At 51.1% G+C, this 115,343-nt stretch carries 107 protein-coding genes, 3 pseudogenes and 1 CRISPR repeat array (1 of these 111 running past the window's edge); of the genes and pseudogenes, 58 read left to right on the forward strand and 52 right to left on the reverse strand.

Going from position 1 to position 115,343, the window contains the following annotated elements:
• Positions 1 to 253, reverse strand: a pseudogene (locus F452_RS0100005) (IS3-like element ISPg5 family transposase); the annotation flags it as partial.
• Between the two features lie 158 nt (positions 254 to 411).
• Entirely contained in the window at positions 412 to 1,008 is a 597-nt protein-coding gene (locus F452_RS0100010) for a hypothetical protein (protein ID WP_235317512.1), read from the reverse strand.
• A 125-nt stretch (positions 1,009 to 1,133) separates the two neighbouring features.
• Between F452_RS0100010 and pheS the strand changes: the two genes are divergently transcribed.
• From pheS to lpxE, 3 genes are all read left to right on the forward strand, one after another.
• Entirely contained in the window at positions 1,134 to 2,156 is a 1,023-nt protein-coding gene (gene pheS, locus F452_RS0100015) for a phenylalanine--tRNA ligase subunit alpha (RefSeq protein WP_018964230.1), read from the forward strand.
• Between the two features lie 18 nt (positions 2,157 to 2,174).
• Positions 2,175 to 2,849 carry an endonuclease III gene (gene nth, locus F452_RS0100020; RefSeq protein WP_018964231.1) on the forward strand — a complete coding sequence of 225 codons (675 nt, stop codon included), beginning with the start codon at positions 2,175 to 2,177 and terminating at the stop codon, positions 2,847 to 2,849.
• Positions 2,850 to 2,910: 61 nt separating this feature from the next.
• Positions 2,911 to 4,248, forward strand: coding sequence for a lipid A C1-phosphatase (gene lpxE, locus F452_RS0100025; protein ID WP_026292045.1), 1,338 nt, complete (start codon positions 2,911 to 2,913; stop codon positions 4,246 to 4,248).
• Here the strand turns inward: lpxE and mfd are convergent.
• A complete protein-coding gene (gene mfd, locus F452_RS0100030; RefSeq protein ID WP_026292046.1) occupies positions 4,225 to 7,587 on the reverse strand; it encodes a transcription-repair coupling factor in 3,363 nt (1,120 codons plus the stop codon). The two genes, lpxE and mfd, sit on opposite strands and share 24 nt — an antisense overlap.
• Before the next feature lie 233 nt (positions 7,588 to 7,820).
• On the opposite strand from mfd, the gene F452_RS0100035 reads away from it, so the two are divergent.
• Positions 7,821 to 8,540: a pirin family protein gene (locus F452_RS0100035; RefSeq protein ID WP_018964233.1), complete on the forward strand. Its 720-nt coding sequence runs from the start codon at positions 7,821 to 7,823 to the stop codon at positions 8,538 to 8,540.
• 43 nt (positions 8,541 to 8,583) lie between these two features.
• Complete coding sequence (locus tag F452_RS0100040) at positions 8,584 to 8,982, forward strand: DoxX family protein (protein ID WP_018964234.1); 399 nt, start codon at positions 8,584 to 8,586, stop codon at positions 8,980 to 8,982.
• A 99-nt stretch (positions 8,983 to 9,081) separates the two neighbouring features.
• Here F452_RS0100040 and F452_RS0100045 read toward each other — a convergent pair whose 3' ends face one another.
• Positions 9,082 to 9,693, reverse strand: coding sequence for a nitroreductase family protein (locus F452_RS0100045; protein ID WP_026292047.1), 612 nt, complete (start codon positions 9,691 to 9,693; stop codon positions 9,082 to 9,084).
• A gap of 370 nt (positions 9,694 to 10,063) precedes the next feature.
• Between F452_RS0100045 and F452_RS0100055 the strand changes: the two genes are divergently transcribed.
• From F452_RS0100055 to F452_RS0100070, 4 genes are read left to right on the forward strand one after another with little or no spacing between them, the layout of a single operon-like run.
• Positions 10,064 to 10,603: a DUF4199 domain-containing protein gene (locus F452_RS0100055; protein ID WP_018964236.1), complete on the forward strand. Its 540-nt coding sequence runs from the start codon at positions 10,064 to 10,066 to the stop codon at positions 10,601 to 10,603.
• Positions 10,603 to 11,553 carry a glycosyltransferase family 2 protein gene (locus F452_RS0100060; protein ID WP_026292048.1) on the forward strand — a complete coding sequence of 317 codons (951 nt, stop codon included), beginning with the start codon at positions 10,603 to 10,605 and terminating at the stop codon, positions 11,551 to 11,553. Before F452_RS0100055 ends, F452_RS0100060 begins: the two co-directional genes overlap by 1 nt.
• Positions 11,553 to 12,092 carry a nitroreductase family protein gene (locus tag F452_RS0100065; protein ID WP_004584795.1) on the forward strand — a complete coding sequence of 180 codons (540 nt, stop codon included), beginning with the start codon at positions 11,553 to 11,555 and terminating at the stop codon, positions 12,090 to 12,092. The genes F452_RS0100060 and F452_RS0100065 overlap by 1 nt, the downstream gene beginning before the upstream one ends.
• The gene (locus tag F452_RS0100070; protein ID WP_018964237.1) at positions 12,089 to 13,102 is read left to right on the forward strand and encodes an FAD:protein FMN transferase; all 1,014 of its coding nucleotides are present in this window, start codon (positions 12,089 to 12,091) and stop codon (positions 13,100 to 13,102) included. Before F452_RS0100065 ends, F452_RS0100070 begins: the two co-directional genes overlap by 4 nt.
• Before the next feature lie 212 nt (positions 13,103 to 13,314).
• Here the strand turns inward: F452_RS0100070 and F452_RS0100075 are convergent, their stop codons facing one another.
• The 9 genes from F452_RS0100075 to F452_RS12480 all read right to left on the reverse strand — a co-directional run bounded on the left by F452_RS0100075 (position 13,315) and on the right by F452_RS12480 (position 20,699).
• Positions 13,315 to 13,887 (reverse strand): electron transport complex protein RnfA, encoded by a 573-nt coding sequence (locus tag F452_RS0100075; protein WP_005874209.1) that lies wholly within the window; start codon positions 13,885 to 13,887, stop codon positions 13,315 to 13,317.
• Between the two features lie 24 nt (positions 13,888 to 13,911).
• Positions 13,912 to 14,502: an RnfABCDGE type electron transport complex subunit E gene (locus F452_RS0100080; protein WP_004584791.1), complete on the reverse strand. Its 591-nt coding sequence runs from the start codon at positions 14,500 to 14,502 to the stop codon at positions 13,912 to 13,914.
• Positions 14,499 to 15,176, reverse strand: a complete 678-nt coding sequence (locus tag F452_RS0100085; RefSeq protein WP_018964238.1) for an RnfABCDGE type electron transport complex subunit G — start codon at positions 15,174 to 15,176, stop codon at positions 14,499 to 14,501. Before F452_RS0100085 ends, F452_RS0100080 begins: the two co-directional genes overlap by 4 nt.
• Positions 15,173 to 16,156 carry an RnfABCDGE type electron transport complex subunit D gene (locus F452_RS0100090; protein ID WP_018964239.1) on the reverse strand — a complete coding sequence of 328 codons (984 nt, stop codon included), beginning with the start codon at positions 16,154 to 16,156 and terminating at the stop codon, positions 15,173 to 15,175. The genes F452_RS0100085 and F452_RS0100090 overlap by 4 nt, the downstream gene beginning before the upstream one ends.
• Positions 16,157 to 16,171: 15 nt before the next feature.
• A complete protein-coding gene (rsxC, locus tag F452_RS0100095) occupies positions 16,172 to 17,503 on the reverse strand; it encodes an electron transport complex subunit RsxC (protein ID WP_018964240.1) in 1,332 nt (443 codons plus the stop codon).
• 35 nt (positions 17,504 to 17,538) lie between these two features.
• Positions 17,539 to 18,411 (reverse strand): Fe-S cluster domain-containing protein, encoded by an 873-nt coding sequence (locus F452_RS0100100; protein WP_018964241.1) that lies wholly within the window; start codon positions 18,409 to 18,411, stop codon positions 17,539 to 17,541.
• Positions 18,412 to 18,420: 9 nt separating this feature from the next.
• The gene (locus F452_RS0100105) at positions 18,421 to 18,843 is read right to left on the reverse strand and encodes a SoxR reducing system RseC family protein (RefSeq protein ID WP_018964242.1); all 423 of its coding nucleotides are present in this window, start codon (positions 18,841 to 18,843) and stop codon (positions 18,421 to 18,423) included.
• A gap of 351 nt (positions 18,844 to 19,194) precedes the next feature.
• Positions 19,195 to 20,487: a tetratricopeptide repeat protein gene (locus tag F452_RS0100115; protein ID WP_018964244.1), complete on the reverse strand. Its 1,293-nt coding sequence runs from the start codon at positions 20,485 to 20,487 to the stop codon at positions 19,195 to 19,197.
• Between the two features lie 5 nt (positions 20,488 to 20,492).
• Complete coding sequence (locus F452_RS12480; protein WP_235317511.1) at positions 20,493 to 20,699, reverse strand: DUF1661 domain-containing protein; 207 nt, start codon at positions 20,697 to 20,699, stop codon at positions 20,493 to 20,495.
• 1 nt (position 20,700) lies between these two features.
• On the opposite strand from F452_RS12480, the gene F452_RS12485 reads away from it, so the two are divergent.
• On the forward strand, positions 20,701 to 20,823 hold the full coding sequence (locus tag F452_RS12485) for a hypothetical protein (RefSeq protein ID WP_244263752.1): 123 nt from the start codon (positions 20,701 to 20,703) through the stop codon (positions 20,821 to 20,823).
• A 170-nt stretch (positions 20,824 to 20,993) separates the two neighbouring features.
• Complete coding sequence (locus F452_RS0100120) at positions 20,994 to 21,572, forward strand: glycoside hydrolase family 108 protein (RefSeq protein WP_018964245.1); 579 nt, start codon at positions 20,994 to 20,996, stop codon at positions 21,570 to 21,572.
• Between the two features lie 129 nt (positions 21,573 to 21,701).
• On the opposite strand, the gene F452_RS0100125 is transcribed toward F452_RS0100120, so the two are convergent.
• The 9 genes from F452_RS0100125 to F452_RS0100165 all read right to left on the reverse strand — a co-directional run bounded on the left by F452_RS0100125 (position 21,702) and on the right by F452_RS0100165 (position 31,155).
• Positions 21,702 to 22,295 carry a chromate transporter gene (locus tag F452_RS0100125; protein WP_018964246.1) on the reverse strand — a complete coding sequence of 198 codons (594 nt, stop codon included), beginning with the start codon at positions 22,293 to 22,295 and terminating at the stop codon, positions 21,702 to 21,704.
• Positions 22,296 to 22,313: 18 nt separating this feature from the next.
• Complete coding sequence (locus tag F452_RS0100130; protein WP_018964247.1) at positions 22,314 to 22,871, reverse strand: chromate transporter; 558 nt, start codon at positions 22,869 to 22,871, stop codon at positions 22,314 to 22,316.
• Positions 22,872 to 23,060: 189 nt separating this feature from the next.
• Complete coding sequence (gene porN, locus F452_RS0100135; RefSeq protein WP_018964248.1) at positions 23,061 to 24,152, reverse strand: type IX secretion system ring subunit PorN/GldN; 1,092 nt, start codon at positions 24,150 to 24,152, stop codon at positions 23,061 to 23,063.
• Between the two features lie 8 nt (positions 24,153 to 24,160).
• The gene (gene porM, locus F452_RS0100140; RefSeq protein ID WP_018964249.1) at positions 24,161 to 25,711 is read right to left on the reverse strand and encodes a type IX secretion system motor protein PorM/GldM; all 1,551 of its coding nucleotides are present in this window, start codon (positions 25,709 to 25,711) and stop codon (positions 24,161 to 24,163) included.
• A 3-nt stretch (positions 25,712 to 25,714) separates the two neighbouring features.
• Positions 25,715 to 26,644, reverse strand: a complete 930-nt coding sequence (porL, locus tag F452_RS0100145) for a type IX secretion system motor protein PorL/GldL (protein ID WP_026292049.1) — start codon at positions 26,642 to 26,644, stop codon at positions 25,715 to 25,717.
• 40 nt (positions 26,645 to 26,684) lie between these two features.
• The gene (gene porK / locus F452_RS0100150) at positions 26,685 to 28,160 is read right to left on the reverse strand and encodes a T9SS ring complex lipoprotein PorK/GldK (RefSeq protein ID WP_026292050.1); all 1,476 of its coding nucleotides are present in this window, start codon (positions 28,158 to 28,160) and stop codon (positions 26,685 to 26,687) included.
• Between the two features lie 56 nt (positions 28,161 to 28,216).
• Entirely contained in the window at positions 28,217 to 29,158 is a 942-nt protein-coding gene (gene porP, locus F452_RS0100155; RefSeq protein ID WP_018964252.1) for a type IX secretion system membrane protein PorP, read from the reverse strand.
• Positions 29,159 to 29,239: 81 nt separating this feature from the next.
• A complete protein-coding gene (locus F452_RS0100160; protein ID WP_005874189.1) occupies positions 29,240 to 29,461 on the reverse strand; it encodes a DUF2795 domain-containing protein in 222 nt (73 codons plus the stop codon).
• A 188-nt stretch (positions 29,462 to 29,649) separates the two neighbouring features.
• Complete coding sequence (locus tag F452_RS0100165; RefSeq protein ID WP_018964253.1) at positions 29,650 to 31,155, reverse strand: TolC family protein; 1,506 nt, start codon at positions 31,153 to 31,155, stop codon at positions 29,650 to 29,652.
• Between the two features lie 262 nt (positions 31,156 to 31,417).
• Here F452_RS0100165 and F452_RS0100170 point away from each other — a divergent pair, with 262 nt between their 5' ends.
• From F452_RS0100170 to F452_RS0100190, 5 genes are all read left to right on the forward strand, one after another.
• A complete protein-coding gene (locus F452_RS0100170) occupies positions 31,418 to 32,668 on the forward strand; it encodes an HlyD family secretion protein (RefSeq protein WP_018964254.1) in 1,251 nt (416 codons plus the stop codon).
• Between the two features lie 79 nt (positions 32,669 to 32,747).
• Entirely contained in the window at positions 32,748 to 33,419 is a 672-nt protein-coding gene (locus tag F452_RS0100175; RefSeq protein WP_004584758.1) for an ABC transporter ATP-binding protein, read from the forward strand.
• Positions 33,420 to 33,729: 310 nt separating this feature from the next.
• Positions 33,730 to 35,016, forward strand: coding sequence for an ABC transporter permease (locus F452_RS0100180; RefSeq protein WP_235317510.1), 1,287 nt, complete (start codon positions 33,730 to 33,732; stop codon positions 35,014 to 35,016).
• Between the two features lie 21 nt (positions 35,017 to 35,037).
• Complete coding sequence (locus F452_RS0100185; RefSeq protein WP_018964256.1) at positions 35,038 to 36,366, forward strand: ABC transporter permease; 1,329 nt, start codon at positions 35,038 to 35,040, stop codon at positions 36,364 to 36,366.
• Between the two features lie 338 nt (positions 36,367 to 36,704).
• Entirely contained in the window at positions 36,705 to 38,987 is a 2,283-nt protein-coding gene (locus tag F452_RS0100190; protein ID WP_235317509.1) for an NADP-dependent malic enzyme, read from the forward strand.
• A 139-nt stretch (positions 38,988 to 39,126) separates the two neighbouring features.
• On the opposite strand, the gene F452_RS0100195 is transcribed toward F452_RS0100190, so the two are convergent.
• The 4 genes and pseudogenes from F452_RS0100195 to F452_RS13115 all read right to left on the reverse strand — a co-directional run.
• Positions 39,127 to 39,564 carry a hypothetical protein gene (locus tag F452_RS0100195; RefSeq protein WP_018964258.1) on the reverse strand — a complete coding sequence of 146 codons (438 nt, stop codon included), beginning with the start codon at positions 39,562 to 39,564 and terminating at the stop codon, positions 39,127 to 39,129.
• A gap of 35 nt (positions 39,565 to 39,599) precedes the next feature.
• Complete coding sequence (gene rpiB, locus F452_RS0100200; RefSeq protein ID WP_018964259.1) at positions 39,600 to 40,037, reverse strand: ribose 5-phosphate isomerase B; 438 nt, start codon at positions 40,035 to 40,037, stop codon at positions 39,600 to 39,602.
• An 86-nt stretch (positions 40,038 to 40,123) separates the two neighbouring features.
• A complete protein-coding gene (locus F452_RS0100205) occupies positions 40,124 to 42,151 on the reverse strand; it encodes a transketolase family protein (RefSeq protein ID WP_018964260.1) in 2,028 nt (675 codons plus the stop codon).
• A gap of 356 nt (positions 42,152 to 42,507) precedes the next feature.
• Positions 42,508 to 42,621: pseudogene (locus tag F452_RS13115) on the reverse strand (hypothetical protein); the annotation flags it as partial.
• A gap of 381 nt (positions 42,622 to 43,002) precedes the next feature.
• Here F452_RS13115 and rplU point away from each other — a divergent pair.
• From rplU to serS, 3 genes are all read left to right on the forward strand, one after another.
• A complete protein-coding gene (gene rplU / locus F452_RS0100210; protein ID WP_004584799.1) occupies positions 43,003 to 43,320 on the forward strand; it encodes a 50S ribosomal protein L21 in 318 nt (105 codons plus the stop codon).
• Positions 43,321 to 43,347: 27 nt separating this feature from the next.
• A complete protein-coding gene (gene rpmA, locus F452_RS0100215; protein WP_018964261.1) occupies positions 43,348 to 43,605 on the forward strand; it encodes a 50S ribosomal protein L27 in 258 nt (85 codons plus the stop codon).
• Between the two features lie 98 nt (positions 43,606 to 43,703).
• Entirely contained in the window at positions 43,704 to 44,975 is a 1,272-nt protein-coding gene (gene serS / locus F452_RS0100220; RefSeq protein ID WP_018964262.1) for a serine--tRNA ligase, read from the forward strand.
• 12 nt (positions 44,976 to 44,987) lie between these two features.
• Here serS and F452_RS0100225 read toward each other — a convergent pair whose 3' ends face one another.
• Positions 44,988 to 47,648, reverse strand: a complete 2,661-nt coding sequence (locus tag F452_RS0100225; protein WP_018964263.1) for a dipeptidyl-peptidase 3 family protein — start codon at positions 47,646 to 47,648, stop codon at positions 44,988 to 44,990.
• Between the two features lie 149 nt (positions 47,649 to 47,797).
• Entirely contained in the window at positions 47,798 to 47,950 is a 153-nt protein-coding gene (locus F452_RS13120; protein ID WP_160224181.1) for a DUF1661 domain-containing protein, read from the reverse strand.
• A 7-nt stretch (positions 47,951 to 47,957) separates the two neighbouring features.
• Between F452_RS13120 and F452_RS12495 the strand changes: the two are divergent.
• From F452_RS12495 to F452_RS0100245, 5 genes and pseudogenes are all read left to right on the forward strand, one after another.
• Positions 47,958 to 48,011 (forward strand): annotated as a pseudogene (locus F452_RS12495) (hypothetical protein); the annotation flags it as partial.
• Positions 48,012 to 48,201: 190 nt separating this feature from the next.
• Positions 48,202 to 48,585, forward strand: coding sequence for a DUF1573 domain-containing protein (locus F452_RS0100230; RefSeq protein ID WP_026292052.1), 384 nt, complete (start codon positions 48,202 to 48,204; stop codon positions 48,583 to 48,585).
• 31 nt (positions 48,586 to 48,616) lie between these two features.
• Positions 48,617 to 49,705: a DUF1573 domain-containing protein gene (locus F452_RS0100235; protein WP_018964265.1), complete on the forward strand. Its 1,089-nt coding sequence runs from the start codon at positions 48,617 to 48,619 to the stop codon at positions 49,703 to 49,705.
• Between the two features lie 75 nt (positions 49,706 to 49,780).
• Positions 49,781 to 50,887, forward strand: a complete 1,107-nt coding sequence (gene meaB, locus F452_RS0100240; RefSeq protein ID WP_018964266.1) for a methylmalonyl Co-A mutase-associated GTPase MeaB — start codon at positions 49,781 to 49,783, stop codon at positions 50,885 to 50,887.
• 28 nt (positions 50,888 to 50,915) lie between these two features.
• Complete coding sequence (locus tag F452_RS0100245) at positions 50,916 to 52,094, forward strand: dicarboxylate/amino acid:cation symporter (protein ID WP_018964267.1); 1,179 nt, start codon at positions 50,916 to 50,918, stop codon at positions 52,092 to 52,094.
• A 122-nt stretch (positions 52,095 to 52,216) separates the two neighbouring features.
• On the opposite strand, the gene F452_RS0100250 is transcribed toward F452_RS0100245, so the two are convergent.
• The 8 genes from F452_RS0100250 to F452_RS0100285 all read right to left on the reverse strand — a co-directional run bounded on the left by F452_RS0100250 (position 52,217) and on the right by F452_RS0100285 (position 60,151).
• A complete protein-coding gene (locus tag F452_RS0100250; RefSeq protein WP_005874159.1) occupies positions 52,217 to 52,546 on the reverse strand; it encodes a cupin domain-containing protein in 330 nt (109 codons plus the stop codon).
• A gap of 200 nt (positions 52,547 to 52,746) precedes the next feature.
• Positions 52,747 to 54,240, reverse strand: coding sequence for a histidine ammonia-lyase (hutH, locus tag F452_RS0100255; RefSeq protein WP_018964268.1), 1,494 nt, complete (start codon positions 54,238 to 54,240; stop codon positions 52,747 to 52,749).
• Positions 54,241 to 54,242: 2 nt separating this feature from the next.
• A complete protein-coding gene (locus F452_RS0100260) occupies positions 54,243 to 54,872 on the reverse strand; it encodes a cyclodeaminase/cyclohydrolase family protein (RefSeq protein WP_018964269.1) in 630 nt (209 codons plus the stop codon).
• A 24-nt stretch (positions 54,873 to 54,896) separates the two neighbouring features.
• A complete protein-coding gene (locus tag F452_RS0100265; RefSeq protein ID WP_018964270.1) occupies positions 54,897 to 56,045 on the reverse strand; it encodes an OprO/OprP family phosphate-selective porin in 1,149 nt (382 codons plus the stop codon).
• A gap of 19 nt (positions 56,046 to 56,064) precedes the next feature.
• Positions 56,065 to 57,219, reverse strand: a complete 1,155-nt coding sequence (locus F452_RS0100270; protein ID WP_018964271.1) for a nucleoside recognition domain-containing protein — start codon at positions 57,217 to 57,219, stop codon at positions 56,065 to 56,067.
• A 94-nt stretch (positions 57,220 to 57,313) separates the two neighbouring features.
• A complete protein-coding gene (gene hutI / locus F452_RS0100275; RefSeq protein WP_026292054.1) occupies positions 57,314 to 58,585 on the reverse strand; it encodes an imidazolonepropionase in 1,272 nt (423 codons plus the stop codon).
• A 100-nt stretch (positions 58,586 to 58,685) separates the two neighbouring features.
• Positions 58,686 to 59,588, reverse strand: a complete 903-nt coding sequence (gene ftcD, locus F452_RS0100280) for a glutamate formimidoyltransferase (RefSeq protein ID WP_026292055.1) — start codon at positions 59,586 to 59,588, stop codon at positions 58,686 to 58,688.
• A gap of 44 nt (positions 59,589 to 59,632) precedes the next feature.
• Entirely contained in the window at positions 59,633 to 60,151 is a 519-nt protein-coding gene (locus F452_RS0100285) for an HU family DNA-binding protein (RefSeq protein WP_018964274.1), read from the reverse strand.
• Positions 60,152 to 60,826: 675 nt separating this feature from the next.
• Here F452_RS0100285 and rho point away from each other — a divergent pair.
• Together rho and F452_RS0100295 are read left to right on the forward strand one after the other, a co-directional pair.
• Positions 60,827 to 62,800 (forward strand): transcription termination factor Rho, encoded by a 1,974-nt coding sequence (gene rho, locus F452_RS0100290; RefSeq protein ID WP_018964275.1) that lies wholly within the window; start codon positions 60,827 to 60,829, stop codon positions 62,798 to 62,800.
• Positions 62,801 to 63,028: 228 nt separating this feature from the next.
• Positions 63,029 to 63,937 (forward strand): DMT family transporter, encoded by a 909-nt coding sequence (locus tag F452_RS0100295; protein WP_026292056.1) that lies wholly within the window; start codon positions 63,029 to 63,031, stop codon positions 63,935 to 63,937.
• A gap of 10 nt (positions 63,938 to 63,947) precedes the next feature.
• Here F452_RS0100295 and F452_RS0100300 read toward each other — a convergent pair whose 3' ends face one another.
• The 4 genes from F452_RS0100300 to F452_RS0100320 form a co-directional block, all read right to left on the reverse strand.
• Positions 63,948 to 64,907, reverse strand: a complete 960-nt coding sequence (locus tag F452_RS0100300) for a glycosyltransferase family 2 protein (RefSeq protein ID WP_018964277.1) — start codon at positions 64,905 to 64,907, stop codon at positions 63,948 to 63,950.
• A gap of 30 nt (positions 64,908 to 64,937) precedes the next feature.
• Positions 64,938 to 66,284: an ArnT family glycosyltransferase gene (locus F452_RS0100305; RefSeq protein ID WP_235317508.1), complete on the reverse strand. Its 1,347-nt coding sequence runs from the start codon at positions 66,282 to 66,284 to the stop codon at positions 64,938 to 64,940.
• A 472-nt stretch (positions 66,285 to 66,756) separates the two neighbouring features.
• Positions 66,757 to 67,659, reverse strand: a complete 903-nt coding sequence (gene miaA / locus F452_RS0100315; protein ID WP_018964280.1) for a tRNA (adenosine(37)-N6)-dimethylallyltransferase MiaA — start codon at positions 67,657 to 67,659, stop codon at positions 66,757 to 66,759.
• A gap of 19 nt (positions 67,660 to 67,678) precedes the next feature.
• Positions 67,679 to 68,248 (reverse strand): IS1096 element passenger TnpR family protein, encoded by a 570-nt coding sequence (locus tag F452_RS0100320; protein WP_018964281.1) that lies wholly within the window; start codon positions 68,246 to 68,248, stop codon positions 67,679 to 67,681.
• A gap of 286 nt (positions 68,249 to 68,534) precedes the next feature.
• Here F452_RS0100320 and F452_RS12500 point away from each other — a divergent pair, with 286 nt between their 5' ends.
• The 4 genes from F452_RS12500 (at position 68,535) to F452_RS13010 (ending at position 73,746) form a co-directional block, all read left to right on the forward strand.
• Positions 68,535 to 68,687 carry a hypothetical protein gene (locus F452_RS12500; RefSeq protein WP_235317507.1) on the forward strand — a complete coding sequence of 51 codons (153 nt, stop codon included), beginning with the start codon at positions 68,535 to 68,537 and terminating at the stop codon, positions 68,685 to 68,687.
• Entirely contained in the window at positions 68,684 to 72,061 is a 3,378-nt protein-coding gene (cas13b, locus tag F452_RS10585) for a type VI-B CRISPR-associated RNA-guided ribonuclease Cas13b (RefSeq protein WP_235317513.1), read from the forward strand. Before F452_RS12500 ends, cas13b begins: the two co-directional genes overlap by 4 nt.
• A 4-nt stretch (positions 72,062 to 72,065) precedes the next feature.
• On the forward strand, positions 72,066 to 72,611 hold the full coding sequence (csx28, locus tag F452_RS0100335) for a type VI-B CRISPR accessory protein Csx28 (protein ID WP_018964283.1): 546 nt from the start codon (positions 72,066 to 72,068) through the stop codon (positions 72,609 to 72,611).
• 210 nt (positions 72,612 to 72,821) lie between these two features.
• Positions 72,822 to 73,450: direct repeats of the CRISPR family, unit length 36 nt; unit sequence GTTGGATCTACCCTCTATTCGAAGGGTACACACAAC.
• A 167-nt stretch (positions 73,451 to 73,617) separates the two neighbouring features.
• Positions 73,618 to 73,746: a hypothetical protein gene (locus F452_RS13010; RefSeq protein WP_262497926.1), complete on the forward strand. Its 129-nt coding sequence runs from the start codon at positions 73,618 to 73,620 to the stop codon at positions 73,744 to 73,746.
• Between the two features lie 522 nt (positions 73,747 to 74,268).
• On the opposite strand, the gene megL is transcribed toward F452_RS13010, so the two are convergent.
• The 3 genes from megL to F452_RS0100350 all read right to left on the reverse strand — a co-directional run bounded on the left by megL (position 74,269) and on the right by F452_RS0100350 (position 77,696).
• Positions 74,269 to 75,468, reverse strand: a complete 1,200-nt coding sequence (gene megL / locus F452_RS0100340; protein ID WP_018964284.1) for a methionine gamma-lyase — start codon at positions 75,466 to 75,468, stop codon at positions 74,269 to 74,271.
• A gap of 162 nt (positions 75,469 to 75,630) precedes the next feature.
• Positions 75,631 to 77,100 (reverse strand): purple acid phosphatase family protein, encoded by a 1,470-nt coding sequence (locus F452_RS0100345; RefSeq protein ID WP_018964285.1) that lies wholly within the window; start codon positions 77,098 to 77,100, stop codon positions 75,631 to 75,633.
• A gap of 2 nt (positions 77,101 to 77,102) precedes the next feature.
• A complete protein-coding gene (locus tag F452_RS0100350; protein ID WP_018964286.1) occupies positions 77,103 to 77,696 on the reverse strand; it encodes a hypothetical protein in 594 nt (197 codons plus the stop codon).
• 103 nt (positions 77,697 to 77,799) lie between these two features.
• Between F452_RS0100350 and yihA the strand changes: the two genes are divergently transcribed.
• The 5 genes from yihA to F452_RS0100375 all read left to right on the forward strand — a co-directional run bounded on the left by yihA (position 77,800) and on the right by F452_RS0100375 (position 84,146).
• Positions 77,800 to 78,405 carry a ribosome biogenesis GTP-binding protein YihA/YsxC gene (yihA, locus tag F452_RS0100355; RefSeq protein WP_018964287.1) on the forward strand — a complete coding sequence of 202 codons (606 nt, stop codon included), beginning with the start codon at positions 77,800 to 77,802 and terminating at the stop codon, positions 78,403 to 78,405.
• Positions 78,406 to 78,414: 9 nt separating this feature from the next.
• On the forward strand, positions 78,415 to 79,443 hold the full coding sequence (galE, locus tag F452_RS0100360; RefSeq protein ID WP_018964288.1) for a UDP-glucose 4-epimerase GalE: 1,029 nt from the start codon (positions 78,415 to 78,417) through the stop codon (positions 79,441 to 79,443).
• 45 nt (positions 79,444 to 79,488) lie between these two features.
• Positions 79,489 to 81,585, forward strand: a complete 2,097-nt coding sequence (gene recG, locus F452_RS0100365; protein WP_018964289.1) for an ATP-dependent DNA helicase RecG — start codon at positions 79,489 to 79,491, stop codon at positions 81,583 to 81,585.
• Positions 81,585 to 82,355 carry an HAD family hydrolase gene (locus tag F452_RS0100370; protein WP_018964290.1) on the forward strand — a complete coding sequence of 257 codons (771 nt, stop codon included), beginning with the start codon at positions 81,585 to 81,587 and terminating at the stop codon, positions 82,353 to 82,355. Before recG ends, F452_RS0100370 begins: the two co-directional genes overlap by 1 nt.
• Before the next feature lie 282 nt (positions 82,356 to 82,637).
• Positions 82,638 to 84,146: a sialidase family protein gene (locus F452_RS0100375; protein WP_018964291.1), complete on the forward strand. Its 1,509-nt coding sequence runs from the start codon at positions 82,638 to 82,640 to the stop codon at positions 84,144 to 84,146.
• 64 nt (positions 84,147 to 84,210) lie between these two features.
• Here F452_RS0100375 and F452_RS11210 read toward each other — a convergent pair whose 3' ends face one another.
• The gene (locus tag F452_RS11210; RefSeq protein WP_230587845.1) at positions 84,211 to 84,339 is read right to left on the reverse strand and encodes a DUF1661 domain-containing protein; all 129 of its coding nucleotides are present in this window, start codon (positions 84,337 to 84,339) and stop codon (positions 84,211 to 84,213) included.
• Between F452_RS11210 and F452_RS13125 the strand changes: the two genes are divergently transcribed.
• From F452_RS13125 to F452_RS0100425, 10 genes are all read left to right on the forward strand, one after another.
• A complete protein-coding gene (locus F452_RS13125) occupies positions 84,308 to 84,400 on the forward strand; it encodes a DUF1661 domain-containing protein (protein WP_394331895.1) in 93 nt (30 codons plus the stop codon). The genes F452_RS11210 and F452_RS13125 overlap by 32 nt on opposite strands.
• Before the next feature lie 160 nt (positions 84,401 to 84,560).
• Positions 84,561 to 85,487 carry a porin family protein gene (locus F452_RS0100385; RefSeq protein ID WP_018964293.1) on the forward strand — a complete coding sequence of 309 codons (927 nt, stop codon included), beginning with the start codon at positions 84,561 to 84,563 and terminating at the stop codon, positions 85,485 to 85,487.
• Between the two features lie 28 nt (positions 85,488 to 85,515).
• Positions 85,516 to 86,253: an SIMPL domain-containing protein gene (locus tag F452_RS0100390; RefSeq protein ID WP_018964294.1), complete on the forward strand. Its 738-nt coding sequence runs from the start codon at positions 85,516 to 85,518 to the stop codon at positions 86,251 to 86,253.
• 43 nt (positions 86,254 to 86,296) lie between these two features.
• Positions 86,297 to 87,211 carry an aspartate carbamoyltransferase gene (pyrB, locus tag F452_RS0100395; protein ID WP_018964295.1) on the forward strand — a complete coding sequence of 305 codons (915 nt, stop codon included), beginning with the start codon at positions 86,297 to 86,299 and terminating at the stop codon, positions 87,209 to 87,211.
• Between the two features lie 12 nt (positions 87,212 to 87,223).
• Entirely contained in the window at positions 87,224 to 87,679 is a 456-nt protein-coding gene (gene pyrI, locus F452_RS0100400; RefSeq protein WP_018964296.1) for an aspartate carbamoyltransferase regulatory subunit, read from the forward strand.
• Between the two features lie 28 nt (positions 87,680 to 87,707).
• A complete protein-coding gene (locus F452_RS0100405; protein ID WP_018964297.1) occupies positions 87,708 to 88,295 on the forward strand; it encodes a flavin reductase family protein in 588 nt (195 codons plus the stop codon).
• Between the two features lie 37 nt (positions 88,296 to 88,332).
• Positions 88,333 to 88,929, forward strand: coding sequence for a LemA family protein (locus tag F452_RS0100410; RefSeq protein ID WP_018964298.1), 597 nt, complete (start codon positions 88,333 to 88,335; stop codon positions 88,927 to 88,929).
• 180 nt (positions 88,930 to 89,109) lie between these two features.
• On the forward strand, positions 89,110 to 90,258 hold the full coding sequence (locus F452_RS0100415; protein ID WP_033317097.1) for a TPM domain-containing protein: 1,149 nt from the start codon (positions 89,110 to 89,112) through the stop codon (positions 90,256 to 90,258).
• 13 nt (positions 90,259 to 90,271) lie between these two features.
• Positions 90,272 to 92,326, forward strand: coding sequence for a putative porin (locus F452_RS0100420; RefSeq protein WP_244263754.1), 2,055 nt, complete (start codon positions 90,272 to 90,274; stop codon positions 92,324 to 92,326).
• A gap of 6 nt (positions 92,327 to 92,332) precedes the next feature.
• Positions 92,333 to 93,154 (forward strand): transporter substrate-binding domain-containing protein, encoded by an 822-nt coding sequence (locus F452_RS0100425; protein WP_235317504.1) that lies wholly within the window; start codon positions 92,333 to 92,335, stop codon positions 93,152 to 93,154.
• Between the two features lie 62 nt (positions 93,155 to 93,216).
• Here the strand turns inward: F452_RS0100425 and F452_RS0100430 are convergent, their stop codons facing one another.
• From F452_RS0100430 to F452_RS11775, 6 genes are all read right to left on the reverse strand, one after another.
• The gene (locus F452_RS0100430) at positions 93,217 to 94,422 is read right to left on the reverse strand and encodes a class I SAM-dependent rRNA methyltransferase (RefSeq protein WP_018964302.1); all 1,206 of its coding nucleotides are present in this window, start codon (positions 94,420 to 94,422) and stop codon (positions 93,217 to 93,219) included.
• Positions 94,419 to 95,021, reverse strand: coding sequence for a 3'-5' exonuclease (locus F452_RS0100435; protein ID WP_018964303.1), 603 nt, complete (start codon positions 95,019 to 95,021; stop codon positions 94,419 to 94,421). The genes F452_RS0100430 and F452_RS0100435 overlap by 4 nt, the downstream gene beginning before the upstream one ends.
• 19 nt (positions 95,022 to 95,040) lie before the next feature.
• Positions 95,041 to 95,610, reverse strand: coding sequence for a DUF5063 domain-containing protein (locus tag F452_RS0100440; protein WP_018964304.1), 570 nt, complete (start codon positions 95,608 to 95,610; stop codon positions 95,041 to 95,043).
• Between the two features lie 142 nt (positions 95,611 to 95,752).
• A complete protein-coding gene (locus F452_RS0100445) occupies positions 95,753 to 97,447 on the reverse strand; it encodes an agmatine deiminase family protein (RefSeq protein WP_018964305.1) in 1,695 nt (564 codons plus the stop codon).
• 35 nt (positions 97,448 to 97,482) lie between these two features.
• A complete protein-coding gene (locus tag F452_RS13015; RefSeq protein ID WP_262497927.1) occupies positions 97,483 to 97,608 on the reverse strand; it encodes a hypothetical protein in 126 nt (41 codons plus the stop codon).
• 430 nt (positions 97,609 to 98,038) lie between these two features.
• Entirely contained in the window at positions 98,039 to 98,224 is a 186-nt protein-coding gene (locus tag F452_RS11775) for a hypothetical protein (protein WP_152567076.1), read from the reverse strand.
• A gap of 178 nt (positions 98,225 to 98,402) precedes the next feature.
• Between F452_RS11775 and F452_RS0100460 the strand changes: the two genes are divergently transcribed.
• From F452_RS0100460 to uvrB, 8 genes are all read left to right on the forward strand, one after another.
• Entirely contained in the window at positions 98,403 to 100,337 is a 1,935-nt protein-coding gene (locus F452_RS0100460; RefSeq protein ID WP_018964308.1) for a DNA topoisomerase IV subunit B, read from the forward strand.
• Between the two features lie 30 nt (positions 100,338 to 100,367).
• Entirely contained in the window at positions 100,368 to 100,829 is a 462-nt protein-coding gene (coaD, locus tag F452_RS0100465) for a pantetheine-phosphate adenylyltransferase (protein WP_005873821.1), read from the forward strand.
• A 1,038-nt stretch (positions 100,830 to 101,867) separates the two neighbouring features.
• Positions 101,868 to 102,611 (forward strand): hypothetical protein, encoded by a 744-nt coding sequence (locus F452_RS0100475; protein ID WP_018964310.1) that lies wholly within the window; start codon positions 101,868 to 101,870, stop codon positions 102,609 to 102,611.
• 560 nt (positions 102,612 to 103,171) lie between these two features.
• Positions 103,172 to 103,627, forward strand: coding sequence for a 50S ribosomal protein L13 (rplM, locus tag F452_RS0100485; protein WP_005873830.1), 456 nt, complete (start codon positions 103,172 to 103,174; stop codon positions 103,625 to 103,627).
• A 9-nt stretch (positions 103,628 to 103,636) separates the two neighbouring features.
• A complete protein-coding gene (rpsI, locus tag F452_RS0100490; protein ID WP_004584903.1) occupies positions 103,637 to 104,023 on the forward strand; it encodes a 30S ribosomal protein S9 in 387 nt (128 codons plus the stop codon).
• Positions 104,024 to 104,157: 134 nt separating this feature from the next.
• Complete coding sequence (gene rpsB / locus F452_RS0100495; protein WP_026292063.1) at positions 104,158 to 105,003, forward strand: 30S ribosomal protein S2; 846 nt, start codon at positions 104,158 to 104,160, stop codon at positions 105,001 to 105,003.
• A gap of 140 nt (positions 105,004 to 105,143) precedes the next feature.
• Positions 105,144 to 105,968: a translation elongation factor Ts gene (gene tsf, locus F452_RS0100500; RefSeq protein ID WP_018964312.1), complete on the forward strand. Its 825-nt coding sequence runs from the start codon at positions 105,144 to 105,146 to the stop codon at positions 105,966 to 105,968.
• A 205-nt stretch (positions 105,969 to 106,173) separates the two neighbouring features.
• The gene (uvrB, locus tag F452_RS0100505) at positions 106,174 to 108,210 is read left to right on the forward strand and encodes an excinuclease ABC subunit UvrB (RefSeq protein WP_026292064.1); all 2,037 of its coding nucleotides are present in this window, start codon (positions 106,174 to 106,176) and stop codon (positions 108,208 to 108,210) included.
• On the opposite strand, the gene F452_RS0100510 is transcribed toward uvrB, so the two are convergent.
• Positions 108,207 to 109,727: a potassium/proton antiporter gene (locus F452_RS0100510; RefSeq protein WP_026292065.1), complete on the reverse strand. Its 1,521-nt coding sequence runs from the start codon at positions 109,725 to 109,727 to the stop codon at positions 108,207 to 108,209. The genes uvrB and F452_RS0100510 overlap by 4 nt on opposite strands.
• Positions 109,728 to 109,836: 109 nt before the next feature.
• Positions 109,837 to 110,013: a DUF1661 domain-containing protein gene (locus F452_RS13130; protein ID WP_167319364.1), complete on the reverse strand. Its 177-nt coding sequence runs from the start codon at positions 110,011 to 110,013 to the stop codon at positions 109,837 to 109,839.
• Here F452_RS13130 and F452_RS13135 point away from each other — a divergent pair.
• From F452_RS13135 to hpf, 5 genes are all read left to right on the forward strand, one after another.
• A complete protein-coding gene (locus F452_RS13135) occupies positions 109,958 to 110,158 on the forward strand; it encodes a DUF1661 domain-containing protein (protein WP_394358147.1) in 201 nt (66 codons plus the stop codon). The genes F452_RS13130 and F452_RS13135 overlap by 56 nt on opposite strands.
• Before the next feature lie 51 nt (positions 110,159 to 110,209).
• Positions 110,210 to 111,529 carry an RIP metalloprotease RseP gene (rseP, locus tag F452_RS0100520; protein ID WP_018964316.1) on the forward strand — a complete coding sequence of 440 codons (1,320 nt, stop codon included), beginning with the start codon at positions 110,210 to 110,212 and terminating at the stop codon, positions 111,527 to 111,529.
• Positions 111,530 to 111,547: 18 nt separating this feature from the next.
• Positions 111,548 to 114,061 carry an endonuclease MutS2 gene (locus tag F452_RS0100525; protein WP_018964317.1) on the forward strand — a complete coding sequence of 838 codons (2,514 nt, stop codon included), beginning with the start codon at positions 111,548 to 111,550 and terminating at the stop codon, positions 114,059 to 114,061.
• A 161-nt stretch (positions 114,062 to 114,222) separates the two neighbouring features.
• Complete coding sequence (rpsU, locus tag F452_RS0100530; RefSeq protein ID WP_018964318.1) at positions 114,223 to 114,414, forward strand: 30S ribosomal protein S21; 192 nt, start codon at positions 114,223 to 114,225, stop codon at positions 114,412 to 114,414.
• A 77-nt stretch (positions 114,415 to 114,491) separates the two neighbouring features.
• Positions 114,492 to 115,343 carry the 5' portion of a ribosome hibernation-promoting factor, HPF/YfiA family gene (hpf, locus tag F452_RS0100535; protein ID WP_018964319.1) on the forward strand. The gene runs 354 nt beyond the window's last position, so only the first 852 of its 1,206 coding nucleotides appear in the window; its start codon is at positions 114,492 to 114,494; the stop codon falls past the right edge of the window.

The raw sequence follows: 115,343 nt of genomic DNA on the forward strand, positions 1-115,343 counted from the left end.
TACGTAGTTGCTCCAACTCTTCTTTTTCATTGAGGGTCAGCTCACTCTGGGGGGATTGGGACGCTTTCATTGGGACCGGATGAACTTTATCTTCGAGTCCAAATTTACTAAGCCAAGAGCGAATGAGACCATGACTTAGCCCATATTTCTGCTCAATGGCTGCTTTGCTCTCTGCTCCCGAGAGGTAATCCTCTAGGATGGCAAGGCGTTCAAAGTTGCTTAAATGTTTGCCCATAATGGATACTGGTTGCATCCCGCCCACTGTCAACTTTTTTCAGTACACGTCAACCATAGCGGAGGAAAGATCTATCAGACAAAAGCTACTCTCCGATACATCAACGCCCTGCTAATTGTGAGTTTTTGCCAAAAAACCAAGAGTTTTCTCTTGAAGGAAAGATCCCGCAGACTCCTTTATTTGAGCGATACGGCTCCGGGTTTTCCGGCTTTGATGTAGGCGTTCATGGATTTAATGTCGTTCGGGTTGCAACGGCTACGGTCGCAGCGGTAGAGCTCCGTGAAAGGATCCGCATCCACGATCCTCTGCAAAAGGTCGCTCTGGGAGGGAATACCTTTGATGGCAAAGTACTGCTCATACGTGTATTCGACGAAAGCCGAAGTTGGGCCTACGCCACGGCGGTCGAGCAGATAGCCGTCAGCCAGCTCCACCGGAGTGCAGAGACCATCGCCACACCGAAGATCGGAAGGGGCAGGACGTGCCACCACATACTTTTTGTCAGCCGAGAGGGTGATAGGCACGAGATTGCGATAGTCGCCTCGCGTCTTGTAGATGATGATCGGAGCCAATGCCATAGCCGGCGTCATGGGTGCGACTCCATCGTGGCCATTGCCCTCCTCTCCTCCGATGAGGATAGGTTTCGGGAAATTGTTTTGGGGCTTCTGGTTATGAGTCTGCTTCATTTCTGTGGGACTGTTGGTCTGATTCATTTTGCATCCCCCACTCAAGAAAACGATAGCCATCAAGAGGGAGAAAAAGATTTTACTTCTCATTTTCTGTTCGGCATTTGTGAAGAGAATCGAATTTCTCGTCTGTAATTTATCGGAACTAAGGTAATGGAAAATCCTATACCTTTGTTTTTCCTATACATACAAACAGCACTTCTATCGACAACGATATGAAAGAAAGAATCAATCAACTCCTACAGGAAATTGGTCAGTGTGTAGCTGCCACCGTGGAGGAAGCCGAAGCCCTGCGAATCAAGTATCTCAGCAAGAAAGGAGAAATATCCCGTCTGTTCGATGACTTCCGACTGGTGCCATCCGAAGAGAAAAAACAAATAGGACAATTGCTCAATGAGCTGAAGAACAAGGCTCAGGAGCACATCAACTCCCTTCGCGAGCAGGCACAGGCAGGCTCTGCACAAGCTTCGGAAGAAACCGACCTGACACGAACATCATACCCGACGAGACTGGGCACACGCCATCCGATTTCTTTGGTGAAGCAGGAAATCTGTGAGATTTTTGCCCGCCTCGGCTTCAGCATCGCCGACGGGCCGGAGATAGAGGATGACTGGCACGTATTCTCTTCGATGAATTTCGCCGAAGACCATCCCGCCCGCGATATGCAGGATACATTCTTCATCGAGCATCGCCCCGATGTCATCCTTCGTACGCATACATCCAGTGTCCAAAGCCGTGTGATGGAAAAGACACAACCGCCGATTCGTGTCATTTGCCCCGGGCGCACCTACCGAAACGAAGCCATTTCCTATCGGGCGCATTGCTTCTTTCATCAGGTGGAAGCACTGTATGTGGACAAGGATGTTTCTTTCGCGGATCTGCGACAGGTGCTTCTCTACTTCGCGCAGGAAATGTTCGGAGCCGAAACCAAAATACGCCTTCGCCCTTCTTATTTCCCCTTTACCGAACCGTCTGCCGAGATGGACATCTCCTGCAATATATGTGGGGGCAAAGGCTGCAACTTCTGCAAGCATACGGGATGGGTGGAAATACTCGGATGCGGCATGGTGGATCCCAACGTATTGGACAACTGCGGCATAGATAGCAAGAAATACAGCGGCTATGCACTCGGTATGGGTATCGAACGTATCACCAATCTTAAGTACCGAGTCAAAGACCTCCGCTTCTTCTCGGAGAACGACCTCAACTTCTTGGAACAATTCAAGAGCGTACACTAACCCTCTGATCAGTATCGAATGCGCAAGGAAGAGCGATACAAAGCCGTTATCGATTGGTTCACCGAGCATATGCCGGTGGCCGAAACGGAGCTGCGGTACCGGGATCCTTTCCAGTTGCTGGTGGCTGTTATCCTCTCGGCACAATGTACCGATAAGCGTGTCAATATGGTGACGCCAGCTCTCTTCTCTGCCTATCCGACTGCAAAGGATATGGCCGGGAGCACGGCAGAGGATTTGCTGTCTTATATAGGAAGTATCAGCTATCCGAACAGCAAAGCGAAACATCTGGTCGGGATGGCACAGAAGCTTTGCTCCGATTTTGGAGGAGTGGTGCCGGACGAGGTGTCGGAGCTGACCAAACTGCCCGGCGTAGGCCGTAAGACAGCCAATGTGATAGCCTCCGTTGTCTACGGCAAACCGGCCATGGCCGTAGATACGCACGTATTCAGAGTATCCGAAAGGATAGGCCTGACTACCGGCTCGAAGTCTCCGTTGGAGACGGAGCGAGAATTGGTTCGCTATATTCCGGATGCACTGATACCGAAAGCCCATCACTGGCTGATCCTGCATGGACGGTACGTTTGTCTGGCTCGCAAGCCCAAGTGTGCAGACTGTGGCATAGCACCATTCTGCCGCTACTACTCGAAAGTTTTTAAGAAGGATACTACAGCTCTTCCGAAAAAAGGGGAATGATAAGGCCTGCTGTGCGAATAATATCCGCACAAACGCTCCATGCCTTAATTCCGAAGGCATTATGAATCGAGAAAGCTTTATACTCCTGCTTGCTCTCTTACTTGCTCTCTCATTCCATTTGCAAGCATCGTCTCCATCCGACAACATGGCAGATACGACTTGCATATCCGATTCGACCAAAATGTTTCCTCCTGCCATCGGTATTTACCATGTAAAACCGATGAAAAACACGTTGCGGCATTCCCTGCCTCTTGTGGCTGCGTCTCTCTTTACTTTCAACGTGGATGACAATATCCGAGAGCTTCGCTTTACCGGTGCCGGCAGTTTTCATACCAAGATAGACAACGTGACTCAGCTCATTCCCCTTATGGCACAACTTACGATGAGGGGATTGGGCTATAAGGGACGTAGTAAATCATGGGGAAAGATGCTTGTATCGGATGCTTTGGGTATGGCACTTATGGGTGGAATGGTCAATGCCGGAAAGTATTCGTTCGGACGGTTGCGTCCGGATGGCACCGCTGCCAATTCATACCCGTCGGGACATACGGCAACGGCTTTCGCCTGCGCCACTCTTTTTCATCTCGAATACGGCTCCCGAAGCCCTTGGTATAGCGTGGCGGGCTATACTGTAGCCTCCCTTACGGGGATCAGTCGCATCGTGAACAATCGGCATTGGGCCAGCGATGTGCTTTGTGGAGCTGCCGTAGGGATATTGGTCGGAGAATTAGGCTATTGGATCAGCGATCTGATCTTCCGCGATCCTACGGGCTACAACTACAAGCTGACTGAGAAACAGGAAGGGACTCTGGAGAGCATGGTCATTTCTCTTTCTACCGGGAATAGATACATCAGCCGGCATATGGACTTTGATGGCAAGACAGTGGAACGTACCGATGCTTTCGGCATGAACCTGAAGACGACCTTCAATCCAAGCTTTGCTCGCTGGGTACGAATCGGATCGCAGTTCAGCGTCTCGACAGAGAAGCTGAAAATCCTTACGCGAGAAAGGTCGGCAAAGGTCTTCGTAGCTCCGGCGATCTCAGTCGGTCTTTCCGCCGGCGTGCAATGGCACCCCTGGCAGAGAGCTTTCCTTTGGGCGGAGGCAGTTCCTTCAATACTGTTTCGTACCGTTTTTACTGCTGCTCAAGACGAGCAGGGAGAAATGCTCTTGAAGCTACGCCGGCGTTCGAGTTTCCAACCGGCGTTCCGTATAGGAGTGGCGCACGAATTATCTCACCGTATGGGAGTAGAAGCACATGCAGGGTACCAGCTCGGCGAGGCAGTCTATCACCTTGTCGAAGAGACGTCCGGTTGGTCAATTCTCAAAAAGAGAGCTACCGTACCTTACCGGGGATTTGAGTTTGCAGTCGGACTACAGTTCTATCCTTTCCGCTGACGATTGGGCGGAAATAGCCGTACAGAGTTCGCAAGCGGTGAGCACATCGGGCACCTCGCGCAAGCGAACGATCCTCTTTCCTCCGGACTGACGAATCTCGCACCGACGTGTGTGCGCTGCGATATAATCCAACAGCATACCGAATACTTCGCTCTGATAGTAAGGGCTGTCTTCCTTGCCGACCAGATGGAAGCTCATCTGTCCTCCACGCAATACGATCTTCTCTATACCGAGCGAACGGCCAAGCCGGCGTAATCGGGGCACTCGTATCAACTCCTCTCCCTCGGGCGGAATCTTGCCGAAACGGTCCTGCATACGGCGTCGGAATGCTTCGAGCTCCTCGTCCGTGGAGAGATTGTCCAACTCCCGATAGAGGAGAATGCGTTCCGAATCCAAGGGCACATATTCTTCGGGGAAGGAAAGCTCCAAATCGCTTTCGACAGTTGTCTCCACTACAAACCGGGAAGCCGAAGGAGTAGCTTCTTCTGCATAAAGATCGGCAAACTCGTCCGCTTTGAGTTCGGAAACGGCTTCATTGAAAACCTTGCTATACGTCTCATATCCCAAGTCGGCAATGAATCCGCTCTGCTCGGCACCGAGCACATTGCCGGCACCACGTATATCCAAATCCTGAAGAGCGATACGGATACCGCTGCCGAGGTCGCTGAAGTTTTCGATAGCTTGGAGGCGACGGCGCGAATCGTCGCTCAGGACACTGAGCGGCGGACTCAAGAGATAGCAAAAGGCTTTCCTGTTGCTCCGTCCCACTCGTCCGCGAAGCTGGTGCAGCTCACTCAGACCGTATCGGTGGGCATCGTTGATGATGATGGTATTGGCATTAGGCACATCGATACCGTTTTCTATGATTGTAGTGGCGACCAATACATCGTACTCGTAATGGACGAAATCGAGGATAAGCCGTTCCAGTTCTGTGGGCGACATACGGCCATGCCCCACTGCCACGCGTGCATCGGTGACTTCGCGTTGTACTATGTCGGCGATCTCTTCTATATTGTCTATTCGGTTGTGAACGATGAAGACCTGTCCGTTGCGTGACATCTCGAAATTGACAGCTTCCCGAACAATGTCGGGGCTGAACCGTGCCAATTCGGTGGCAACGGGATAGCGATTCGGCGGAGGAGTGTTGATGTTCGAGAGGTCGCGTGCGCCCATCAGAGAGAATTGTAAAGTACGGGGGATAGGCGTGGCAGACATGGTCAGCGTATCGACATTGACCTGCAGTTTGCGCAGTTTTTCTTTCACTGCCACACCGAATTTCTGCTCTTCGTCGATTACCAGCAGGCCGAGGTCGTGGAATTTGACGTCGTTGCTCACGAGGCGGTGCGTCCCTATAATGATATCGATCCGTCCTTCTGCCAAGTCGTGCAGAATCGCTTTAATATCCTTGGCCGAACGGGCGCGGGATATGTATTCGATGCGCACGGGGAAATTTTGCAGCCTGTCCCTGAACGTCTGATAGTGCTGATAGGCCAGTACGGTGGTGGGCACGAGTATCGCCACCTGCTTGCCGTCTGTGGCGGCTTTGAATGCAGCACGAACAGCTACCTCCGTCTTGCCGAAACCGACATCGCCGCAGATAAGCCGATCCATCGGACGATCGCTTTCCATATCGGCTTTTACCTCTGCCGTGGCACGCTCCTGATCGGGCGTATCTTCGTACAGGAAAGAGGCTTCCAATTCGTGCTGTAGGTAGCTGTCCGGACTGAATGCAAAGCCTCGCTCTTCTTTCCTTCGGGCATAGAGGCGGATCAGATCGCGAGCAATATCCTTGACTCGCTTTTTGGTCCTCTCTTTGAGCTTTTGCCAGGCTCCCGTGCCGAGGCGACTCAGTTCTACCTGCGCATCGCTGTCGCCGCCCTTGTATTTGGACAGCTTATGAAGGCTGTGCAGATTGACGAATATAATATCGTTATTGCGGTAAATGAGTTTGATTACTTCCTGCCGCTTCCCTCCCACATCGGTCGTGATAAGGCCTCCGAAGCGGCCGATACCGTGATCGATATGCACGATATAGTCGCCTTGAGAGAATTGGTTCAGCTCCTTGAGCGAGAGGGTCACTTTCCCCGAACGGGCTTTGTCGCTTTTGAGGTTGTACTTGTGGTAACGATCGAAAAGCTGGTGATCCGTAAGCAGAGCGATCCGAAGAGCTTCGTCCGAAAAACCCTCGTGTAAGGTGAGCGATACCCTTTCCGGAAGGAGCGAGGAGCTTCCACGCTCGGAAAGGATCTCTTCCACTCTGGCGTACTGCTTATCCGAGGCTGTGGCCAAAAGCAGTCTGTAGCCGGCATCTCGCCATTGTTCCAGTTGGTCGATGAGCAGATCGAAATTCTTGTGAAAGAGAGGTTGCGGCTGCGTCTTGAAGCCGATACGGTAATTGCCGCTCCTGCCGCTGCCGGTGGCGATGGTCGTGAAGCCATTCAGCTTGTCCATCAGCTCCCCGGGCGATGTGAGCCGCTCCTGCATGGCTTCGAGCGATCCGAATCCTTCGCCGTCATCGAAGAGCGGAGCATCGGTAAACACCGCTTGCAGACGATCCTCCAGAAACGGCCTGTCCGGCAATACGATGATCGTATCCTTCGGGAATAAGCCGAGCAGACACTCCTCGGCACGAGCATCTCCTGCCACATCAGGCATCAGTACGACTTCGGACAGCGTCCCCACCGAGAGCTGACTCTCCACTTCGAAGAGACGGATGCTTTCTATCTCGTCGTCGAAGAAGTCGAGGCGTACCGGCAGCTCGCGGCTGAAAGAAAACACGTCCAGCAAACTGCCTCGCACGGCAAATTGCCCCGGCTCATAGACGTAATCGGTTCGTTCGAAGCCCCATTCCAATAGAAGGTCTCTGAGAAAATCCCGATCCAACCGGTCTCCCTGACGGATGCTGTGCATCTCTTTCTCCAGTATGCTGCCGGCGATCACGCGTTCGGCCACGGCTTCGGGATAAGAGACGACAAGCGGACAGCTACCGTCCATCGAAAGAGCGGCCAAAGCCTCGGCACGAAGTACCTGTTGTGCCGCATCGGTATGCCCGTATTTGATGGCTCGCTTATAGGAAGAGGGGAAAAAAAGTGCGCTTCCCTCTCCTCCGAGTTGCTCCAAATCGGAGAAGAGGTAGCCCGCTTCTTCCATATCCGAAGCAATGCACAGGACAGGGCGACCGGATTCGTGCAGCAGTTTCACTATAAGGGCGGCCGATGACCCGCAAAGCCCGTCGAGAGCTACGTACTTCTCTCGGCCGAGGGCTTTCATCAAAGCCTGAACGCCGTTGTGCCGGCGAAAGAGGGAAAGAATATCGATTGCTTGGGAAGATTTGATTATGAGACAAAAATAAGCGGTCTAATTGAATTCGTTTTCTCTTTCAATCAGGGAGTCCGGTTAAAACTTTTTTCTCATAATGCATGTTTTAACTGCGTAGGCTGCTTATTTCACATACAGAGTGTATAACACAGGGGCTGCTAATTCGGCTGTTGTACTCCTTGTGATATAACTCGGAAGTCTGTCGTTAGAGCCAACGCTGAAATCAAAATAACAACACAAAAACGATTGGTAAGATGAAAAACTATGTGATTCATAAATCAGAAACTCGTGGCAGGGTCAATTTTGGCTGGTTGCAATCTTTTCACACATTTAGCTTCGGCAATTATTATGATCCCGAACGTATTCATTTCGGTGCTCTTCGAGTAATCAATGATGACACTGTGGCTGCAGGCAGAGGTTTCGATAAGCACCCTCACGACAACATGGAGATCATTAGTATTCCATTAGAGGGTGATCTTGAGCATAAGGATACATTGGGAAATATTGCCGTGATCAAGCAAGGCGACATTCAGGTTATGAGCGCGGGAACCGGTATTCAACACAGCGAATACAACAAAAACAAGGATCGTCTGACAAAATTTTTACAAATCTGGATCTTCCCCAACAAACAGAACGTAGCCCCTCGTTATGACCAAAGGACACTAAGAACAGATGACATGATCAATCAATTCAGACAAATACTATCTCCGAACGAGAATGACGAAGGAGTCTGGATACATCAGGATGCATGGTTCCATCTGGGAAAATTCGATGAAGGCATTACTACTGAATATAAGATAAAATCTAAAGGGAATGGTATATATGCTTTCATCATAAACGGAAAAGCTACTATTGCCGGACAAGAACTTAGTTCTAGAGATGGTTTTGGTATTTGGGATGTGGATAGCTTGTCTGTTACATCAGACACCCCCGGCACAGAGATACTGCTAATGGAGGTGCCTATGAAATTTTGAGAGTATTAAACGTAAGAATCATTTTAGAAATTAATGCGCGAAGATGGATAAGAATAAAGAACTGGGGATTTTGATTTTACGCTTTTCATTAGGCTTAATGATGTTGTTGCATGGAATAGCAAAAATTACCGGAGGCATAGATCCTATACAAGGGATGCTTACATCAAAGGGGTTGCCTCCATTTATAGCCTATGGAGTTTATATTGGAGAGGTAATCGCCCCTTTGCTCTTGGTCCTGGGTGTAAGGACTAGATTAGCCGCACTTGCATTTGTGTTTAATTGTGTAGCTATTATATGGTTAGGAGAGCACTCTATTGTCAGCTTAACTCAATATGGTGGATGGGCGGCAGAACTTCCCGGACTATTCCTGTTTGGAGCATTGGCATTGTTCTTCACCGGAGGAGGAAAATATGCAGTATCAAGCACAGACAAATGGGACTAACACAATCTACGATCTAAATAAAAAAAGCGAAACTGGAATGTTTCGCTTTTTTATTTTCGTTTTTCTAAAAAGGGAAGAAAACGAGGAGAATCCTCGTTTTTACTTGATAATTAACGTCTCAGTAAGGGGTAATTTGTCTTTAGCTTTGACTTCTGTGATAGGTTTGCCAAAAGGCATTTGGGCAGTCAAGATCCAAGAAGGATCGACGCCGGCAAGAGCTTTGATGTCATTGTCAACCATACCGATATAGTGCTGTAAGTTTGCACCGAAGCCGAGCGAGTCGAGACCCATCCATACCGTATGCTGGTGTGAGCCTTGCGTTTGTTGTGCCCAAAGAGGGAAATTTCCGGCATAAGCAGGGAAAGAGGCCTGAAGATTTTCTGTTATGGATGGCACATCAAAAAAGAGAATAGTGCCGATCCCATTTGCAAAAGCCTGACGTAATTTAGATGCCGTATTCGCTTCATAGGCTTCCTGCCCCATTATGGAAATCAAGGCATTCTCAACAAGTTTCCAATGGGTATCATGAGCTTCACCAGTAAGCAATACCATCCGTACAGGTTGGGAATTGAAAGCAGAAGGAACTGTTTGCAGTACGTGGCCGAGAAATTCTTCGACGATTTCACGCGAAACCACCCATTCTGGGTGAATAGCATAGTGAGAGTGACGATGCGCAAGGGCATCCTTTAGTGTTTCTATTTTTGTATTCATAATGTTTTGTCTGGCACGATTTGAGGTGCCTTATAATTTTATAACAGAGAGTTCTTATTTATTGTTTTACCTCAACTAATTCGATTTAGCGGATCATGAATCTCAACTATTTGGTATTAGATGAAACTTTGTTCAAGAACTATAATTGCTCCGATTTCAAGATCTTTTACATCGAATAGATGTCTTATAAAAAGTTCATAAGTTTTCTCTTCCATTTCTCTGTTTGGTACTAAGTCGATTTTCTTTTATGCAAGATATTTCGTGGAATCTGCAAAAGCTATTTTGACTATAAGGAGGCTGCAAGGGCAGATGAGTCGGACTAATGTTGTATTTTTGGCGCATGGAAGGCCGTTTTTTAATGTAATAGTATATGGAAGATAGAAGCAATCTTTTTCGCCTCAGTGCTTTGATGGGTTTGATCTTTGGTGCATTCTGGTGTCTGAAGTACATCTGCGTGATGCTCGCATTCGGGATTCCTTTCATGCTGCTGCTGTATATTCCGCTCACTTGTTTCGTCCCTTTTCTGGCTTATATCCTGACAAAGCGTTATCGGAACGTGCTACCGCAAGAGATGCGTTTCAGCTTTATGCATGGATGGCAGTTTTCTACTTTGCTCTATCTCTTCGCGGCTGTATTGGTTGCCATCCCTCACTACTATTTCTATGCCGAGATAATGCCGGCACACATGCCCGATATTATGGCACAGCTGGAGCAGTCCTCCGGACTTATGACCCAACTCTTCGGTACCGATGAGTGGCGCGAGGTGATGGAGCAGATGCTCAAGGTGCGTCCCATGTCGCGTGTGATCAATGATATTTCATCCAACTTCTTCTGGGGAGCTTTGTTCTCCATTCCGGTAGGGCTGATCCTGAAAAGAAAGGCTGCGTCGGACAATATGCATTCGTTATGATAGATATTTCTGTAGTAATCCCTCTGCTGAACGAGGCCGAGTCGATCCCCGAACTTTTTGCCTGGATCAGGCGTGTAATGAATGAGCATGGCTATTCCTATGAGGTCATCTTCGTAGATGATGGGAGTACCGACGGCTCCTGGAGTGTGATCGAACGTTTGCGAGCAGAGCATCCCGAGGTCAAAGGGATCAAATTCCGCCGCAACTACGGCAAGTCGGCCGGTCTCCAATGTGGTTTTGCCCGCACACAAGGGCAGGTAGTCATAACGATGGATGCCGATTTGCAGGATAGTCCGGATGAGATCCCGGAGCTGTACCGGATGGTGACAGAAGGGGGATATGACTTGGTAAGCGGTTGGAAGCGTAAGCGGTACGATCCTCTGTTCAGCAAGAATCTGCCCTCAAAGCTTTTCAATGCTACAGCCCGAAAGCTGTCCGGCATCAAGCTACACGATTTTAATTGTGGTTTGAAAGCATACCGACACGAGGTAGTGGAGAATATCGAGTTGTACAACGATATGCACCGTTACATTCCATATTTGGCCAAATCCGCCGGTTTCGGACGCATCGGGGAGAAGGTAGTACAGCATCAGGCGCGTAAATACGGCTCGAGCAAGTTCGGTATCAGCCGTTTTTTCAATGGCTATCTCGATTTGCTTACGCTTTGGTTTATCAGCAAGTTCGGACGCAAGCCGATGCACTTCTTCGGGCTGCTCGGTTCAGGCATGTTCCTAATCGGCTTCATAGCTTTGGCCGTTGTCCTTGTCAATAAGTTGTCCGCTATAATCATGCATACGCAGGCACCTTTGGTGACGGATCGGCCTTATTTCTTCATAGCGCTGACGGCGATGATTATCGGCACGCAACTGTTCCTAACCGGATTTGTCGGTGAGATGATCAGCCGCCAGGCTTCGGACAGAAACAACTATAAAATAGAGAAAGAGATATAATGAAACAGATTCCTCAAGATTTTCGTTTGATAGAAGATTTCTTCCGCACGCGCAGATCCGTACGCAAGTTTATCGATCGTCCTGTGGAGGAAGAGAAGTTGATGGCCATCCTCGAAGCCGGACGCATAGCTCCTTCGGCACATAATTACCAGCCGTGGCATTTCCTCGTGGTCAGAGAAGAAGAGGGCCGCAAACGCTTGGCTCCCTGTTCCCAACAACCTTGGTTCCCGGGTGCCCCCATCTATATCATCACGCTTGGCGATCATCAAAGAGCATGGAAGCGAGGAGCGGGCGATTCGGTAGACATCGATACCTCTATCGCCATGACTTATATGATGCTGGAAGCACATAGTCTGGGACTCGGATGTACGTGGGTCTGTGCTTTCGATCAAGCTCTTTGTTCGGAGATCTTCGACATCCCTTCGCACATGACACCTGTTTCCATATTGGCTCTCGGCTATGGCGATCCGACCGTACCTCCGCGTGAGGCTTTCAATCGCAAATCCATTGAAGAGGTAGTCAGCTTCGAGAAATTATGAAACGTTGGTCAGGTTTAGCGGCCGTTCCGGGGATGATCGTTCTCGGTGCGGCCTTTTTTTCTTGCCGAAAAGCACCTGCCTATACGGTATTGCAGGGGGAGATATTCCATACCTATTATCATATTAAATATAAGGGAGAGGCAGATCATTCACAGCGAGTGGATAGCGTATTCAGAGCTTTCAGTCATTCCCTTAATCCGTTCGACAGTACCAGTATCATAGCCGGAGTGAATCGGAATCTTCCGGTTAGGACGGACAGTATGTTTCGCCGTGTATTTCGTCGGGCGCAGGAGATTGCAGCCGTTTCCGGCGGTTCTTACGATATTACTTGCTCTCCACTGATCAATGCTTGGGGATTCGGTTTCGAACATAAAGAAGACGTGACTGCACAGTTGATCGATAGCATCAAGGCGTTTGTCGGTTACCGGAGGGTACGATTGGACGGCGAGACGGTTGTTAAGGATGATCCGCGCATTACGCTGAACACCTCTTCCATCGCCAAAGGATATGCTTCGGATCTGGTGGGCGAAGCCTTGGCTGCTCATGGGATCGGGGACTATATGGTAGAGATCGGTGGAGAGGTTGCTTTCAATGGCCTCAATCCTCAAGGCAAGCCTTGGCGCATAGGAGTAAGTAAACCGCAGGATGACAGTCTGGGCTTGGCGATGCAGGAGTTCGAACTGGTCGTAGAGCTTAGTGGAAAAGGAGGCTTGGCGACATCGGGCAACTATCGGAATTTCTATGTCCGGGATGGGAAGAAGTATGCACATACGATCAATCCGCTTAGCGGCTATCCTGTGCAGACGGATGTGCTGAGTGCCACAGTCATTGCTCCCGATTGTATGACGGCTGATGCCTTGGCTACTACTTTTATGGTGGTCGGTTCGGAGCGTGTTCCTGCTATTGCAGCCAAGTTCTCCGGTGTGGACTATATGCTTATTTTGTCCGATGGAGGCGGTTCTTATAAGACTGTGATGAACGAAGGCTTCCGGAAACGAGTAGCCAAGTAATCGAGCCTCGTCTGTAATCCTCCAAGCCTCTGTCTTTTTCTCTTCGGATCGGTACAATCTTTTAGAACGGGATCGCATCTGTCGTAACTGAACGAAAAAGATTTGGCAGACAGTTCGGGGAGATTCTCCATACGGCCAAGTCACAATAAAAAACAAGAGAGGGTATGCACCGCGGTGGGCATACCCTCTCTCTATTTATTGTTCTTTACTCGTTAGGCGATACCGCTGAAGCCCATGAAAGCCATAGCCAATATACCGGCAGCCAAGAGTGCCGAAGGTATTCCCTTCATAGCTTTGGGGAGATTGGTCATATCGAGTTGCTCTCGAATACCTGCGAAAGTAACCATTGCCAAGGTGAAACCGATAGCCGTGGATATTGCATAGACGAAGCTCTGGAGCAGGGTATAATCCTTCTGGATAACCAAAATAGCCACACCGAGCACACAGCAGTTCGTCGTAATCAAGGGCAAGAATACACCCAGTGCCTGATAGAGGGGAGGAGATACTTTCTTGAGTATGATCTCCACCATCTGTACCAAGGCGGCAATGACCAAAATAAATGCAATGGTCTGCATAAAGCCCAATCCGAAACGATCCAAAACGAACTTCTGAATCAGGAAGGTAACCAAGGTAGCCAGTGCCAATACGAATGTCACGGCTGCACCCATACCGATTGAGGTGTCTACCTTCTTCGATACGCCTAAGAATGGGCATATACCGAGGAACTGCGACAGCACGACGTTATTAACGAAAACCGCCGCTATGAATAACATGAAAAATTCCATAATGATGCCAATTACTTAAGTGAGTTATGCTTTTTTCTTCATTTTGTTCACCAAGGCAATCAGGTAGCCCAAAGCGATGAAAGCTCCGGGTGCCAACACGAAGATCAATGCTCCATAGGATTCATTGAAAACTGCAAAGTCGAAAAGCTTACCGCTACCCAAAAGCTCACGGACAATACCGAGAACAGTCAAACTGAGGGTAAAGCCCAATCCGATACCGATACCGTCGAACATGGAGTGTAGCAGACCTTTTTTCGATGCAACGGCTTCAGCACGACCGAGTACGATACAGTTCACCACGATCAGTGGGATGAAGATACCGAGACTCTTGTCCAAATCCGGCATATATGCCTTGATAAGCATCTGCAATATCGTCACGAAACCTGCAATGATCACAATAAAAGCCGGGATACGAACCATATCGGGGATGAGATTCTTGACCAAGGATACTACCATGTTGGAGCAGATCAATACAAACATGGTGGCCAGTCCCATACTCATACCGTTGATGGCCGACGTTGTCGTGGCCAACGTAGGACACATACCGAGGAGGAGGACGAATGTCGGGTTCTCCTTGATAATGCCGTTTATAATAACACTCAAATTCTTACTCATTGCGCTTCGGTATTATCTGTGTTAGTATTTATCGTAGAATCAGCCTGAGTAGTATCGACAGTTGCCTCAGTCTGTCCGGCACTGCCTTGAGCGGCTTTGAAACCTCTGTAGGCGCGATCCATAGCATCCAAAAAGGCACGACTACTGATCGTAGCGGCTGTGATGGCATCTACCTTACCGCCGTCTTTGGTAACGGCAAGAGGCGTATCGCTCATCTGTACGCCACGTACATCTTGGATCAGTCCTTCTTTTTTGGCAGGAGTCTGGAACCACTCTTGCATCTTGGCTCCGAGGCCGGGCGTTTCGCTGTGGCTGAGTACGGAGAAATCGTGGACTTTGCCGTCCATATCGAATCCGTACATCACTGTGAACTTACCGCTAAAGCCCTTGTCCGTATAGCTTTCCACTGCGTAACCCACTACTTCCTGCCCTTTTTTTGCCGGGAATACGGTGAGTTTGGCTCCATCTACATCAACTTCGAATCTCTCTTCGTACGGATTGTTGTCGAAGGCATTAACTACCAGTTTGATAGCAGCCACTTTGGCATCCACTTCCGCTTTTGCAATGGGCTCTTTCGTTATTTCGTTCATCATGCCGAGGGCGGCGGAAACAACGATACAGAAGCCCGTCAAAGAGAGCAACATATTGGGGAGTGACGATTTTAGCTTTTTCATTTGTTCTTTCCTCCAAAATGTTTAGGTTTCATATAAGTATTGATCAGAGGCGTCATGCCGTTCATAATCAGGATGGCGAATGACATCCCTTCCGGATAAGCCCCGAATGTACGGATCACAACCGTGAGCAAGCCGATCAGACAGCCATAGAGGATCTGTCCGGACTTGGTCATCGGCGAAGTCACATAGTCCGTAGCCATGAAGATGGCTCCGAGCATCATACCACCGGAGAACAGGTGGAACCACGGAGTAGCGGGGAAAGATGTCGGGCTGGCCAAGTGCAGAATGCCTGCCAATACGATCACGGATGCGAAAATAGACACGGGGATATGCCACGTGATAATCTTCTTGTAGAGCATATAGACCAATCCGAGAAGCAGCGCGATAGCACTGACTTCACCCAAAGAACCGGCTTCACCGATAAACATGTGCAGGTCGGTGGGGATATTGGTCAAAGCCGAGGTGTCGCCACTCATCGCCGCTTTCATCAGACCGAGGGGGGTAGCACCCGTCTCGGCATCCAGATAGGAAGTCATCTGTCCTTCGGTAGGCCAGAGAGTCATCTGGGCAGGGAAAGAGATCAGGAGGAATACACGACCGACCAAGGCGGGGTTGAAGATGTTGTTCCCCAAGCCGCCGAAGGACATCTTGCCCAATGCGATAGCTACTACTGCACCGATGATAATGATCCAAACGGGCAGGTTGCTCGGCAGGTTGAAAGCCAGCAATACGCCGGTCAAGATCGCTGAGCCGTCCATGATGGTCGGCTCCTTGCCCAACATATATTTGCTGATCAGGAATTCCACGATGCAACAGGTAAGAACGGACACTGCCGTTACGATCACCGCACCGATTCCGAACTGATATACCGACATGGCCAAGGCAGGCAAGAGGGCAATCAGCACGCCATACATATTCTTTTTGATGCTGTCTCCGCTGTGGATGTGCGGTGAAGGAGAAATGATAATTTTATTTTCCATCGCTTATTTCCTTTCTTATTGCTTACGTGCTCTTTGGATGCCCATCACAGTCTTCTTGGCTTGGCGGATATAATCCAGCAGAGGACGGTTGGCCGGACAGGTGAAGCTGCACGAACCGCATTCGATACAGTCAACCACGTTGCCTTTTTCCGCTGTTTCCCAGCTCTTATATAAGGTGTCGCGCATCAGGAAAGCCGGATTGAGTCCCATCGGACACACTCCGACGCACTTGGCGCATCGGATACAGTCGTGCATAGGCTTGCGGACTGCCTCTTCTCTGTCGAGAATCAATACTCCGGAGCTGCCTTTGGTCACAGGCACATCCGGTGATAGCAGTGCGCGCCCCATCATCGGACCTCCACCGATGATCTTGCCCGTATTCTCCGGCAGGCCACCTGCTGCTTCGATCAGAGCCGCAATAGGAGTACCTATACGAACGAGGAGGTTAGACGGGCGAGACAGTTTTTTGCCTGTGACCGTCACGATGCGCTCGACCAGAGGTTTGTTCTTCTGTACCGCTTCGTATACGGCGAATACCGTACCCACGTTTTGTACTACGGCACCTGTGCTGATAGGCAGGGCACCGCTTTTTACCTGCTTGCGGATCACTGCGTCGATCAGCTGCTTCTCACCACCTTGAGGATATTGCACCTTCAACGGCATTACCTCTATGCCCGGATATGCAGCGGCCAGTTTGGTGAGGTGAGCGATAGCGTCTTTCTTATTATTCTCAACTCCGATAACGGCCTTGTTTACCTGAATGGCTTTCATCAGGATGCTCACGCCGATCATGATCTCTTCGCCGTGCTCCAGCATAAGGACGTGGTCGCTCGTCAGATAGGGCTCGCACTCTACGGCGTTGATGATCAGGATCTCGGCTTTGTTGCCCGGAGGAGGGGATAGCTTCACATGGGTAGGGAAGGTAGCACCACCGAGACCCACGATGCCGGCAGCAGAGATTTTGGCTACGATTTCTTTTGCATCCAGATTGCATCCTTTGACGATGGCCGGTGAGCGATCGATGCCCTCTTCCCATTCGTCGCCTTCTACGTTAATGAAGACTGCGGGCTTGGGATAGCCGCTTGAGTCGTATACGTTATCGATCTTCAGCACCTTACCTGACACAGATGAGTGGATATTGGCTGATACGAATCCTCCGGCCTGAGCAATGATAGTCCCGACCTTAACTTCATCCCCTTTCTTGACCGTGGCAGTTGCCGGTGCCCCGATGTGCTGACCAAGAGGGATGACTACTTGTGAGGGGATAGGCAACACCTCTACGGGCTTGCCTGCCGATAACTTGTTTTCGGGGGGGTGAATACCACCGATTCGGAAAGTCCTCAACATAATAATTCTATGTGGTCTTTGTTGTTATTTATTCCTTAGACAGTCTCTTGTGCCGGTGCGGCAGCTTCTGTGGCGACAGCCGGCTCCACTTTCTTCTTCGGTGGGAAGTTCAGCTCGTGGATGGCATTCGTGGGACATACGTCCACACACTTGCGGCACATGCGGCACTTGGTGTGGTCTATGTACGAGAGGTTGTTCTCGATAGTGATAGCCTCGAACTGACATTGCTTCAAGCAGAGCGAGCAGCCGATACAAGCATTGCTACAAGCTTTCTTGGCGGCACCGCCTTTGTCCTTGTTCACGCAGCTGACAAAGATACGACGGCTCTTAGGCCCTTTCTTCCGGAGCTCGATGATCGATTTGGGACAGGCCTTGACACATGCACCACATGCCGTACAAGCATCCTCCACCACTTCCGGCAGCAAGGTTGTCGGGTTGATGCGGATAGCATCGAATCCGCAGGCATCCACACAGTCGCCCAATCCCAGACAGCCGAAGCTACAGCCCGTGTCTCCGCTATATAGCGAAGCGGCTACTGCACAGCTGGAGGCTCCATCGTACAGGTTCGTACGCGGACGAGCATCGCAATTGCCATTGCAACGAACCACGGCAATCTTCGGATCCTGAGCAGCCGCAGCCATGCCGAGGATGTCGGCTATCTGCCCCATCACCGCTGCTCCCCCTACGGGGCAGAGCAGTCCTTCGAGGCTTTCGGCTTTGACGCAGGCATTGGCAAAACCGGAGCATCCGGGGAAGCCACATCCCCCACAGTTGGCTTGAGGGAGTACCTCTGCAACCAGTCCGATGCGTGGATCTTCCTTGACCTCGAACTTCTTTGCGGCCAAAAACAAAACCAGTGCACCAATGGCACCGATTGTGGCCAAAACAATCACAGTAGTAAGTATCATATTTGTTTGTTACTGATTATTTTTTCGAATAGTAAATACCAAACGTCGGCTCAGTTTGCCGTTGAATAACCGGAGGATCAGGTAGTACACCCCCAAAGCCCCCAGTGAGATGAGCGTACTCATGCCCTCGTCAAGCCTCAGAATACTGATGGTCAGGACGAGCATAAGCAGCAACAAAATCAAAGGAACAATGAAAGAGAGGACGACAGCAAGGCGTCCCATGGCACTGTGACCTTCCAGCAAAACCCGATCACCTTCGCGGATGTCAGGTGCGGGTCCCATTACGGTGATATATCGATCTTTGCAGTCTGTAGAGGAGCAATAGCCGGCGGCATGACAACCGGCGCATGCGCTTTTCTGCTGCACACATACCGTTATCTTGTCGGCTTCCACTCGGCTGACAACTCCGCTATGACTGATAATCTCGCCCATTTCAAATAGTTAGGCAAATGTGGTTGTCTTTTTGATTGATTGTCTAAGGCGAACAACTCTAATGATGCGGCAAAAATACACAAATCTTGCTAACTCAGGTAATAAAGTAGCTCCAAAACACATTAATTCTCCCCAAAAATGGGGATTCCGTGCTCCCTTTTTGAGGAGTGTGAACGGGACCTTATCGGAAGTTATCGGCGGAGAAGAAACGGCACGAAGATCTCAGCCGAAACATCTAAGAATCAAATGGCTGCATGGGGATGTGAAATTTTGGCAATGAGCCCGAAACAATATGATCGCGAATGATCATTTCCCTTTCGGATCGTTCCGAACAATGTATATACGCCATGTTTATAGCGTTTCCTCGTCCTCCGAATTGTCGGCTTTCAGGAGGGATAGCCTGCTCCGAGCTTCTGCCAATCGGCGGAAGCCCTTGATGTCGTTTTTCGCTGTACTTGCTCTTTCCTTGTCGAGGACACGCCGGTACATGTGGATTGCACCGGTTCGGTTGCCGGTCTTTTCGAAGCATTGGGCGAGGAGCAGGCAGGCCTCGCTGTTGCCGCTATCGTATTCTATGGCATAGCGCAGATGGGATATGGCTGTTTCCGTTCGCCCTTGTTCATTGGCACATTGCCCCAGCATCGTATGTACATCGGTGAGTCTGTCCGTTTTCGGTTCGACCAGATCAAGAGCCTTCTGCAACCGCTTTTCCGCTTCCTCCCACAGCTTTTGGCGATAGGCACACATGCCCAAGTAGTATTTGGTCAGGTAGTTTTGTTCGTAGGCGGATTCGTCGGCTCGTCTGAAGCACTCTTCGGCTACGGTCCACCTATCGGCTTTGTAGTATGCCAAACCGCAATAGAAGAGATCCTTGAAAGAAGTGGGGAAATGGCCTCGACCGATGATCCGCTCATAGTCATGCAGGGCACTGTCCGCCTCCTGTAGCATCATCATGGATTCGGCATGGGCCAGAAGCACGGCCGTATTCAGCGAGTCGGTTTGCAGATAGCGTGCTGTCACCCGTTCCTGTCGGCGCGTTTCTCCCACCTGTCCGTACAGGGTAGACAGATCGATCAGGGTAAGGAAATCGGTAGAGTCCCGAAGCATCTGCTCTTCCAATAGTGCTATTGCTTGAGAAGGTTGTTGTCGTTTGTTGAGGGCTTTTGCCCTAAGGCGAATGACGGGAGGGAGCGAATCCTGTCGTAAGATACTGTCTGTGATGACCAATGCCGTGGAGTCCTGTCCGATGTAGACGAGCAGTTTGGCCAAGTCGTACCCCATGGGAATATCGGATGTGCGTTCATAGCCTTGATGCAGCATTTCGATCGCTGTGGCATAGTCCTGCATATCGATCTGCAACGCTGCCCCCAAACGATAAGCTAAAGCATCGAGAGGATCTATCCGTATGATCCTTTGGTAGACGGCAAAGGCTTCGGGATGCCGCCCCAGTTCGCTGAGAGCTTTGGCTCGGAGGTGTAGGACTTGCTCGTCTTCGAGACCGCAACTGTCTGCCCATGCCAGAGCCTCTGTGTAAGCCATACGATCAATCAGGGTCTGCATTCGGCCCAAATCATCTGTGGTCTGAGCCGTTGAGGATAGGATGGTCAGAGCAATGATAATGAGGTAGAGTAGAGGGCGTTTCATAGAGTTTATGTATTTGAATACAAAGATATACGATATTTCCGTAGATTGGGGCTCTGAAAATGTTTCTTTCCTGAGTTGAGTCTTGCAACTGTTTCTTTTGTGCTGGAGTCCTCATTCGTTCTCGTTCGAGAAAATAGCTGTTTGGTGTTCCGTAAAACGTGGCGCGGGAATTTTTTCGTTTTGGTTCGAGAAGTAAAAATTTTACGCGCCAAAGTGAGAAAATTCTCGTTCGTAAATTTTCGAAAACACGCACCACGATTGGCTCGATTCCGGTTCCGTTTTTTTTTGATTACGGCTCTCCATCGGTTAGAAGAAATTCTTGTCTTTATAAGATAGATAATTGCTATCTTTAAGAGAGAAATAGAGCCTTAGGGATAAGGTTCTGAAAATGAAGGTTCATGCAGTCGGTGGAATGACGGGAGGACTGTGGAACGAGCTTTTTGAGAGACGATGCCGAATGGCTTTTGGAAGTTGATTTATGTTGAACACAAAGAGGTTGAAGAAAGATGGCAAATGTCAAGTTATTGCTCCCATATATATTGAAATGGGAAGGCGGTTTTGTCCATGATCCTGCCGATGCAGGAGGAGCAACAAACAAAGGCGTAACGATAGCGACTTGGAGAAGAGTCGGCTATGACAAGGATGGCGATGAGGATATAGATGTCGAGGATCTCAAGTTGCTAACTGATGATGACGTCCTGAATCGTGTCTTGAAACCATTTTATTGGGATCGTTGGAAAGCAGATTTAATCGAGTCTCAAAAGGTGGCTAACATCCTTGTCGATTGGGTTTGGGGTTCAGGTAAGCATGGTATTGTTATTCCTCAAAGGATACTTGGTCTGAAGGCTGATGGAATAGTGGGCAAAAAGACTTTGCAGGCTGTCAATAGTGCAGATCCCCATGAGCTGTTTGAGTCCATCTTCGATGCACGTCGTAAGTTCTTAGAGGACATTACGGCAAGAAGCATTAAAAGATACGAGGATCGCATCGGACGCAAGGCTACCGAACGCGAATTGCTAAGGCATACCAACAAACGCTTCTTCAGAGGTTGGATGAACCGTCTTGAAGATATTAGGACGCTCTAAACCTGTAGGTTCGTTTCCTTTCAACGGATATCATCATTTGTAGATCTCCGTTGGGATAGAGTTTGTTTGTGAAATACTGAATCGGTCAGATGGGCTGTGTCATAATTCGCTTTTATGGCACAGCTTTTTTCAGAAGCCGTATATCAGCAAACCGGCGAGACCGGCAAGCAGTATCGTGAGGATAGGATGGAGCCACTTCTTGACGGTGACGAGGAAGGAAAGCAGGAACAGGAGGATGCTCCAAAGATCGGTGAAGTTCTCCTGTACGACTACCTGATCGAGGCTTGCCGAGCCGGTGGTAAACAAAGCAGAAATGAAATCCGGACGGAACGTGAGCAACAGTGCTGCAGCTGCGATCAAGCCAACAGAAGTAGGACGTACCATAGTAAAAGCGGCATCGACATAGGTGTTGCGTCTGAATCGTGCAAAAAAGGCCGAAATAATCAATACCAAAACGAAAGATGGCAGGCTGACGGCTACCGTAGCCAAGACGGATCCCCATACATTGCCTGTGACGGTATAGCCTATGTATGTGGCACTATTGATGCCGATGGGGCCGGGTGTCATCTGGCTGACGGCAACAATGTCCGTGAACTCCTGTGCCGTGATCCAGCCGTAGCGGTTTACCACTTCATCCTGAATCAGCGAGAGCATGGCATAGCCTCCACCGAAACCGAATAGCCCGATCTTGATATACACCCAGAAAAGTTGCAAATAAATCATCGGCTCGAAAGAGTTTGATCAGGAATGCATATTCCGAATACGAAAGCGGATATAACGACTATAGAGGATACCCAAAGCTGCAGCAACGAGGATAATCCACACGGGAGATACTCCGGCATACCAGACAAGAATAGCAGCAAGGATCGGGATCCAGAGCGAAACGGCTTTCATCTTCATGGCTTTCCATGTAGAGATGGCCGGAGCTGCGATCATAGCGATGACAGCAGGACGCAATCCTCGGAAAATGGCCGCAACGATCTTGTTGTCCCTCATCTGTGCAAAGAACATGGCTACAGCCAGAATGATCAGGAACGAGGGAAGAATAGTCCCCAAGGCACAAACGGCTGCTCCGGCATATCCTCTGAGGCGATAGCCTACGAAGATGGATATATTGACGGCAAAGATTCCGGGCAGGGATTGTGCAACGGCAAAAAGATCCAGAAAATCCTCCTCCGATAACCAGTGGTGCTTATCCACTATATCGGCCTTGATCAGTGGCAGCATGGCATAACCTCCACCAAAGGTGAATCCGCCGATACGGAAAAAGGTGAGGAAGAGGGATAGATATGGATTCACGACAGAAAAGAGACAGCTTGATAAAACGGACAGTCTACGGGGTTACGTTCGATTACGAGTATAGGTCGCAATATATGTGCAGTCCGAACACTCTTGGTCTAAGCCTTTAGCACATTACCTACTTCTTCAAACAAAAAGGGGATATGCCAAAGTTTGTTTTTGACACATCCCCGAATAATTGTTCCTGTATTACTTGCGGCGGCGAACCGAGCGGGTCGCAGCTTTATTTTTAGAAGCTTTGGCAGCTTTCTGCTTTTTGGGCTCGACGGCCTCTGTATTATCAGCTGCTCCCTCGCTTTGTCCGCGTGTTCGGCTGGTGATGTTTTTGCCGCGGGTCTTTTCCCGTTTCTTTCCCTTGGTTTTCTTTGTCTCCGCCTGCTTCATCCATGTGGTATCCTGTGTCACATAGAGTCCATCGCGGAAGCCTTGCAATTCCTTGTCGATGCGTTTGCTCTCCATCTTCATGGAGTCTGGCGTAGGACAGTATTCGGCCAAAGCTCGGTTGTGCAGATTTTCTGTCTTAACGATGTCGCCTTTGTAGAGATTGAGACGGAAGAAATCGTCTATCGTCGAATTGCGCGTATTGTTCAGACTGCTAAGCATCACTCGTTCACGAGCGATATAGGGGCGGATATTTTCGTAAGGAATCCAGAACAAAGGCTGATTGCGTACTTCGCCGAATTCGTCCTGGCCGGTCATGATCGGGCAAATGGCCTGAATCTTAATGTCCACATCGCTATTGGTCGGAGTGAAGTACCATTCCTCCTTTACGTAGTAGGCTTTGACTTCTGCCGAGGGAATGTCGCTATCAGCCACCTTGAATAGCTCCGCATTCTTGTTCGTACTCGGCTGGTAATAGATGCCAAACCTGTCCATAAACTCTTGGAACTTGATCTTGTACCGGTCTGTGAAGGCTTCGAATCCATCCAGATATTCATACACATCGAGGCTGTTGGAATTGATGAGTCCGAATATCGTGCTGAAGAGATTCTTGCTATCACCAATAGGACGGGGTGGGTAATAGAGTACCGCATTGGACTCTTCCATCAGGTCTACGCGTCGGTACACGACTCGTCTCCAAGGGGCATTGTCGGTCTTCTGTGTCAGACGTCTGTTGAATTCCTGAGCACGATTGGATAGAGTAGTGATCTGTTCCACCTCGGTGTTGCGCGGTGCTCGACCTACTTGCGGAGAGCGGTTGTTCGTATTTTCCTGTGCAACGGACGGGATACTGACCGTCGCTGCAAGGATCGCTCCTATGACTGCTTTGAATACTTTCATAAACACTATTAGTTCACAATTACTTCAATGGCTGGAATCTTACGTTCGATACCATCCGGACCGCGTGCAATTACTTCCGTTACGTAGAAACGTTTGCCTCTGGCCAGATTCTGTATTTGTCGTTTTTGTCTCTCAGAGAATGAAGCTCCGTCAGAAACTTCGGGGATCGAATTGCCCATCGAATCATAGAACACGAGTTGGAACTTCACCACTGTGTAGTTTACTTCCAGCAAATCGTCGTCAAGAGCAGCTTTAATGCCGCCTGCTGCCAGGATTTCTCGCTTACCCAAGCGGCCACCTTTGAAGCGTTTCGTGTTCCCCTGCACATCCTTATATTCGATATAGGGAAGAGGATCGGGCAGAGCTCTGACACGCAATGTAGTCTTTGCCATTTGGATGGTACGACCTCCTGTTTGAGCGGTGACGGAAATGATGGCTTCGCTGCCTACTTTCGTCGGCCGTGCTATCCAGAGATTGCCGCGGCGAGTAAGGGTACCATTGTTGATCGTTGCAGAAACGTTTTGCTGAGCTACACCCGGTACGGCGATATTGATCGGATTGTCTATACCGGCGTAGAGTACGTTCATCATCGTCGGAGCGACGGAAGCCATTGGTTCCGTAACGAAGTATTCGCTTTCAAAGTCACGACGAATCTTAACCCCATCGTTGCCTATCATTTCGATATATCCTTTGACCGGATATGTGCCCGGTGCACCTGCCGTAGCCGTAAATAAGCCCATGTTCTCCGGCGAAAGGAGCTTACCGTTTACAAATACGTCCGGTCTTTGCGTGGTATCCACACTGGAGAGAACGATATTGGCCTTATATGTATCGCCCGACATGACGATCTGGCTCTGTGGGATCACTTGTGCCGTGATACTGTTCACACGATAATCCCCCACATCCACACTCTTTACCAGATCGGCAAGTACTTCGCCCTGAGCATAACGCACATCGCTTTGGAGCTTGGTCAGGAGCGTAATAGCTGCTACGGTGGGCATATTCTCGAACAAAGAACTTTCCCATGATTTGCCTTTGGTACCGGATTCTGTGTTAAGGGCTTGTTCTATGAGCTTCAACTTCGCCTTATCGGTCATGAGCGTAGCGACCAGCTCGCGGAACTTGTCCACCTCCTTGCGAAGCGTGCTGCCTTTACCGTTGATCGGATTCAGCATTACTACGGAAGAAGCATCGAGATTGTCCTTTCGTCTTATATCATTGACTTTTGCATCTTTTCCATCCGACTCACGGGCAATGGCCAGCTTCAGATCATCTATAAAGGTACAGAGCGAATCCGCCTCTTTCTGTAGGACAAGGCTACGCTCATACCATACCTTCACCTTTTCGGGATTGGTGCGATAAGCCGTATTCAGCTCGGACAGCACCAGATTGTTACGCTTGTCGGAGCCGTCGATGGAAGAGGCTAAGCTCTTATCCACTTTGTCGAAACCATCCAGTACCTCACTCGATACGTTCAAAGCCATCATGGCGATGAACACGAGGTACATCAGGTTGATCATCTTTTGCCTATTGGCATTCCCATTAGAACCTACTGCCATGGCTTATAAGGGTGAGCTGCCGGATGATGAAGGATTAGAAGCACCAAAATTGCCGGGCATACCGGGTAGACCTACATTCGTTGTCAAGGCTTGGAGCAGGCGGGCATACACCTCGTTGAGTTGGGTCAGCTGGCGTGCCATACGCTCGTTTTCGTTGCGGAATGAAGAACTGTCGATGACACTATTGTCATACATATCTCGGATATGAGCCAATCCGCGGTTGATACGATCGATGGTGTCGATCTGGGAGCTGATGCTCTTGAGCTGTATCTCGTATATGGTATTCAGGCCGGAGATGTTGCGGCTGAGGTTTTCCATCTGCTGGATATACGATTGCGAATTGAGGCGCAAGCCTTCCTGATCCGCTTGCATCTGCTCGTAGCTCTCCGTCATGGCGGCTGCAGTCCGGCCGATACGGGCAAGCTGTTCGCCTGCTTCAGCCAGTTTGTCTATGCCTTCGCTCAGACGTTGGATCTGCTCTTCCGGCAGTATTCCGGTCAGTTGGGACTGGAAAGGAGCGGCAGGCTTAGGCTGTTCTTGTGGTTGCGTACCCAAAGAGGCAGAGGCAAGGCGCACAGAAGATGGCCTTTCCGCGTATGCAGCTGCTTCTTTGGCCTTTTCGCGAAGATACTCCCGACGCTGCTCCATCTCCCGACGGTCCATCGGATTCTTCGAGTCCAGTTCAGGGAAGACTTCTTCCCAGCGGTATTCCATTGCGGGTTTTTCGAATCCGGAGATAAAAAACACCAAGAATTCTGTGATCATCCCCACGAAAAGCATCTCATTGCCCATCGGCAAATGGAGCAACTTGAAGAGAGCACCCAAAATCACCACAGCGGCTCCCCAACTATAAACGATATTGAGAAGTCGGCGTCCTTTGTGACTGGCCAAATACATCTCAAGGATGTTCTTGTATCTTCTATAATGACCCATAATACTTGTTTTTCTTGTTTTGAATATAGATTGGCGATACTTATTTCTTTTTGCTGCGACGCGAACTCTTAGGAGCCTTGCCGGAAGAGAAGGCGATGGAAGTACGTACACAACGGAATCCGATATAGGAACGACCTACGTTCTGGTATTCATGGCTACGGGTAGCCGAGCGGATGAAGCGAGCCACATCTTTCCACGAACCACCGCGTACTACCTTTTGCTTCAGGATGTACGGATCCGTCAGTGCAGCTTTGTATTCCAGTTCTGGATTCAGATCCGACATTTGTTTGAGTCCGGACTCCGAAAATGCCGTGCTGGTCCATTCGGCTACGTTGCCAGCCATATCGTACAAGCCGAAATCATTGGGCGAGAAACTGGATACGCGGGACGGTATCAAATGGCCGTCAGCCGTATAGTCGCCCTCTCCGGGCTTGAAGTTGCCCAAGAAACAACCCCGTCCTGTCCTCAAGTCTTCGGTACTCCATGGATATTTATTGTTGGAATTGCCCATTCGAGCAGCATATTCCCATTCGGCTTCAGTGGGCAGACGGAAGTCGTCCATGATCTGTCCCTCAGGCAGGCGAACACCTTTGCGGAAGAATTCCGACCGCCACGCACAGAACGCCTGCGCCTGTTCCCATGAAATACCCACTACGGGATAGTCATCGTAGCCCGGGTGATTGAAATACATTCTCGTATAGATCTCGGTACGAGCATTGGGGAAATCATTTACCCAGCATGTCTCATCGGGATAGACCGGTACGATGTATGTATTGAGAAAATCGTATTCGCTGCTGAGCGGACGCGTGATGGTCTCGCTGATGATATTGCCGCTTTCGTCTATGAAAGCCGTGTCTTTCGATATCATCACTACGGCGTTGGGGTCTACCTTGATGTCCGTATTCAGATTGCGCTTTGCAGCCTTGAGCTGATGCTCGCGCAGAGCTGCCGAACGATAGTCGTAGACTTCGTACCGGTAGACCATTTGATCCGGATTTAGCTTTCGCTCACGAGTGACGGGATTGGTATAGTAAACGCTGTTGATGGCGGCTATTTCTTCCTCGGTAGCTCGCTTTTCGGAAGGAATGGGTTTGCTCCAATCCAAATGAGGAGTTACGGGTTCGCCGAACTTATTCTCGGTAATCTTGTATTCTTCGTTGCCGCCGTATGCAGGATCGGCCAGACGTTCGCGGATGATAGAGTCCCGAACGTAGTAGACAAACTGCCGGTATTGGGCATTGGTGATCTCCGTCCGATCCATCCAAAAAGCATCCACAGATATAGGGCGCGATTCGGCAGGTATGCCCCATAGGCTGTCTGCCTCTTTGTTTCCCAACACGATACTCCCTCGGGGAACCTGTATCATCCCGAAAGGCGATGGCTCATTCCATGAAGATAGCTTGGCACCGGTCAGTTCACCGCCGACAGCCCGTTTGGAAGAGCCGCACGACGAAATAGTGAAAACTCCAAACAGAAAAAAGCCTGCAAGAGCCAAAAACCTGTTCTTTCTACACATACATTATTTATATATCTGCTTCGCTGCTCTCCCCGAATCTTGCGCTAAGGCAGTTTTCAGAGGAAACGAATGCTTTTATACTTTGCATCTCTATTCTTCGTATTGCTCAATGGGAAAGAATAGCTGACCAGCAATTCGTGGCTTCCCCATGAGGCTTTAGCCAGTGCTGATGTCGGCCATTCGAAGGTATAGCCGGCATAGAACTTGCCCAACTGCATCCCTAAGCTCACTCCCACGGCTTGTGTGGGACGATACATCAGTGAGCCAAAGAAGCGGTTGTTGTATGACATTCCCATCGTCACATCCAAACGAGAGCTATGCCCGTCGGTAGCTGCAAAGATAGAAGGATGCCATGCAAATAACGAATAAATGGAACGGATATTGTATCCGGCAAGGAGATAATAATGCCTTGTCAGATCTAATATATACTGTTCATTGAGCGGAATTGCCGGAGCGGTCAGATGGTTAGAGCTGAATCCGACGTACAATTCTTTGCGGCGGTAGTATATACCTGCACCGATGTCGAAGGCCTTTCCGCTCACTCTGGTAAGGGGTATGGCCGGATCATTCTCCGTCTCAAGCTCCACCTTGGTGCCATCGAAAGCCGTATTGACGAGTCCGGCTTGGAGGGCGACGGACAGATCTCCGCCGAAGAGTTTCTGCTTGAAGGCATATTGCCCCATCAGCTCATTGATGGCAAAGAGTCCTCTCGTTTCGGTCACTACCCGAACTCCTACTCCATGCTCTCTGTCGAAGAAGCGAATAGGCGCATCGGCCAGTACGACGAAGCTCTTAGGACTTCGGGGCATGCCTTCCCATTGTCTATTGTGCAGCGCAGTGATGAAAATCTCTTTACGCATGCCGGCATAAGCCGGATTGTAGTAGCCGTATGCACGGGTGTACTGAGCCAGCAATAAATCGCCCTGAGCGAAAATATCTTCTCCTCCGGCCACGGTCAGGAGCAGGAGCAGAATGAGCGAACGGAAAGATTTATGCAAGACTGATGCCACGGTGGTAAAACGAAGCCCCGAGTGCTATTATTGCACATACGGGGCATATTCGTTTAAGGAGATTACATTTTAGTACTCCTCTTCGTTGAAGAAAAAATCCTCTTTGCTCGGATAATCCGGCCAAATATCTTCTATCGATTCGTAGATTTCCCCTTCATCTTCCATTTCCTGTAGATTCTCGATGACTTCAAGAGGAGCACCCGAACGTTGTGCATAGTCTATCAACTCATCTTTGGTTGCAGGCCAAGGAGCATCTTCCAATTTGGAGGCTAATTCTAATGTCCAGTACATAATGGTTAGAGTTTTTTGTCCAATAATACTTAGCATTTCACCTCAGTCGGAAAGATTTCTAACCGACTTCGCGCAAAAATATGCGCAAAAATAGAAGAATTCTCCGGTTTGCCAGCATATACCTTTTCAGGTCAATCGGATACCGGTCGGTTTCCTCCCATTGCTATGATCGTCCGATTCCTTTGTACCTATAGCTCTTCCATGGGTATATCGATCTCCTCATCGCGTACCGGATCATAGGCCGTCAGGCTACGCAGATTGTAGTAGTAGCTCCAGTAGTGATGCAGTGCTCTGACGAGCGAGGTGCGTGCCAGGTCCTTGGCATCCTGTGCCGCATTCAGATCGAGGGTGGAAATAGCTCCGACGGTGAAAGTCTCCACGGCAGTATGATAGCGTGCCTGAGCGATACTGTCGGTACGACGCGCCAATTCGAGGACGCGAAGCTGGTTGTTGTAGTTCTCTACCAGCAGGAATATCTGCCGGTGCCAACGCTCTTCTTCCTGTCGCAGTCGATGCTCTTCGAGACGGCGGTTGCTCTCGGCCAAGCGTATCCGACCGCGTCCGCGCCCCCAATCTACGAGAGGGATACGCACGCCTACGGAGACAGAGCTGTTGTCCTTCAGACGTCCGCCGTATGCATCGTGCAGATTGTCCGCCTGTCCGGCATATCCGATTTGGGCCATCAGTTCGATGGAGAAGCGTTCGGATTTGGCTCGGGCCAGTGAGCGATCGGCTTCGAGCATCCTGCGCTTCATCTCTCCGACGAACGGATGATTGCGTCCGGCCAGCTCCATCACCCGTTCATAGCTTACGGGTGTGAAGACCGTATCGGCCGGTATAGAGAGTGAGAGGACTTCATCCGGCTGCAAACCGAGGAAAATGCTCAGGGACATCTCCGCTCCGCGCAGGGCTGTACGGCTCGAAAGAATTGCCGAAGAAGCCGAAGCATAGCTGATCTCCACGGCTCGCAATTCGTTTTCGGATAGCTTCCCTATCTTCTTTTTGGCGCGCGCCACTTCGACCAGCTTCGCCGTGTTGCGGAGGTTGGTCTCGGCATTGTTGTACTCTTCCCGTGCCAGCAGGGCCGAAAAGTAATGATCTATGCAGCTTACGCTCACTTCCTCCGTATTGGCCACGAATCGCCGGCGAGCCTCTTCGTAGCGCACAGGTTCTATGCGGCGACTCCATTTCATTTCGTTCAGTCCGAAGAGCGGTTGGCTCAGGGTCAGGCTTATCGGTACGCTCATGAAATGCCTGTTGGCACCTTCCGTGCCGAGCGGATTGATATGCTCGAGCGAACTCACCAGAGAGAGTTTGCCGCCCGTAAGCCATATATTCTGATCCACGGATATATGCCCTGACAGGCGCAGCGCATTGGAGCGGACGAAGCTGTAAGAGCCGTCCGGCTGCTGATAGAGCGAATAGGCACGCCTGTAGTCCGGCAGTGTAGCTGTCAGGTTCACTCCGGGCAGCAGTTCCGCCCGATAGGTGCGCCACTGCCAGTAGGCCGCCCGAAGCTCTTGCAGTGCCACGGCTGCATCCACACTCTGCTTTCGTGCCAGCCGGATGGCTTCCGTGAGGGACAAAGGGGATGGATCCGTAGCGGCAACCTGCTGTGCCGAAACCTCGCTCCACGGAGTCAGGCTCAGGGAGGCAAAGCAGAGGGAGAGGACGAAAAGGCTTTTTTTCTTCATTTTTCTTTCGTTTTATTGCACCTTTCCGACGGCAAAGCTTATGCCACCACCCTTAAAAGGCTGATAATATGCAGGTTTTCTCCGATGGCGAAGTGTCCGACTGTCCGGAAACGAACACCCGAACTGTCCGAAAACGGACAGTGGACACTTCGGTCGATCGAATAAGTGACTGATAATGAGGACGGGGGATTGTTTGGCATGGCATTTGCTCCTCGGAAGGCGGTGAGCAACGAAGCTCGCACCGGAAAAAAGAAAACGATTCATGGACAGACAAGTTTCGCCCGAACGGCTCAAACGTGAAAAGCAAAGACGTTACCTCATCATAGCAGCTTCGGCAGTCATTCTCTTCTTCGGGGGATGGTGGTTGCTCTCCTCCATGCAAGGCTCCATATCCGCAGCCTCTCTGCGTTTGGGGCGGGTGGACAAAGGAGAAGTGCAGATCGCTACCTCAGCTTCCGGCGAAGTGGTACCGGCTTTCGAGGAGATCATCACTTCGCCGGTGCAGGCACGCTTGATAGCTGTGCTTAGGCATGCAGGCGATTCGGTACACCGAGGTGAACCCTTGTTGGAACTGGACTTGCAGTCCGTGCGCACGGAGTTCGAGAAATTGCAGGACGAACTGCGGATGAAGCAGACCCAACTGCATCGGCAGGAAGTACAACTCCGCGGAGAGCTCAATGCCAAGCGACGCGAACTCAAGGTCAAAGCCATGCAGAACGACCGCCGAAGAGCAGAGCTCCAGAGCGAAAGATATTTGGATAGCATCGGAGCAGGTACAACGGATAAGGTACGCGAGATAGAGCTGGCCAATCGTGTGGCAGCACTCGAATACGAGGGTATGGTGGAAAACCTGCGCGATCGTGAGGCCACGGCTGCTGCCGAACAGGCTGCTGCCCGGCTGGAAATAGAGATATTCAGGAAGACTTTGGAGGAGAAACGCCGTCAGCTGGATGATGCCCGGATCGCTTCTCCTCGTGACGGAGTGCTCACTTTCGTACTCAGCGAGGTGGGTACGCTTATCGGTGCAGGCTCTCAAGTGGCCACCGTGAGCGATCCGAAGCACTTCCGTATTCAGGCCGACATAGCGGACGACTATGCCCAACGCCTTTCGGTCGGTGCCAAAGCAGTGGTAAATCTCGATGGCCGTCGTATAGAAGGAACGGTGACGAACATCACTCCTGCTGCCAAGAATGGAGTGGTACGCTTCTATGTGGGATTGTCGGCAGACGAGACGTACGCACTGCGTTCGGGCTTGAAAGTCAGCGTCTATGTGCTCACGGCTCTCAGAAACGAATGTGTGCGGATCCCCTTCGGCAATTACTATCACGGCGAAGGCCTGTATGAAATGTACGTGCGCCGAGGCAGTACGCTGGTACGTCGGGAGGTACGTCTGGGCGGAAGCGGCGAATCGTTCGTGGAGGTCATGTCCGGTCTCGAACCCGGCGAAGAGGTCGTACTCCAGACCCTGGATGCAGCATTCCGCAATAGCAAGAAGATCAAGCTGAAAGACTGAGGACGTACGAGTCCGGGAGTCTGCCCTCCATCCGGAGAGAATGATAATAAGAAACCATAACGAAACATAACAGAACAATATGGATGCAATCAAACTGACCAACGTGAGTCGCATCTTCCGTGCCGGCCTGATGGAAACGGCCGCTTTGGAGGATATCAACATCAGCGTAAACGGCGGCGAGTTCCTTTCCGTCATGGGACCGAGCGGATGCGGTAAGAGTACGCTCCTCAACGTCATGGGTCTGCTGGACCGTCCTACCACGGGGACAGTGGAAATCCTCGGACAGACGGTACACTCCATGAACGACAAGGCTTTGGCCGCTTTCCGCAATGAAAAGCTGGGATTCGTATTTCAGAGTTTTCATCTCGTCAATACGCTCAATGTGCTGGACAACGCCATGCTGCCGCTCCTCTATCGCCGCATGAGCGAAAGCAAAAGAAGGAAGGCAGCGTACGAAGTCCTCGAGCGCATGGAAATGACGCATCGGCTGCGCCATTATCCCCAACAGCTCTCCGGAGGTCAATGCCAACGCGTGGCCATTGCCCGCGCCATTGTAGGCAATCCCGAGATTATCCTCGCCGACGAACCTACCGGTAACCTCGATTCCAAAATGGGGGCGGAAGTAATGAGTATCCTTCATCGGCTCAATACAGAGGACGGACGTACCATCGTCATGGTCACTCACAACGAATTGCAAGCCCGGGAGACGAGTCGGACCATCCGAATGTTTGACGGGCATCAGGTGGGCTAATCAGGTGAAATACAGGGTTTTAATGATCATCCTTGAGAGATGCCCGGATCGACCTCAAAAGGGGGCTAAACCAAACTATATAGTTTGACCAAACCAAAGTATATAGTTTGGTTCAACCAAAGTATATAGTTCAGTCAGACCAAACTATATAGTTTAGTCAGACCAAAGTATATAGTTTGATTCGGCCCTTCCAAAAGGATAGAAAAAGCATATCGCAAAGATGGTATCGGAGGTTCGGGACAGAGGTTCCCCCCTTCCCATTCGGACGCCTTCCGCATCCATCGAAATAACCGCACAAGAGACAGAAACAATGAAAAGATATATCAGACAATCGTGGCAAATCATCCGGCAGAATCCGGTGCTCAGCGTTATCGGCATTATCGGTACGGCCTTTGCCATTTGTATGGTCATGGTACTGGTGCAGCAAGAGTATATGAAGGTGGGAAGGTTCTCGCCCGAAAGCAATCGTTCGCGCTGGTTGGTGACCCGAGGTGCCACCATGACGACGAAGGACACAACGAGAAACATGACCATGAATACCAACTTGGGTGGGTATCAGGTATTAGAGATATTCCGCAAGCTCGAAACACCCGAAGCCGTGACCGCTTTCGAGGGACTTTCCATACCTGAGCCGGGCCATGAACCGCGCTTCTGCGTACGCGAAGGCGAGCAGGAAGTCCCCGTCACGACGAGATATACGGACGAGGCTTTCTGGCAGGTGTTCGATTTTTCTTTCGTCGCCGGCAAGCATTATACCGAGGCGGATGCCCGATCGAATATCTCCGTGGCAGTCATTACCGACAGGTTGGCGCGCCGGTTCTTCGGCTCTTCGAGCGAGGCTATCGGCCGGCAAGCTCTGATCAATGGGCGCAAATACACCGTCTGCGGAGTGGTGCGCCATGTGACCCCTTTCTGCAACTTCGCCTATGGAGATGTATGGATGCCTGTGTTCAGGCTGTACGAAGAAAGAGTGAAGAACAACCTATTCTCCAGATTCAATGTAATCTGTCTGGCCAAAAGCCCGAAGGACTTCGATGCCATCAAGGAAGAAGTCGGGGCCTTGACTGCCAAGTGCAATAGTGTGCAGGAGAAATTCAATATCAGCTTTCCCGGCCAACCTGCCGATCAGTTCACGACGATGCACCGCAAATTCCGTCGCGATGAAACCGAAGCCTCAGAGTATCGCCGTCGCTTCATTCTCCTCCTGTCGCTATTTCTGTGCATCCCGGCTATCAATCTTTCGGGTATGACTCTTAGCCGTATGCGTCGCCGTTTGGCCGAATTGGGTGTACGACGCTCTTTCGGAGCTGTCCGATCCGATATAGTCCGTCAGGTACTGGCAGAGAATATGCTGATCAGTCTGATAGGAGGGGCTTTCGGATTGCTTTTGAGTTATCTGGTCATGGCCCTCTTTCCCTCGTGGCTCCTCAGCGTGGGGAGCTGGGGAATGATGCAGGGCGACATCAACGGAGCCATGTTCAATCCCGTCATTTTCCTGATAGCTCTGATCTTCTGTGTGCTGATCAATCTGCTCAGTGCCTTTATTCCTGCCTGGCGTATATCCAAGACTCCCATCGTAGAATCCCTCTCCCACTAACCTCATCATACAGATATTATCATGCTACATCATATTATCAAGATCATCCGCGCCGAACGTCGTGCCAACCTCTGGATATGGCTGGAGATGCTCGTCGTATGCGGCCTGCTTTGGTTCGTCACGGACTATGCTCTGGCAGCCCTGCGTGCCTGGACACGCCCGTTGAACTACGATATAGAACACGTGTACCGCCTTACCCTTGCAACTGTGCAAAAAGATAAGGACGGAAAACGGAAAGAGATGTCCGCCGATCAGGGAAAAACCATGATGCAAACCCTCGATCTGATTGCTGCATATCCCGGAGTGGAAGCGGCTTGTCTCCAACAGTGGGGCGGTCATTATTCCTCTTCGTCAAGCAACAGTAGCTTTCAACTGGACACCGTATCACTCATAAACGTTGAGGATCGAATGGTTTCGCCGGATTATTTCCGTGTGTTTCGTGTCTATGGAGCCGATGGTTCTTCGCCGGAAGTGATGGTGGAACGATTCGGCAAACTTCGCATGAACGATCTCCAACGGGACTACTATCTCTCGCGCAATGCCCTCGACTATGTGGAGAAAGTCAATGGCGAAGGACGAGAAAGCGACCTCCGCTACATAGGCATGTCGGACAGCATCAACTACAACATGGTATCCGTTGTCGATGGCGTCCAAAGCGAAAAGAGTATCCGATACAATCAGACACTGCGAGGACTCATACCGGATCAGCCCAAAAACGAAGCCGAAAGTACCGGCTATGTCAGCCTGAAGCCCATCACGGAGGAGTACATTTCGCAAAACGAGCTGACATCTTACTCCGTCTATCTGCGTGTCTCTCCCGAAACGGATACGCCGGACTTCAAAGAGCAGTTTATGAAAAGGATGAAAGCCGTGACCAAGGACGATACTTATCCTGTACTGACGATGAATGCTGTCAGTGAAGACCGGGCAGGGATATTGGCCGATCCTGTCCGGCAGATCAATAATCATCTGGCCATCGGTTTCTTCCTCCTGCTCAATATATTCCTCGGCATCGTCGGCACCTTCTGGGTGCGAACCGAGCAGCGACGCGCCGAAGTAGGAATCCGCCGTGTAGTGGGATCCACGAACAGGAGCGTATTCTCGCTCATGTTCGGCGAGGGGATTATACTGATGACACTGGCTTTCGTGCCTGCGGCCGTAGCCGCATGGTACGTCATGTTCCATACCGATCTTTGCGACATCAAGGTGTTTCCTGTCGGCTGGGGACGTCTTTTGCTCGGATTGGGGTGTACTTATTTGCAGATGCTGCTGATGGTTTTTCTCGGCACATTCATTCCCGTACTGCGTGCTTTGCGTGTGCCTCCGACCGAGGCTATCCGCAGCGAGTAGGGGAGGATGGGATCCATTCCCCCACGTTCTCCCTATACCTTATTATATATAGCAGCGACAAAACGGCCGTATCGTAGTACAACGATCCGCCTAAGCTCGAAGGGGCAGGAGCCGATACAGGCCTCCTGTCCCTTTGTCGTCAGGCCTTTATTTGCAGTTTGCAAACCGGAAAAGAGACAAAACCTCCATTCATAATAGGAGATTTTGGTTCGGCTTCCCTACCTTTGTGTGCCAATAGCTCCATACGGATTTGTCGGAATTTGTTTCTTCTCAGACATTTCGTGTGCTATTGCTTGGGAAATAAACCCGACAAAACAGAAACGATACTACCTATTATAATGATGAACAGCAAACTCGAAGAACAGGCACGAGCCTACCATGCCGAAGGTAAGCCCGGCAAACTCGAAATCAGGCCTACGAAGCCTCATTCTACTCAGCACGATCTGACGCTGGCATATAGTCCGGGAGTAGCGGTGCCCTGCAAGGACATCGAACAGGATCCGGCATTTGCATACAAATACACGGCCAAAGGCAATCTCGTGGCCGTGATCTCGAATGGTACCGCCGTTTTGGGACTGGGGGATATAGGTGCTTTGGCCGGCAAGCCGGTTATGGAGGGGAAAGGACTGCTCTTCAAGATATATGCCGGTATAGATGTGTTCGACATTGAGATAGACGAGACGGATCCGAAGCGGTTCATCGAAGTAGTCAAGGCTATTGCCCCGACCTTCGGAGGCATCAACCTCGAAGACATCAAAGCACCCGAATGCTTCGAGATAGAGGAGACGCTGAAGCGAGAATTGGATATACCCGTCATGCACGACGATCAGCACGGCACTGCGATCATCTCTTCCGCCGGCCTGATCAATGCACTGATGATAGCAGGCAAAAAGATCGAGGATGTGCGTATCGTAGTGAACGGTGCAGGGGCATCGGCTTTCTCCTGCACCAAACTGTACGAATCCTTCGGTGCCAGAAGAGAAAACATCCTGATGCTCGACAGCAAAGGGGTAATCACAGCGGATCGGACGGATCTGACCGAACAGAAACGCTACTTTGCCACCGAACGTACCGATGTGCACACGCTGGCCGAGGCCATTGCCGGTGCTGATGTCTTTGTCGGTCTGTCCCGTCCCAATGTGCTCACACAGGATATGGTGCGGATGATGGCTCCCAATCCCATTGTATTTGCACTGGCCAATCCCAATCCGGAGATTACTTATGAGGAGGCTACAGCCGCTCGTGAGGATATTATCATGGCTACGGGGCGTTCGGATTATCCCAACCAGATCAACAATGTGATCGGTTTCCCTTATATATTCCGTGGAGCTTTGGACGTTCGTGCCAAGGCTATCAATGAGGAAATGAAACGGGCTGCTACGATGGCTATCGCGGATTTGGCACGGGAGGCTGTCCCCGACGAAGTGCTGCGTGCCTATGGCAATGCTCAGTTGCACTTCGGGAAGGACTACTTCATCCCCAAGCCGGTGGATCCTCGCCTGATCGTTCGCGTATCTACAGCCGTAGCACGTGCGGCAGTAGAGAGCGGTGTGGCAGAGCATCCTATTGCGGATTGGGCTGCTTATGAGGCCGAATTGCTGGGACGGGTGGGACTGATGAGTCACCTTACCCGTCGTCTTCACGAATCTGCCAAGCTCTATCCTCATCGCGTGATCTATGCAGCCTGCGAGAATCCTTCGGTGCTGAAGGCTGCCGTATCGGCACGTGCACATGGAATAGCCCGACCGATCATGCTGGGGGATGAGAAGCAAATACGGGATTTTGCCGTAGAGTTGGATTTGTCTTTGGAGGGTATCGAGATTGTTAATTACCGCTCCGATGAAGAAAAGGCTCGCCGTCATCATTATGCCCGTGTCTTTGCCGAGCAGAACTGGCGGCGCGGAGGCAATCATACCGAAGCACTGGACAAGATGTTCGATCCCAACTATTTCGGTATGATGATGGTACGCTTGGGGGATGCCGATGCTATGATCACGGGCATATACAGCAAGCATAGCTATCTGGCGGATGTGGCCAAGCAGACCGTCGGCCTGCAAGAGGGCGTCAGTCACTTTGCCACTATGCATATGGTCAGCCTGAAGAACGGGCCACTCTTCCTGGCCGATACGCTGATCAATCACAACCTTTCGGCCGAGGCTCTTGTGGACATCGCTGTGATGGCCTATGAGAAAGCACACTGTTTCGGCGTGAAGCCTGTACTGGCGATAGTCGGATTCTCTGACTTCGGAGCCGACGGCGATGCGGATAGTACGGTGGAGGCTGCGAAGGCTGTGGCCATATTGCATGAGAAATACCCCTATATTCCCGTGGATGGAGAGATGCGGGTATCCTTGGCTCTCCATGCCGAAAAGAGAGATAAGCAGTATCCGCAGAACAAGATTAAGGGGCGTAATGCCAATGTTTTGATTTTCCCGCGTCTTTCGGCAGCGAATGCATGTTACCAGCTGCTTCGCGAAGCGGACGATGCCGAGGAGGTGCTGGGCCCTATTCAGATCGGTCTGGCTAAGCCTGTCTACTTTGCCGATCATGATGCTACGGTGTCGGACATCCTCAATATCACAGCCATGGCCGTACTGGACAGCCACGCCTGTCTGATTTGATTCGAGTATAAATCCGTACAACAAATAGAGGCTGTTCTGCAAATCGTGCAGAGCAGCCTCTTTGTATTTGGGGTTTCTATCCTTTGGAGGAGTTCCCGATAGGTCGCCTTTTATCGTGCTTAAATCCGACGGACTGACTTTACTCGGTAGGACGTTCTACGCGCTTGAGTCCGCCGGTGGTTCGGCCGGCTTCCAAGAGTGGCAGGTTGGTTTCAGTCGGGATGTAGATCACGGTCTTGTCATTCAGACTGCCCTGCTGACGCACCCACAGATACTGAATGTATGTGGGCGTAAGACTGTTGTTTTCTATCCTGATGGCTTCTGCGGCTCCTTTTGCCCGTTCGATCTCAGCTTTGGCATTGAGCTTCTCTGCTTCGAGATTGGCTTTTGCTTCTTCGATCTTGATCCTTCTGTTTTGTTCTGCTTTGGAGAACTCTGCTTTTCCTGCCTGTTCGGCTCGCCAAACGTTGTACATCGGCAGCCCGAACATCAGCCCTACAATAGCAAGGACAATGATAATGAGCGACACGACGATGGTCTTTCCTTGAATCGTCGTGGAAGATTTTGTGATATTCATTGCTTTATTTCTTGAGTTTTTTGTCGGGTTAAGTACTATTTCCGGATGGGGATTTTGTCTATCCGGGCCTTATGGCGTCCCCCTTCGAAAGGCGTCTCCAAATAGGTCTTCAAGATCGTTTTGGCCTGTTCGTCCGAGATGAAGCGTGCAGGCAGCGAGAGGACGTTGGCATCGTTGTGCTGGCGAGCCAAACGAGCGATCTCCTCAGTCCAGCAAAGAGCGGCACGTACGTGGGGATATTTGTTCATCACCATGGATATGCCGTTGCCCGAACCGCAGATCGATATGCCACGATTCAGCTCGCCCTGTTCGATGGCAGAGCCTAACGGGTGGGCAAAATCAGGGTAATCGACGCTTTCGGAAGAGTGGCATCCGAAGTCTTTTGTCGTGATGCCTTGCTCTGCAAGCCATGCCTTTACGCGTTCTTTCAATTCATATCCGGCGTGGTCGCTACAAATACCGATTGTTTCCATTGTCTGAGCTGTGGTTTGTAAAAACAGATTGCCCGAAAGCCATATTCCGATCTGGAAGTCGCTTTCGGGCAGCCTGTGGTTGGTTATCAGTGGAGTATTTTCAACACTTGTTCGTACACATTCTCTGCTGTAAAGCCGAGTTTCTCGTCCAGCACCTTATACGGGGCGGAGAATCCGAAAGAGTTCAATCCCCAGACGGCACCGCTTTCGCCCACAAGGCCTTCCAGATTGACGGGCAATCCGGCTGTCAGACCGAAACGCCTGATACCGGTGGGAAGCACTTCCTCCTGATATTCGGCACTCTGCGAACGGAAAAGCCCCTCGGAAGGTACCGACACGATACGAAGTTTTACGCCGCGTTTGCGCAGCAGCTCTGCTCCTTCGACCAATGTGGACACCTCAGATCCGCTGGCCAAAAGAACTACCTCGATATTCTGATCCGTATTGACGATATAAGCTCCCTTTTCAGCCTGCAAGGCTTCTTCGTACCGGCTGCCGTTAGCAGGCAGATCAGTGATATTCTGACGTGAGAGGATCAGAGCCGTAGGAGTATGCGTATTCTCCATAGCCATCTTCCAAGCGACGGTAGTCTCCTGCACATCGGCCGGACGAAGTATCAGCATGGAGCGGCGGCCGCTGTGGTTGTGCAGCTTCTCCATCAGGCGGATTTGTGCCTCTTGTTCCACCGGTTCGTGAGTAGGACCATCCTCGCCCACACGGAAAGCATCGTGCGTCCAGATAAACTTGACGGGCAATTCCATCAGGGCAGCCATACGAACGGCCGGTTTCATGTAGTCGGAAAACACGAAGAAGGTACCGCAAGCCGGAATGACGCCTCCATGAAGAGCCATACCGATACAGAGACATGCCATGGTCAGCTCCGATACACCGATCTGCAAGAATGCCCCACTGAAATCCCCTTTCTTCATGGCGTGGGTTTTCTTCAAGAAACCATCAGTCTTGTCCGAATTGGAAAGGTCGGCAGAGGTTACAATCATATTCTCTACTTCTCCGGCAAGAGTACCCAGCACGGTGGCAGAAGCGGAACGGGTAGCCTGATTGGGTTTCTGCTCTATGGCTTTCCAGTCGATTTGGGGCGTTTGGCCGGCGAACCAGGCATCGAACTTGGCTGCCAAATCGGGATGGGTGCTGCGCCAGCGTTGTTCTTCTTCGCGACGCTCTGCCATGATCTGCTCCAGCTCTGCCAAGCGAGCGGCATACATCTCCTGAACTTCGGGGAAGATGGCGAATGGCTCGTCGGGATTGCCTCCGAGGTTCTTGACTGTCTGGGCGAATGATGCTCCGGCAGCCGATAGTGGCTGTCCATGCGTGCTCACCATATTCTCATACGAGCTGCCATCTTCGCCTACGGCACCTTTGCCCATAAGGGTGTGGCCGATGATAAGTGTGGGACGCTCGCCCTCTCCTTTGGCTTCGCTCAAGGCCTTGCGAATTTCATCCGCATCATTGCCTGCAATCTCTATTACCTTCCAGCCCCATGCACGGTATTTCATGGCTACGTCCTCGCTTGCCACCTCTTTTACCGTTGTAGAGAGCTGTACGTCGTTCGAGTCGTAGAACATAATCAGATTGTTCAGCCCAAGGTGTCCGGCGATTCGGCCGGCTCCCTGCGATACTTCCTCCTGTATACCACCATCGGATATGTAGGCATAGATCGTTTGGCTCATCATCCAGCCGAAGCGATGAGCGAGGAATTTGGCTGCGATGGCTGCGCCGACAGCATAGGTGTGTCCTTGTCCCAAGGGACCGGATGTATTCTCCACGCCGTGCATGACATCTACTTCGGGGTGTCCGGGTGTAATGCTGCCCCATTGGCGGAATGCTTTGAGGTCATCCATCGTGTACTTGCCCGTCAATGCCAGCTGAGCATACAGCATCGGGGACATATGTCCCGGATCCAGGAAGAAGCGATCGCGACCCGCCCATTGTGGATTCTTCGGGTCAAAGATCAAATACTCGGAGAAGAGCACGTTTACAAAGTCCGCTCCGCCCATGGCTCCGCCCGGGTGACCGCTTTTGGCTTTTTCCACCATTGCAGCGGCCAACACTCGAATATTGTCCGCAGCCTTGTTCATCAGCTTTTTGTCGTTCATTCCTTCTAATTATGTTGAGGTGAGATTATGTCTTAAATTATGATTGTCCTGTGACCCCGAAGACATCTTTTCCGGCAAAGGTAAGAAGTTCCGTTCAGAGCACGTGGTTTACTATATTAAATAGATGGTTTTTCGGAGGTCAAGCCCTGCTCCTCTCTCCCTTAAAGACACGATATAGATAGAATCATCCCGTCTTTCTATTCGCAAATGACTGAAGAGTGCTTCTCTCGGTACTCTCTTATCATCACAAAGGGAGCCGGTTTGCCATTACTCATGACACAGGCCTTGGCGTATGCGGTGCCCCGGCCAAACCGTTTTTATAAGTCTAACAAAATTATCTAAATTCGAGATACTCCTCAAAACTCGGAAGAGCCTCCTCCCTTCTCATCCTCTTTTGTGCAGAGGGCATGTGCCGGCTGAGAAAATAAGAAGACATGGTGCCGAAAAACGTGGGGCGAGAATTTTTTCGCTTTGGCGCGGGAACGGAAAAATTCTCGCGCCGCAACGAAATTTTTTTCGTTCCGTTTTTCCCGAAAAGCGGTTCGAGTTTTTCCAGGAAAATGGTTCGTAAATTCGTTTTCTCTTTTTCCGCTCCTGTTGAATGTCCCTCCGCTGTTCTAAAACTTTTGGGAAAGCGGTTTGCCTTCTTGGGGAGGGGGAGAGGAAGATCTTTACCTTTCGTCTTGGACTCTATAGGGTATGATCATTGGATTTTCATTCTATTACATTGTATTCTATATCAATAAGAAATACTATCTTTGCGGTCGATATTCCTATGTATGGTCATAAAAGTGACTCGAATACGCGTGCGTCCACCATACGGGGCTAACAAGTTTAGTAGAAAGAAAGTAATGTACGTTATCGTAGACATTCAGGGACAGCAGATGAAGGTAGAGCAAGGCCGTCGGCTGTTCGTGCATCACATCAAAGACGTAGAGAGTGGTGCAAGCGTAGAGTTCGACAAGGTACTCCTCGTCGATAATAATGGTGCTATCACCGTGGGTTCTCCCTTGGTGGAAGGTGCTAAAGTGGTATGTGAAGTATTGACTCCTCTTGTGAAAGGGGATAAGGTGCTGATATTCCACAAGAAGAGAAGAAAAGGATACCGCAAGCTGAATGGCCATCGCCAGCAGTTTACGGAAATTCTGGTGAAAGAAGTCGTTGCATAATCAAATCCACAAAACAGAAACACAATCATGGCACATAAAAAAGGTGTAGGTAGTTCCAAGAACGGTCGTGAATCGGAAAGCAAACGTCTTGGCGTGAAAGTTTATGGTGGAGAAATGGCTAAGGCCGGCAACATATTGGTTCGTCAGCGTGGCACCGTTCACCACCCGGGTGAAAACGTAGGTATCGGTAAGGATCATACTTTGTATGCACTGAAGTCGGGCGTAGTAGTATTTACTCGCAAGAAAAACGACCGTTCATACGTTTCGATCAAGGCCGAATCATAAAGAAAGCAGAACGCTAATAAGCAGTTAGGTAAATAGGGGGCGAATCTCTACAGGCTGTAACCGCCTTGGAGATTTGCCTTTTGTTTTTTCGATATACTATGCTGACACTCAAGCAAATCATAGAAAACAAGGAAGAAGTGATCCGTCGCCTGGCGGTGAAGCACTTCGATGCAGCCGCTATCCTCGATGAAGTCATCTCTCTCGACAGACAGCGACGCGAAACTCAACAGAGTCTGGATGCTCGCTTGGCGGAGCAAAATGCCATTGCCAAGGAGATCGGAGCTTTGATGAAAGCCGGCAAGAAAGACGAGGCAGAGGCTATCCGTGCGAAAGTAGCCGAGATGAAAGCCGAGAGCCACCATCTGGAAGAGCGGAAAGCAGATCTGGAGAATGCCATACGCCAGCAGCTTCTGCTTATCCCGAATCTGCCGCATGAGTCTGTCCCTACGGGCAAGACTGCAGAGGAGAATGTCTGCGTGAAGACAGGCGGTATAGTGCCGGAGCTTGGAGAGCACAAGCTGCCGCATTGGGATCTGGCCAAGAAATATGATCTGATCGACTTCGAACTCGGCGTCAAGATAACGGGAGCGGGTTTCCCCGTCTATAAGGGCAAAGGAGCACGTCTGCAGCGCGCTTTGATCAACTTCTTCTTGGACGAAGCCCGCAATGCCGGATTCACGGAGATAGAGCCGCCCTATGTGGTCAATGAGGACTCCGGATATGGTACGGGACAGCTCCCCGACAAGGAAGGGCAGATGTACCATGTCACGGCGGACAACCTGTATCTGATCCCCACGGCAGAGGTGCCGGTGACCAATATCTTCCGCGATGTGATTCTCTCCGAGGACGAATTGCCCATTCGCTTGACTGCATACTCGGCTTGCTTCCGACGCGAAGCCGGTTCGTACGGCAAGGATGTTCGCGGTCTGAATCGCCTCCATCAGTTCAACAAGGTGGAGATCGTCTGCATCGACAAGCCCGAACACTCCTACGAACAGCTCGATCAGATGGTCGGCTATGTCCAAGGCCTTGTAGATAAGCTGGGACTTCCGTGGCGTATCCTTCGCCTCTGTGGCGGAGACATTAGCTTCACTTCGGCATTGACTTACGACTTCGAAGTCTATTCGGCTGCCCAAGAGCGGTGGTTGGAGGTTAGCTCCGTATCCAATTTCGAGAGCTTCCAAGCCAATCGTCTGAAGTGCCGTTATCGCAATGCGGATAAGAAAGTGGAGCTTTGCCACACGCTCAACGGTAGTGCCTTGGCTCTGCCTCGTATCGTGGCTGCCCTGCTGGAAAACAATCAGACAGCCGAGGGCATCCGCATCCCCGACTGTCTGGTGCCTTATACAGGCTTCTCGATGATCGATTGATAGTCGCTTCCCTTACTCGCCCTTTGGGTAGAAGTCGAGTTCGAAGCGAATATCTTCGCATAATTCGTACAAAACCGGTGCTGTGTCTTGGCTCGATTCGGGCAATAGGCACAGCACTTTTTTTGTCCGCTCTGCAGAGCCTCGCCCATATCGCTTGAGCAGAAGAGCAGAAGCGCGCCGAAGCTCCGCTTTTTGTTCCTCGTCGGAGAGGTAGAGAATGGCCGGTGCTAAGAGTTTCTCTGCCGGCACGTCTTCCGGAAAGATGCCGCGTGTAAACAATCGGGCTGCAAGCATCAGTGCTCCCGTCATCATGTCAGGGGTAGTCGCTTCACTCTCGATCCATCGAATGATGCTTTGCATTGCTTCGGGCATTCGCTCCAGCAGATTGGCTGTCAGTTGCTCGCGAAGTTCCACATTGTCGGCCTCTCGGAGGAATCTCGTTGCCCGCTCGTGAGTCAATTCTTCGGCCGGATAGATCATCGTGGCGAGTATCTTCGTCTCCCTTACATCCCGTCTCCACAGATAGTCGGCCAATGGAGCGGATGCGTCGGCCGTGCGAGCCAGCCGGAGCAGGTGTTCGCGAGTGACTCCGAAGTTGATGCCGTAGTGGAGTCCTTTCTCTCGCATACTGGCCGATAGTACACCGTCCATCGCTCGTCGGAGGTGCGAGCGCAATCTTCTTGCCTCCTGCAAGAGCGGACTGTCTGCAGGCAGGAAGCCATATTCCGCGCTGTAGCGAAGCATTTGTTCGGCATAGCCTTCCGTGTATTCTATCGTTGCATCCGTAAGCCTGCCCTCCGAATTATATACGGGTCTCAACCGAGGATTGACAAATCCCTTATACGGAGCAATATCCAGCTTGGCATAGCGCGTCAGCACTTCCTCGTGCAAGAGCGGATCCACGTGGACGGCATAACGCTCCACCAACGCCTTGCCGGCGGTATAGTCGCCCTCGCTCTTGATGCGTTGCACCTCGGCCAGCAAATCGGCAATGATCGCACGCACCGCTTCATAGTCCTCGATGACGAGTGTCGTCTTGCCCCCTTGGCAAACCAGCGACATAGCCCCCGGTCGCTCGGCATGCTCCAAGACGTAACGGGCTATGAGCGCACGGTTGCGCATGTGCGCCTCCTCTATCACCTCTCCTCGCTTGATACGCACGAGTTGGGTCATCAGACCGTTGAGCATGTATTTGTAATAATTGGCTTTGTAAGCGTGGGGATCGGTCAAAAGGCCTAATTCGATCATTTTGGGATCGGCCAGAAAATAGAGAGCAAAGAGGTCAGCGCGCGTCTCCTCCAGCGTGGAGGCATGTTCTCCCAGTGCATCGCCCGATACACCGGGGAGTAGCTGTCCGCTGCCATGTCCGAGGCATTCGTGCAGGTCGGTGTGGAGACTGTCCGTCAGGTCGGCATGCAGTTCTACGTGTCTGCGTACTTCCTCGTCAGGGATAAACTCCTCGTACAGACCCGTCCCTCGTGCAGCATGGTTGTATGCATCTGTGATATTGTCGATGGTGACGGACTTGGATCCGTGTTCGGCACGAATCCAGTCGGCATTCGGAAGGTTGATCCCTATTGGAGTGGCAGGATAGCTGTCGCCGGCTATGGTCAGCACATTGACCACCGTAGCCGATATGCCACGGGGATTCTTCTTACGGAAACGTGCATCGATAGGCGAATGAGCTTCGAACCAACCTGCATGTTCGCTGATGATGCGCGTACGTCTGCCGGCTTCTTCGTCCTGCATGTGTACCAATCCCTCCCAACTGCCGTGTATGCCTATCGGATCGGCATATACTTCGGTGAATCCGTTGATGAAGTCGATCCGCGTGCGATTGTTTTCCACCCAGCGGATACAGAACCGGTCGTACAGCCTGACGTCTCCTGTGCGGTAATAGTCGCACAGCAGTCGTATGCACGTAGCCTGTTCCTCGTTCTCCGTGTATGGTATGGCAGCCTCCAAAGAAGCGACTACGGCTTCTATGGCCGGACCGTACAATCCGTCTGTGCTGCAAACCTCGTCTTTCAATTCGCCCGAAGTCGAACGAATCAGACGTGTATTCAGCCCGAAGCTCGGTGGATAACTTTTCTCTTTTTCGGGAAGAGCTTCTATCAGGTTTTTGTAATGGCTTTCCGCTTCAGATCGGGTGATACCCGGTGCATAGAAATTGACCGAAGAAGCCTTGATAATATCCTCTTCACCGCTCTGCTCCGTCTGTTTGGGTAGAAAATCGGCATCGTACAATACGCGCTCCAAAAGCACCTGTTCTTCCGGCTCCAGCTCCACTCTTGCCTCTCTTAGGGAGTCCCTCAAGAACTCCGGACTGAAACGGGCTATGAATTTGGCTCCGCTGTAATGGTGGTGAATGCCATTGGCAAACCAGATACAGAAGAGGTATTCTTCCAGCAGAGCAAAGTCGTCGGTTTGTTCCGATTGGCTAAGATGGATGTAAATATGCTCCATCAGGCTGCGTACCCAGAGGTTGTAGCGGCAGTTCTGTATGGTCGTAATGTCTCGCCCACGCAGGGCGGCTTCCGAGAGGTGGTAGCAAAGCATCCTCTGCTTAGGGGTCAATGTGCCGAAGAGATCGGCTCGATAGCTGAGTACTTCTATATCTGCAAATCGGGCTATGCGCTCTCCCGATCGGTGTTCGGTTGTTTCTTTTGTCATTGTGATTGAGGCTTTGAGTCAATAGGGGAGGGGAATAGTTTTCTCCCGTGTGAAACGACATGGTGCAAATTTAGGACAAAGGCAAAGAATAAAGCGGAATATAGCCGCAGACCAATCCGATATGGTACACTCAAAATCCGACTGAAAAATCAATACAAGAGTAGTGGACATTCTTTTCCTTCGCATATCTTTCGTTCGCGATTTGCGAACCATAAATGAGCAGATTGTGGCGCGTATTTTCCTGAAAACACGAACCAAAAGTTTTTCGTTCCGGCGCGTAAATTTTTTGCTTCTCGCGCCAAAACGAAAAAAATCTCGCGCCACGTTTTTAGGGACGTAGAGCGAAACAATTCCCGAACGTAAACTCGATTGTTGCCTTAGTGTTGCATTTATAGATGAAATCTGCATGCCTGCTAAAAATGCTAAATAGACCTTTACAATAAAAGAAAAATGTACCTTTGTTCCCATAGGCATACGAAAATTCCGGTGGAATGTCGAGGATGCCGGTTTGAATTTTTAGAGTGTAAAATCTTATTTCAAAAAGAATAGAACTATGAAACGAATAGTTTTTGTAATGATCGCACTCCTTATCGGAATAGGAGTAGCTACGGCACAAAATGCAAAGAAAGCAGTCATCTCTTCGGACAATGTGGAGCATGACTTCGGTACGATCAAAGAAGCTGATGGCAGTGTGACTCACACATTCGTTATCAAGAATACGGGAGACGCTCCCTTGGTGATCACTCGCGTAGTGGCTTCTTGCGGCTGTACGACACCCCAGTTCAGCAAAGAGCCTATCGCTCCGGGTCAGACAAGCAAAATAGACGTCGCATATAATCCTGCCGGCCGTCCGGGTCAGTTCGTAAAGACCATAGCCGTGTACAGCAATGGTAAGGATGGTACCTTTACGCTACGCATCAAAGGGGTTGTAGAATAAATAGCATAGCTCTGCAAGTAGTACAAGGCGTATGATCGTCAGTACATTTCGAGGGCTGCTCTTCTTCCTTTTCCTATTGACTCCTCTGTCGCTGACAGCTCAAGAGAGTCCGGAAATACAGGTCGAGGAGCAGTCCTTTAACTTTGGTCTGATTCCGGAGGAAAAAGGTTCGGTAGGGCATAGCTTCAAGTTTCGCAACAGCGGTACCGCTCCTCTCGTGATCACTCGTGTGACGGCTGATTGTGGCTGTACGACTCCGGCGTGGCCGGAAGAAGCCATTGCTCCCGGAGAAAAAGCGGAGATTCGCGTCCTCTTCGATCCCATCGGTCGGGCAGGGACTTTCGTCAAGCGGATTCGTGTTTTCTCCAATGCTCCCTCTTCCCCTCTTGAACTCAGTATAAGCGGTACGGTCACGACCCTTGGTGGTGCCATGCCGCATGCCTATGCCTTGGCGATAGGGCCGTTACAGGTGAGCAATGCTCGCCTGCTTTTCCCTATTTCCATGCCTGAAGATGAGGGGGTGGTACGGTTGGTGGTGAACAATACGGATGAGTCCGACCTGCAAGTTGCTGTCGTATCGCTGCCTTCATTTGTATCGCTGGACGATCGGGCATTCCGGCTGCAAGCTCGTGAACCCAGAGAGCTGAATCTTTCGCTTGCCGTACCTCGCAATATGCCTCCGGGGATGAAGGACGAACCGCTTGTTTTAGAGGTAATATCTTCCGAAACAGGAATAAAAGCCGTTGATTCCGTCTTGGTTTCCTTGCCGCTGGTGGACAATTTTCCAGCCCTCACCGCAGCCCAAACAGGTGTTATGGAACTTAGCACCTATTTGGACATGGGGCAGTTGGATGGAGAGACGACAAAGGTTGCGATAGACATTCGCAACGTCGGCGCAGGCCCTCTCCGACTGCATAGCGTCACCACACGCAATCCGGCCCTGACTGCCGTAGCCGACCGGACGGAGATAAAGCCCGGCGGAAGCACACTATTGCGCATCGCCGTGGATTCGCAGGTGATGAAGGCTGAGGGGTGGCAGAGTATAGCAGCCGATATTTCCATCATTTGCAACGATCCGCAGGCTCCGCTACGTCGTATCAAGGTCAAAGCCGAACTGTAACTTTCCCCCGTGGAGCTGCTGCCAAGCGTTATTGCAAGCGAGATTACAGCAGATCTGATAAACTGAACAATAACTATGGACGAACTACTTCATCATCCCGAAAATGATGATTGTTATAAGGGACTGAAAGTGAATAAGGGCGTTTCCAATATGCCCATCATCAATCCCTACCTGCACAGAACAAGACGCAAGAAACTGACGGTCAAGGACTATGTGGATGGCATTTTGGCGGGCGATATTACCATCCTGAGTCGTGCTGTCACACTGGTGGAAAGTCTCCTGCCCATGCATCAGGATACGGCGCAGCAGATCATAGAGCAGTGCCTGCCTCATGCCGGCCGTTCCATGCGTATCGGTATTACCGGAGTACCCGGAGCGGGCAAGAGTACTTCGATCGATGCTTTCGGTATGCACCTCATCAAGCAGGGGCGGAAGCTCGCCGTGCTGGCCATAGATCCCAGCAGCGAGAGATCCAAAGGGAGTATTCTGGGAGATAAGACCCGTATGGAGCAGCTTTCCCGAGAGAAGAATGCCTTTATTCGTCCCAGTCCTGCTGCCGGCTCACTGGGTGGTGTGGCGCGCAAGACGCGTGAGACCATCGTGCTGTGTGAAGCGGCCGGATTCGACACGATCTTTGTAGAGACGGTAGGCGTGGGACAGAGCGAAACGGCTGTCCATTCGATGGTGGACTTCTTCCTGCTGATCCAGCTGGCCGGTACGGGGGATGAACTTCAGGGTATCAAGCGCGGTATCATGGAGATGGCCGATGGTATCATCGTCAATAAAGCGGACGGAGACAATATCGACAAGGCCAATCTGGCGGCTTCGCATTATCGGAATGCTCTTCGGCTATTCCCACCGGCGGAGTCGGGATGGAAGCCGCGCGTCCTTACCTATTCGGGCTATTATGCCATCGGCATCAAGGATATTTGGGATATGATCGACGAGTACCGCCATTTTACGACGGATAACGGATTCTTCCGGATGAAGCGTCAGCGTCAGGCCAAGTGGTGGATGTACGAGACGATCAACGACGAACTGCGCGATTCGTTCTACAACAGTACAGAGGTTCAGAGCCTCATACCAGAGGTCGAAGAGGCCGTGTTGGAAGATCGTGCCACGAGTTTCGTTGCTGCCCGTCGTCTACTGGATGCCTACTTCCGCTATATTTCCAACAAATAATCTTCTTGATCAAGCAACCTTAACCCTTATGCGTAAACTACGGATCGGCCTTTTGCCCAAGATCATATTGGCCATTATCCTCGGTATCGGCTTCGGCAACCTCTTCAGCTTCCCGTTTATTCGGATCTTCGTCACTTTCAATACTCTCTTTAGCGAACTGCTCGGCTTCTCCATTCCGCTGATTATCCTCGGATTGGTGACGGTGGCTATTGCTGACATCGGGAAAGGTGCCGGAAGGATGCTTCTTATCACTGTGCTGATAGCCTATATGGCTACTGTGTTGTCAGGCCTATTCGCCTACTTCGCTGGCAATGCTTTCTTCCCGTCTTTGATTTCTCCCGGTACGGGTATGAGCGATGTTACTCAGTCGCAAGGAGTAGAGCCTTACTTCTCTATCGCCATACCGCCGATGATGAGCGTGATGACAGCTCTTGTCCTTTCCTTTGTGCTCGGTCTGGGGTTGGCCGGCATGGAAAGCCGTGGTATGAAGGGAATGATGCAGGATTTCCAGGAGATTATCACCAAGTTGATCGCCAAAGTTATTATCCCCTTGCTACCTATTTATATCTTTGGGATCTTTCTGAACATGACCCATCAGGGCGAAGTGGTGAAGGTATTATCCGTATTCCTTAGTATCATCGGTATTATTTTCGGCCTTCATATCATCCTGCTGATCTTCCAATACGCTGTGGCAGGATTTATAACCAAGAAGAATCCTTTCAGAATGCTGTGGCGGATGATGCCGGCTTATTTCACTGCTCTCGGTACGCAGTCTTCGGCAGCCACTATTCCCGTCACGCTCAAGAGTGCGGTGAAGTGTGGCGTATCGGAAGAGATAGCAGGCTTTACCGTCCCTCTCTGTGCTACGATCCACCTGAGCGGTAGCACGCTCAAGATTACTTGTTGTGCCTTGGCTCTGATGATCATGCAGGGGATGCCTTATGATGCAGGTCTGTTTACCGGATTTATCTTTATGCTCGGTATTACGATGGTGGCAGCTCCGGGAGTGCCGGGTGGAGCCATCATGGCGGCTTTAGGTGTTTTGCAGAGTATGCTCGGTTTCGATGAGTCCTTACAGGCACTCATGATAGCATTGTATATAACCATGGATAACTTCGGTACGGCTTGTAATGTCACAGGCGACGGTGCTATCTCGCTGATCGTGGACAAACTCATGATGCGCAAGAGGCAGGCAGTCGCAAGGTAGACAAGAGGTTAGGAAGAAAAAGAAAGGAGAGGAGACTGTCGGCATGTACAGATCTCCTCTCCTTTGTTTATTTGTTGGAGGCTTTACGTCCCTAGGATGGCGCAGTATATGTCTGCCCGTTTTCAGCCGCGGATCATGGTGAGGAGCATCTTGAAGCGTTTCGTAGCATGGAGTGCATGGCTGACGTTGGCCGGCATGATGACGGACCGGCCGGCTTTGAGGAGAAGAGGTTGGCCTCCGATTCTTATTTCCGCTTCCCCTTCCAATATCTGTACGAAGGCATCGAAAGGTGCTGTGTGTTCGCTCAGTCCCTGCCCTTGGTCGAAGGAGAAGAGAGTAATGTTGCCTACTTCGTTCTTAAGTACTTGTTTGCTGATGATTCCGCCGTCGGAATACTCTACTGATGCCGATATGTCGAGGACAGTAGCTTTGGGGTATGTTTCTTTTGTCATTGTTTGTTTTCGATTGTTTAGTCTGATCTCATGTCTTGTAAACGGGCATGGCATTACCCTTATTGCGTCGGAGCGACCCTGTATGAGAGAGGGTGTGCCAAACGAAAATACTTCGTGGCATACCCTCTCTTTCTTGCATTCGGAAAGCCTGTATCTCCCTCTCCCTCAGCGTAAGGAATCAGCTGGAGAAACGTGGTTCGTTAGAAAGCATATTCGCGAACGAACTCCGTGGCTGCCTGTATCTGTTTGTACATGACTACATCGTCCTCCACCTTGGGAGCTACCTTGCGCAGCTCGCCGAGCATCTTCTCCAAGAACGGAGACGTCTTGGTCGGACGGCGGAATTCGAAGGCTTGGGCCGCATCGAGGAGTTCGATGGCGAAGATCATCTCCAGGTTTTCTATGATCGGAAGCAGCTTCGTTGCTGCGTTGGCTCCCATAGAAACGTGGTCTTCCTGCCCGTTGCTGCTGACGATACTATCGCTGGCTGCGGAGAAACAGTACATCTTGTTCTTGCTCACCATAGCTGCGGCTGCATACTGCGGTATCATGAATCCGCTGTTCAGACCGGGATTGGCTACGAGGAACTCAGGCAGATTGCGCAGACCGAGTATGAGCTGAGCCGTGCGACGTTCGCTGATATTGCCCAGTTCTGCCAAGGCTATAGCCAGGAAATCGTATACGATGGCAAGAGGTTGGCCGTGGAAGTTACCACCCGATACGACAAGATCTTCATCGGGGAAGACCGTGGGATTGTCGGTCACGGAGTTGATCTCACGAATGACTACCTCTGTAACGTAGGCGATGGCATCACGGCTGGCTCCGTGAACCTGCGGCATACAGCGGAAGCTGTACGGATCCTGTACCTGCTTCTTCGGGTGGGCTATCTGCTCGCTGCCTTTCAGAACTTCCTTCAGGTGACGAGCTACGGCCAACTGTCCGGGGTGAGGACGTATGATGTGGAGGTTGTCGGTAAAGGGGGCATCCAAGCCATCGAAAGCTTCGAGCGAGAGTGCACCGATACAGTCTGCTACCTCTACGAGACGGTGCGCCTTGAGGAGGGCGTAGACGCCATGACTGCTCATGAACTGTGTGCCATTGAGTAGAGCCAAGCCTTCTTTGCTCTTGAGGATGATCTTCTCCCAGCCGAACTCCTGCATCACATCGCAGGCATTGCGCTTCTCTCCCTTGTACATGACTTCTCCCTCACCTATAAGCGGCAGGAAGAGATTGGCCAGAGGGGCGAGGTCGCCCGATGCGCCGAGCGAACCGCGATCGTAAACGATGGGGAGCACATCGTTATTGAGCATGTCCAGAATACGCTGCACGGTGCATAGCTGTACGCCGCTGTGTCCCAACTGGAGGGCATGAGCTTTGAGCAGAAGCATCAGGCGCACGATGTCCTCATGAACGGGCGTACCGCAGCTACAGGCATGACTCTTGACGAGGTTCTCCTGTAGGGCGGTGAGCTGATCCGGTGTAATTGTCCTGTTGCAGAGAGAGCCGAAGCCGGTGGTCACGCCGTATATGGGTTTGTCCGACTGCTTCACTTTCTCGTCCAGATAGTGGCGGCAGTGCTCGATACGTCTTACGGCATCGGCCGATAGCTCCAGCTTGAAGCGACTATCCAGATATTCGCGAAGCAGATCCAGAGAGAGCGGTTCGGAACCGACCTGAAAAGAAGTACGTGCCATCGTTATTCGCATGCTTTTTTGGTGATAGCCAATACCTCGGCCTCGCGACGTACGGCATCGGCTTCGATCGCATTGGCTTCTTCCGTATGCGTCTTGACGAAACCCTCGTCCTTGATAGACGTCAGGTTGATACGAACGTTCAGCAGGGCACCGATGATAGCCGTGCGAGCGCACATCATGGCTACACATCCGTCCGTAATGGCATTCTGATTGCCTTTGGCTACGACTGCTTCGATCAGCGGCAACAGACTGTGTACACGGCGAGCCACCTCCATAGGTACGGATGCTGCATATTTGGTCATCTCCTGAATCTGAGCCGAGCGAACGGCCTTCTCTTCCTCCGTTTCCTTGGGGAGCTTGAAGGCGGCGAATACCTTATTATAAGCATCGCTGTCGCGGTCTATATCCAGTACCAGTTCTTTCTGAATAGCGGCTGCTTCGGTAGCGATAGTCTGCATCTCGGCTTCCACCTCGGCGTACTTCTTCTTACCGATAGTCAGGTTAGCCACCATTTCGGCCAATGCTGCTGCAATAGAGCCGTTCAGAGCGGAGATACTGCCTCCTCCGGGTACGGGTTCCTGGCCTGCTGTCTCGGCGAGGAAGCCTTTTACTGTAAGATCTGTTAGAATCATTATTACGTGAATGTTTGGTGATTATTATAAGAAAGGTATCTGATAGATCAGTCCGGCGCGAAGAGCATTGGTGCTTTCCGTCTCGGTCGCACTGTACCGGTAATGCCGTCCTATGTAGGTGACGAACAGACGGAAGTTGGTCTCCGTGGGGTAATATTCCACCCCTCCCATATAGCCGTAGGAGTGGCGCGTGTGGCTGCTTTCGCCGTATTGGGCAGGCGCGTAGCCGTTCTCGTACATGCCTTTGACGAAGAGATTGACCTGATCGAGGAGGCGGAAGTTCCACTTCGATACCAGAGCATAGTACTTGACGTCCGTGAGGGTCTTGCCCTTGCCGTAGCGAGCAGTCATAATGCCTTTGTCGTCCAATCCCTCGATCGAGTAGGTGAGGTCGAGGTATCCGTTGATCCGTCTGCCCGGATTGAACTGATTGCCCGCCGTGAAGTACCACATATTACGCTCTTTGGCTTGGTGAGCCATCGATACGGCGTAACGCATGTGCAGTGCTCCTCCGAGGAGGGTACCGTTCCACTGTGCCGAGTAGAGGAGCGGGTAGCTCGTGGCGGTAGCGACATCGGGTGTCACGTGGTAGCGGTCGGCGAAGCGATTGTTGTAAGCATTGAGTACCTGTAGCTGCAGCTGCTGTTCGGGGTGGAAGTTCCATGCGAAGTTCACGCCCGAAGTATAGCATGTCATGTAATTCACCAGGTCGCTGTACTGGTAGATCTCTACGGGGTTCATGTCGTATTCTATCCCTCCGAAACGTGCGTACTGACGTCCGAAGAAGAAGGACACCTTGTCGCTTGGGTGCCAGTCCACACCTGCGATGTCGATGGCATCGGAGAGATTGTCGGCAAATGAAGAGCCGTCGGCCGCACGGTTGAGACGTTGTCGCCAGTCGAAGCTGAGATAGCGGTTCAGTTCGCCATGAGCAGACATCCGCAGCTCGTGTACCTTGAAGCGTCCGATGTGGGATTCGTCATCGACGAGCGGCTGGTCGTAGAACGACTGTATGCCTAAGTACACCTTCAGCTTTTTCTGCTTCTGCTCCAGACCGAATACACGTTCGGCCAGAGAAGGCTCGCCGTTGCGTTCGGCCGGTCCTGTCTGTTGGGCGATGGCCGGCATACCGAACAGGATGAGGCATGCCAATGATAATAGCGATTTGTTCATACGTTGGTCGTGGATGGGATCAAATGAGTGAGACGAGGACGAAGAGCCAGTGGGCGAATACGCCGGCGACGAGTCCGCCGATCGCGTGTGCTCCGATCGCCTGTGTGATGAGGCGGCGGTACTTGAGACTATCGAGCATGGCCGTGTGCGTACTGAGGAAGCCGCTCCAGCACATACCCATGGCAGTGAAGACGGCTACTGCATTGCCGTCCAGAATACCTTGGGCCGAGAAGTTGGGTACCAGTCCGAGGGCTGCACCGACTGCTCCGAGCGCGGTGATCGGGAAGGCGATGAGGCGGGAATCGGTGAAGCCGAAGAGCCAGTGGAAGAGGAAGTCCACCTTGTCGGCAAGGGCCGGCAGCAGGCCGACGCCTTCGTATGCCTTGCCGGCGAAGGTGCCATCGGGTCCGGCAGGTCCATTGGTGAGCATCATAACGGCCGTACTGATGATGAGTACGCCAGGGATGATGGCTATACCGAGGTCTACACCCGTCTTGCCGCCGTCCAATACGGCATTGAGCATACGCAGGAAGAGGTTCTCCTTATGCTCTTTCGTTTCCTCGTGCTCCATCTCCTCTACATTGACGGGACTGTCCATCTCCGGATAGCGGCGGAGTGTGCTGCGCTGCATCAGACGAGTGCTGACTACGCTGCCGACGATGGCTCCGAAGAGGCCTACCACGGCGCCGCCGCCATAGCCCTGTCCTGCCATGAAGATGATAACGACCATACCCATGCCGAAGGCCGTACCGAAATTGGTGAGGCTGACGAGCTGGTATTTCTTGAAGTAGGAGCAGAACTTGCGATCCTGTGCCAGAGAGATGATGGCCGGATTGTCACTAAGGAAGGTGAGGATGCCTCCGAGTGCCGACACGCCCGGCAGGTTGTAGAGGGGCTTCATCAGGGGCCGTAGGATGCGCTCGAGCATATCCACGACATGGAACTCCACGAGCAGACTGCCCAAGGCACCACTCAGTACCGTGATACCCATGATGTAGAATACGGTCTCGAGCAGGAGGTGGTAGGAGGTCTGCATGATCGTATTGAGCATATTGGGCAGACCCATGACATGCCCTACGTAGCCGAATATGGCGAAGAAGAGAATGACGAAGCCGAGGGCTTCGAAGAGATGACGCCTGAACGTCCGCTGCTTGTGCTGAGATCTTGTCTCCATTTATAATAATGTATGCGGTGGTTTTTGGGTGGGAAAAGACAAGGCCGGAGCGGGACTTCGTTTAGTGCCTTCGCTCCGGTCTTTGCCTTGTGGTTTATGCGTTGGTGTATATGACCCTGCCACCTTTGACGGTATGCTCCACGAGGTTCATGCCGAAGTGGTAGGAGAGGAATTTGTACGATGGGTATTGGAGCACGACGAGGTCGCCCTTCTTGCCCGGCTCGATGCTGCCGATCGTATCGGCTCTTCCTATGGCAGCAGCCCCGTTGATGGTGAGGGCCGTGATGGCTTCTTCGACGGTCATGCCCATGTAGAGGGTGGCAAGGGCAAACATCAGGGGGACGGAAGCCGAGAAGCAACTGCCCGGATTGAGGTCGCTGGCGATAGCTACGGCACAGCCGGAGTCGATCATCTTACGGGCGGGAGCGTAGTCGGCACGGAGGCTGAAGGCGGTACACGGTAGCAGAGTGGCCACGGTGTTGCTTTCGGCCAAGGCCTTAATTCCCGCGTCGGATATTTGAAGCAGATGATCTGCCGAGAGGCATCCCAGTTCGGCAGCCAGCTCAGCTCCGCCGAATGGCACGATCTCGTCTGCATGCATCTTGACGGAGAGCCCTGCTTCCTTGGCGGCCGTGAGCATGCGTCGGGTCTGTTCGTGATCGAATACGCCCTTCTCGGTGAAGATGTCGCAGCACTCGGCCAAGTCCTGCCGCACGACTTCGGGCAGCACTTCGCGGCAGAGGTACTCGATGAATTCGGTGGGACGTCCTTTGTATTCGGGGGCGGTGTCATGCGCTCCCATGAAGGTGGAGTAGAGGTCGAGGGGCTGTTCGTCCTGAAGGTCGCGCACTACGCGCAGCTGCTTCAGCTCGGTCTCGAGGTCCATCCCGTAGCCGCTCTTGGCTTCTACGGTGGTGACGCCCATCTTCATCATATTGGAGAGGTGCCGGAGGGCGGAGGCTTTCAGCTCGTCTTCCGATTCGGCACGTGTAGCGCGCATGGTGCTGGCGATCCCTCCGCCGCGCTCCATGATACTCATGTAGCTGTCGCCGGCGAGCCGCCATTGGAACTCATCTTCCCTGTAGCCGCCGAAGACTACGTGCGTGTGGCTGTCGACAAAGCCCGGCAGTACGCAGCGTCCCGTGGCGTCGAGCTCTTGGCAGCCTTGGGTCATGGAGGGGGCTACGTCCGCCATGCGGCCGGCAAAGGTGATGATGCCATCGCGGACGACCACTGCGGCAGGGCCTTCGATGGTGTGTATCTGCCGCATGGCTTCGCGGCCGTGTTTGGCTTCGGTGCCTTGACAGGTGACGAGCTGGGCGATATTCTTGATGTAGAGATTCATTGTGTCGGGGGTGTTAGGCATGTATTGTCGGAAAGAAGCTTGCAAATAGAGCACCACCACGCCACCCGATAGAGGGAGGCGGGTGGTATCTCTATCCTTCAAACAACAAACATGATGACGTTTACTCCATGATCTGAGATTCGAGGACCTGACTCATGGAGAAGTTTTCGATGCCGAGGTAGTATTCGGCGCAGTCGATCAGTGCCTGCATGGGCACGAGTCCGATCACTTCGCTGCCCACTACCGATACGCCGTAGCGTGCGGCTTCCATACGTACCATCTCGTGAGCACGATAGACGGCCGTCTTGGTGAAGTCCGTCAGGTTCATGGACACCTGTACGATGCCGCGGTCGGTAAGCTCTACGCCCATGGCTTTGCAGAAGCGCAGACCGCCGCCGAGGAAGCGTACCTTCTTGGCGATGGCGTCCGCGATGGAGAGGTCGTTCGTATTGAGGTTCACGTTGTAAGCGACGAGCGGCATACGGGCACCGACTGCTACGGTACCGGCTGTCGGGTGACGATCGGCCGGGCCGAAGTCAGGATGCCAGTCGGCTTCGTGTATCTTCTCTGCCATGCCTTCGAATTCGCCTTTGCGGATCTTGGCCAGGTTCTCACGGTGGGGAGCGGTAGCCGATTTCTCATAGAGGAATACGGGTATGCCGTACTTCTCACCTATCGTACGGCCTACTTCCTTGGCGAGGGCATCGGCATCTTCGGCAGTCACATTCTTGATGGGAATGAAGGGGATCACGTCCACTGCGCCCATACGGGGATGCTGACCCGAATGCTTGGTCAGGTCGATCAGCTCTACGGCGATGCCTACGGCTTCGATCACTGCATCGCGCAGGGGCTCAGGTTCGCCCACTACGGTCACGACGAGACGGTTGTGATCCTCATCGTTGCTATAGTTCAATAGCTTGACGCCTTCGCGCGTGCGGAAGGGGTTTACTATCTTCTCGATTTTCTCTTTGTCGCGTCCCTCCGAGAAGTTGGGCACGCACTCCATGATTCTTGATAATGCCATGTCTGTATTTTGCTTGGGTTGATTATAGTAATGATCGGACGGGATCAGAGTCCGCCGCCGGTGCTGCCCTGTTCGCCGCCACCATCGGGTCCGGAGGGAGAGGGTGTCTGATTGTCGCCTGCGCCGGGTTTCTTCTTGGGCTGAGGCTCCACACGCTCATAGTCGAAGGCCAGTGCCGAGGAGCCGGGGCGGAGCTTGCCGCGTGCCGGTATGCTCTTGAGCTCTGCCGAGGGGATGAAGACGAGCCTGTGCTTCTGGATCTGATCCACGGAGAAACTCTTGGGATCGTCCAGCTGTTTGGAGCCGAACGAGAGGCGGAAGCTGCCCAGCTCGCCTATGCGAACCGTCTTGCCGTTGGGCAGCTCCTCGGTGAGGATATTGACCAGGCGGTCGAGGATGCCTTTCACGTCGGCAGAGGTCAGAGACGACTCCTCGGCTATTCGCTTGCAGAGGCTGTGGAAGGTTACCGAGTCTTGTGCCGCCGGCTGGGCATAATAGATGGTCTGTCCGGCTTTGGGGCCGATCTTGGCGACAGACTTTTTGATTACATACTTTAGGGACATAACTTACTTATTATTAGTTTCTTACTCTTCGATGACTACTCATGCCCGATACATCCCTCAAGTGCTCCGAAAAAAAACGTCTAGACGTTCGGAGGAAAACGTCTAGACGTTCCGAATAAAACGTCTAGACGTTTCGAGCAAAAGGTCTAGACGTTTCGGGCAAAACGTCTAGACGTTTTTTCGAGGGGGTATTGCAGACGGCCACGGCCTCGTCCTGACGTTCGGGTCAGTGGCTCTCGGCCTTCCTCCGGCGGAGTGCTGCGGCTCCTCCCGCATGCGGCTGACCGAGGGGGCGGCCACGACTTGTCGGTGCGGTCTGCAAACTGCCGACAAAGGTACCCAAATAGTTCGATTCGGCCGATAGCGAAAACCAAATACTTGTCCCACCCCTCAGGGTACCGGAGCGAGCCGCTCTGCTGTCGTCTGCGGCGGCCTCTCTTCACGGGCTCTCAGGCCGGCGGCATGCGGTGGGGGAGATTCTCGTGATGAATGTGAGGGGGGGGTGGAGACCGTTTTTCGATTTATTTCTTACATTTGCACGACGGAAAATGAGATAGACACCTATTCTCTATCCTTTCGTCCCGACGGTATCGAGTACTCTGAAAAGCCTCATCCCTGATACCGTTTCCCGATTCAACTCATCATCTTATTTCCTAAAACTCATCATCATTTTTTATGCAGAAGTACACGATCGTCGATCTGAACGAAAAGGCTGAAGCTGAACTCGCCGCTATCGCCGGTGAGTTGGGTATTGCCAATGCCGGCTCAATGCCCAAACAAGAACTTATTTACAAGATACTCGATGAACAGGCTATCAGTGTAGCCGGCGTTCAGAAGGAAAAACAAAAAGCGAAAGAAGGACAACGCACCGAAAGGCGCAAGCCGGGTCGTCCTCGCAAGGACGCCGGGGAGGAAGCTCCCGAAAGCAAAGACGCCGAGACGGCTCCTGCCGAGCCGGCAGCGGAAGACGCTCAGACCAAGCGCAGGCGCGGACGTCCTCGCAAGTCGGAAGAGACTGCGATCGAGACTCAGGAGGACGCCCAGCAATTAGTGGCTCTGGCCGCTGCCGAAGAGATAAACGCCACGGAGAAGAAGAGGACGGACAGGAAGCCGGCTCCGAAACCGGCTGCGCCGGCATCCGTCGATGTCCCGGCCGAGAGCGACCTCTCACAGGAGAAGCAGCCGGCTGCGACTAAGCCTGCCGCCGCTGCCGTATTGCCTGCCGTCAAGCCCGTAGAAGAGGAGACCAGAGCGGAGACGCCTGCTCCTCCCCCTGCCATCGAGTCCATCACCACGGCATCGACTACGGGAGCCGTCGATGAGGGCGGTGCTCGCCGCCTCGTATTCAGGCACAAGAACAGCTCTTCGGTGCTGGATCAGGTGCTGCCGTACAGCTCTCCCCAGCCCCAGCAGAGGCCGAGGCCTGCCACAGCTCCGGTCGGCAGCAGCCCCATCAGGCAGCGACAGCCGGCCAACGTGCCGACTCTCCGCCGCGAACCTCAGCAATCTCTCTACAACTTCGACGGTATCCTTGAGTGCATGGGAGTACTGGAGATCATGCCCGACGGCTACGGATTCCTCCGCTCCTCGGACTATAACTACCTGTCCTCTCCGGACGATGTGTACATGTCCCAGCAGCAGATCAAGCAGAACGGACTGAAGACGGGCGACGTCGTGGCAGGACATATCCGTCCGCCCCGGGAGGGCGAGAAGTACTTCCCCTTCGTTCAGCTCAAGAGTGTGAACGGACGTAGCCCCGAAGAGATCCGCGACCGCGTGCCCTTCGATCACCTCACACCCCTCTTCCCCGAAGAGAAGTTTACCCTCGAAGCTCCGGGCGTGCGTGCCGTAAACGACAAAATATCCGTCCGCGTCGTAGACCTCTTCGCCCCCATAGGCAAAGGCCAGCGCGGCCTCATCGTATCGCAGCCCAAGACGGGTAAGACGATGCTCCTCAAGGATATTGCCAATGCCATCGCGGCCAATCATCCCGAAGTGTACATGATCGTCCTGCTCATCGACGAGCGTCCCGAAGAGGTCACCGACATGGCGCGAAGTGTGAACGCCGAGGTCATCGCCTCCACCTTCGACGAGCCGGCAGAGCGTCACGTGAAGATCGCCGAGATCGTCCTGAACAAAGCCAAAAGAATGGTCGAGTGCGGTCATGACGTGGTCATCCTGCTCGACTCCATCACCCGTCTGGCACGTGCATACAATACCGTACAGCCGGCATCGGGCAAGGTGCTCTCAGGTGGTGTCGATGCCAATGCCCTGCAGAAGCCCAAGCGCTTCTTCGGTGCCGCTCGTAACATCGAAAACGGCGGTAGTCTGACCATTCTGGCCACGGCACTGACCGACACGGGTTCTAAGATGGACGAGGTGATATTCGAAGAGTTCAAGGGTACGGGCAATATGGAGCTGCAGCTCGATCGCCGCCTGTCCAACAAGCGGATATTCCCGGCGGTGGACATCATGTCCAGCAGTACGCGTCGCGACGACCTGCTACAGGACGAGACCACGCTGAACCGTATGTGGATCCTGCGCAAGTATCTCTCCGACATGAATCCTGTCGAGGCCATGGAGTTCGTCCGCAAGCAGCTGGAGAATACGCATACCAATATGGAGTTCCTCGCCTCGATGAGCAACTGATAACCGCGCTGCCTCGCTCCCTCCCTCCACAAGAGGAGAGCGGGCGGCAGACAGGCTTGTGAGAGACAAGCCGCCCTCTATCCGGTAGCAGACCGGCAGACAGGAGGGAGAGAGGTCGAAGAGCCGAGCGCATCGTCCTTCGATCTCTCTCCGTACTTGGCTGAGCACTTCGCTCTGCTATACCTTATTATTATAAGTATCAATCCTCCATTCGTTACGGCAGCATTCATGACATCTTCACGCCTCTACGGTCTTGCGGTCGGTGTACTGTCGTCCGCCACGTTCGGACTCATCCCCCTGTTCACGCTGCCGATTTCGGCTAAGGGGGCTTCGTTCGAGCTTATTCTTTTCTATCGCTTCTTCTTCGCAGCCATCGCCATCGGTCTGCTGCATCGCCTATCGGGCGGCAGCTTCAGAGTCGGCCGCGCAGATATAGGTCCGCTGGTATTGCTGGGCTTGCTCTACACCGGCTCGGCACTTTTCCTCTTCCACGGCTACAGCTATATGGCCAGCGGAGTAGCCACCACCATCCACTTCCTCTATCCGCTGTTCGTCTCGGCACTGATGCTTCTATTCTTTCGGGAGAGACTTTCGCCCGTGCCATTGACGGCCATTCTCATCGCCCTGATAGGCGTGGGCTTGCTGATGGGCCTCACGGGAGGGGGCGATCGGGTAGGGCTTACCGGCTTTGTGATAGTCGCCATCTCGGCACTTTGCTATGCCCTCTATATCGTCTTTGTCAATCGGAGCCGGATCCGAACCATGCCGGGGCGGCGGCTGACGTTTTACGTCTTCGTGGCTGCGGCAGGTTTTTGTCTCATCAACGTCCTCGTCAGACAGGGCGAAGTGGCTCCTCTTCCCGATGTGGCTTCATGGGGCCATATCCTGCTCTTGGCTTTGGTGCCGACCGTAGTGTCCAATCTGGCTTTGGTAGTGGCCGTACGCAACATCGGCTCCACGCTCACCTCTGCACTGGGAGCTATGGAGCCGCTTACGTCCGTATTGGTCGGTGTGTGGGTCTTCGACGAGGTGTTGGGGGCCTCCGCTATAGTCGGTATGGGCTGTATCCTTATAGCCGTTGCGCTTATCGTCTTCTCCGAACCGCTCGAACTGATGCTCCGGAGGAGGAGACGATAGCGGCCGTTCGCTACCGTTCGTCTGCCGCTATATTGCTTTCGGCTACCAAGTAGAGGGGCCTTCCGACTATATTTTTGTTGATCTTGGATATATAGGTGCCGATCACCCCAAGGCATATCAGCTGTACTCCTCCCAAGAACATGGAGCTTACGATGACGGACGTCCATCCGCTGACCGTCTTATCCAGCAGGAAGTGCGAGACGAGGGCATAGACGATCACGAATAACGAGAGCAGGGAAACCCAGGCACCTAATTTGGCCACCCATTCGAGCGGCCTGCTGGAAAATCCCGTGATGCCGTCGATGGCCAAGGCAAGCATCTTCCTGAGCGGATAGTTCGTTTGGCCGTATTTTCTTTCGTCTCTGTCGAAGAGCACCCCTGTCTGGCGGAATCCCATCCAGGCGATTTGCCCCCTCAGGAACTTGTTCTGCTCGGGCATCTCTCTGAGGCACTGCACGATCTTCCGGTCGATCAGTCGGAAGTCGCCCGTATCCAGCGGCATATCGATAGACGTGATCTTGCGCATCGTCCGGTAGAACCCCTTGGCCGTCGCCTTCTTGAACCACGTTTCGCCTTCGCGATGCTTCCGCTGTGCATAGACCACTTCGTAGCCCTCACGGTATTTCGCATACAATTCCGGTATCAATTCCGGCGGATCCTGCAAGTCGCCGTCGATGATCACGGTAGCCTTTCCCCTCACATGGTCTAATCCTGCCGACACGGCTATCTGGTGGCCGAAGTTGCGACTCAGATTGATATAGAAGAAACGGTCATCACCCTTGCACAGGCTGCGCAATAGCTCCATCGAACCATCGCGGCTGCCGTCATTGACAAAGATCAGTTCGTAGTCCTCCGTTATCGAAGCCGCCGCCGCACTCAACCGCCGCACCAGCTCGGGGATGCCTTTCTCTTCATTATAGATCGGTACGACGATGGAAAGCTCCTTCGTATAAGAGGTATTGATACTCATAATTGTGTATAGTATTAAGTTGTTTGTATTTCATTCGTGGTGTCCAAGTATGCGCAGAAGCTTCATATTCTTCCCTTCCCTCCCGACTTCTTCATATTGGTAGCGCGCATCTACATAATCTTGTACCCATTGCTCTGCTACACAAACGAAATCGCCGGATTCTAACTCTTCTCTTTGTTTGTATTCCACCTCGATCCCTCTCTTCTGAAGTTGGAGTATGTAGAAATTGAGGTGTGCACGCTGATAATGTCCTTCTCCGTATACAAGGATCAAAGGATTCGTCCGAATCTCTTTTTCATCCTCTATCTTGGTCAATCGTCTGAGGTAGTTCCCGAAATCTTCTTGTGGTTCGTAGTAAAGCCCAAACTCATTCTTCTGAATATTTTTCATAATACCGGCAAAGGGAATAGCGAAGAAAAATACAACCAGTAGCAAGGAGATCGGGGCTATAATGGCAGGCCGATACAGTTTGTTCAGATGATGAATGACCGGTACACTTATTCCTCCAATTATCACTGCCATAAGAGGAATGATAGGGAGCATATACCACCAGATCTTGGTGTAAGACATAGAAAGTATTGACAGGTAGAATGCGATGCAGAGTGCCAAATACAAGGCAAAGACCCTACTCTTTTTGCGTTCGCCAAGAATGGTGTATAGCAAACATCCGCCAAAAACCGCTGTACCCCAAGGATACGCTTCCCAAAGATAAGTTAGATAGAAATGTCCCGGTCTGTGATTTACGGGAGAGTCAGAATCAAAGTATCGTCCTCCCAATTCATTCTCCCATACAGCTTGCAGATAGCCTGCACTTTTTATTTCACGTCCCACATACCATGCACCCACAATCAGGATGAAAAGCAGAAAGGCAAAGTAGAGATGCTTATCTTTCAGAATACGCCGAGGTCCTCCATAAAATATCACAAAAGAGAACACCGCCGGCACCACGATCAACGCCTGTACTCCCTTGGTAAGAACGGCTAAAGAGAGAACCATACTTGCAATATAGAGGTAGCGATGAGCCTGCTTGAAGAGTCCTTGTCGGTATGCTTGACCGCAGAAGAACGAGCAAATGATAAAGCTGCTAAGCAAGAATGTCAGTAGAGATTCATAATCACCCGTACGCATCCCATGTATGTTCACAAACAGAGGTGAGGTCGAGAGAACGAAAGCCACGATCATTCCGGACAAATTGTTGCCATAGATTTTCCTCCCAGCCCAAAACAAGAGGATGCCGGTGCCAACGGCTGCCAGTGCGGAAGGCAGCCGCACAGCCAGCTCACAAGGGCCTAACAGTTTCATGAAAACCACCTGAAGCCATACCAAGAGAGGAGGTTTGGTATTCCACATATCAGGTTCGTCGAAGAAGTATGTCATGCCCCAGTCTCCATTATAATACATACAAAGGGCATTCATGCTTACACGCGATTCATCCCATAATTGAATCGGTAGGTTGTCTAATTTGCTGAAGTATGGAATACAAGACAAAAACAGTACAACAAGGGCAATAAGGCTTGTAGCGATTTGAGGAAATGTCCTTTTTTTCTGAAATAATAACTTCATAAACGCAGCGAACAAAATTGAAGTTTATTGGAAAGTTTCTTTACAAGCAACTCGGGTTGAAAACGTTTGGAACAAAATTAAGGATAAAAATCGGCAAAGCTCAATCATCTTTAATAGACGACAGGGCAACCGCATCAAAAATTTCGAGAAAATATAAGTTGCTAATTTTCAAATGATTGCATTTCAGAGATTATACTCAAAGATAAAGAATGCACTCAAAACTATGATTGATAATCAGGTACTTACATTTTGATGCGGTTGCCCTGAATAGACGATGACAAAGCATTTAGGTGACAAGGGTCAGGACAGCCTCTCTGTCCGCTTCGGGATGGAACCAGCGGATCGTACTGTCGCGCCTGAACCATGTCATTTGCTTGCGGGCATATACACGACTGTTGCGTTGGATCCGCCTTACGGCTTCTGCCCGGTCGATCGAGCCGTCGAAGTATTCGAACATTTCTTTGTAGCCGACCGTATTGAGCGCATTGAGATGGCGCAGGGGATAGACGGCACGAGCCTCTTCCTCCAGACCTTGCTCCATCATCGCCAATACACGGGCGTCTATCCGTCTGCATAGTTCCTCGCGCTCTCGGCAAAGTCCGATCTTGACGATTCGGAACGGACGCTCCTTGGCCTCGTGTCGGTGGAACGAGGAGAACGGCCGGCCGGTCGAGAGGCATATCTCCAAACCGTGGATCACTCGCTTATAGTTCCGTCTGTCTACCTTGGCGTAGTAATCGGGATCCAGTAGTCGGAGCTGTGCCAGTATCCCGTCCAATCCTTCCGCTGCGTATCGGGCGTAAAGCTCTTCCCTCACCTCCGGAAAGGGGTCGGGAATATCGTCTATCCCCCGACAAACCGCATCTATATACATCATCGAACCGCCCGTAAGGAGCACCCCTCTATACTTTTGGAAGAGTTCTTTCAGAGCTTCGAGCACTTCCACCTCGTACATTCCCGCGCTATAATAGTCCCTGACGCTATGCGTACCGACAAAAAGATGCGGCACTCTCGCCCGCTGTTCGGGAGTGGGTGCCGCTGTTCCTATGGGCAGTTCGCGAAATATCTGTCTGGAGTCGGCCGAGATGATCGGGCTACCCAAACGCTCGGCTATGTCGAGGCTCAGATCCGTCTTGCCCACACCGGTGGGGCCAAGGAGGACGTATAGCGTATGATCCTGAGTCTCCAATGCGCCGGACGTATCAGGGTCAATAGTTATCGGACAGGTCGGATGTTATCTCATCGAAGCCCTCGAATCCCTCGCGGTCTATCTCGTCCTCGTTGTACTCGCTGTCGCCGAAGAAGTCTTCTTCCAGATCCAATCCCTTGGCCTGCTTGGCAGGAGAGGCAGTCGGATCCATCAGATCGTCCAGAGAGCTTTGTCGCGGAGGCAATCCTTCCGACGTGAGGAGCTTAGCCTCCGAGAGCGATTTGCCCGGTACTATATCCATCACTTCGATAAAGAAGTAACGCTCCGTCATCAAGTCGAACTCGAAGACGAGACGTTGGTGTTCGTCCTCGATGAACTCTTCCAAGCGTGTATTTTCCATCACATACGAGTCCTCATCCGAGGCCGTGTCCATCTCCATCAGTGTAATCTCCTGCCCCTTGCGCCAGTCCTCATCGCAGAGGAAGAAAGACGTTAGCTCGCTGTGCGAATAGCCCACCGAGTCCAGAATCGCATTTTGGAGGTCGAGGAAGGTAGCTTCGGAGTCGATCGCTATCTCTCGGCGGAAATCTTCCACCTCATCGGAAACTATCAGAAAGTTGAATACCATATTGCAGTTTGTGCTTATCGATTATGCAATCCAAAAGTAGGAAAAAAACACAGGCGACCTCTGTCGCCCCCTCTTTCCACGGTATCAAAGCGTACTTCCTACTCTTTTTTCCTGTTGTAAAGAAGGCTTTGTGCTACCCCGGCGAGCTGAAAGTAAGCCGGGTTTTGACATGTGAATATTCGTCAATATGGTTGTAACTTTATAGCCATGAAATAAAAACGGCAGGCACTCGGCACATTATGAAACCCGATAGACCTGCTTATCGATCCACACTACTTATTAGAATATGACAGAACAAAGCGAGAGACCGTACAACGGTACCTACTACACACTGGAGGACAAACATTTCTGGGCAGCCTTCCTCAATCTGGCACGTCACAAGCCTACATCACCCTCACACATATCGACAGACAGCTCGCCTACAGCAAGGCCGATATAACCAACGATCAGGATGTACTCTCTTTCAAAGCCCTATGGAAAAACCTCGACAACGATCTGGAGAGGAAGTCACGGCTGAGAAGTTTGATCCTGAAGCATTTCTCCTTTTTGGAAGGAGCGGCATACGGAAAGAAACTCTTCGAAAGCAAATCTTCCGGAAACAAATCCTCCAAGAATAAAGAACTGACAAAAAAAGAAAAGGAGGAGCTGCAAGCCAATGCACTCTCCTTGGACAATCTGAAGAGCATCCTGTTCGACTTTCTACAAAAGCTCAAGGATTTCAGGAATTACTATTCCCACTACCGACATTCCGGATCTTCGGAATTGCCCCTGTTCGATGGAAACATGCTTCAGAGACTGTACAACGTCTTCGATGTGAGTGTCCAACGGGTGAAAAGAGATCACGAGCACAACGACAAGGTCGATCCCCACTACCACTTCAACCACCTTGTCAGGAAAGGCAAGAAGGACAGATACGGCCATAATGACAATCCCTCCTTCAAGCACCATTTTGTCGATAGTGAGGGGATGGTCACGGAAGCCGGACTGCTGTTTTTCGTCTCCCTCTTTCTTGAGAAAAGGGATGCCATCTGGATGCAAAAGAAGATCCGAGGCTTCAAGGGCGGCACCGAAACCTACCAGCAGATGACCAACGAAGTCTTCTGCCGGAGCCGGATCTCCTTGCCGAAGCTCAAACTGGAGAGCCTGCGCACGGACGACTGGATGCTGCTCGATATGCTGAACGAACTGGTTCGCTGTCCCAAGCCGTTGTACGATCGTCTTCGCGAAGACGATAGAGCGTGTTTCAGAGTGCCCGTCGATATTCTGCCCGATGAGGACGATACGGACGGTGGGGGAGAAGACCCCTTCAAAAACACGCTGGTCAGGCATCAGGATCGTTTCCCCTACTTCGCCTTGCGATACTTCGATCTGAAGAAAGTCTTCACTTCCCTCCGCTTCCATATAGATTTGGGCACCTACCACTTCGCCATATACAAGAAGATGATCGGCGAGCAGCCGGAAGACCGCCATCTGACGCGCAACCTGTACGGCTTCGGCCGAATACAGGATTTCGCCGAGGAGCATAGACCCGAAGAGTGGAAGCGTTTGGTGCGGGATTTGGACTACTTCGAGACCGGCGACAAGCCCTATATCTCCCAAACCTCTCCGCATTATCATATCGAGAAAGGCAAGATCGGGCTGAGGTTCATGCCGGAAGGGCAGCATCTTTGGCCGTCGCCGGAGGTAGGAACGACCCGAACGGGGCGAAGCAAATATGCCCAAGACAAACGGCTCACGGCAGAAGCCTTCCTGAGCGTGCATGAGCTGATGCCCATGATGTTCTATTACTTCCTGCTGAGGGAGAAGTATTCCGAGGAGGTAAGTGCCGAGAAGGTGCAAGGAAGAATCAAGAGGGTGATAGAGGATGTGTACGCTGTCTACGATGCTTTCGCCCGAGACGAAATCAATACGCTCAAGGAGTTGGATGCCTGTTTGGCGGACAAGGGTATTCGGCGAGGACATCTCCCCAAGCAAATGATCGCCATATTGTCCCAAGAACATAAGAATATGGAGGAGAAAGTCCGCAAGAAACTTCAGGAAATGATAGCGGATACGGATCATCGTCTGGATATGCTGGATCGGCAGACCGACCGAAAGATCAGGATCGGCCGAAAGAATGCCGGCCTGCCCAAGTCGGGCGTCATAGCCGACTGGCTGGTACGGGATATGATGCGCTTTCAGCCCGTGGCGAAAGACGCAAGCGGCAAGCCCCTGAACAATAGCAAGGCCAACAGCACCGAATACCGGATGCTACAGCGCGCCCTCGCCCTTTTCGGTGGAGAGAAGGAGCGTCTGACCCCGTATTTCCGCCAGATGAATCTGACGGGAGGGAACAATCCCCATCCTTTCCTGCACGATACCCGGTGGGAGAGCCATACCAATATCCTGTCCTTCTATCGCAGCTATCTGAGAGCAAGAAAGGCTTTCCTCGAACGCATAGGGCGAAGCGATCGGATGGAGAATCGCCCCTTCCTCCTGCTCAAGGAACCCAAAACCGATCGACAGACATTGGTGGCAGGCTGGAAGAGCGAATTTCATCTGCCACGCGGGATTTTTACCGAAGCGGTCAGAGACTGCCTGATAGAGATGGGGTACGATGAAGTCGGGTCATACAGGGAAGTCGGATTCATGGCCAAAGCCGTTCCGCTGTATTTCGAGCGAGCTTGTGAAGACCGTGTACAGCCTTTCTATGACAGCCCCTTCAATGTAGGCAACAGCCTCAAGCCCAAGAAAGGACGCTTCCTGAGCAAAGAAGAGCGAGCCGAAGAGTGGGAGAGAGGTAAGGAGCGGTTCCGAGACCTTGAGGCTTGGTCGCACAGTGCTGCTCGTCGGATAGAGGATGCTTTTGCCGGAATCGAGTATGCAAGTCCGGGAAATAAGAAGAAAATCGAGCAGCTGTTGCGGGATCTCTCCCTTTGGAAAGCCTTTGAGAGCAAGCTGAAAGTCAGGGCAGACAAGATCAATCTCGCCAAACTGAAAAAGGAAATACTCGAAGCCCAAGAACACCCCTATCACGACTTCAAGTCGTGGCAGAAGTTCGAGCGCGAACTGCGACTTGTCAAGAATCAGGATATTATCACTTGGATGATGTGCCGGGATCTCATGGAAGAGAACAAGGTGGAGGGATTGGATACCGGTACTCTCTACCTGAAAGATATTCGGCCCAACGTCCAAGAGCAGGGGAGCCTCAATGTGCTGAACCGCGTGAAGCCGATGCGCTTGCCTGTGGTCGTGTACAGAGCCGACAGCCGGGGCCATGTGCACAAGGAGGAGGCTCCTCTGGCGACGGTCTATATCGAAGAGAGGGACACCAAGCTGCTGAAGCAGGGCAATTTCAAATCCTTTGTCAAGGATCGCCGGCTCAACGGCCTTTTCTCTTTCGTCGATACCGGCGGACTCGCGATGGAGCAGTACCCGATCAGCAAGCTCAGGGTGGAGTACGAGCTGGCCAAGTATCAGACGGCAAGGGTCTGTGTCTTCGAGCTGACGCTCAGGCTGGAAGAGAGTCTGCTGAGCCGGTATCCTCACTTGCCGGATGAGAGCTTCAGAGAGATGCTCGAAAGCTGGTCGGATCCTCTCTTGGCCAAGTGGCCGGAGCTGCACGGGAAAGTCCGGCTTCTGATCGCTGTGCGCAATGCCTTCTCGCACAATCAGTATCCCATGTACGATGAGGCCGTCTTTTCGTCCATTCGGAAGTACGACCCCTCTTCCCCCGATGCCATAGAGGAAAGGATGGGGCTGAACATCGCGCACCGGTTGAGCGAGGAAGTGAAGCAGGCAAAAGAAACGGTAGAACGAATCATACAAGCATAAGAAAATGATGACGATGACTATTTGTTGGACACCGATATGCGTACAGCTGATCGAGCTATCGGGTATCTTCATTGCCGCATATCTGGCATATCGCTATGCCGTGCGCAAGCTCTCCAAAGAGAGCATAGAGAATATCGAACGCTGCAAATACCAAGCCGTGCTGGAGGCGCACCGGAGTTTCTACAAGCTGCTGCGCTTCACCACCGATACGGAGAATGCCGATAGCATATTGGTATGGCAGAAAGCCAAAGGGAGCGGAGCGAAAACCTATTATTTCAGGCCGGCCTGCATCCGTGGATTCTTGTCCGAACTGACGGACGAATTTTATAAGAATGGCAACGGTGTTTTCTTGTCTAAAGAGATTATTTCCCGTATCTTTGAGTATAGAAGTATCGTTTACGGCCTTTTGCTTTCGGAGAGGGATAGCTCGGATGAGAGGATTGTGATGAACAAGCCCGAAACGGCCGAACGGATGATCCGTATTCATCAGGAGCTTACCCAAACCGTTAGAGAAGCCATCGCACTGAAGGGGCGAACTTTGAACTTTTGAGTGCGAACCGGCAGGAACGTAGGAATGATTTTTTGAGAGAAAATAGCATAAACCCGACCGTAGAGAGTCATTTTTTTCAATCCTAATATCCCACTAAAATGATGATGACAGACTGTTTTTCACCGGCTTGCAGTGGCTCCAAAGCCTTACCGTCACTCACTTTCTGTGGAATGATGACTTCTCAATCGGTTTCAAATTCGATGGGGGTAGGTTGGATCTACCCTCTATTCGAAGGGTACACACAACTTGTTGTTGTTGTCATTGAGGAACTGCGCTGTTGGATCTACCCTCTATTCGAAGGGTACACACAACAAGTATCACAATACTCACTCTAAGTTAAAAGTTGGATCTACCCTCTATTCGAAGGGTACACACAACAACAGGGCCGCCTGCCCCTGGGCTTGCAGCGTTGGATCTACCCTCTATTCGAAGGGTACACACAACTCCTTGAACCAAAGAATAGACTCCTCGGCGTTGGATCTACCCTCTATTCGAAGGGTACACACAACTCGGAATATCCCCTTGGATTCTGCTGATCGGTTGGATCTACCCTCTATTCGAAGGGTACACACAACTCTCATAATGACCTTATATATTCAGTTATAGTTGGATCTACCCTCTATTCGAAGGGTACACACAACGTGTCCCGCCGTCTGTAGTTGAGTTCTCCTGTTGGATCTACCCTCTATTCGAAGGGTACACACAACCTTGAGTTTCTGCATCTTTTCTTCCCTTGTGTTGGATCTACCCTCTATTCGAAGGGTACACACAACAAGGTTTTGTTTCTTAGCCTCTTTTCTTATGTTGGATCTACCCTCTATTCGAAGGGTACACACAACATGATTCTTGATTGGTGGCTTGGGCGTTGGAATGTGCAGTAGTGTGGGGATTCTTCCGCGTTGGGGCTTTTTCGCTACATTTGCAGGCGGACGAGGTACTCCCCTCTTCGGTGAATTTGTGCCGGGAGTGCTTTCCCTTTTTATGGAATGACTTTGTAAACGACTAAATGAATGATAGATATGTGCTCCGATTCCTCTCTTCCCAGCATTCGTATTCGGCCGGTTTCGTTCGGCCTATGTGTGGTTATATACCGGCATTGCGTATGGCTGATGCAAACCTGCTGTATGAGCGGTAGAGCCTGAGAGCCGTTTCGTACCCCCTCGAAAAAGATGAGGCACCCACCGAGTTCCTGCACGAACTCGGTGGGTGCCTCTTTATTTATACCTCCGCTAAAGGCTTTTCGAGGTGTCCGATTTATATCAATCGGGCTTACAATCTATATATTTTTCGCAATCTATTTATATATAAATCAAAAACGATTTATATACAAAATGAAAACGATATATATACAAATCGAAAATACTTTGTATATAAATCGTGATTCGACCCTTGGAAAAGTGAATCCCGATCGTAAAGACCCGGATTTCCGATCTCTTCTGCTTCAGGATCTGCTCTCTCACAGGTGCTTATTTGGAATGATTCCAAACTCGTCTTCGTTGTTGAAAACTTTTTTCGCGCCTGTTTTCACCTCCAAAAACGACCACGCAAAAGACAGCGGCAGCCAAACAGATATATAAAAGCGAACCCCGAAAGTCCGTCAAAGACTTTCGGGGTTCATGCTGTTTGTTGTCAGGCTTTTATGCAGCCTTTGGCGCGTTTAGATCAGGCTGTCCAGACCGTGCTTGAGGTCGGCGATGATGTCCTCCACATTCTCCAGACCCACGGACAGGCGTACCAGTCCTTCGGATATGTCGCTGGCAGCACGCTCTTCGGGTGTGTAGGGTGAGTGGGTCATGCTGGCCGGATGCTGGATGAGGGTTTCCGTATCGCCCAAGCTCACGGCGAGGGAGCAGAGGTGCAGGCTGTTCATCAGCTTCTTGCCGGCTTCGCAACCGCCCTTCACTTCGAAGGCGATCATGGCTCCGGGCAGTGCCATCTGCTTCTTGGCCAATTCGTATTGGGGGAAGCTCGGAAGTCCGGGGAAATAGACTGCTTCTACGGCCGGATGCTTTTCGAGGAATTCGGCTACGGCCTGAGCATTGCGGCAGTGCTGCTCCATACGTATCTGCAATGTCTTCATACCACGGCTGATCAGATAGGCATCGAACGGACTCATATTGGCACCCGTGAGGTCTTTGATGCCGACGAGCTTCACCTCCTTGATGTAGTCCTCTTTACCTACGACAAATCCGGCGATGACGTCGCCATGTCCGTTCAGGTACTTGGTCGCGCTGTGTACGACGATGTCGGCACCCAGCTCCAGCGGACGGCAGATGTAGGGCGTGCAGTAGGTATTGTCCACCATGACACGTACGCCTTCGTGCTTGTGAGCGATGTCGCAGACCGCCTTGATGTCGGTCATGTACATATTGGGGTTGGCCGGAGTCTCCAGATAGACGAGCTTCGTATTCGGGCGAATGGCGGCCTCCACCTCTTGCGGATTGCGGGTATCCACGAGGGTGACTTCCACACCGTAGCGGCTCAGTCCGTGGGTGAGGTAGGCGAAGGTGCAGCCGTAGAGCGTCTTGCCGGCTACGATATGGTCGCCGGCCTTCACGCATACCCAGATGGCAGAGCTGATGGCTCCGATACCGGATGCAGCCGATGCGGCGGCTTCTCCGCCTTCGAGCATGGCCAGTTTCTCTTCCACTTGGGTGCAGTTGGGGTTGCCCAGACGGGTATAGATATATCCGCCTTCCTCTCCGGCAAAGCGACGGCCTCCCTGTTCGGCACTGTCGAAAACGAAAGTCGATGTCTGGTAGATGGGGGTGGCTAAGCAGCCGAAGGCGTTTTCGATAGCGCCTCCATGGATGGCACGTGTGGCAAAGCCACTACGCATAAGGTCTTCTTTTTTCATTGTTTGTTAGTTAATCGAAAAATCGACGACCGCACAGCCTTTCGGCCGAGTATCGTCTATGTTTCTATTCTGTGGTTACGGCAACGAAGGTAGTGAAAAGTTGTTGGCAGTGTGGCTGTTCGTTCGTTTTTGATCCGATTTTACGCGCCACCGATCGTCCGCTTACCGATGGCCGGCTACTCGTTCTTGGGCTGCCTGCCGATAGTCGGCACGCTTCTTACGGCCTTTTTTGCTGTCGGCAAAGTTGTCGAAAGCGAAGATCTCTTTCCAGTCCTCGGCATTGTCCTTGACCGTGGTTAGGCCTCCCACCTTCTTCAGGTGGAGGTCATCGTACGGGCGATTGTCGAAGGTGGTGGAGCGGTAGCGGATCTCTCCCTGCGTGACGTGGATGGTCTGATAGAGGTAGAGACCGGAGCCGATCCTGTCGTGCCGGTCGGAGAATCCGTTGCGGTAGTGCTTGGGCGATGCGCTGCTGATGATATATATGGGTGTCTTCTTCATGCCGGACTCCGTCTTCGTGGTGATGCGGGAGTAGGCATGGTCGTGTCCTTGCAGGACGAGGTCGGCACCGCCTTCCTCCAGAATGGAGCGGAAGCCGTAGCGGATGATCGGATTCATGCGTCCCTGCCGCACCGAGTATACTCCGTGGTGGAACATGACTATCTTCCACGGCTGTACGGTGGTTTCGAGTGCATTTTTCAACCACGTGCGGTGGTTGAATACGGATGCCGGCCATTGGATGTCGTTGGAGTCCATGACGATGAGCCGCATATAGGGGAAGTCTATGTAGTACGAACGTTGCTCGAAGCCTTTGGGGCCATTGGCCGGATAGTTGTACTGAGGTACCCAACGGGGATCGAGCTGTCTTTTCAGTCCTTTGATATACTCGTGGTTGCCGGTGGCGGCGATGACGGGTGTCGATGCCGTCCAGTCGCCTATGGCACGATGCCATACTTCCCAATAGAAATCCGTGGGGCCTTCGATCTGATCCCCACCCAAAGCCAGAAAATCAGGGTCGGGATGCAGGGTGCGCAGCCGTTGGAGCAGTGCCTGACTGCCTCCGTTGCCCGGATCCTGAACGTCTCCGATGTAGATGAAGTCGGTGGCAGCCGAACTGTCGGGAATGGAGAATCGGTACCAGGGCGATGTCTGCTCTCCCGTCTTGACCCTGTAGGTATAGGTGCGGCCGGGCTTGAGCCCGTTTATCTTAGCGTGGTAATAGTAGTTGCGTCCTGCACGGGTGACGACTTCTTTCCCCTCGGCCGGCAGCGAGATCAGCAGGGTATCAGCATCCGTTCCGTCCAAAGAGCGATAGTCCAGCCAAGAGTCTTGCGGCAGGGTGTCGCACCGCCAGCTGACCGTCCTTTGGGTGAGGAAATCCTCTCCCGGCGTCAGGGTGAGCCTGTCTATCGTATGCGGTACGGTGTAGGAGACTTCGGCCGGAGAAACGAACCAAGCTCTGTACCGCTTGGCTACCCAGATGCCGAGGGCGACAAGAAAGAGCAGACTGATCACCAGCCCCCATCGCCTTCCGTTTCTTCTCCTCTTTCTCGAATATCTGCGTCCGGAATTTCGTTTGCTGAACTTCCGCCTGCTGACTTGGTAGTAGGGATTGGAGCGTTTCTTTCGCATGGCTATTCGTTTGTTTGTGGACTGACAGGAGTGGAGGAAGGTGCATTTTCCACCTTCGCTCCCGTACCGAGGTCGCGGAAGGAAACCGGCTGTTCCAGAGAACGCAGCCGCGCTTCGGCACGATCGTATGCGATGGACTTGTTCTTGAGTGCTATCTCCAGATTGGTATTCCGACGAGCCAGACGCACCCACTCACGCACTCCACGGACGGACAGCCCTACGGCTATGGCAGCTATGGCGGCTATGAAGCCCTCTCCGTAAAGGGGCATCTGCCCCTCGGCTGTGCCCGGTATGGTCCATTGCCAAGCGTGGTGGAAGATGACGGGAAGCAACATGCCTATTCCTCCCAAGGCCAGCGACAGCACGATATAGGGACGGAAGAGGAGTCTCTTGATCATGGCCGGAGCTATCAGGAAATAATTGATATAGTACAGGGCTATGATATAAGCATCCACGATCCATATGGAATAGTAAGCGGAGGGCGTATTCCAAAAGGAGGGAGTACCCGGGTTGGTGCTCTCCAATGCCAGACTTTGCAAGACGATGAGCAAAACCCAAACGAGGGTATAGATAAGAATTGTAAGCGATTTGTTCATATTCTAATTGAGGCTTAACCGATAAAAGAAAGCTATCTTTGTATGTCACAAAGATATAATTATTATTGTACGGCTATCCGTATATAAATAACGACAGAACCGAATGGAAATAAAAAAGGCGGCATTTGTAATCAGTAATACCGATGTGCGCAAATGTCCTGATACGAAGCTCCCCGAATATGCTTTCATCGGCCGTTCGAATGTGGGCAAATCCTCTCTGATCAATATGCTTACCGGCCAAAAGGGACTGGCCATGACCTCCCAAAAGCCGGGTAAGACACAGTTGATCAACCACTTCATCATCGACGATTCGTGGTATCTGGTCGATTTGCCCGGCTACGGATATGCCCGTTTGGGCGCGTCCAACAGGGAGTCCTTGCGCAGGATCATCGAGACGTACATCCTCTGTCGCGAGCAGCTTTCGAGCCTCTTTGTCCTGATCGATTGCAGGCACGAACCGCAGAAGATCGACTTGGAGTTTCTCCAATGGCTGGGTGAGAATGGGATTCCGTTCAGCATCGTATTCACCAAGGCGGACAAGCTCTCGTTCAGCCGATTGAAAGAGAATACGGAGGCCTATAAGCAAAAACTGCTGGAAACGTGGGAGGAGCTTCCTCCGGTATTTATTACCTCTTCCGAAAAGAAAACAGGCAAAGAAGAATTGCTGGATTATATCGACTCGATCAATCAAGAATTAGCTACGAAATAAAAAACCGAAATGAAACAAAAGATTCTCGTTACCGGCGGGACAGGATATATAGGATCCCATACGACTGTGGAGCTACAGCAGGCAGGCTATCGGGTCGTGAGTGTGGACAACTTCTCCAACTCCCATGCTGCTGTGCTCGATGGTATAGCCTGGATCACAGGGGTTCGCCCCGATTTTTATGAGGCCGACTGTAACGATATGGAGGCGATGGAGCGCATCTTTACGGCGCATCCCGATATAGCAGGCGTCATTCATTTTGCTGCAAGCAAGGCCGTAGGCGAATCGGTGCAGAAGCCACTTTTGTACTACAGGAACAATATCCTCTCTCTACTGAACATCCTCGAACTGATGGGGCGATTCGGCACTCGTGGGATCGTATTCTCCTCATCTTGTACTGTGTACGGACAGCCGGAGGTATTGCCCGTAACGGAAGAGGCTCCGATACAGGAAGCTCTCTCTCCCTATGGCAATACGAAGCAAATCAACGAGGAGATTATCCGCGATGCCATCCATGCCGGAGCAGGGTACAAGGCCATACTCCTGCGCTACTTCAATCCGATCGGGGCACACCCCACAGCGCATATCGGAGAGCTTCCTAACGGGGTGCCTCAGAATCTGATCCCCTATTTGACTCAAACGGCGGCAGGTATCAGAGCCGAGCTGAGTGTCTTCGGTGATGACTACGACACGCCCGACGGCTCCTGTATCCGGGACTATATCTATGTGGCGGATTTGGCCAAAGCGCATGTGGCTGCCATCGAACGGATGCTGAACGAAGAGAAAGCGAGCGATTCGCTCGAAGTCTTTAATATAGGTACGGGTAGAGGAGTGAGTGTGCTAGAACTTATCCGCACCTTCGAACGGGTGACAGGCGTTGCCGTTCCTCATCGGATAGTAGGAAGGCGCGAAGGCGACATCGAACAGGTATGGGCCGAGCCGAAGAAAGCCAATGAGGTGTTGGGTTGGAAGGCTTTGGAGTCGTTGGAGGACACACTGCTGAGTGCATGGCGTTGGCAGCAACGCTTGTCGGAGAAGTAATCCCCGGCGCATTAACGTACGCGACACTCTATCTTCGGGCGGCAGATGGATATGCTATCGACCAAAATCACTTACCTGACTGGCGTAGGGCCGAAGCGGGCGGAAGTACTGAAAGAGGAAATAGAAGTACGTACCTATCTGGATCTTCTTCATTATTTCCCCTTTCGCTATGTCGATAGGAGTCGATTTTATGCCATACGGGAGATACGCTCCGATATGCCCTATATCCAGCTGCGCGGTGTCCTTCGCAACTTCTCCGAGGTGGGCGAAGGACGGCGCAAGCGGCTGACGGCTACCTTCTCTGACGGTACGGGAAGCATAGAGCTGGTTTGGTTCAAGGGGATCAAGTACATACGCGACAAGCTACAGGAAGGACGGCGATATATCGTTTTCGGCAAGCCTGCTTTCTTTGCTTCCGGCTATAACATAGCACATCCCGAAATAGATGCGGAGGAGAAGGCAGAGCAGGTAGCCGGCGGACTGACTCCGATTTATCACACCACAGAGCGAATGAAGAGTATGGGGCTGGGCAGCAAACAACTCCAGCAACTCCTGTACGTACTCCTCAATCAGGTATCGGCTACACTGACGGAGACACTGCCGCCTTACATCCTTTCTTCTTATGGATTCGTCTCCTATCAGGAGGCCATCAGACAGATTCATTTCCCTCAGGGGGTGGCACAGCTGGAAGCTGCCCGTACAAGACTCAAGTTCGAAGAGCTGTTCTATGTACAACTGCATCTGATCGGCAGCAAGCTGGAACGCAAGGCTCGCTTTCAGGGAATTGTTTTTGCCCAAGTAGGAGCCTTGTTCAATAGATTCTACAAGGAGCATCTGCCTTTCGAAATGACCGGCGCACAGAAAAGGGTGGTACGGGAGATCCGGCAAGATACTCTCAGCGGACATCAAATGAACCGGCTGGTGCAGGGCGATGTGGGTAGCGGTAAAACTTTGGTAGCCTTGCTATCCATGCTGTTGGCTCTGGACAATGGCTGTCAGGCTTGCCTGATGGCTCCGACCGAAATTCTCGCCAGACAGCATCATCATACCCTGTCCGAGCTGCTGCGACCGCTTGGCGTAGAGGTCGGCTTGCTCATCGGAAGCTGTACTGCACGTCAGCGAGAACGCTTGCTCCCGTGTCTGGCCGATGGCTCGATCTCCATCGTCGTCGGCACGCATGCCCTATTGGAGCAGGGAGTAGTCTTTCACCGTTTGGGAATGGCCGTCATAGACGAGCAGCACCGATTTGGTGTACAGCAGCGAGCACGTCTGTGGGAAAAGAACCTCGACACTCTGCCCCATATTCTGATTATGAGTGCCACCCCCATACCGCGTACCTTGGCCATGACGTTGTACGGCGATCTGGATATTTCCATCATCGACGAATTGCCTCCCGGCCGTAAGCCCATACAGACGCTCCACCACTTCGACAACGATATGGCACCGGTCTTTCGTTTCCTGCGATCTCAGCTTGCTGCCGGCCGGCAGGTGTATGTGGTGTATCCGATGATCGAGGGATCGGAGACGACCGATTTGAAAAATCTTGAGGATGGCTTCGAGCTGTTCTCTTCCATTTTCCCCGATGAGGGTGTGACGATGGTACACGGCAAGATGAAAGCCAAGGAAAAGGAGGCGCGTATGGCAGACTTCGTCAGCGGTCGCTCCCGTATCCTGTTGGCTACGACGGTTATCGAAGTCGGTGTGAATGTCCCCAATGCTACAGTGATGGTGGTGGAGAATGCCGATCGCTTCGGCCTGTCGCAGCTGCACCAGCTCAGAGGACGTGTAGGCCGCGGTGGAGAGCAGAGCTATTGCATCCTGATCACAGGAACGAAAACGGGAGAGGATTCGCGCCGGCGTATTCAGGTGATGGTGGAGACGAACGATGGATTCGAAATAGCAGAGGAAGATATGCGCCTTCGTGGTTTCGGCGACTTGGAGGGTACGCGCCAGAGCGGTCGTCAGATCAGCCTTCGGATAGCCAATCCTGCACGAGATACGGAGCTGATAGCCCTCTCCCGAAGTATAGCGGAGCGACTACTGGAGCGCGACCCCGAACTTCGCCACCCTGACAATCAAATGCTCGCTCTTCGTCTGAATAAACTCTTCCCCAAGGAGGAAGACTGGAGCGTCATAAGTTAATGGAGAGAAAAGAATCGATGGACTACAATAATATAGCGGAAGCATTGCAGACATTCCGAACAGAGAAGGCATACCGGCATGCCCCTTTCCGTTCGTGCTTTTTCGATATGGACGGAGTGCTGTTCGATTCCATGCCCGCACATGCACGCAGTTGGGTGGAGGCTGCCGGAGAATACGGTATCGCTGCGGAGCCACTGGATTTTTATCGCTGGGAAGGGCAGAAGGGTAGCGATACCATCAAGATCCTGTTCGAACGGGGATACGGACGGCAGCCGACAGAAAAAGAAATAGCCGATATGTACGGACGCAAGAGCCAACTCTTCGCTTTGTATAACTCGGGAAACGTGATCGACGGTGCTCCGGCTCTGGTGTCGGATGTCTGTAGACAGGGCTTGCGTATCATGCTGGTGACGGGTTCGTCCCAGACCGATATATTGCAGCGTTTGCAAAGAGGTTATGGCGACAGCTTCGGGCCTGCGAATATGGTGACAGGTGCCGATGTACACCGTGGAAAACCTCATCCGGAACCTTATCTCAAAGCGTTGGAATGTGTGGGGATGTCGCCTTCCGAGGCTTTTGTGGTAGAGAATGCTCCGCTGGGAGTTCGTGCAGCTGTCGATGCCGGTATCTTTACCATTGCGGTAAATACAGGTTGCTTGCCCGATGCCGATTTGTGGGATGCCGGTGCATCACTTGTCCTTCCCTCTATGGCTGTGCTTCGCTCGCTATTGGGAGCATTGCTTGCCGAATCTCGGACCTCTATGGCCTGATTTTTTTCTTTGATTTTACACTCCACATTGGTCTCTTTTTGCCCCATGAGCGGTCGCCATCGACAGGAGTGGGAACGGCTTGTGCTGAGGCTTGGTGAATCGATCAGAAGAATCCGGAAAGGATTACAATGTTCGTTCCAATGCCTTGCGCGGACGCAACTGCTATGATTTCATAACTTTGATTCCCAAAATGGTATAAAATTGTTTTCGATGGCTAATAATACTCTTTTGGCGAGGACTCGGCGTTCTGTCTGCCTTGTCATTTTTTGTTGTCTTGTGGCGATGTTGCGCCTTACTGCACAGGAGGTAGCAGTGTGGGGAGACAAGCATGGTGTGGCACCCGATCAGGCACATCGAACTTTGGTGAAAATAGTACTGAGCGAACCTCTGCCGCCGAATGCCAAACAGATCCGAATCAGTTACTCCTTTCCACAAGATACAAAGGACAAAGTCACTGCCCTGTATCTCCTTGTGAGTGATTCTTTGGCAGTACGCGATCTGCCGGACTATAAAGGGCGAGTCTCCTACGATAGCTTCCCGATCTCAAAGGAAGATTGCTTCATGATTCTTTCTGTCGATTCTGTTGCCGGCCGCCGTTCCTTTTATCTGGCTGCGGATATAGGGCCTGTCACTTCCTTTTCCCGATCCGACACACTGACTGCCCGTGTACAAGAGGTGGCTGTCGATGGCCGTCCTTTGCCGTTGAAAGAGCTGTCGCCTGCCTCCCGTAGGCTGTATAGGGGGTATGAGGCTCTCTTTGTGCCCGGAGATGGCGGATCGCGCAACTACCGTATTCCGGCTATTTTGAAAACTTCCCAAGAGACGCTCATCGCGATGGCTGACAGACGCAAGTATAATCAGACGGATCTGCCGGAGGATATAGATATAGTCATGCGGCGCAGTACGGACGGAGGGAGATCGTGGAGCGATCCACGAATCATCGTACAGGGAGAGGGCCGCAATCATGGCTTTGGCGATGTAGCTCTCGTACAGACCAAGGCCGGAAAGCTCCTGATGATCTTCGTCGGCGGAGTAGGACTCTGGCAGTCCACCCCCGATCGTCCCCAACGAACTTATGTGTCGGAGAGTCGGGACGAAGGCCTCACCTGGTCTCCTCCTCGGGATATAACCCATTTCATCTTCGGCAAGGATTGTGCCGATCCGGGACGCAGTCGCTGGTTGGCCTCCTTTTGTGCTTCGGGACAAGGGCTTGTGCTGCCATCCGGTCGTATCATGTTTGTGGCTGCCATCCGCGAATCAGGGCAGGAGTACGTCCTGAACAACTATGTCCTCTATAGCGACGACGAGGGCACCACTTGGCACCTGTCCGACTGTGCATACCACCGTGGCGATGAGGCAAAGCTCTCATTGATGCCCGATGGCAGGGTACTGATGAGCGTACGCAATCAGGGACGGCAGGAGAGCCGACAGCGTTTCTTCGCTCTCTCTTCCGACGATGGCCTTACTTGGGAGAGAGCCAAGCAGTTCGAGGGCATCCATGACCCCGGCTGCAATGGGGCTATGCTTCAGGTGGAGCGGAGCGGAAGGAATCAAATGCTGCACTCCCTGCCTCTCGGCCCGGATGGACGTCGCGATGGAGCGGTCTATCTCTTCGATCATACCTCCGGCCGCTGGTCTACCCCCGTAGTCGTCAATTCGGGATCGAGTGCCTACTCGGATATGACTCTACTGGCGGATGGAACGATCGGCTATTTCGTCGAAGAAGACGATGAGATCTCATTGGTTTTCATTCGGTTCGCCCTGGACGATCTCTTTGATGCCGGACAATGAGAATGGTGCATTTTTTATCGAGTTTTTCTTAGGGCTGCCGTTGGAGGACAGCTCTACTATCGAGTCAATATCCATCAACCGCTATCCCACCGATACGAGCCAAAAAACCTCTGATTGTGGCGCGTCTTTTCTGAAGAAGGTGGTGCCGGAATTTTTTCGTTTTGGTTCGAGATTTTTTTACTTCTCGCGCCAAAGTGAAAAAGTTTACGCGCCACGTTTTCCCAGACTGCAAACGCAAAAAATCCGGCGCGTAAACCAATCGGCTGTGAGATGATGCCTGCTACACTTTTCGGCGGATTGATTTTTCCATCGTCATCGTCTTGTGGTGTTCGTATAAGGCTATGAATGTTGCACGGTGTGTCTGTTGTACCTATAATAATTTATCTTTGCGGTATATCAAATTATGCAAGACTCATGATAATACGGTGTCTTATCGGTCGGCCGAGAACCATCCTGTTCGGATTGATATTCGCGGCAAGTCTTTCTTATGCAACGGCACAAGAGAAAAAGGATACTCTCTCTACGGCTCAGCCTGTGCCCAATATCAGCAAGGTGGAGCAGACGCCCCTCCTCTCCGTTGATCACCCCGTCCTGCCTGCTTCTTTTCATAATCCTCGTCCGCTGCAAGGAATTCGGGACAGACATCTTTCCGATGCTTTGCTCAATGGATTGAAGCCTCATCGCTCATCTTTGCGATTGAACGATGAGCTCGACTTCACGGCAGAACGCCGGGATTTCGTATCCCCCCTCTTGCAAACTCGCCACGCTGCCGGTGTCTTTTCTTGGCGACCGACCGACCGGATGCGTTTTTATACATCCGGCAATATCGGTCTTGGTCATGATTTATTGACCGGTGTACGCAAGGACTTTGGATGGAATGCCGGTGCCGATTTTTTGCTGAGTCAAAATCTTACGGCGCATATTCAAGGCGGTTGGCAGCAGAACTTCGGTTTTATGCCTATGAGGACTGTCTGTGGTCAATTCCGCTGGCAAGCCACCGATAGGTTGAGTTTTACCACCGGTGTCGATTATCGACAGGTGCAGTGGAATGCTTTCGATAATAGAACGCTCTCGCTCGGGGGCACTGCTCGATACGAATTGATAGACAATGTCTTTATCAATGGATTCGGCACTTATCCTCTCTACAGTAGTACGCGCTCAGGACTCAATATGGCGGTGCCGATGCATGGATTCGGCCCTCAGTACGGTGGTTCGATCGAGCTGAAGGTCTCCGAACGATTCGGTTTTGCCGTCGGGGCAGAGCGCGAATACAATATCTGGACTCGCCGGTGGGAAACGCATTACTTTGCTTATCCCGTATTCTATGGTGATAAGAAGTAGTAATATACAATCAATACAGTGCTTTGTGATGAAAAAAGAAAAACTTTGGATTACGATCGTCGCCGGATTGGCTTTCGTATTGGGCCTTTATGCTCTTGGTCGCAGTGTCGCTCAGCTACGTCGCTCTCAGCCTTCGGTGATTGTGACCGGTATGGCCGAGCGTAATTTCAAATCCGATCTGATCGTTTGGAGTGCTTCATACCAGCTCCAGATGATGGATATCGAATCGGCCTACAAGGCTTTGAAGGAAAAACAGATATTGGTGGCAGACTATTTGAAAAGCAAGCAGCTGCCGGATTCGTCTTATATCTTCTCAAGCGTAGCCATCTCTAAAGAGTACAACTATTATTACGATCCGCGGCAGGAACAAAACGTCAGGACCTTTGCCGGATATCTGCTCAGCCAGACAGCTACGGTGACCTCACAGGACATCGAACATGTGGAGAAAATATCTCGCGATATAACGGAGCTGATCAATCAGGGGGTAGAGATTACCTCCAACCATCCGGCCTATTACTACACCAAGCTCAATGATCTGAAGGTGGAGATGCTGCGCAATGCTTCCGAAGACGCTTTCAATCGTGCTTCGGTCATTGCCGAAGGGAGCGGTTCTTCCGTAGGCAAGATGCTATCTTCTTCGATGGGTGTGTTCCAGATAGTGGGACTCAACTCGAACGAAGATTACAGCTGGGGCGGTTCGTTCAATACATCTTCCAAGATGAAGACAGCGAGCATAACGGTTAAGGCTTCTTTCGCTTTGAGGTGAGCTTTATTCCCCGTCCACATCATTCAATTATATTCCATAAAAAATGAAGCATATCGTATCTATTGACCAGTGTTCGGCCGAGGACATTCTTCGCATTCTCGATCGGGCAGAGCTATTCGAAAAGAATCCTAATCGGCACCTTTTGGAAGGTAAGGTCGTAGCCACTCTCTTCTTTGAGCCTTCGACCCGTACACGCCTGAGCTTTGAGACGGCTGTGAACCGTCTCGGAGGCCGTATCATCGGTTTTTCGGATGCATCCACCTCCAGCTCTACGAAAGGCGAATCGCTCAAGGATACCATTTCCATGGTGGGCAACTATGCCGATCTGATTATTATGCGCCACTATCTGGAAGGGGCGGCTCGTTATGCTTCGGAGGTAAGCCGTGTGCCGGTAGTCAATGCCGGCGATGGAGCCAACCAGCATCCTTCACAGACTTTGCTCGATCTCTATTCGATTCGCAAGACGCAGGGCACTCTCTACGATACGACCATAGCTATGGTAGGTGACCTTAAGTACGGGCGCACCATCCACTCCCTGATAGAGGGTATGTCGCACTTCCGTCCTCGCTTTATCTTCGTTGCTCCCGAAGAGCTGTCTCTTCCTGAAGAATACAAGCAGTTTTGTCGAGAGCATGATCTGCCTTATATGGAAACCAAACATTTCGACGAGGAGGTGATCAATAACTGCGATATTCTCTATATGACGCGTGTACAACGCGAGCGATTCACGGATATGGAGGAATATGAACGGGTCAAAGATGTCTATGTGCTGACCAACGATATGCTATCCGACAGCCGTCCGAATCTGCGCGTACTGCATCCACTTCCTCGTGTGGGGGAGATTGCCTACGATGTGGATGACAATCCTAAGGCCTACTTTATCCGGCAAGCACTGAACGGACTTTATACGAGGCAGTCCATTATTTGTGAAGTGCTCGGCATAGACGTTGCAAACTAAGCAGATATTGTGATGAAAAAGGAAGAAATGCTCGTCGCCGCGATTAGAAACGGCATCGTGATAGACCATATCCCCCCGACAAAGTTGTTCAAAGTGGCTACGCTCTTGCAGCTGGATGATTTGGACAAGCGGATCACCATCGGCAACAATCTGCGCAGTCGGAGCCATGGGTCGAAGGGGGTTATCAAGATAGAGGATAAAACGTTCGACGAGGAGGAATTGAACCGTATCGCCCTTATTGCCCCGAATGTACGTCTGAACATTATTCGGGACTATGAAGTTGTAGAAAAACGTCAGGTGGAAGTCCCACACGAGATTGTGGGGCTCGTCCGTTGTCCGAATCCGAAGTGTATTACGAACAACGAACTGATGCAAACCCGATTCCGTGTGATCGATGCCGAACAGTGTACGCTCCGATGCGACTATTGCGAGCGAAAGCTCTCCAATGAACGTATCGAACTGCTATAGTTCGCGTAACTTTTCCAAGAACAAAACAATGAGACAAGATTGGAAACCCGGCACACTTATCTATCCGCTACCGGCCATATTGGTGAGTTGCGGCTCTCGGCCGGAGGATTATAATTTGCTTACGGCCAGTTGGGTGGGGACGATATGCAGCCAGCCACCTATGTGCTATGTCAGTATTCGTCCGGAACGTCACTCCCATGCTCTCGTCAAGGAAAGTGGCGAGTTCGGTCTGAACCTGACTACGGTCGGCATGGCCAGACAGACGGACTGGTGCGGTGTTCGTTCGGGCAAGGACTATGACAAGTTTGCCGAGACAGGCCTTACCGTGGAACCTGCCAAGCTGATCAAAGCTCCTCTGGTGGCCGAATCGCCGGTCAGCATAGAGTGCAAGGTACGACAGATCATTCCACTCGGTAGCCATGACATGTTTATGGCCGATGTGGTCAATGTGCGTGCCGACCAACAATATATCGACCCGGAGACAGGTTCTTTCGATATGGAGAAAGCAAACCTGCTGGCATATTCGCATGGCGAATACTTCTCGCTTGGGGACTTTCTCGGCTATTTCGGCTGGTCGGTCAAGAAAGACAAAACGCCTGTCAGACGTCGTAAGTAGCACATTCTGATAAACCTAATAGTAACGTAAACATAGAATGAATATGAAAAAAGGAACAGTAATCATCATTGCCATTATTGCAGTTTTTGTACTGCTATTTAGCTGGGGTGTGGTCAAATACAACAGTTTTGTGGACAAGCAGGAAGCCGTCAATACGGCTTGGAGTCAAGTGGAAAACCAATATCAACGTCGTTTGGACTTGATCCCGAATCTCGTAGAGACCGTCAAAGGCTATGCCGCTCACGAGAGCGAAACGCTTACTGCCGTGATCGAAGCACGTAGCAAAGCCACTGCTACGAATATCAATGCCGACAATCTGACAGAAGAGAACTTGGCCAAGTTTCAGCAGTCGCAGGATCAGCTATCGAGTGCCTTGTCCCGTTTGATGGTCGTAGTAGAGCGTTACCCCGATCTCAAGGCTAACCAGAACTTCCGCGATCTGCAAGTGCAACTTGAGGGTACGGAAAACAGAATCACGGTAGCACGTCAGGACTTCAATGCCATAGCCAAGACATATAACGTGGCTGTGCGCAGATTCCCGGCCAATATCATTGCCGGTATGATGAACTTCGATCAGCGTCCCTATTTCAAGGCTGATGAAGGTGCAGAGAAGGCTCCTCAAGTAAAATTCTAATCCTCTTTTTCGCTCTTGCGAATGATGCGTTCGTCAAAGATCAGGTTACGGAGCCTTGCAGAGTGGCCTTTTTTCCTAATGGCCTTTTGCTTCTTTCTGATGCATTCCAGTGTATCGGCACAGCGGGTATATAAGCCGGAGGATGTACCCAACGTCCAACTTGCCGATAGCACTCGGCTCGTGACGGACGAAGCGGGTTTGCTCAGCAATGCCCAGGAGGAGGTCATGAACGGACGGCTACGAGCCATCCGCAGCAGTTATGCCGTCGAGTTTGCCGTCGTTACTCTCCCGTCTATCGGTGATGCTCCATTGGAGGATTTTACCTTGAAGCTGGCGCGTCAATGGGGAGTCGGTAATAAAAAGAACAACAACGGCCTTTTGCTCGTACTCGTGCTGGATCAGCGACGGGTACGCTTCGAGACGGGCTATGGTCTGGAAGGTTATTTGCCCGATGGTTTGCTGAGCCGTATCATACATGATCGCATGATCCCTCATTTTCGATCGGGGAACTATGCCGAAGGTTTATCCGAGGGAGTTGTTGCTGTTCAGCAGGTGTTGGACGGATCTTATGATGTGAAGCCTGACGGTGGAGATCGGTCTGCTGTTTCCAATATGAGCTGGGGTACCATATTTATATTCTATTGCGTCTTTATGCTCCTCGCTTCGGCTTCGGTACTCTATCAGCTGACTTCATATCGCAGGCAATATCCACGAGCAACGGCAGTGGAGGAATATGAATTTCTTCGCAGGCGAATATCGATGCTGGGATGCGTCTTTTTACTGCTTTTCCCTCCGGGATTTATTGTGGTGATGGCCATCGTCAAATCACGACAGAACAAACTGAAGAAAGAGATGGCTCTGTGTCCACGCTGCCATCAGCATTCGGTACATCTGCTTGATCAAAGTTTGGAAGAAGATCGTTATCTCAGTCCCTCTCAGCAGATGGAGCATAAACTTAAGAGTCGGGATTTCAGAGTCTATGCCTGCTCTTCCTGCGACCATGCGCAGGTAATAGGCTACGATCGTCCGGCTACCTCCTACAAGCGTTGTCCTAACTGCGGAACGGTTGCCCTGCGCTATATGGGAGAAAAGCGTGTGCGTACGGACAGGGGCATGATGATTCGCAAGGAATGGCGCTGTCTGTACTGCGGAGAGAATCATACCCAACAGTACCGAGACAATAATGATGCCGAAGTTGCTGCTGCAGGTATCCTGCTGGGTTCGCTGCTTGGTCGTGGAGGCCGCAGCGGCGGTTTCGGAGGCGGCTTTGGCGGCGGTGGCTTCGGTGGTGGCAGCTTTGGTGGAGGTGGAGCCTCTGGTGGCTGGTAATTTAACTATGTTGATGGCTGGAAGTATCAGGAAAATTGTCGGTGCTGTGGTATCACTGTGGTTTGCAGTGGTTCCCGTTCTTGCACAACATGATTATCAGTTTGATTTCGAAGGCAAGGAGGTAAAGGAACCTACCGAAGAAGAGCAGATCGCTCGGGGGGATAAACTCAAGGTCTATACGTTGAATCCCAATACGGGTGATCTCTTGCGCTCTCCCATCGATACGGCTATGCTCGGTTTCTACAATCGAGTGAAAGCCGAGGGACGTTCGCTTGCCATCGGTTATTTGGGCAATCTGAACTCTCCGTGGGAGAGCAAAATGTTCTTCGATCGTCCGCTCTATCATCCGCAGTTCATGTATATGTACGGGCTTCACGGTATGTTGATAGATCCTTTTACAGCCCGATTCTACGATACCAAGAGTCCTACTACTCAGGTGCTCTATCTCCGGCATGGCGACAATCAGACGCGAGAGGAAGAGCTGCGTTCTACTTTGGCTTTGAATATAGGCAAGCGAATCAACATCGGTAACGATGTGGATTATATCTACAGCAACGGTTTCTACAACTCCAACAAGACGAAAGCCATCTCTTACCGCTTTTTCGGTAGCTACCGTTCCGATCGCTACGAGGCGTATGCTTATGTGGGCAATAATTACTATCTGATGACAGAGAACGGAGGGATTACGAATGATGACTACGTAATCCATCCGGGTAACTTTGCCAATGGGACGAACGAATTCGTATCCACGGATATTCCGGTGAAGTTTCCCGGCAATAATATGTTCAATTCGCTTCGGCAAGGAACGGCTCGTCTGACCCATCGCTACAACCTCGGTTTCTATCGTGAGGGACAGACCGAGTATTATGATGGCAATGAATTCGAGGCTCCCCATTTGATCGATACGATGGTATTCGTGCCCGTGGGCAGTATCTCCCATACTTTCAATTATACTAAGAGTCGCCGCCGTTTCAAGGTCAAAAGCCCTTTGGACAGTACCGTCTATCCCAATCTTTTCATCAAACGACTGAACGATGCCGGAGAAGTGATCGTGCTGCCGAACGATACCACGCGAATGGAAGAATACCACAATACGGTGGCACTTTCTTTGCGGGAAGGTTTCCATCGCTGGGCTAAGTTCGGCCTGACGGCTTATGTCAGATTGGAGAATCGGTTTTATACGCTACAAGATTCAGTGGTCGGCGTACCCCCTACGGACAGGGAGTTCAGCACTTATATCGGGGGAGAGATCAGCCGAAGAGGGGGGAAATATCTCAACTTCGCAGCAGATGGAGAGCTCTCGGTTGTCGGGAGCGATGCCGGAGCATTCAAACTCAGAGGACGACTAAGTACAGCGTTCAATCTCTTTCGTCGGAGGACGGAAATGGAAGCCTGGGGACAGCTCCTCAATACTCGTCCGGGTTACTTCCTGCGTCATCATCATGGTACTGTGCACTGGTGGGACGAATCGTTCGACTTCATCCAGCAACTCAGACTGGGTGGCTCTCTTCGCTTGAAGGACTTGGGCACGACCTTGACATTGCAATCCGCTACGCTCAAGAACTATATATACTTCGACCATACGGCTTTCCCCCAACAGGTCTCTTCTCCCATACAAGTTCTCGAAGGGCGGATAGCACATGCCTACCGATGGGGTGTTTTGGGTTGGGAAGTGGAAGCGGCCTATCAAACGAGTAGCAACCGTACGGCTTTGCCATTACCGAAGCTGGCGGCTTATGGCAATCTCTATTTGAACTTCCGCCTGCCGAGCAGTACCAAGGTGATGCGTATACAGACGGGAGTGGATGCTCGTATCCATTCCTCTTACTATGCTCCGTATTATGAACCTGCGGTACAGCAATTCACCACGCAACAAGAGATAAAGGTAGGAGGATCTTTCCCTCTGATGAATGCTTATGTGAATATTCACCTCAAACGCTCACGTTTCTTCTTTGAAATGTACAATCTGGCCGAGGCTTTCATGGATAGCAAGCGTTTCTCCTTGGTGCATACGCCGTACAACCCTCGTGGTCTGCGTATGGGTATTGCCATCGACTTCAATAAATAAATGAAAATGAAGAAACAGATTGCTCTCTACGGCGTTTTGCTGATCTCTGTCCTTATCGTGATGGTTGCTTTGCGCCACTGTGGTAGAGGGAGCTCTACTGGTGGGGACGCTGTGGATTCGTTGCGGGATTATTCTGATATTCACCGAGAAGGAGTACTGAGGATCATCGCCCGATACAATGACAGAGACTATTATGTGGGACAGGATTCCACCGCCGGTTTTGTTTATGATGTGGCACGGCGTTTATCGGAAATCAGTGGTATTCGGATAGAAATCAGTCTCGAAAAGAATTGGAAAGAGAGCCTTGAAAGGTTGCGACGAGGTGCATGCGACATCATTGCACAAGACATTCCGCTGACGGCTGTAACGGACACCGTCCACTACCGCTTTCTTCGTCCGATACACCTCGGACGGCTTTATCTGGTACAACGTCGATCCGATACTGCCTTGATTCGTCGCCAGATTGATTTGTCCGGACGGACGGTGACCATTCCGGAAGGCTCTCCGGCGAGGTTGTTCGTCAAACACCTGTCCGAGGAAATCGGGGATAGTATATATATACGAACCGATCCCACTTATTCTGCAGAGCAATTAGCCATGATGGTGGCATCGGGCGACATCGATCTGACCGTCTGTAACCAACATGAAGCTAAGAAGTTGGGACAACTCCTCCCTGCGTTGGACTGCAGTGTACCGCTCTCTTTCGAACTGCGACAGGCATGGTTGGTGCGCCGAAGTGCAACCTCCTTGCAGGACAGTCTCAATAGTTGGTTCGAGCGGCTTCGCTTGTCAGGCGAATTGGAGCGGCTTTACGATCGTTACCATTGATCCTTTATTCCCACCAAGGACAGCATGAGGCATAGGGCCGGGACTTTTATTCCTCGATGTAGTTATTCTACGTAGAGAACAAGCCCTTTCAGGTATTCGCCTTCCGGATGATAGATGTTGATAGGGTGATCGGCAGGTTGGGTAAGTTGATGCAGTATGCGCACCTTTCTGCCGGCTGATGCCGCTGCTGTAAATACTGCCAAACGGAATTCCTCCCGACTGACTGCCTGTGAACAGCTGAAGGTGAAGAGCACACCTCCCGGCGCGATCTTGCGAAAGGCTGCCGCATTCAGCTTGCGGTAACCTATCAGAGCATTGCGAAGCACTTTGCGATGCTTGGCAAAAGCGGGCGGATCCAGCACGATCAGGTCATAAGCTCCGACTTCCATCTCATCAAGGAAACGAAAAGCATCGGCGGCATAGGAGTGATGACGACTGTCTCCCGCGAAATTCAGTGCCATATTCTTTTCCAGCAGATGTACGGCTCTGGCTGAGCTGTCCACCGAGTGTACGCTACAGGCTCCTCCTCTCATTGCATACAGGGAGAAACCACCGCTATAGCAGAACATATTGAGCACCTTACGTCCGGAGGCATATTCCTCCAGCAAGGCTCTGTTCTCTCGTTGGTCGATGAAGAACCCCGTCTTCTGTCCTTTGATCCAGTCGGGCAGGAAGAGAAGTCCGTTTTCATACTCTGCTTCGGCTTGTGCTGAACCGATCAGGAAGCCATCGGCCGATTCCAGTCCGGCCTTGAACGGTAGAGTGCTGTCCGACTTGTAGTAGACGGCATCTACCAAGCCTGTAGTCGTCGTTATAAGAGCCTTCGCAATATCCGTTCTCGCGTGGTGCATACCTACGCTGTGCGCCTGCATCACGGCTGTATGTCCATATACATCGATAATAAGACCGGGAAGTCCGTCTCCTTCTCCATGCACCAAGCGATAGGCCGTATTTTTGGATCTCGTATCATCGTAGCGGATCAGTCCCAGAGCCGAACGCAATCGGAAAGTGGCAGATAGCCGTTCTTCCCAGAAGGAAACATCGAGTACCATATCAATATCGAAGGAAAGCATTCGCACGGCTATGCTTCCTTTCTCATAGTGGCCGATTCCGAGAGGTTCATGTTTGGAGGAAAAGATACGAACCGGATCTCCTTCGGCAGGATTGCCGCTGATCGATGCTATGGCACCGGAGAAGATCCACGGATGGAATCGTCTGACGGATTCCTCTTTGTTCGGGAGTAGCGTAATGGAGGGTAAGGCTGTCATAAGAGGGCGAATTGTACAGGGGTAGGGGTGGGAAGTGTCATAAGCTGATTGAATATACGCAGGCAAGCCCAGGCGTCAAGTGCAGCATAGGACTGCTGAGCCGCAGTCAGCGTACGTGCCTCCCAGTTGGTGAGCCGTTGGGATTTGCTGATGCGTCTGCCGAAAAGGATGGCGTATATTTTCTGAAGGCTGGCATCGCGGATGCCGTATGCAGGGCAGAGCCGTTGTAGCTCGACGAATCCTGCCGGTTCGATCGGTTTGCGCCGTCTGATCACCGTCATGTCATCGCTCAGGCTCAGTCCTACTTTGAGTATGTCAGGATTCTCCAGTAGCTGTTGCAGTTCCTCCGGTATATCTATCATATTGAGTCGGAAGAGGAAGCAGTCCGTTTCTGTGGACATCTGCATCAGAGCTACCGACGGACGGGCACCACGTACGAAAGAAGGGCGGGTCTCTGTATCGAAGCCGATCGTGCGGCTGGCCGATAGTAGCTTTATGGCTTCAGGTATGGCTTCAGATTTGTCGATCAGGTGGATGCTCCCGGGGAATACCTCTGCTTCCATGCCGGCAACAGCTTCTTTATCTATATTGGCTACCATGATTTTATTGTCCTATATACTATAAGTCCTCAGCTTCTTCCCTCTCCTCTTCTTCCCACGTCCGATAGGCCTCGCTGTAGCGCAGTTCGTGCAGAGCACCGGCAGCAGCCAAGAGCCGATTGCCCCAGTATTCGCCGAAGTAGGTAAGGCAGCGACCGATGGCTTGAGGAATGGCACTGTCGTTCGATTGGCGTACGACTCCGAGCAGATTGCCCACCTGCTGATATACGTCGGCCAAACATTCCCCAATACTTGCTCCTACGGGAGTATCGCTGTATTGCATATCGCTGTGTCGCGCATCGAGGAAAGAGTCGTACGACCCCAGCTGTGACTCTACGGCAGAGCGTACCTGTTCGTAGGATTCTTCCGTGATGTATTCCTCCACGAAGTCCATCTCTTCGCTGTATTCGTATGGAGGCAAAAGGGCTGTCTTGAGATAGAGAAGAGGCAGTACTTTGGAAGCTTTGTCGATGAAATCCGTAGTCCGGTGAGCTGCTGCCTGTTCGACGAGAGCACAGAATTCAACGCCCACTGTGGCAAATTCTATTAACTCCGGACTGTATACGCTTCCCGCATTAGTTTCTTTCATGTCGCAAATTTACTACATAATGCGAACGGAGAGCAACCCCCATATATATTATAATGTACTCTGCCGACACGGAGGGATAGCCCGTGCCGGCAGAGTATATGTGTGGGAGATATAAGATCCTCTCCCGTTGTTCGGGCAGATCTTATTTGAGGACTTTTGTCGTAAGCGTTTTGTCGTTTCCTTCGATCCGGAGAATATAGGTGCCCTGTGGCAGGTCGTGTATGTCCATGCTATAGACAGTGGTGCCACTGACGAGAGTCTTTGTGACGGTTTTCACCGACTGTCCGCTAAGGTTGTAGAGATTGGAGCGATATTGGCCCGACTTATCCACCCGAACCGATACGACAAGCTCCGATTTATTGCCGTTGAACCATGTTCTCAAACCGGCATCTTGCTCTTCGACAGTGCTGATGCTCTGTATTTGCACAGCTGTAAATCGAAGAGGATCCGGTTCGCCGATGAATGGGAAACATTCCTTTCGTCCGCCGGCATCGTCGGCATAGAGGTAATATTCCACCTTGTCGTTTTCTTTCAGGTTGGTAAAGGCGTAGGTATAATGGCCGGCCGTTCCGGAAGCGGTCATGTCGGCAGCGACAAAGGCACCGGCACCATTGACCCTGTAGAAGCACTTGACACCTGTGATGGCCGCATTGGCACAGGACACCACATTCGCCTCGATTTTGAAGTCGGGACCTTTCTGATCGCCCAACAGGGGATAATGCTTGATATAGAGATACCCCTTGTCGGCTATTTGGTGGGTGCGGCAGTGAAGTGCATCCGCAAAACTCCAGGAATCCCCGATGATACCCTTGATCTCATAGCCGGGCATAGCCTTGGCATATGCTTCGAGCGCAGCCTGAGAGATTGCTCCATTGTTAAGGATAGGGACGTAAACCTTTTTATTCAGTATCAACGAGTTTGTAAAGGGATCTTTGCTGTTTGTCTTTACCCTGTAAACTTCGTATTTGGTGCCCCAAGGGGTAGTCAATTTCTCTATTTCCTGAACGAAAGCTTTCAGCTTCCTATATCTGGGGTCGGTTTCAGGAACTTGCAAGACCATTATTTTGTTCGGGGAGAGGAGCTTTGCCCAGCAGTCGATGTGGCTATTGGAATAGGCGATCAAATTGGCGTCAATGTAAGTCTGTAAGTCCGTGATGCCCAGATATTGCTTCTTTCTCTCCTGTACCTGCTCCGGAGTCAGACCTAAGTCAATTTGGTTCTGCGTATAAGCCATTTTGGACTGCATGGCCCTTCCGTATCCGTCGCACATATAGTTGCCACCGCTTTCCACCAGTTTCATGCCGAAAAGCTCCATGTCCAAATATTTGGCTTCGTATTGAGGGAAATCATCTTCTACGGCCGGAGACCGATCGAAGAGGAAATCGACCAACCCGACCTTGTTGTTGTCGTACATGATAAACCAACCGCTGTAGTCTCTGGTCCAGCAAGCTTCTACATCGACCGGCGCAGTGATGAACTTGCAATGAACCATATTCACACCGGCAGCCGTATATTCGGATATAGCCTTAGCCTTTTCGCTCTCATTCCCTACCATGGTATAGACGGTGTCGTCCTTGGATAGCTCTATGACCAACTCCATCGGAATGCGCAGCGGAAAAGCGATAAGAGCTCCGGCAGAACGTTCGAACTCTGCTATACTGCGAACAGGGCCTGCCGGAGGAGGTGTCTCGACGAAGTTCTTGTCCGCACCTTTCCATTCCGAGCCTGTTGCGATGTTTTTGCCGGTAAGGGGTGTTTGCGACTGTGCTGTCATCGTAAGGCAGGCGAGCCCCCATGCAGCGATCATCACTCTCTTCAGTAAAAATGTGCTCATCATACTTTGTTATTTGGAGGTTATGAATAATGGCCTGATTATGGCCGGGAGGTCATTCGCCAAAAGTCTTTGGTGCCGTAGAGCGTATTGATCCACATGGCAAAGAGCTTGTCCGTGAGGGAATAGACCTTGTTGATTCCGGTGATAAAGTGCAAAGCTGACAAAAGCCGGACTATAACATCCTCTCTCCTGTATGCATAGCAGGGCTATCGCATTTGAAAGTTTATACTGCATACTTGGCCTCTTTCTTGTATAATTTGGGATTCTATCACATTAATTCGTACTTGTTTTGATAACCGAACGTAGCAATCGTTAGGTTTATAAGTGTGTTAACAGTTCAAATGCGATTGCCCTGGTATGCATAGAAATGCTTTCGGGCAAATATATTTATTTAGTTCGGAATTGGTATCTGTTTCGAAAAATCAGCGGAAAACTGCAATTCATTGTTGGATTTTTATTCGCATTTGCAGCTAAAACTATGAAGCATAATATTCCGGATGAAAAAGATAAGCAAGTACAGAGTTCCTCTCGTTATCGACCATTACCACTCTGTCTTTCCTTTTGAGTGAATACCGGGCTACAGCCCCAAAAACATCACAACAAAGCCTGGCGAAAGAGGGAGGTAACCTTGAAGAAATTGTCCCACAAGGTTGGAAAGTCAGCCATGCCACCGGAGACCTGAGCAAAGATCGACTCCCTGACATCGCCTTGGTCGCACAGCCACAGGACAAAAGTAAAATCAAACTTAGAAATGACGGGAGAGAGCACTTCTGTAAGCATCAATTACTCTACTTCGAAGATGTGTACTATCTATTGAAGCCGAAAATGAGAAAAGAAAAGTGCGAGGCAGAGCAAATGCTCCGATTTCTGATTCGATCTACAAAAGTAGGGGAGGGCGTGCAATTTTTTTAACGCCTCCCCATTTTTTATTGTACTTTTAGGCCTCATTTAGAACGCTATGGAGCAAGAAAAACAGTTGCAGACAGAGTATATCGAGAGCGACATCAAGACGCTGGAATGGGACGAACATATTCGCCGTCGTCCGGGAATGTATATCGGTAAGCTGGGTGATGGCACTCATGCCGATGACGGTATCTATGTGCTGCTGAAAGAGGTGCTGGACAACTCTGTGGACGAGTTTGTCATGGGTGCCGGCAAGAGCATCGATATTACGATCGAGAATGGCACCGTTACCGTTCGTGACTACGGGCGCGGTATCCCCCTCGGCAAGCTGGTCGATGCCACTTGTAAGATGAATACGGGGGGCAAAATCGATTCCAAAGCTTTCAAGAAGTCCGTCGGACTGAACGGTGTCGGTATCAAAGCTGTCAATGCTCTCTCCACCGAATTCGTCGTTACGGTATGGCGCGATGGACAAACCAAACGCGTACGATACAGCCGTGCCGAACTTTTGGAGGAGACCGATCCTGTCGCCTCTGATGAGCCTTCCGGTACGGAGGTGCGATTTACCCCTGACGATAGTCTCTTCCGCAACTATCGGTATCAGGAGGAGTTCGTCGTTTCGATGATCAAGAACTATACTTTCCTGAATACGGGATTGTCATTCTTCTACAACGGGAAGAAATTCCTCAGTCGCAAAGGTTTGGAAGACCTTTTGGCTGAGAATATGACGGGCGATGCACTGTATCCGATCATTCACCTGAGCGATACGGATATTGAGATCGTCGTCACCCATACGCAGCAGTACGGCGATGAGTTCTACAGCTTTGTGAACGGTCAGAATACGACACAAGGGGGGACGCATCTGAGTGCTTTCCGTGAGGCCGTAGCCCGTACGATCAAAGAGTTCTACTCCAAGAATTTCGAATACAGCGACATTCGTAGCGGCATGGCCGCAGCTATCAGTATCAAAGTGGAAGAGCCTGTCTTCGAGAGTCAGACCAAGACCAAACTCGGTAGCCGTGACATGGGGCCGGATGGGCCTACCATACAAAAATTCGTGGGCGACTTCCTGAAGAAAGAACTGGACGACTATCTGCATATCCATACCGAAACGGCGGAGGAGATGCTGCGCAAGATCCAGCAGAGCGAACGCGAGCGCAAAGCGATGAGCGGCATCACCAAATTGGCACGCGAACGAGCTAAGAAATCCAATCTGCACAACAAAAAACTGCGTGACTGCACCGTCCACCTCAACGATCCCAAGGCGAAGGAACCGGAGCGTACCAGCATTTTCATCACCGAGGGTAATTCGGCCAGTGGCTCTATTACTACGTGTCGGGATGCCAACTATCAGGCCGTGTTCAGCCTGCGCGGTAAGCCGCTCAACTGTTTCGGTCTGACCAAAAAGGTGGTCTATGAGAACGAAGAGTTTAACCTCCTGCAAGCCGCTCTGAATATCGAGGATGGACTGGACGGCCTGCGCTACAATCGTGTGATCATTGCCACTGATGCCGATGACGATGGGATGCATATTCGCTTGCTGATCATCACTTTCTTCCTTCAGTTCTTCCCGGACCTTGTGCGTAAGGGGCATGTCTATGTCCTCGAAACACCACTCTTCCGCGTTTTCCTTCCGCCCGAATCCAAAAAACAAACCTTCGGAGCCGCTCCCAAACGCGGACGCAAGAAGCTGGAATCCGATATGCCTAAGCAGGTAACGGATATATACTGCTATAGTGAGGCCGAGAAGCAAGCCGCACTCAAACAGCTGGGCAAGAAAGCCGATGTCACGCGCTTCAAAGGATTGGGAGAAATCTCTCCGGAGCAATTCAAGGATTTGATCGACGAGGAGAATATCCGTCTCGAGCCGGTCAGCCTCAAGCGCGAGGATAAGATCAAGGAGCTGCTCTCTTTCTATATGGGAAAGAATACGAGCGAGCGTCAGGAGTTTATCATTGACAACTTAGTTGTGGATGAGGATGTGCTTTAAGCGATCCTCCCAATTTTTCAAGAATCAAATATGAAAAAGAATATCGCCCTCTTTGCCGGTTCGTTCGATCCTTTCACGCGCGGGCATGCCGACATCGTCGAACGCTCGCTGGCCATATTCGATGAGGTGATCATTGCTATCGGTATCAATGAACAAAAGCGTACGCTTTTCTCCGCAGAGCGGCGACAAGAGCAGATAGCTCGCTACTATGCTTCCCGTCCTGCTATCGGGGTGATTACTTATAGTGGGCTTACGGTCGATCTCGTGCGCCAAACCGGAGCCACAGCTTTGGTACGAGGTATTCGTTCTGGATCTGATTTTGAGTACGAGCGCACTTTGGCCGACCTGAATCGTCACCTTTCAGGAGTGGATACCGTTCTGCTTTGTACCGACACGCGTCTCTCTTTCATCAGCTCAAGTGCCGTACGCGAGTTGATCTCCTTTGGACGAGACGTCTCGGATTTCCTGCCGGAGGGATTTGTCCTCGATTGAGAAAATCAAAACAAAAAGCCTTGCAGAAGTCTTTACTGCAAGGCTTTTTTTGTGCCTCAAATTCAGCTCACGATACTTTGCCGGCTTTTCAATGAAGGGGCAAAAGAGAGATTCTGAATGTGATAAGCTGTTCAAAAAACATGCGCCAAAAAAGTTTTCAACAACAAAGATGAGTTTGGAATGATTCCGAATAAGCATCTGCGGAGAAAAGAAAAACGAGGCAAAAGCCACGAGGAAATGAACTTTCACGGACTGAAATACGAATTAAAACAAGTCGGACAACAACCTGTATATAAATCGGTTTCAATTTGTATATAAATCGTTTCCGTTTTATATATAAATCGTTTTCAATAAATATATAGATCGTAATTGATTTGTATATAAATCGCAGGCTCGAAAAATGCTTTTTCCGAAGCTGATATAAAAGAAGCACCCGCCGAGTTCTACGGAGAACTCCGACGGGTGCAGTCCGGATATGTATGTGGTGGGGCCTATGCCAAGATGCTATCTTTTTGCATGTGATTCGATGTAGCTGCACGATTCCGCTCTGCGATCTCGGATCGGATCGAGGGCTGTCGCTGTACTGAGGCATCCGAGTAGGAGCCTATTCGGGCTTGATGTCAGGTGATGGGGCATAGACGGTAGTTTGTCGATGTGTAGCATATTGTATAATAGTCTCTTTTTCAATTTATTGCTCGTTTCCAATACAGGGGAAATTCACGGTTCGGAGCAATGCTTTTCGGAGGACAAAATTAGCCAAATCTTTTTTCTCCTACCAACGACTGTTGTTGCTTGTACTTGAAAAACGGAATGTGCAGAGCAATAGTATCCTAAGCGTTTTGTTAATCAATTGATAAACAATATTTTAAGAGTAGAATCTCCGACACGCAGAATCTCCTTGCAAAGAGTTTAGTATCAGAGAATTAGGATGTGTTTCGAAAAAACGTTTAGGACAACATTGTGTGCAGATGCAAAAATTCTGCAAAAAATTGGCAAAAAAGAAAAAGTATCTACCTTTGTCAAAACCATTAATACTTGATGGAATATCTGTTGCTGCCAATAGTAGCATTCTTTGGAACACCAGCATTTCTAACTAAATATAAGCAAACTATAATGAAACATTTGTTTAAGTCGCTATTAGTACTTCTTTGTGCTCTTTCTTTTTCCGGTACCTATACCTTTGCACAAGAAAATAATACAGAGAAATCACGATTTGATTTTTCTGTTAGGCTGGGACAGGGATATATTGCAGGTTCAACTACCAACCTGATGTATGGGTATACATCTGCTAACGATAGGCTTTTGTCAGGTGCAATTTATCTGGGCTTGACACCAAGTAAGAAAGAGAATGCAACCGGCGTAGCATTTCGTTTCTTATCTCCCTCTCCGGGTTATTATGTTAATGTGTCCGGCAAAGAAAATACCTTGAATTATGCATTTTACGTTGTCGGAGCATATAATAGAATAGCCATTCCTATACGCCCTATCAAAAATTTTAATTTCATCTTCTCTACAGAAGTCGGAATGGCATGGATGAGTCGTCATGAGCAAATTTACAATTCTACTTCGCAGACTTGGGATAAGCAGCGCAAGACGAGGTCGGGACTGGAGTTTGGTCTCGGGATGCATCTGCAATACCACATTAATAAGGCCGTTTACTTTATGGCAGGAACCGATCTTACGTCTTGCATGTTCGGAAAAAGGATCAATGACTACCAGCAAAAGGATCGAACCTTCATTAAACTTATCGACAACAATATTGGCATAGGATTAAACCTCTAAGTCCTTCATGGAAATTTCGAAATGTTAAAAGGGTGTATGGATGATCTCTATGCACCCTTCGTTTTTGATACCGATAGCGGTCGAAACTCGATTGTCAGTCGAGCGATCGAGCCACTGAACGGCTAATGTGCTTCGAGCCAATTAGCTCCCACGCCTATATCGGCAATTAGCGGCACACGAAGCTCGGGCATCACGCCTTCCACGGCAACGAAGATGCATACGAGAAGCATTTCGATGCGTTGGAAGAGGCAAATAGCTTGCCAATTCGAGGATATGAAAAGTCGTTCGTAGAGCTTAAAATGATGCCGATATCCTTCACTACATAATCTGTTTGCATTTATTTGTGGAATGTGCAGAGCGACACGATGTCCGAAATTTGCTGAAAATAATGTACCTTTGCCACGCTGATTATTATCAAATAGTGCCGAACGGTTTGATTTTCAGTGCGTTTTTGTCCGAGAGGAGCAGCCCAGTGTCCGTGCGTAAAGCTCCTGATGCACCGGCCGAATCGACAGAAAAGATGATCGTTCACCAAATTACTAACAACAAAAAAACAAGCAGTGGATACTTTAAGCTTCAAGACCATTTCTGCGAACAAAGCAACTGTTACGAAGGAATGGGTCATTGTAGATGCTGAAGGACAGACACTTGGCCGTATGTGTGCCAAGGTGGCAAAGCTCCTGCGCGGCAAATACAAGCCCAACTTCACCCCGCATGTTGATTGTGGCGATAACGTGATCGTTATCAACGCAGACAAGATCGTTCTCTCCGGTAATAAGTGGGACGGTCGTATTTATCTCCGCCATACGGGCTATCCCGGCGGACAACGTCAGTTCACACCTCGTGACTTGATGAACAAAGGCCCCGAATACCTCTTCCGCAAGGTGGTAAAGGGTATGCTCCCCAAGAATCGCTTGGGTGCCAAGATCATTGGCAATCTGTATGTATATGCCGGCACAGAGCACAAGCATGAGGCTCAGCAACCCCGGCAATTGGACATTAATTCACTCAAATAATCGACAGCTATGGACTATATCAATGCAATAGGCCGGCGTAAGGCTGCTGTAGCTCGTGTTTATCTGAGCGAAGGCTCCGGCAAGATCGTGATCAACAAGCGCGAAATCGAACAGTATTTCCCGTCTTCAATCTTGCAGTATATCGTTAAGCAGCCGCTTCTCAAGCTCGATGTTGCTGCGAAATACGATATCAAGATCAATCTGCGTGGAGGTGGTTTCAAAGGTCAGAGTGAGGCTGCTCGCTTGGCTATCGCCCGTGCACTGGTCAAGATCAATCCGGACGACAAACCCGCTTTGCGTTCAGAAGGCTTCATCACTCGCGATCCTCGCGTGGTAGAACGTAAGAAACCGGGACGTCCCAAAGCTCGCAAGAGATTCCAATTCAGTAAGCGTTAATGTCCTTAGAGGATATTTCTCGCGTTTAGTATCTAAATCCATCGGATTGCATTCGGGAGTAATTCATTTCTTTTCGAGTCTGCTCTACCGGTTTGGATTGCAAACAGTAATCATTACAAAGAACGTAAACGAAAATGTCAAGAATTTCTTTTGATCAATTATTGGAAGCCGGTGCTCACTTCGGACACCTCAAGAGAAAGTGGAATCCGGCTATGGCTCCGTATATCTTTATGGAGCGCAACGATATTCATATTATCGACCTGCACAAAACAGTTGCTAAAGTAGACGAAGCAGCCGAAGTTATTAAGGGTATGGCCAAAAATGGCAAGAAGATCCTCTTCGTTGCCACGAAGAAGCAGGCCAAAGAACCTATCGCCGAATTGGCCAAATCAGTGGGAATGCCCTACGTGGTAGAACGCTGGCCGGGCGGTATGCTCACCAACTTCCCCACCATCCGTAAGGCGGTTAAGAAGATGACCCAGATTGACAAAATGACGGCTGACGGCACATTTGATAATCTTTCCAAGCGCGAAAAGCTGCAAATCACTCGCCAACGTGCCAAATTGGAGAAGACGCTCGGTTCTATCGCCGATATGAACCGTCTGCCTTCTGCCCTGTTCGTGGTGGACGTGATGAAAGAGCACATCGCCGTACGCGAAGCCAACCGTCTCGGCATCCCCGTATTCGCTATGGTGGATACCAACAGCGATCCTTCGCTTATCGACTATGTGATCCCCTCTAACGATGATGCCCTGAAGGCTATCGAACTGATCGTGGGCACGATGTGCCAGGCTATCAACGAAGGTCTGATGGAGCGCAAGGCCGAAAAGCCCGAAGAGGAGGAGACGGAAGAAGCGGCTCCCCGTCGCGAACGTCGCGCTCGCTCAGGAGCTCGTCGCTCTCGTCAGAATCAGGACGAAGCAACTGCAGAAGCTGCCGCAGAGGTAGCAGAAGCTCCCGAAGCCGAAGAGGCAGAATAAACAGCACACATGGAATTATGAGCTATGGGTTATAATCCATGAGTGGCCTCAGCATGCAGGTTCCAAACTCAGGGGTTATGATTCATGGCTCATAACTTTTTTACAGAATACCAATAACCCATTCATTATAGAACAAACCAATGGCTGTAACAATTCAAGACATTGCCAAACTGCGTAAGATGAGCGGTGCCGGCATGATGGACTGTAAGAATGCGCTCGAAGAGTCCAACAACGACTTCGAGAAAGCAATGGAAATCATTCGCAAGAAGGGACAAGCAGTAGCTGCCAAGCGTTCGGACAGAGAAGCGGCAGAAGGCTGCGTACTCTCAGCCGACAAAGACGGATTTGCTGCTATCGTAGCACTCAAGTGCGAGACTGATTTCGTGGCAAAGAATGCCGAATTCATCGAGCTTACACAAAATATCCTCAATACCGCTATGGACAAGAAGCCGGCCAACAAAGAAGAGCTGCTCGCCCTTCCTTTGGCAGACGGACGTGCCATAGCCGACCACATCACCGATCGTATCGGTGTGACGGGTGAGAAGATGGAACTGGGCGCTTATGAATACATCAGTGGTGCCTCCAGCATTTCTTATATCCACCCCGGTAACAAGCTGGCTACCGTGGCTGCGTTCAACGAAGCTATCGAACACCAGATGGCCCGTGACATAGCTATGCAGATTGCAGCTATGAACCCCGTGGCAGTACTGCCCGAGCAGGTTGATCAGCACATCATCGATCAGGAATTGCAGATCGCTCGCGAAAAGGCTCTCGAAGCCGGCAAACCGGAGAATCTGCTGGATCGTATCGCTCAAGGTGCTTTGCAGAAGTACTACAAGGAAAACACGCTCTTGCAGCAGGAGTTCGTGAAGGACAGCAAGCTTACTATCGAACAATACCTCCATACCGGTAGCAAGACGCTGACTGTAGTAGGCTTCAAGCGTTTCACGCTCAACGCCGACTAATTAAATAGCTACTTAGCAGTAGCTTTCGTCATCCCCGACGGCTATGCTCATTTCACAGAGCATAGCCGTTTTTATTTGTCCGAATCGCTCGGGATACGGAAGCGGTTTTCTCGAAATTCAGGGTCTTGAAAATCTATACAATGATCTCCTATTATCTTTGTCCGAGGAAAGTTATAAGCTCGACGACAATCAGAAAAGACAAGCAATGGACTACAAACTCACTTCGCGATTCAAGCCCACGGGCGATCAGCCGGAAGCCATCCGCCAACTCGTGGAGGGCATCAATGAAGGGATGCCGGCACAGACGCTGCTCGGCGTAACGGGATCGGGCAAAACCTTTACGGTGGCCAATGTGGTGGCAGCGGTCAATCGTCCGACCCTTGTCCTGAGTCATAATAAGACCTTGGCGGCACAGCTATACGGAGAGTTCAAAGCTTTCTTCCCGGAGAATGCAGTGGAGTATTTTGTCAGCTACTATGACTACTATCAGCCCGAAGCCTACCTCCCTGTCACTGATACCTATATCGAAAAGGACATGGCCATCAATGCGGAGATCGAGAAGTTGCGATTAAGGGCTACGGCTTCGCTCCTGTCAGGGCGGAAGGATGTGCTTGTGGTCAGCTCTGTATCCTGTCTCTACGGTATGGCCAATCCTGAAGCTTTTTCCGAAAAGGTGATCAGCCTGCACACGGGACAAAGGGCAGATAGAGATCATTTCATCCGCCTGCTGGTAGAGAGCTACTACACGAACAATAAAGTAGAGTTCGAGAGCGGCAACTTCCGCGTCAAAGGCGACAGTGTGGATATATTCCCTGCCGTAGAAGGATATGACGGCGTGGCATACAGGGTGGAATTTTGGGATGGAGAGGTCGAGCGACTGAGTACCTTCGATCCACGCACGGGACGGGAATACGGCCTGCTGTCGGAACTGAAGATATATCCCGCCAATCTGTTCGTGACGACCAAGGAGCAGGTGGATCGGGCAGTGGGGAAAATCGATGTGGATCTGGGTGCTCAGGTGGATTTTCTGAAAGAAATCGGTAAACCATACGAAGCCAAACGCTTGTATGAACGGGTCACGTATGATTTGGAAATGATCCGTGAGTTGGGTTATTGTTCCGGTATAGAGAACTATTCGCGCTACTTCGACGGTCGTGATGCAGGGGAACGTCCTTTCTGCCTGTTGGATTATTTTCCGGAGGATTTCCTCTTGGTCATAGATGAAAGCCATGTAACGATACCACAGATACGTGCCATGTACGGAGGCGACCGTTCGCGCAAGGAGAATCTGGTCGAATACGGATTCCGCCTACCTGCCGCCCTCGACAATCGGCCGCTTCGCTTCGATGAGTTCGAAGCTCTTACACCCCAGACTCTTTATATCAGTGCCACGCCTGCCGACTATGAGCTGAACAGAAGCGAAGGCGTGATCGTCGAACAGCTGATCCGTCCGACCGGATTGTTGGATCCCATTATCGACGTCAAGCCAACGGCAAACCAAGTGGATGATCTGATGGAGGAGATAGCGCGTTGCATCGAAAAGAAGGAGCGTGTGCTGGTAACGACCCTGACCAAACGTATGGCAGAGGAGCTTAGCGAATACCTGCTACGCCACGGCATCAGTACCAGCTACATACACAGCGATGTGGACACGCTGGAGCGTGTGCGAATCATGGAAGACCTGCGCAAGGGTGTGTACGACGTACTCATCGGGGTGAATCTACTCCGCGAAGGACTGGACTTGCCGGAAGTTTCGCTTGTGGCTATTTTGGATGCGGATAAGGAAGGATTCCTCCGCTCGCATCGTTCGCTCACGCAGACTGCCGGACGTGCTGCCCGACATATTCATGGGCGTGTCATCTTCTACGCGGACAAGATCACTGACAGTATGCAGCTCACCATGGACGAGACCGCACGCCGGCGTACCAAGCAGTTGGCCTACAACGAAGCGCACGGCATCTCCCCCCAACAGATAGTGAAGAATAGTGCTGCTATCTGGGGAGAAGGCGATGTCTCAGTCTTGCAATCCAGCACAGAATCCGGTGCGTACATAGAGGAGAGCAGCATGATTGCTGCCGATCCTTTGGCCGACTATCTGAGCAAACCCAAACTGGAAGCACTCATTGCTTCCACCAAGAAGCAAATGCTGGCAGCAGCCAAAGAGCTGGACTTTCTGGAAGCAGCACGACTTCGGGACGAAGCCGCACGATTGGAAAAGAAGCTGGAGCAACTCACAGCCTAACGGCGCAGGAGTCTGTGCTTGAGACGTTGCAGAAGACCGGGATGATTCTCCGGATCGCCTGAGATCGGTGTCTGGGAAAGATTCTTTTCGGATACGATCAGTAGCACGTCTCCCACCTGCAAGTGCATACGCCCTTTCGGTACCCGATAACCCTCGCCTCTTCGTACCAGGATGACAAGCTCTTCGTCACGAAGAGAAAGGTTCATCAGCAGATCGCCATGGGACAGCATGGAAGCGTCCACCACTCTCTCCTCCAACTTGGTTCCCGTCTCTTCCGGTATTTCCACACCGAACAGGCTACCTATCGGTGGCGAGGGAATATCCAGTCCGAGCCAACGTGCTACCTGGGAGATCGTACTTCCCTGTACAAGCAGAGAGAGTATGGTAATGAAGAAGACGACATTGAAAAGCTGATCCGCTCCGGGGATATTATCGATCATGGGATAGGTGGCAAAGATGATAGGCACGGCTCCGCGCAATCCGACCCAGCTGAGAAAGGTCTTACCCCTGAATGACATTTTGCGGAAGGGAATCAGGCAGAAATAGACGGCCAACGGGCGAGCTATGAGAATCATGAAAGCACCTACCACGAGGGAGAACGGTGCCACATCCAGCATTTCTCTCGGATTGACGAGCAAGCCTAAGAGGATGAACAGGATAATCTGTACCAGCCAGGTGATACCATCGAAAAAGGTGTTGATGCTCTTCTTGTGAATAACCCGATTGTTTCCGACCACAATACCGGCGATATAAACAGCCAAATAACCATTCCCTTGCAAAAGAGCGGTCACCGAAAAGGTGAAAAACACCATGCACAGCAGGGTGATAGGATAGAGCGTATCGTTGTGGATATTCATCCGATTGAGGATAAAGACGGCCAAGCGCCCCATCAGGAAACCCAATGCACCGCCTACGACAAACTGTAGGATGAAAGTCAGAACAATAGGCCCTATTCCGCTCTGACCGGTGGTGATGAAATCGATGAGTGCAATGGTCAGCATATATGCCATGGGGTCGTTACTACCGCTCTCCATCTCCAGTGTGGGAGCCAGATTCTCTTTGAGCTGCATCTTTTGCGAACGGAGGATAGCGAATACCGAAGCCGAGTCGGTACTGGCCATCGTGGCAGCCAGCAGCAAAGAGGTAGAAAGAGCGAACCGGTAAGGGCCAAACTCCGAACCGCTCAGCCAAAAGATAAAGAAACCGGATAGAAGAGCTGTCAGCAGGACACCCAAAGTGGACAGCGTAAGCCCCTGTGCAATGACCGGACGCACCTTTCTGATCCGCGTATCCATACCACCGGTGAAGAGAATAATGGAGAGAGCGATGATCCCTACCGACTGTGCCACATCGGCATTAGAAAACTGAAACCCGAATCCATCCACTCCGAAGAGCATGCCGGTGAAGAGAAAGATCAAAAGGGTAGGGATACCGAAACGATAGCCTACCTTTCCGGCCATAATACCTGCAAATAGGACAATAGAAGCAAAGAGGAGGAAGTGTTCAGTAGATAACATCAGCTTTCAGTTATGCTTGTTATACGAAGATGTTGTAGGAGAAAGATTCGTTTTTGGCTCACAGAGCAAGCTCTGCAAAGATAAGCAAAACTCATTTTACGTCTGACATTTACACGTAGTGCGTGTGGCATCTGTGTCTTTTGCCCTGCTCAAAAGAATGAGAAACAGAAGAATGGTTCGCGTTTTTTTCGAACCGAATATGGCAAGATTGCGGTTCCATGAATTTGAGAATGCGGCGCGAGATTATTTTAGTTTTGGTTCGGGAAAGAAAAAATTTGCGAACCAAAACGAAAACGAACTCAGACCACGTTTTTCTGAACTGTAGAAATCCATTTTTTTCGTTCCAGATTGCTCTACTATCATCCTGCCCTCATATAATTGCAAGGGGGGAGCAGAGAACGAAAACCTATATCTTTGCCGCATGTTATTGAAGGAAAGAGGCACATACAATCAGCCCTCTTACATAATATTAAGACTCTCGCATGATAGTTTTCCTCATTAAGGCCGCGCAGTTGATCCTCGCATTCGCCATTCTGGTTTTCGTCCATGAATTGGGACATTACTTTTTTGCTCGTCTCTTCCGAGTCAGGGTGGACAAGTTCTACCTTTTCTTCGATTGGGGAGGTGCCATCTTCCGTTACAAGCCCAAACGGAGTGAAACGGAATTCGGCATCGGTTGGCTTCCTCTCGGCGGCTATTGCAAGATCAACGGGATGATAGACGAATCCATGGATACCGAGTACTTGCAACAAGAGCCGAAACCTTATGAATTTCGCAGCCGACCGGCATGGCAGCGGCTTCTGATCATGCTGGGAGGAGTGCTGTTCAATTTCCTGTTGGCTCTTGTCATCTATTCCGGTATTGTCCTGCAATGGGGTAGCATGCGGATGCCTTCAGAGCGTATCAGTTCGGGCATGGCCTTCTCCTCCGTGGCACAGGAGGCCGGTTTTCAAGACAATGATATTATCCTCACTGTGGATGGCCGGCCGGTGGATGCTTTGGCTTCGGGGTTCATGCGATCGGTGATTCAGGCTCGCCAAGTGGAAGTCCTGAGACAAGGCCGGCGAGAGATCGTACACGTTCCGCACGATATGATGAAGCGTGTGCTCAAAGCCAACAGTGGTTTTATGTCCATACAGGTGCCATTCGTCATCGATAGCGTCATGCCCCAAGGGACAGCTTATGCCTATCAGCTGAAAGTGGGCGACAGCATCACTGCCGTAAATGGCAAGTTGATGCCTGATGCAAGCGATGTGATCGGAGCCATTCGCAGTCATGCAGGCGATAGTATAGCCCTGACTATAGCCCGTGCAGGCGAAGAGCTGACTATAACGCTGCCGGTAGATACCGGTGGACTTATCGGAGTGAGCCTCCGACCGTTAGATGCCATCTATACCATCGATCATATCCGATATTCGCTGTTCGAAGCCATACCGGCCGGAATAGCACAAGGCGTGGGCACCTTGCGCAGCTATGTAAGCGACATGAAGTACGTCTTCACCAAAGAAGGGGCAGGACAGATAGGTGGCTTCGGCACATTGGGCAGTCTCTTTCCGGCCTCTTGGAACTGGCCTCAATTCTGGGCTATGACGGCACTTCTCTCCATTATGCTGGCAGTCATGAATATCCTGCCCATACCGGCATTGGATGGAGGTCATATCCTCTTTCTTCTTATCGAAATCATTACCCGCAGGAAAGTCGGTCAGGAAGTCCTTATTCGTGCACAATTGATCGGGATGGCTATTCTGATTCTTCTCGTTCTCTATGCCAATGGCAATGATTTGCTCAGGGCTTTTCGCTGACAGACTGCTATGATTCGAATGGAAACCTACCCCCACAACTTCGAGGAGAAAGTGGGTTTCGATGAGATTCGTCGCCTTCTCATCGGCCATTGTCATAGTCCGATGGGCAGCGATCGGGTGGTACAGATGCATGCTCTTGCAAGGCATGACGAAGTCAGCCGTTTGCTCGCCGAGACGGAAGAAATGCAGATTATCCTGAGAGAAGAAGACTTGTTTCCCGATCTCCGTCTGGCCGATGTACGAGAAGCACTAAACCGTATCCGACCTGCCGGCACCTATCTGGAAGAGCGAGAGTTGCTGGATGTGGCTACTGCACTGAGGACAATCGAAGCCCTCATCCGTTTCTTCCATGTGGGGGAAGAAACGGAGGCTAAGGATACACCGTACCCCCACCTTCAAGCTCTTTTGTCCGAAGCCGTTGCCTTTCCGGATCTGGAGAAGCGTATCAGCAGCCTGTTCGATCGGTTCGGGAAAATGAAAGACAATGCCTCGCCCGAACTGATGAATATCCGCCGCGAACTCTCCTCCATAGAGAAGAATATCTCGCGCACTCTCCAAGGCATCCTTCGTTTGGCTCAGTCCGAAGGCTGGGTGGATCAGGGTGTACAGCCATCGGTGCGCGATGGACGGCTGGTGATTCCGGTACCTCCGGCACATAAGCGGAAGGTAAGAGGTATCGTCCATGACGAATCCGGCACGGGGAAGACCGTCTTCATCGAACCTGCAGAGATAGTAGAAGCGAACAATCGTATTCGCGAGCTGGAGGCAGCCGAAAGGCGAGAAATCATTCGCATACTGATAGAGGTATGCAATGCACTTCGTCCGCACATTCATGATCTGATTGACTGCTACGAATGGATAGGACTGTTTGACTTCATCTCAGCGAAAGCTCGTCTCAGCGTCGAATGGAATGCTATCCGTCCCATTTTGTCCAAGAGGCCGGAGATCCGGTGGGTGAAAGCCGTACATCCGCTGCTGCTTCGCAGTCTCAGAGCACATGGTAGAGATGTGATTCCGCTGGATATATCGCTTACTGCTCCCGACAAACGTATCCTGATCATATCCGGTCCCAATGCAGGGGGCAAATCTGTCTGTCTAAAGACGGTGGGGCTGTTGCAATACATGCTCCAAAGTGGTCTTCCCATACCGATGTCCCCCGATTCTACGGCAGGAATATTTGGCAAGCTCTTCATCGATATAGGAGATGAACAGTCGATAGAAGATGACCTCAGCACCTACAGTTCGCATCTGAGGAATATGAAACACTTTGCCCGCCATACGGATAAGAGTACACTATTACTAATAGATGAGTTCGGTGGCGGTACCGAACCTCAGATAGGCGGAGCCATCGCCGAAGCACTACTACATCGCTTCAACGAACAGGAAGGATTCGGAGTGGTAACTACTCACTACCATAATCTGAAAGCCTATGCCGAAGAGACACCGGGGCTTGTAAACGGAGCCATGCTTTACGATCGCCATGAGATGCGCCCACTCTTCCGTCTCTCCATCGGTCGGCCGGGAAGTTCGTTTGCCATCGAGATCGCTCGCAAGATCGGGCTGCCCGAGGAGGTCATAGCCGAAGCCACAGACAAGGTGGGCACGGGCTACATCGACATGGATAAGTATCTTCAGGATATCGTACGGGACAAACGATACTGGGAGACTAAGCGTACCAATATCCGAAAGGAGGAAAAACGGCTGGAAGAGGCTGCCGCCGAATATGAATCGCGTCTGGAGTCTATCAAAAAAGAACGCAAACAAATACTGGACGAAGCTCGCCAACAAGCATCCGAGATGCTGTCCCAATCGTCTGCTCAGATAGAGAAAACGATCCGCGACATCAAAGAGGCGCAAGCCGAAAGGGAGAAAACGCGGAGAGCACGACAAGAGCTGAGCGACTTCAGGGAAACGATCAACAAAGAAGAGGTCGAAAAAGAAGAGCGAATCAATCGGGAGATAGAGAAAATAAAACGGAGAAAAAAACGGAAGCAAGAGAAAGCAGCACCCCGTTCGACCGAAACACCTGTAGAGCCAAAGCCGCAAGAAGTACCCCAATCCCCTGTCATGCAAGTGGGCGATACGGTACGAATCAAAGGACAGACGGCTATAGGCAGTATTATAGATATGAATGATCGGGAGGCTACCATCGCTCTCGGAATGATCAAAACGACTGTACCGATCGATCGGTTGGAACCGGCCAAGCCCGTCAAAGAGCGGAAGTCCGCCCCTGCCTCCGGAGCATCTGCCCGAATGATCATAGACCGGATCCACGAGAAGCGTTTGGATTTCAAGCAAGACATCGATCTGCGCGGCATGCGTGTGAACGAAGCCGTCCAAGCTGTCATGTATTTTATCGATGATGCTATCCAACTGGGAATGCCACGCGTACGGATACTTCATGGAACAGGAACAGGTGCACTCAGGACGGTGATCAGGGAGTATTTGGCCACAGTCGATGGGGTAAGGCATTTTGCTGACGAACATGTCCAGTTCGGAGGAGCCGGTATCACTGTCGTCGAATTGGGATGACAGCTTTCTATACGATCTCCAATGGCCGAAATCATCCGCTTTTCGAAATAGATCTTCAGCAAAGTTTTTGGCAATCAACAAAGTATTTCTAACTTTGCGCACCGAATTTCATGATCACGAACGAAGAATAACAAAAACAAAATAAAAAACAGAAGAAGATTATGATCGTAGTTCCAGTTAAAGAAGGCGAGAACATCGAAAGAGCACTGAAACGCTTCAAAAGAAAGTTTGAAAAAACCGGAGCAGTACGCGAGTTGCGTGCTCGTCAGGCTTTTGAAAAGCCCTCGGTAACCAAGCGCAAGAAGATGCAGAAAGCCATCTACGTGAAGCAGCTTCAGGTTGCCGAAGAGTAAGAAGGATAGCTATTGCCGCATTTTCTTTGCGGCGCTCAAGACGGGTGCAATGATCGAGACCGACCTCTTTCGCGACAATGAATGAAACACCCGACACCATCGAAAGATTCCTCTATTATCTGCGCTACGAAGTTCACGCGTCAGAACGAACTATTTGTGACTATGCGCAAGATTTGAATCGCTATGCCGCTTTCTTCAGTGAACACACGGGAGAAGTATTCGAGCCAAGCGAACGCGACAAGGATGTCGCGCGCGCTTGGCTCTTCTCTTTGATGGAATCCGGACAAAAAAGCTCTTCCGTCCAGCGCAGGCTGAGCGCGCTGAAAAGCTTTTACAGATACATGGTCAAAATCGGGCTTATAGGGCAAAGCCCTGTCCGAATGTTGAGGGGGCCGAAGAAAGAGAGGCCACTACCCGTTTTCGTCCCGAACGATGAAATGGAAAAAGTGCTGAATCAGCCCATCCGTGAAGATGATTTCGAGGCCGTACGGGACAGATTGATTCTGGAAACACTGTATGAAGTGGGGCTGCGGCGTTCCGAAATAGCCACTCTCAAAGACAGCGCGGTAGAAGATAAGGCTGGCTGCATACGTGTCATCGGCAAAAGGAACAAAGAGCGAATAGTACCTTTCGGAAAACGTCTGCATGATATGATAGACAACTATCGGAATATTCGTGAAGAAAAAGTAGGGAAATCTGATTTTTTTTTCGTTTCTTTGGATGGCAGGCCACTGACAGGTGAAGTGGTCTACAACATAGTTCGTACAGCATTGGCAAACGTACCGCACCTGACCAAGAGGAGTCCGCATGTTCTGAGACACAGCTTCGCCACCGAAATGCTCAATCACGGAGCAGATCTGATGTCGGTCAAAGAACTCTTAGGGCACGACAGTCTTTCTACGACGGTGCAGTACACGCATATTTCGTTC

The organism is Porphyromonas gulae DSM 15663, from assembly GCF_000378065.1.
GTDB classification, from domain to species: domain Bacteria; phylum Bacteroidota; class Bacteroidia; order Bacteroidales; family Porphyromonadaceae; genus Porphyromonas; species Porphyromonas gulae.

Excerpts from the sequence above, each read along its gene's own strand:
- porL (WP_026292049.1), bottom strand. The coding sequence starts at position 26,644 with ATGGGTCATTATAGAAGATACAAGAACATCCTTGAGATGTATTTGGCC.
- F452_RS0100085 (WP_018964238.1), bottom strand. The coding sequence starts at position 15,176 with ATGAAAAAGCTAAAATCGTCACTCCCCAATATGTTGCTCTCTTTGACG.
- tsf (WP_018964312.1), top strand. The coding sequence starts at position 105,144 with ATGGCTGTAACAATTCAAGACATTGCCAAACTGCGTAAGATGAGCGGT.
- F452_RS0100115 (WP_018964244.1), bottom strand. The coding sequence starts at position 20,487 with ATGAAACGCCCTCTACTCTACCTCATTATCATTGCTCTGACCATCCTA.
- F452_RS0100390 (WP_018964294.1), top strand. The coding sequence starts at position 85,516 with ATGAAAAAAGAAAAACTTTGGATTACGATCGTCGCCGGATTGGCTTTC.
- csx28 (WP_018964283.1), top strand. The coding sequence starts at position 72,066 with ATGATGACGATGACTATTTGTTGGACACCGATATGCGTACAGCTGATC.
- rpsI (WP_004584903.1), top strand. The coding sequence starts at position 103,637 with ATGGACTATATCAATGCAATAGGCCGGCGTAAGGCTGCTGTAGCTCGT.
- F452_RS0100460 (WP_018964308.1), top strand. The coding sequence starts at position 98,403 with ATGGAGCAAGAAAAACAGTTGCAGACAGAGTATATCGAGAGCGACATC.
- F452_RS0100410 (WP_018964298.1), top strand. The coding sequence starts at position 88,333 with ATGAATATGAAAAAAGGAACAGTAATCATCATTGCCATTATTGCAGTT.
- F452_RS0100440 (WP_018964304.1), bottom strand. The coding sequence starts at position 95,610 with ATGAAAGAAACTAATGCGGGAAGCGTATACAGTCCGGAGTTAATAGAA.
- F452_RS0100475 (WP_018964310.1), top strand. The coding sequence starts at position 101,868 with ATGGAATATCTGTTGCTGCCAATAGTAGCATTCTTTGGAACACCAGCA.
- F452_RS0100225 (WP_018964263.1), bottom strand. The coding sequence starts at position 47,648 with ATGACAAAAGAAACAACCGAACACCGATCGGGAGAGCGCATAGCCCGA.
- F452_RS0100070 (WP_018964237.1), top strand. The coding sequence starts at position 12,089 with ATGAAACGTTGGTCAGGTTTAGCGGCCGTTCCGGGGATGATCGTTCTC.
- coaD (WP_005873821.1), top strand. The coding sequence starts at position 100,368 with ATGAAAAAGAATATCGCCCTCTTTGCCGGTTCGTTCGATCCTTTCACG.
- F452_RS0100040 (WP_018964234.1), top strand. The coding sequence starts at position 8,584 with ATGGATAAGAATAAAGAACTGGGGATTTTGATTTTACGCTTTTCATTA.
- F452_RS0100230 (WP_026292052.1), top strand. The coding sequence starts at position 48,202 with ATGAAACGAATAGTTTTTGTAATGATCGCACTCCTTATCGGAATAGGA.
- yihA (WP_018964287.1), top strand. The coding sequence starts at position 77,800 with ATGGAAATAAAAAAGGCGGCATTTGTAATCAGTAATACCGATGTGCGC.
- meaB (WP_018964266.1), top strand. The coding sequence starts at position 49,781 with ATGGACGAACTACTTCATCATCCCGAAAATGATGATTGTTATAAGGGA.
- lpxE (WP_026292045.1), top strand. The coding sequence starts at position 2,911 with ATGAATCGAGAAAGCTTTATACTCCTGCTTGCTCTCTTACTTGCTCTC.
- F452_RS0100160 (WP_005874189.1), bottom strand. The coding sequence starts at position 29,461 with ATGTACTGGACATTAGAATTAGCCTCCAAATTGGAAGATGCTCCTTGG.
- F452_RS0100090 (WP_018964239.1), bottom strand. The coding sequence starts at position 16,156 with ATGGAAAATAAAATTATCATTTCTCCTTCACCGCACATCCACAGCGGA.
- nth (WP_018964231.1), top strand. The coding sequence starts at position 2,175 with ATGCGCAAGGAAGAGCGATACAAAGCCGTTATCGATTGGTTCACCGAG.
- rpsB (WP_026292063.1), top strand. The coding sequence starts at position 104,158 with ATGTCAAGAATTTCTTTTGATCAATTATTGGAAGCCGGTGCTCACTTC.
- F452_RS0100270 (WP_018964271.1), bottom strand. The coding sequence starts at position 57,219 with ATGGAGACAAGATCTCAGCACAAGCAGCGGACGTTCAGGCGTCATCTC.
- ftcD (WP_026292055.1), bottom strand. The coding sequence starts at position 59,588 with ATGGCATTATCAAGAATCATGGAGTGCGTGCCCAACTTCTCGGAGGGA.
- pyrI (WP_018964296.1), top strand. The coding sequence starts at position 87,224 with ATGAAAAAGGAAGAAATGCTCGTCGCCGCGATTAGAAACGGCATCGTG.
- porM (WP_018964249.1), bottom strand. The coding sequence starts at position 25,711 with ATGGCAGTAGGTTCTAATGGGAATGCCAATAGGCAAAAGATGATCAAC.
- F452_RS0100175 (WP_004584758.1), top strand. The coding sequence starts at position 32,748 with ATGGATGCAATCAAACTGACCAACGTGAGTCGCATCTTCCGTGCCGGC.
- rho (WP_018964275.1), top strand. The coding sequence starts at position 60,827 with ATGCAGAAGTACACGATCGTCGATCTGAACGAAAAGGCTGAAGCTGAA.
- F452_RS0100250 (WP_005874159.1), bottom strand. The coding sequence starts at position 52,546 with ATGACAAAAGAAACATACCCCAAAGCTACTGTCCTCGACATATCGGCA.
- rpmA (WP_018964261.1), top strand. The coding sequence starts at position 43,348 with ATGGCACATAAAAAAGGTGTAGGTAGTTCCAAGAACGGTCGTGAATCG.
- F452_RS0100345 (WP_018964285.1), bottom strand. The coding sequence starts at position 77,100 with ATGCGAAAGAAACGCTCCAATCCCTACTACCAAGTCAGCAGGCGGAAG.
- F452_RS0100260 (WP_018964269.1), bottom strand. The coding sequence starts at position 54,872 with ATGATTCTAACAGATCTTACAGTAAAAGGCTTCCTCGCCGAGACAGCA.
- F452_RS13010 (WP_262497926.1), top strand. The coding sequence starts at position 73,618 with ATGAATGATAGATATGTGCTCCGATTCCTCTCTTCCCAGCATTCGTAT.
- F452_RS11775 (WP_152567076.1), bottom strand. The coding sequence starts at position 98,224 with ATGCTTACAGAAGTGCTCTCTCCCGTCATTTCTAAGTTTGATTTTACT.
- F452_RS0100525 (WP_018964317.1), top strand. The coding sequence starts at position 111,548 with ATGGAAACCTACCCCCACAACTTCGAGGAGAAAGTGGGTTTCGATGAG.
- F452_RS0100100 (WP_018964241.1), bottom strand. The coding sequence starts at position 18,411 with ATGATACTTACTACTGTGATTGTTTTGGCCACAATCGGTGCCATTGGT.
- F452_RS0100320 (WP_018964281.1), bottom strand. The coding sequence starts at position 68,248 with ATGGTATTCAACTTTCTGATAGTTTCCGATGAGGTGGAAGATTTCCGC.
- F452_RS0100080 (WP_004584791.1), bottom strand. The coding sequence starts at position 14,502 with ATGAGTAAGAATTTGAGTGTTATTATAAACGGCATTATCAAGGAGAAC.
- megL (WP_018964284.1), bottom strand. The coding sequence starts at position 75,468 with ATGAAAAAAGAAGACCTTATGCGTAGTGGCTTTGCCACACGTGCCATC.
- F452_RS12500 (WP_235317507.1), top strand. The coding sequence starts at position 68,535 with ATGACAGAACAAAGCGAGAGACCGTACAACGGTACCTACTACACACTG.
- F452_RS0100165 (WP_018964253.1), bottom strand. The coding sequence starts at position 31,155 with ATGAAGAAAAAAAGCCTTTTCGTCCTCTCCCTCTGCTTTGCCTCCCTG.
- F452_RS0100375 (WP_018964291.1), top strand. The coding sequence starts at position 82,638 with ATGTTGCGCCTTACTGCACAGGAGGTAGCAGTGTGGGGAGACAAGCAT.
- F452_RS0100170 (WP_018964254.1), top strand. The coding sequence starts at position 31,418 with ATGGACAGACAAGTTTCGCCCGAACGGCTCAAACGTGAAAAGCAAAGA.
- porK (WP_026292050.1), bottom strand. The coding sequence starts at position 28,160 with ATGTGTAGAAAGAACAGGTTTTTGGCTCTTGCAGGCTTTTTTCTGTTT.
- hutI (WP_026292054.1), bottom strand. The coding sequence starts at position 58,585 with ATGCCTAACACCCCCGACACAATGAATCTCTACATCAAGAATATCGCC.
- F452_RS0100510 (WP_026292065.1), bottom strand. The coding sequence starts at position 109,727 with ATGTTATCTACTGAACACTTCCTCCTCTTTGCTTCTATTGTCCTATTT.
- recG (WP_018964289.1), top strand. The coding sequence starts at position 79,489 with ATGGATATGCTATCGACCAAAATCACTTACCTGACTGGCGTAGGGCCG.
- F452_RS0100435 (WP_018964303.1), bottom strand. The coding sequence starts at position 95,021 with ATGGTAGCCAATATAGATAAAGAAGCTGTTGCCGGCATGGAAGCAGAG.
- F452_RS0100075 (WP_005874209.1), bottom strand. The coding sequence starts at position 13,887 with ATGGAATTTTTCATGTTATTCATAGCGGCGGTTTTCGTTAATAACGTC.
- F452_RS0100265 (WP_018964270.1), bottom strand. The coding sequence starts at position 56,045 with ATGAACAAATCGCTATTATCATTGGCATGCCTCATCCTGTTCGGTATG.
- F452_RS0100370 (WP_018964290.1), top strand. The coding sequence starts at position 81,585 with ATGGAGAGAAAAGAATCGATGGACTACAATAATATAGCGGAAGCATTG.
- F452_RS0100305 (WP_235317508.1), bottom strand. The coding sequence starts at position 66,284 with ATGACATACTTCTTCGACGAACCTGATATGTGGAATACCAAACCTCCT.
- F452_RS0100430 (WP_018964302.1), bottom strand. The coding sequence starts at position 94,422 with ATGACAGCCTTACCCTCCATTACGCTACTCCCGAACAAAGAGGAATCC.
- F452_RS0100055 (WP_018964236.1), top strand. The coding sequence starts at position 10,064 with ATGGAAGATAGAAGCAATCTTTTTCGCCTCAGTGCTTTGATGGGTTTG.
- F452_RS13135 (WP_394358147.1), top strand. The coding sequence starts at position 109,958 with ATGCGGCGCGAGATTATTTTAGTTTTGGTTCGGGAAAGAAAAAATTTG.
- F452_RS0100405 (WP_018964297.1), top strand. The coding sequence starts at position 87,708 with ATGAGACAAGATTGGAAACCCGGCACACTTATCTATCCGCTACCGGCC.
- F452_RS0100385 (WP_018964293.1), top strand. The coding sequence starts at position 84,561 with ATGATAATACGGTGTCTTATCGGTCGGCCGAGAACCATCCTGTTCGGA.
- F452_RS0100420 (WP_244263754.1), top strand. The coding sequence starts at position 90,272 with ATGGCTGGAAGTATCAGGAAAATTGTCGGTGCTGTGGTATCACTGTGG.
- F452_RS0100245 (WP_018964267.1), top strand. The coding sequence starts at position 50,916 with ATGCGTAAACTACGGATCGGCCTTTTGCCCAAGATCATATTGGCCATT.
- F452_RS0100035 (WP_018964233.1), top strand. The coding sequence starts at position 7,821 with ATGAAAAACTATGTGATTCATAAATCAGAAACTCGTGGCAGGGTCAAT.
- pyrB (WP_018964295.1), top strand. The coding sequence starts at position 86,297 with ATGAAGCATATCGTATCTATTGACCAGTGTTCGGCCGAGGACATTCTT.
- F452_RS0100195 (WP_018964258.1), bottom strand. The coding sequence starts at position 39,564 with ATGAATATCACAAAATCTTCCACGACGATTCAAGGAAAGACCATCGTC.
- rseP (WP_018964316.1), top strand. The coding sequence starts at position 110,210 with ATGATAGTTTTCCTCATTAAGGCCGCGCAGTTGATCCTCGCATTCGCC.
- F452_RS0100285 (WP_018964274.1), bottom strand. The coding sequence starts at position 60,151 with ATGTCCCTAAAGTATGTAATCAAAAAGTCTGTCGCCAAGATCGGCCCC.
- F452_RS0100235 (WP_018964265.1), top strand. The coding sequence starts at position 48,617 with ATGATCGTCAGTACATTTCGAGGGCTGCTCTTCTTCCTTTTCCTATTG.
- uvrB (WP_026292064.1), top strand. The coding sequence starts at position 106,174 with ATGGACTACAAACTCACTTCGCGATTCAAGCCCACGGGCGATCAGCCG.
- F452_RS0100190 (WP_235317509.1), top strand. The coding sequence starts at position 36,705 with ATGATGAACAGCAAACTCGAAGAACAGGCACGAGCCTACCATGCCGAA.
- hutH (WP_018964268.1), bottom strand. The coding sequence starts at position 54,240 with ATGGCACGTACTTCTTTTCAGGTCGGTTCCGAACCGCTCTCTCTGGAT.
- F452_RS0100180 (WP_235317510.1), top strand. The coding sequence starts at position 33,730 with ATGAAAAGATATATCAGACAATCGTGGCAAATCATCCGGCAGAATCCG.
- F452_RS0100445 (WP_018964305.1), bottom strand. The coding sequence starts at position 97,447 with ATGATGAGCACATTTTTACTGAAGAGAGTGATGATCGCTGCATGGGGG.
- F452_RS0100065 (WP_004584795.1), top strand. The coding sequence starts at position 11,553 with ATGAAACAGATTCCTCAAGATTTTCGTTTGATAGAAGATTTCTTCCGC.
- F452_RS0100010 (WP_235317512.1), bottom strand. The coding sequence starts at position 1,008 with ATGAGAAGTAAAATCTTTTTCTCCCTCTTGATGGCTATCGTTTTCTTG.
- F452_RS0100205 (WP_018964260.1), bottom strand. The coding sequence starts at position 42,151 with ATGAACGACAAAAAGCTGATGAACAAGGCTGCGGACAATATTCGAGTG.
- F452_RS0100350 (WP_018964286.1), bottom strand. The coding sequence starts at position 77,696 with ATGAACAAATCGCTTACAATTCTTATCTATACCCTCGTTTGGGTTTTG.
- galE (WP_018964288.1), top strand. The coding sequence starts at position 78,415 with ATGAAACAAAAGATTCTCGTTACCGGCGGGACAGGATATATAGGATCC.
- pheS (WP_018964230.1), top strand. The coding sequence starts at position 1,134 with ATGAAAGAAAGAATCAATCAACTCCTACAGGAAATTGGTCAGTGTGTA.
- rpiB (WP_018964259.1), bottom strand. The coding sequence starts at position 40,037 with ATGGAAACAATCGGTATTTGTAGCGACCACGCCGGATATGAATTGAAA.
- F452_RS0100045 (WP_026292047.1), bottom strand. The coding sequence starts at position 9,693 with ATGAATACAAAAATAGAAACACTAAAGGATGCCCTTGCGCATCGTCAC.
- rpsU (WP_018964318.1), top strand. The coding sequence starts at position 114,223 with ATGATCGTAGTTCCAGTTAAAGAAGGCGAGAACATCGAAAGAGCACTG.
- F452_RS0100105 (WP_018964242.1), bottom strand. The coding sequence starts at position 18,843 with ATGGGCGAGATTATCAGTCATAGCGGAGTTGTCAGCCGAGTGGAAGCC.
- F452_RS0100185 (WP_018964256.1), top strand. The coding sequence starts at position 35,038 with ATGCTACATCATATTATCAAGATCATCCGCGCCGAACGTCGTGCCAAC.
- F452_RS0100425 (WP_235317504.1), top strand. The coding sequence starts at position 92,333 with ATGAAGAAACAGATTGCTCTCTACGGCGTTTTGCTGATCTCTGTCCTT.
- porN (WP_018964248.1), bottom strand. The coding sequence starts at position 24,152 with ATGAAAGTATTCAAAGCAGTCATAGGAGCGATCCTTGCAGCGACGGTC.
- rsxC (WP_018964240.1), bottom strand. The coding sequence starts at position 17,503 with ATGTTGAGGACTTTCCGAATCGGTGGTATTCACCCCCCCGAAAACAAG.
- F452_RS0100120 (WP_018964245.1), top strand. The coding sequence starts at position 20,994 with ATGGCAAATGTCAAGTTATTGCTCCCATATATATTGAAATGGGAAGGC.
- F452_RS0100295 (WP_026292056.1), top strand. The coding sequence starts at position 63,029 with ATGACATCTTCACGCCTCTACGGTCTTGCGGTCGGTGTACTGTCGTCC.
- F452_RS0100300 (WP_018964277.1), bottom strand. The coding sequence starts at position 64,907 with ATGAGTATCAATACCTCTTATACGAAGGAGCTTTCCATCGTCGTACCG.
- serS (WP_018964262.1), top strand. The coding sequence starts at position 43,704 with ATGCTGACACTCAAGCAAATCATAGAAAACAAGGAAGAAGTGATCCGT.
- F452_RS0100125 (WP_018964246.1), bottom strand. The coding sequence starts at position 22,295 with ATGATTTATTTGCAACTTTTCTGGGTGTATATCAAGATCGGGCTATTC.
- rplU (WP_004584799.1), top strand. The coding sequence starts at position 43,003 with ATGTACGTTATCGTAGACATTCAGGGACAGCAGATGAAGGTAGAGCAA.